96 protein-coding genes (2 of these 96 cut by a window edge) are annotated in these 115,343 nt (G+C 34.3%); 40 read left to right on the top strand and 56 right to left on the bottom strand.

Annotated elements, in window-relative coordinates:
- The 4 genes from ACM55F_RS06300 to ACM55F_RS06315 all read right to left on the bottom strand — a co-directional run.
- Positions 1–1,811, bottom strand: the 5' portion of a protein-coding gene (locus ACM55F_RS06300; RefSeq protein WP_416852917.1) for a TonB-dependent receptor. The gene continues 442 nt to the left of window position 1, outside the view; the window shows 1,811 of its 2,253 coding nt (coding positions 1–1,811); its start codon is at positions 1,809–1,811; its stop codon lies beyond the left edge, outside the window.
- A gap of 161 nt (positions 1,812–1,972) precedes the next feature.
- Positions 1,973–3,196, bottom strand: a complete 1,224-nt coding sequence (locus ACM55F_RS06305) for a hypothetical protein (protein ID WP_416852918.1) — start codon at positions 3,194–3,196, stop codon at positions 1,973–1,975.
- A complete protein-coding gene (locus ACM55F_RS06310; protein WP_416852920.1) occupies positions 3,193–3,633 on the bottom strand; it encodes a ubiquinol-cytochrome c reductase iron-sulfur subunit in 441 nt (146 codons plus the stop codon). Before ACM55F_RS06310 ends, ACM55F_RS06305 begins: the two co-directional genes overlap by 4 nt.
- A gap of 2 nt (positions 3,634–3,635) precedes the next feature.
- Entirely contained in the window at positions 3,636–4,835 is a 1,200-nt protein-coding gene (locus ACM55F_RS06315; protein ID WP_416852922.1) for a di-heme oxidoredictase family protein, read from the bottom strand.
- A 90-nt stretch (positions 4,836–4,925) separates the two neighbouring features.
- Here ACM55F_RS06315 and ACM55F_RS06320 point away from each other — a divergent pair, with 90 nt between their 5' ends.
- The 3 genes from ACM55F_RS06320 to ACM55F_RS06330 all read left to right on the top strand — a co-directional run bounded on the left by ACM55F_RS06320 (position 4,926) and on the right by ACM55F_RS06330 (position 8,055).
- On the top strand, positions 4,926–6,797 hold the full coding sequence (locus ACM55F_RS06320) for an Nramp family divalent metal transporter (protein ID WP_416852924.1): 1,872 nt from the start codon (positions 4,926–4,928) through the stop codon (positions 6,795–6,797).
- Positions 6,798–6,943: 146 nt separating this feature from the next.
- Positions 6,944–7,597, top strand: coding sequence for a metal-dependent transcriptional regulator (locus ACM55F_RS06325; protein ID WP_416852926.1), 654 nt, complete (start codon positions 6,944–6,946; stop codon positions 7,595–7,597).
- A 41-nt stretch (positions 7,598–7,638) separates the two neighbouring features.
- On the top strand, positions 7,639–8,055 hold the full coding sequence (locus ACM55F_RS06330; RefSeq protein ID WP_416852928.1) for a hypothetical protein: 417 nt from the start codon (positions 7,639–7,641) through the stop codon (positions 8,053–8,055).
- Between the two features lie 153 nt (positions 8,056–8,208).
- On the opposite strand, the gene ACM55F_RS06335 is transcribed toward ACM55F_RS06330, so the two are convergent.
- The 11 genes from ACM55F_RS06335 to ACM55F_RS06385 all read right to left on the bottom strand — a co-directional run bounded on the left by ACM55F_RS06335 (position 8,209) and on the right by ACM55F_RS06385 (position 27,916).
- Positions 8,209–10,662 (bottom strand): PAS domain S-box protein, encoded by a 2,454-nt coding sequence (locus tag ACM55F_RS06335; RefSeq protein WP_416852930.1) that lies wholly within the window; start codon positions 10,660–10,662, stop codon positions 8,209–8,211.
- Between the two features lie 93 nt (positions 10,663–10,755).
- Positions 10,756–11,277, bottom strand: a complete 522-nt coding sequence (locus ACM55F_RS06340; protein ID WP_416852932.1) for a YfiR family protein — start codon at positions 11,275–11,277, stop codon at positions 10,756–10,758.
- A 51-nt stretch (positions 11,278–11,328) separates the two neighbouring features.
- Positions 11,329–14,190: a TonB-dependent receptor gene (locus tag ACM55F_RS06345; RefSeq protein ID WP_416852934.1), complete on the bottom strand. Its 2,862-nt coding sequence runs from the start codon at positions 14,188–14,190 to the stop codon at positions 11,329–11,331.
- A gap of 838 nt (positions 14,191–15,028) precedes the next feature.
- Positions 15,029–17,131 carry a ferrous iron transport protein B gene (feoB, locus tag ACM55F_RS06350; RefSeq protein ID WP_416852936.1) on the bottom strand — a complete coding sequence of 701 codons (2,103 nt, stop codon included), beginning with the start codon at positions 17,129–17,131 and terminating at the stop codon, positions 15,029–15,031.
- Positions 17,125–17,370, bottom strand: a complete 246-nt coding sequence (locus ACM55F_RS06355; protein ID WP_416852937.1) for a FeoA family protein — start codon at positions 17,368–17,370, stop codon at positions 17,125–17,127. Before ACM55F_RS06355 ends, feoB begins: the two co-directional genes overlap by 7 nt.
- A gap of 167 nt (positions 17,371–17,537) precedes the next feature.
- Positions 17,538–18,203: an SCO family protein gene (locus ACM55F_RS06360; protein ID WP_416852939.1), complete on the bottom strand. Its 666-nt coding sequence runs from the start codon at positions 18,201–18,203 to the stop codon at positions 17,538–17,540.
- Positions 18,204–18,404: 201 nt separating this feature from the next.
- Positions 18,405–20,723 (bottom strand): TonB-dependent receptor, encoded by a 2,319-nt coding sequence (locus ACM55F_RS06365; protein ID WP_416852940.1) that lies wholly within the window; start codon positions 20,721–20,723, stop codon positions 18,405–18,407.
- A gap of 233 nt (positions 20,724–20,956) precedes the next feature.
- A complete protein-coding gene (locus ACM55F_RS06370) occupies positions 20,957–23,275 on the bottom strand; it encodes a TonB-dependent receptor (RefSeq protein ID WP_416852942.1) in 2,319 nt (772 codons plus the stop codon).
- Positions 23,276–24,201: 926 nt separating this feature from the next.
- Complete coding sequence (locus tag ACM55F_RS06375) at positions 24,202–26,157, bottom strand: S9 family peptidase (protein WP_416852943.1); 1,956 nt, start codon at positions 26,155–26,157, stop codon at positions 24,202–24,204.
- A gap of 30 nt (positions 26,158–26,187) precedes the next feature.
- Complete coding sequence (locus ACM55F_RS06380; RefSeq protein WP_416852944.1) at positions 26,188–27,111, bottom strand: DMT family transporter; 924 nt, start codon at positions 27,109–27,111, stop codon at positions 26,188–26,190.
- 1 nt (position 27,112) lies between these two features.
- Positions 27,113–27,916, bottom strand: a complete 804-nt coding sequence (locus ACM55F_RS06385; RefSeq protein WP_416852946.1) for an SDR family oxidoreductase — start codon at positions 27,914–27,916, stop codon at positions 27,113–27,115.
- A gap of 471 nt (positions 27,917–28,387) precedes the next feature.
- On the opposite strand from ACM55F_RS06385, the gene hflX reads away from it, so the two are divergent.
- The 4 genes from hflX to ACM55F_RS06405 all read left to right on the top strand — a co-directional run bounded on the left by hflX (position 28,388) and on the right by ACM55F_RS06405 (position 33,209).
- Complete coding sequence (gene hflX / locus ACM55F_RS06390; RefSeq protein WP_416852948.1) at positions 28,388–29,629, top strand: GTPase HflX; 1,242 nt, start codon at positions 28,388–28,390, stop codon at positions 29,627–29,629.
- Positions 29,630–30,046: 417 nt separating this feature from the next.
- Positions 30,047–31,798 (top strand): hypothetical protein, encoded by a 1,752-nt coding sequence (locus ACM55F_RS06395; RefSeq protein WP_416852950.1) that lies wholly within the window; start codon positions 30,047–30,049, stop codon positions 31,796–31,798.
- Positions 31,799–31,805: 7 nt separating this feature from the next.
- Positions 31,806–32,447, top strand: a complete 642-nt coding sequence (locus ACM55F_RS06400; RefSeq protein ID WP_416852952.1) for a hypothetical protein — start codon at positions 31,806–31,808, stop codon at positions 32,445–32,447.
- 96 nt (positions 32,448–32,543) lie between these two features.
- Entirely contained in the window at positions 32,544–33,209 is a 666-nt protein-coding gene (locus ACM55F_RS06405; protein WP_416852953.1) for a hypothetical protein, read from the top strand.
- 52 nt (positions 33,210–33,261) lie between these two features.
- Here ACM55F_RS06405 and ACM55F_RS06410 read toward each other — a convergent pair whose 3' ends face one another.
- Positions 33,262–34,437 carry an IS1182 family transposase gene (locus ACM55F_RS06410; protein ID WP_416852954.1) on the bottom strand — a complete coding sequence of 392 codons (1,176 nt, stop codon included), beginning with the start codon at positions 34,435–34,437 and terminating at the stop codon, positions 33,262–33,264.
- A gap of 239 nt (positions 34,438–34,676) precedes the next feature.
- Here ACM55F_RS06410 and ACM55F_RS06415 point away from each other — a divergent pair, with 239 nt between their 5' ends.
- The 5 genes from ACM55F_RS06415 to ACM55F_RS06435 all read left to right on the top strand — a co-directional run bounded on the left by ACM55F_RS06415 (position 34,677) and on the right by ACM55F_RS06435 (position 39,087).
- Positions 34,677–36,719 carry an amidohydrolase family protein gene (locus tag ACM55F_RS06415; protein WP_416852955.1) on the top strand — a complete coding sequence of 681 codons (2,043 nt, stop codon included), beginning with the start codon at positions 34,677–34,679 and terminating at the stop codon, positions 36,717–36,719.
- Between the two features lie 232 nt (positions 36,720–36,951).
- Positions 36,952–37,188, top strand: a complete 237-nt coding sequence (locus ACM55F_RS06420; RefSeq protein WP_416852957.1) for a hypothetical protein — start codon at positions 36,952–36,954, stop codon at positions 37,186–37,188.
- A 94-nt stretch (positions 37,189–37,282) separates the two neighbouring features.
- Entirely contained in the window at positions 37,283–37,837 is a 555-nt protein-coding gene (locus tag ACM55F_RS06425; RefSeq protein ID WP_416852958.1) for an REP-associated tyrosine transposase, read from the top strand.
- A gap of 126 nt (positions 37,838–37,963) precedes the next feature.
- On the top strand, positions 37,964–38,482 hold the full coding sequence (locus ACM55F_RS06430) for a GNAT family N-acetyltransferase (protein WP_416852959.1): 519 nt from the start codon (positions 37,964–37,966) through the stop codon (positions 38,480–38,482).
- A gap of 155 nt (positions 38,483–38,637) precedes the next feature.
- Positions 38,638–39,087, top strand: coding sequence for a VOC family protein (locus ACM55F_RS06435; RefSeq protein ID WP_416852960.1), 450 nt, complete (start codon positions 38,638–38,640; stop codon positions 39,085–39,087).
- Between the two features lie 124 nt (positions 39,088–39,211).
- Here ACM55F_RS06435 and ACM55F_RS06440 read toward each other — a convergent pair whose 3' ends face one another.
- The 7 genes from ACM55F_RS06440 to ACM55F_RS06470 form a co-directional block, all read right to left on the bottom strand.
- A complete protein-coding gene (locus ACM55F_RS06440; protein WP_416852961.1) occupies positions 39,212–40,063 on the bottom strand; it encodes a DUF3078 domain-containing protein in 852 nt (283 codons plus the stop codon).
- A 47-nt stretch (positions 40,064–40,110) separates the two neighbouring features.
- A complete protein-coding gene (locus ACM55F_RS06445; RefSeq protein WP_416852962.1) occupies positions 40,111–40,623 on the bottom strand; it encodes a DUF2480 family protein in 513 nt (170 codons plus the stop codon).
- A gap of 87 nt (positions 40,624–40,710) precedes the next feature.
- Positions 40,711–41,037, bottom strand: a complete 327-nt coding sequence (locus tag ACM55F_RS06450) for an SUF system Fe-S cluster assembly protein (RefSeq protein WP_035669120.1) — start codon at positions 41,035–41,037, stop codon at positions 40,711–40,713.
- 235 nt (positions 41,038–41,272) lie between these two features.
- A complete protein-coding gene (locus ACM55F_RS06455; RefSeq protein ID WP_416852963.1) occupies positions 41,273–41,686 on the bottom strand; it encodes a GxxExxY protein in 414 nt (137 codons plus the stop codon).
- A gap of 148 nt (positions 41,687–41,834) precedes the next feature.
- On the bottom strand, positions 41,835–42,254 hold the full coding sequence (locus ACM55F_RS06460; RefSeq protein WP_416852964.1) for a SufE family protein: 420 nt from the start codon (positions 42,252–42,254) through the stop codon (positions 41,835–41,837).
- A complete protein-coding gene (locus ACM55F_RS06465) occupies positions 42,254–42,688 on the bottom strand; it encodes a hypothetical protein (RefSeq protein WP_416852965.1) in 435 nt (144 codons plus the stop codon). Before ACM55F_RS06465 ends, ACM55F_RS06460 begins: the two co-directional genes overlap by 1 nt.
- A 12-nt stretch (positions 42,689–42,700) precedes the next feature.
- A complete protein-coding gene (locus ACM55F_RS06470; RefSeq protein ID WP_416852966.1) occupies positions 42,701–43,915 on the bottom strand; it encodes an aminotransferase class V-fold PLP-dependent enzyme in 1,215 nt (404 codons plus the stop codon).
- Positions 43,916–44,147: 232 nt separating this feature from the next.
- Between ACM55F_RS06470 and ACM55F_RS06475 the strand changes: the two genes are divergently transcribed.
- Positions 44,148–45,524: a serine hydrolase domain-containing protein gene (locus ACM55F_RS06475; RefSeq protein WP_416852967.1), complete on the top strand. Its 1,377-nt coding sequence runs from the start codon at positions 44,148–44,150 to the stop codon at positions 45,522–45,524.
- A 71-nt stretch (positions 45,525–45,595) separates the two neighbouring features.
- Here ACM55F_RS06475 and sufD read toward each other — a convergent pair whose 3' ends face one another.
- From sufD to ACM55F_RS06505, 6 genes are all read right to left on the bottom strand, one after another.
- Positions 45,596–46,912 carry a Fe-S cluster assembly protein SufD gene (sufD, locus tag ACM55F_RS06480; protein WP_416852968.1) on the bottom strand — a complete coding sequence of 439 codons (1,317 nt, stop codon included), beginning with the start codon at positions 46,910–46,912 and terminating at the stop codon, positions 45,596–45,598.
- A 72-nt stretch (positions 46,913–46,984) separates the two neighbouring features.
- Positions 46,985–47,737: a Fe-S cluster assembly ATPase SufC gene (gene sufC, locus ACM55F_RS06485; protein WP_416848469.1), complete on the bottom strand. Its 753-nt coding sequence runs from the start codon at positions 47,735–47,737 to the stop codon at positions 46,985–46,987.
- Positions 47,738–47,749: 12 nt separating this feature from the next.
- Positions 47,750–48,022 (bottom strand): Txe/YoeB family addiction module toxin, encoded by a 273-nt coding sequence (locus ACM55F_RS06490; protein WP_416852969.1) that lies wholly within the window; start codon positions 48,020–48,022, stop codon positions 47,750–47,752.
- Positions 48,013–48,219 carry a DUF2683 family protein gene (locus tag ACM55F_RS06495; RefSeq protein WP_416852970.1) on the bottom strand — a complete coding sequence of 69 codons (207 nt, stop codon included), beginning with the start codon at positions 48,217–48,219 and terminating at the stop codon, positions 48,013–48,015. The genes ACM55F_RS06490 and ACM55F_RS06495 overlap by 10 nt, the downstream gene beginning before the upstream one ends.
- 23 nt (positions 48,220–48,242) lie before the next feature.
- Positions 48,243–49,691 (bottom strand): Fe-S cluster assembly protein SufB, encoded by a 1,449-nt coding sequence (sufB, locus tag ACM55F_RS06500; protein WP_416852971.1) that lies wholly within the window; start codon positions 49,689–49,691, stop codon positions 48,243–48,245.
- 18 nt (positions 49,692–49,709) lie between these two features.
- Positions 49,710–50,039 carry a HesB/IscA family protein gene (locus ACM55F_RS06505; protein WP_099714058.1) on the bottom strand — a complete coding sequence of 110 codons (330 nt, stop codon included), beginning with the start codon at positions 50,037–50,039 and terminating at the stop codon, positions 49,710–49,712.
- Positions 50,040–50,207: 168 nt separating this feature from the next.
- On the opposite strand from ACM55F_RS06505, the gene ACM55F_RS06510 reads away from it, so the two are divergent.
- Entirely contained in the window at positions 50,208–51,065 is an 858-nt protein-coding gene (locus tag ACM55F_RS06510; protein ID WP_416852972.1) for an MBL fold metallo-hydrolase, read from the top strand.
- Positions 51,066–51,141: 76 nt separating this feature from the next.
- Here ACM55F_RS06510 and ACM55F_RS06515 read toward each other — a convergent pair whose 3' ends face one another.
- Entirely contained in the window at positions 51,142–54,414 is a 3,273-nt protein-coding gene (locus ACM55F_RS06515; protein ID WP_416852974.1) for a LamG-like jellyroll fold domain-containing protein, read from the bottom strand.
- A 164-nt stretch (positions 54,415–54,578) separates the two neighbouring features.
- Between ACM55F_RS06515 and ACM55F_RS06520 the strand changes: the two genes are divergently transcribed.
- The 4 genes from ACM55F_RS06520 to ACM55F_RS06535 all read left to right on the top strand — a co-directional run bounded on the left by ACM55F_RS06520 (position 54,579) and on the right by ACM55F_RS06535 (position 60,267).
- Positions 54,579–54,764: a hypothetical protein gene (locus ACM55F_RS06520; RefSeq protein ID WP_416852975.1), complete on the top strand. Its 186-nt coding sequence runs from the start codon at positions 54,579–54,581 to the stop codon at positions 54,762–54,764.
- Positions 54,765–54,836: 72 nt separating this feature from the next.
- Positions 54,837–56,462, top strand: coding sequence for a S8 family peptidase (locus ACM55F_RS06525; RefSeq protein WP_416852976.1), 1,626 nt, complete (start codon positions 54,837–54,839; stop codon positions 56,460–56,462).
- Between the two features lie 175 nt (positions 56,463–56,637).
- Positions 56,638–58,248: a S8 family peptidase gene (locus tag ACM55F_RS06530; RefSeq protein ID WP_416852977.1), complete on the top strand. Its 1,611-nt coding sequence runs from the start codon at positions 56,638–56,640 to the stop codon at positions 58,246–58,248.
- 144 nt (positions 58,249–58,392) lie between these two features.
- Complete coding sequence (locus tag ACM55F_RS06535) at positions 58,393–60,267, top strand: M1 family metallopeptidase (protein WP_416852978.1); 1,875 nt, start codon at positions 58,393–58,395, stop codon at positions 60,265–60,267.
- 62 nt (positions 60,268–60,329) lie between these two features.
- Here the strand turns inward: ACM55F_RS06535 and ACM55F_RS06540 are convergent, their stop codons facing one another.
- Entirely contained in the window at positions 60,330–61,268 is a 939-nt protein-coding gene (locus ACM55F_RS06540) for an L-threonine 3-dehydrogenase (protein ID WP_416852979.1), read from the bottom strand.
- A 313-nt stretch (positions 61,269–61,581) separates the two neighbouring features.
- On the opposite strand from ACM55F_RS06540, the gene ACM55F_RS06545 reads away from it, so the two are divergent.
- From ACM55F_RS06545 to ACM55F_RS06565, 5 genes are all read left to right on the top strand, one after another.
- A complete protein-coding gene (locus ACM55F_RS06545; RefSeq protein WP_416852981.1) occupies positions 61,582–62,187 on the top strand; it encodes a hypothetical protein in 606 nt (201 codons plus the stop codon).
- Positions 62,180–65,545 carry a transcription-repair coupling factor gene (gene mfd, locus ACM55F_RS06550; protein WP_416852982.1) on the top strand — a complete coding sequence of 1,122 codons (3,366 nt, stop codon included), beginning with the start codon at positions 62,180–62,182 and terminating at the stop codon, positions 65,543–65,545. The genes ACM55F_RS06545 and mfd overlap by 8 nt, the downstream gene beginning before the upstream one ends.
- 92 nt (positions 65,546–65,637) lie before the next feature.
- The gene (locus tag ACM55F_RS06555; RefSeq protein WP_416852983.1) at positions 65,638–65,994 is read left to right on the top strand and encodes a bleomycin resistance protein; all 357 of its coding nucleotides are present in this window, start codon (positions 65,638–65,640) and stop codon (positions 65,992–65,994) included.
- Positions 65,995–66,083: 89 nt separating this feature from the next.
- Positions 66,084–67,013: a helix-turn-helix domain-containing protein gene (locus ACM55F_RS06560; RefSeq protein ID WP_416852984.1), complete on the top strand. Its 930-nt coding sequence runs from the start codon at positions 66,084–66,086 to the stop codon at positions 67,011–67,013.
- Positions 67,014–67,293: 280 nt separating this feature from the next.
- The gene (locus ACM55F_RS06565) at positions 67,294–68,061 is read left to right on the top strand and encodes an SDR family NAD(P)-dependent oxidoreductase (RefSeq protein ID WP_416852985.1); all 768 of its coding nucleotides are present in this window, start codon (positions 67,294–67,296) and stop codon (positions 68,059–68,061) included.
- A gap of 289 nt (positions 68,062–68,350) precedes the next feature.
- Here ACM55F_RS06565 and ACM55F_RS06570 read toward each other — a convergent pair whose 3' ends face one another.
- From ACM55F_RS06570 to ACM55F_RS06625, 12 genes are all read right to left on the bottom strand, one after another.
- Positions 68,351–69,238, bottom strand: coding sequence for a PorP/SprF family type IX secretion system membrane protein (locus ACM55F_RS06570; protein WP_416852986.1), 888 nt, complete (start codon positions 69,236–69,238; stop codon positions 68,351–68,353).
- Positions 69,239–69,258: 20 nt separating this feature from the next.
- On the bottom strand, positions 69,259–72,018 hold the full coding sequence (locus tag ACM55F_RS06575; protein ID WP_416852987.1) for a T9SS type B sorting domain-containing protein: 2,760 nt from the start codon (positions 72,016–72,018) through the stop codon (positions 69,259–69,261).
- A 113-nt stretch (positions 72,019–72,131) separates the two neighbouring features.
- Positions 72,132–74,291, bottom strand: coding sequence for a glycoside hydrolase family 97 protein (locus ACM55F_RS06580; RefSeq protein WP_416852988.1), 2,160 nt, complete (start codon positions 74,289–74,291; stop codon positions 72,132–72,134).
- 341 nt (positions 74,292–74,632) lie between these two features.
- Positions 74,633–76,015: an alpha-amylase family glycosyl hydrolase gene (locus ACM55F_RS06585; RefSeq protein WP_416852989.1), complete on the bottom strand. Its 1,383-nt coding sequence runs from the start codon at positions 76,013–76,015 to the stop codon at positions 74,633–74,635.
- 130 nt (positions 76,016–76,145) lie between these two features.
- Positions 76,146–77,222 carry a SusE domain-containing protein gene (locus tag ACM55F_RS06590; protein WP_416852991.1) on the bottom strand — a complete coding sequence of 359 codons (1,077 nt, stop codon included), beginning with the start codon at positions 77,220–77,222 and terminating at the stop codon, positions 76,146–76,148.
- 13 nt (positions 77,223–77,235) lie between these two features.
- Positions 77,236–78,729 (bottom strand): RagB/SusD family nutrient uptake outer membrane protein, encoded by a 1,494-nt coding sequence (locus tag ACM55F_RS06595; RefSeq protein ID WP_416852993.1) that lies wholly within the window; start codon positions 78,727–78,729, stop codon positions 77,236–77,238.
- Between the two features lie 10 nt (positions 78,730–78,739).
- Complete coding sequence (locus tag ACM55F_RS06600; protein ID WP_416852994.1) at positions 78,740–82,003, bottom strand: TonB-dependent receptor; 3,264 nt, start codon at positions 82,001–82,003, stop codon at positions 78,740–78,742.
- A gap of 129 nt (positions 82,004–82,132) precedes the next feature.
- Positions 82,133–83,302, bottom strand: a complete 1,170-nt coding sequence (locus ACM55F_RS06605) for a FecR family protein (RefSeq protein ID WP_416852996.1) — start codon at positions 83,300–83,302, stop codon at positions 82,133–82,135.
- Positions 83,303–83,543: 241 nt separating this feature from the next.
- A complete protein-coding gene (locus tag ACM55F_RS06610) occupies positions 83,544–84,107 on the bottom strand; it encodes an RNA polymerase sigma factor (protein ID WP_416852997.1) in 564 nt (187 codons plus the stop codon).
- A 273-nt stretch (positions 84,108–84,380) separates the two neighbouring features.
- Positions 84,381–85,037: an aspartate kinase gene (locus ACM55F_RS06615; RefSeq protein ID WP_035669162.1), complete on the bottom strand. Its 657-nt coding sequence runs from the start codon at positions 85,035–85,037 to the stop codon at positions 84,381–84,383.
- 107 nt (positions 85,038–85,144) lie between these two features.
- Positions 85,145–85,504 (bottom strand): YraN family protein, encoded by a 360-nt coding sequence (locus tag ACM55F_RS06620; protein ID WP_416852998.1) that lies wholly within the window; start codon positions 85,502–85,504, stop codon positions 85,145–85,147.
- A gap of 158 nt (positions 85,505–85,662) precedes the next feature.
- Positions 85,663–86,559 (bottom strand): S66 peptidase family protein, encoded by an 897-nt coding sequence (locus ACM55F_RS06625; protein ID WP_416852999.1) that lies wholly within the window; start codon positions 86,557–86,559, stop codon positions 85,663–85,665.
- Positions 86,560–86,827: 268 nt separating this feature from the next.
- On the opposite strand from ACM55F_RS06625, the gene ACM55F_RS06630 reads away from it, so the two are divergent.
- From ACM55F_RS06630 to amaB, 3 genes are all read left to right on the top strand, one after another.
- A complete protein-coding gene (locus ACM55F_RS06630; RefSeq protein WP_416853000.1) occupies positions 86,828–87,937 on the top strand; it encodes an endonuclease/exonuclease/phosphatase family protein in 1,110 nt (369 codons plus the stop codon).
- A 186-nt stretch (positions 87,938–88,123) separates the two neighbouring features.
- Positions 88,124–88,663, top strand: coding sequence for a 3-hydroxyanthranilate 3,4-dioxygenase (locus ACM55F_RS06635; RefSeq protein ID WP_416853001.1), 540 nt, complete (start codon positions 88,124–88,126; stop codon positions 88,661–88,663).
- A gap of 324 nt (positions 88,664–88,987) precedes the next feature.
- A complete protein-coding gene (gene amaB / locus ACM55F_RS06640; protein WP_416853002.1) occupies positions 88,988–90,541 on the top strand; it encodes an L-piperidine-6-carboxylate dehydrogenase in 1,554 nt (517 codons plus the stop codon).
- 117 nt (positions 90,542–90,658) lie between these two features.
- Here amaB and ACM55F_RS06645 read toward each other — a convergent pair whose 3' ends face one another.
- Together ACM55F_RS06645 and ACM55F_RS06650 are read right to left on the bottom strand one after the other, a co-directional pair.
- Positions 90,659–91,153, bottom strand: a complete 495-nt coding sequence (locus tag ACM55F_RS06645) for a DUF6646 family protein (RefSeq protein ID WP_416853003.1) — start codon at positions 91,151–91,153, stop codon at positions 90,659–90,661.
- 42 nt (positions 91,154–91,195) lie between these two features.
- Entirely contained in the window at positions 91,196–91,921 is a 726-nt protein-coding gene (locus ACM55F_RS06650) for a metallophosphoesterase family protein (protein ID WP_416853004.1), read from the bottom strand.
- A 591-nt stretch (positions 91,922–92,512) separates the two neighbouring features.
- On the opposite strand from ACM55F_RS06650, the gene ACM55F_RS06655 reads away from it, so the two are divergent.
- Positions 92,513–93,289 carry an alpha/beta hydrolase gene (locus ACM55F_RS06655; RefSeq protein WP_416853006.1) on the top strand — a complete coding sequence of 259 codons (777 nt, stop codon included), beginning with the start codon at positions 92,513–92,515 and terminating at the stop codon, positions 93,287–93,289.
- A 20-nt stretch (positions 93,290–93,309) separates the two neighbouring features.
- Here ACM55F_RS06655 and ACM55F_RS06660 read toward each other — a convergent pair whose 3' ends face one another.
- The 3 genes from ACM55F_RS06660 to ACM55F_RS06670 form a co-directional block, all read right to left on the bottom strand.
- Positions 93,310–94,449 (bottom strand): ATP-binding protein, encoded by a 1,140-nt coding sequence (locus ACM55F_RS06660; protein ID WP_416853007.1) that lies wholly within the window; start codon positions 94,447–94,449, stop codon positions 93,310–93,312.
- Positions 94,450–94,533: 84 nt separating this feature from the next.
- Positions 94,534–95,289: an SDR family NAD(P)-dependent oxidoreductase gene (locus ACM55F_RS06665; protein ID WP_416853008.1), complete on the bottom strand. Its 756-nt coding sequence runs from the start codon at positions 95,287–95,289 to the stop codon at positions 94,534–94,536.
- Positions 95,290–95,346: 57 nt separating this feature from the next.
- Complete coding sequence (locus tag ACM55F_RS06670; RefSeq protein ID WP_416853009.1) at positions 95,347–96,219, bottom strand: aldo/keto reductase; 873 nt, start codon at positions 96,217–96,219, stop codon at positions 95,347–95,349.
- Between the two features lie 212 nt (positions 96,220–96,431).
- Between ACM55F_RS06670 and ACM55F_RS06675 the strand changes: the two genes are divergently transcribed.
- From ACM55F_RS06675 to ACM55F_RS06715, 9 genes are all read left to right on the top strand, one after another.
- Positions 96,432–97,436, top strand: a complete 1,005-nt coding sequence (locus ACM55F_RS06675; RefSeq protein ID WP_131990630.1) for an AAA family ATPase — start codon at positions 96,432–96,434, stop codon at positions 97,434–97,436.
- A 125-nt stretch (positions 97,437–97,561) separates the two neighbouring features.
- A complete protein-coding gene (locus tag ACM55F_RS06680; protein ID WP_416853010.1) occupies positions 97,562–98,425 on the top strand; it encodes a DUF58 domain-containing protein in 864 nt (287 codons plus the stop codon).
- A gap of 97 nt (positions 98,426–98,522) precedes the next feature.
- The gene (locus ACM55F_RS06685) at positions 98,523–98,882 is read left to right on the top strand and encodes a four helix bundle protein (RefSeq protein ID WP_416853011.1); all 360 of its coding nucleotides are present in this window, start codon (positions 98,523–98,525) and stop codon (positions 98,880–98,882) included.
- Positions 98,883–98,984: 102 nt separating this feature from the next.
- Complete coding sequence (locus tag ACM55F_RS06690; protein ID WP_416853012.1) at positions 98,985–100,616, top strand: hypothetical protein; 1,632 nt, start codon at positions 98,985–98,987, stop codon at positions 100,614–100,616.
- The gene (locus ACM55F_RS06695) at positions 100,616–101,617 is read left to right on the top strand and encodes a vWA domain-containing protein (protein ID WP_416853013.1); all 1,002 of its coding nucleotides are present in this window, start codon (positions 100,616–100,618) and stop codon (positions 101,615–101,617) included. Before ACM55F_RS06690 ends, ACM55F_RS06695 begins: the two co-directional genes overlap by 1 nt.
- 141 nt (positions 101,618–101,758) lie before the next feature.
- Entirely contained in the window at positions 101,759–102,790 is a 1,032-nt protein-coding gene (locus ACM55F_RS06700; protein WP_416853014.1) for a VWA domain-containing protein, read from the top strand.
- Positions 102,791–102,877: 87 nt separating this feature from the next.
- Positions 102,878–103,630, top strand: coding sequence for a tetratricopeptide repeat protein (locus tag ACM55F_RS06705; RefSeq protein ID WP_416853015.1), 753 nt, complete (start codon positions 102,878–102,880; stop codon positions 103,628–103,630).
- 20 nt (positions 103,631–103,650) lie between these two features.
- On the top strand, positions 103,651–105,405 hold the full coding sequence (locus ACM55F_RS06710; RefSeq protein WP_416853016.1) for a BatD family protein: 1,755 nt from the start codon (positions 103,651–103,653) through the stop codon (positions 105,403–105,405).
- Positions 105,406–105,553: 148 nt separating this feature from the next.
- Entirely contained in the window at positions 105,554–106,297 is a 744-nt protein-coding gene (locus ACM55F_RS06715; protein WP_416853017.1) for a tetratricopeptide repeat protein, read from the top strand.
- A gap of 139 nt (positions 106,298–106,436) precedes the next feature.
- On the opposite strand, the gene ACM55F_RS06720 is transcribed toward ACM55F_RS06715, so the two are convergent.
- Entirely contained in the window at positions 106,437–106,940 is a 504-nt protein-coding gene (locus ACM55F_RS06720) for a CvpA family protein (RefSeq protein WP_416853018.1), read from the bottom strand.
- Between the two features lie 144 nt (positions 106,941–107,084).
- On the opposite strand from ACM55F_RS06720, the gene ACM55F_RS06725 reads away from it, so the two are divergent.
- The 3 genes from ACM55F_RS06725 (at position 107,085) to ACM55F_RS06735 (ending at position 109,319) form a co-directional block, all read left to right on the top strand.
- Entirely contained in the window at positions 107,085–107,441 is a 357-nt protein-coding gene (locus tag ACM55F_RS06725; protein WP_291248106.1) for a hypothetical protein, read from the top strand.
- A gap of 228 nt (positions 107,442–107,669) precedes the next feature.
- Positions 107,670–108,689, top strand: coding sequence for a phenylalanine--tRNA ligase subunit alpha (pheS, locus tag ACM55F_RS06730; protein ID WP_416853019.1), 1,020 nt, complete (start codon positions 107,670–107,672; stop codon positions 108,687–108,689).
- A gap of 222 nt (positions 108,690–108,911) precedes the next feature.
- Positions 108,912–109,319: a hypothetical protein gene (locus ACM55F_RS06735; RefSeq protein ID WP_416853020.1), complete on the top strand. Its 408-nt coding sequence runs from the start codon at positions 108,912–108,914 to the stop codon at positions 109,317–109,319.
- Position 109,320: 1 nt separating this feature from the next.
- Here ACM55F_RS06735 and ACM55F_RS06740 read toward each other — a convergent pair whose 3' ends face one another.
- The 4 genes from ACM55F_RS06740 to ACM55F_RS06755 all read right to left on the bottom strand — a co-directional run bounded on the left by ACM55F_RS06740 (position 109,321) and on the right by ACM55F_RS06755 (position 112,827).
- Positions 109,321–109,539: a hypothetical protein gene (locus ACM55F_RS06740; RefSeq protein ID WP_416853021.1), complete on the bottom strand. Its 219-nt coding sequence runs from the start codon at positions 109,537–109,539 to the stop codon at positions 109,321–109,323.
- Positions 109,540–109,583: 44 nt separating this feature from the next.
- Positions 109,584–110,579, bottom strand: a complete 996-nt coding sequence (locus ACM55F_RS06745; protein WP_416853022.1) for an NAD(P)H-dependent glycerol-3-phosphate dehydrogenase — start codon at positions 110,577–110,579, stop codon at positions 109,584–109,586.
- A gap of 314 nt (positions 110,580–110,893) precedes the next feature.
- Positions 110,894–112,057, bottom strand: a complete 1,164-nt coding sequence (locus ACM55F_RS06750) for an iron-containing alcohol dehydrogenase (RefSeq protein ID WP_416853023.1) — start codon at positions 112,055–112,057, stop codon at positions 110,894–110,896.
- 5 nt (positions 112,058–112,062) lie between these two features.
- The gene (locus ACM55F_RS06755) at positions 112,063–112,827 is read right to left on the bottom strand and encodes a type 1 glutamine amidotransferase domain-containing protein (RefSeq protein WP_416853024.1); all 765 of its coding nucleotides are present in this window, start codon (positions 112,825–112,827) and stop codon (positions 112,063–112,065) included.
- Positions 112,828–112,913: 86 nt separating this feature from the next.
- Here ACM55F_RS06755 and ACM55F_RS06760 point away from each other — a divergent pair, with 86 nt between their 5' ends.
- Positions 112,914–113,810, top strand: a complete 897-nt coding sequence (locus ACM55F_RS06760) for a LysR family transcriptional regulator (RefSeq protein WP_416853025.1) — start codon at positions 112,914–112,916, stop codon at positions 113,808–113,810.
- Between the two features lies 1 nt (position 113,811).
- On the opposite strand, the gene ACM55F_RS06765 is transcribed toward ACM55F_RS06760, so the two are convergent.
- From ACM55F_RS06765 to gmk, 3 genes are all read right to left on the bottom strand, one after another.
- Complete coding sequence (locus ACM55F_RS06765; protein ID WP_416853026.1) at positions 113,812–114,516, bottom strand: hypothetical protein; 705 nt, start codon at positions 114,514–114,516, stop codon at positions 113,812–113,814.
- Positions 114,517–115,128, bottom strand: coding sequence for a nicotinate (nicotinamide) nucleotide adenylyltransferase (gene nadD / locus ACM55F_RS06770; protein ID WP_416853027.1), 612 nt, complete (start codon positions 115,126–115,128; stop codon positions 114,517–114,519).
- Positions 115,129–115,205: 77 nt separating this feature from the next.
- On the bottom strand, positions 115,206–115,343 hold the final stretch of the coding sequence (gene gmk, locus ACM55F_RS06775) for a guanylate kinase (protein WP_416853028.1). The gene runs 435 nt beyond the window's last position; the window shows 138 of its 573 coding nt (coding positions 436–573); its start codon lies off the right edge, out of view; its stop codon occupies positions 115,206–115,208.

A 115,343-nucleotide genomic window follows, 5' to 3' on the forward strand; every position in this document is an offset into this window, starting at 1 on the left:
ATCGAGTTTTCAGTTTTTGTCACATCCATATACGTGGCGCCCAAAATCATTTTTAATCCATTATTGAAAACCATATCAATATTGGTACTTATTCCTTTGGTAACCGCATGTCCGTTTAAGTTTTTATAAATAATCTGATTTGGATTACTATCATAATCAGGAATAATGGAATTTGTGAAATAAGTGTACCAAGCAGTGGTTTCCCAGCCTATGAAGTTTCCGTTTTTAGTATAGATTTTCTTCAAGTAATTCAGGTTGGCATTATACGAACGTTCCGGTTTTAGCTCTTCAAGAACAATTACATCACGCGAACCAGTTAAAGCGGCGTGTTCTTCGGTAAAAAGATTGACAATTCTAAACCCTGTTCCTGTGTTAAATCGCAGGATATTGTTGTCGTTAACTTTCCATTTGTAAGCCAAACGCGGCGTGAAAATGGATCCGTGATTGTTGTTGTAATCGTAACGAGCGCCTAATAACAGTTTGTGCTTTTCAGCTAAATTAATTTCGTCCTGCACAAAAACACTCGGAATCCAATTAACGTCTGCCTCAGTTGTAGCGGTAGTATTGTCATCATAATATTGATAGCGAATAGCAGTCCCAAAAAGTAGATCGTGATTGTTTAATTTTTTATCCCAAGTCAATTGCCCAAAACCAATACGTTGTTTCGCTAAATAAGGAATATCCCCATAAACTGAATTTTGGTCATGATCCGTATAGGAAAAGGAAAATAACATTTTTTCGGAAACCGGAAGTTCATAAGCACCTAATAACTCCCAACGTTTTGTATAAATGCTTTCGCCATAGACTTCATCTCCTCCACGATATTTTTTCTCCCATTGCAATTCGCCGCCCCATCGGTCTTCATAGAAAAAACGTCCTGCCATCGAAAATAATTTGTTACTTTTTCTGTTGAAATTCCATTTTTGGAAAACTGAAATTCGGTCTTGTAAAGTTACATCGGTAAAATTATCATCGTTGTTGTCAATAGGGTTGCTGTAATTGAAGTAATTCACGCCTGTAAGTACGGAAGCGCTTTTGCCTATATTGGCTTTAAAACCCAAATCAATATTGACTTCGCCCCAACTTGTTGAAAATGCATCGGCAGAAAAAATAGCTGCATTTTTTGGGTTTTTAGTGATAATATTGATTAATCCGCCCACGGCTTCACTTCCGTATAAAGAGGATGCCGGACCTTTCACAATCTCTATTCGCTCTAATAAAGAATTTGGGATTCCAGATAATCCATAAACTGTCGAAAGCCCGCTGACAATAGGCATTCCGTCAATTAAAACCAAAGTATAAGGACCTTCCAGTCCATTAATATGAATGTCGCCCGTGTTGCAAACATTACAATTCAATTGCGGTCGAACGCCGTTTACATTTTGTAAAGCTTCAAAAATATTTGCTGTTGGGTTTTTTTTGAAAAATGTGGGTTTGTAGACTTCCACCGGAACGGGACTTTCTAAACGACTTACAGGTTTTAATGTTCCTGTTACAACCACTTCATCCAGCGTATTGTTTTCTTTTAAATCAAAATCTAAAATTATTTCTGTAGAGTCAATAACTGTGATGCTTTTTCTTTGAGGTTTAAAGCCAGTATAAGAAGCCAACACTTCATAATTTCCAGCAGTGATGTTTTTAATGCTATAAGAGCCATCTTCATTGCTTATGGTTGCGTTTTTAGTATTTTTTAACACGATGTTAGCCTGTTGCATAGGCATGCCCTGGGAAGTGATTTTTCCTTTTATAGTGGATTGGGCAAATGAAATAGTATTGATTAGAATACAAAAAAAGAGAATTAGATTTTTCACAATTATAATTTTAGTCTTACTTAAACTTAATATTTAGGCAAAGCTAAAAATTATATTTTATAAAACAAATTTTTTAATTACTTTAGCATCAATAATTTAATTCAATCATGGACAAATCACTTGAAGAAGTAAACCAATCGGTTGCTACGCAAAACAAAACATTAAAAATAAGTTGAAACCCCAACACTAAATCCAGCAGTATTTGCAGGAGGATTTCCTAAAATATCACGTTGTTTTTGAAAACGATAATTTACCCTAAAAACAGTTTGCGATGTAGGACGAAAACTTAGCGCTGGCATTATACTCCATATATCTTCTCCGATATTTCCACCCGTTTCATTAAAAGTTCCCACGTTCCAATCCACATATTCCAATCGGCAGGCTAAGTTTAGTATAGCGTTTTCCCAGCCTAAAATGTTTTTTGTCAGCAACGGTTGTACGACATCAATAAATCCGCCGAATTGTTTATTGCCAAATTGTTGTCCATAGGTGCTCGGAACATCTACTTTAATCCATGCCAATTCAGAGGTTATGAAAGTCTTGATTTTAGGAAGCGTGGTGTTAAAATCTAATGCAAAAATAGCAACACGTCTTTTTTCGTCTATTATTACCCCGTCATCTTGGAATTTATTGTAAACACCTCCCATATAGGATAGTCCTAACTCCCCAATTTTACTGTTTCGAATCGCAATTTTACCTGTAAATAAGGGTGTTCCGCTATTTATTTCTTCAAAACGTTCCGGATTGTTTTTGGCAGCCGGCAGAAAAGTTTTGTTCTCTGTATTTTCAATTATCGAATTATCGAAGCTTCCTGAAAAATAGGCTTCATATCCAATCATCCAATTGTTCGAGTATTTTTTTCCAAAAAGCCCAGCCCCGGCATTGCTAAAAGTACTCGGTAACATTTGTGTTGCTGAAATGGGTCTGTCGGTAAATTCCCATTTTGGACCATCGTGATTCTGATTGAAAGCCCCAATAGGGTTCATGATTATTCCTCCTCTAAAATTAACCAGGGGATGAAATTCAACATCGACGGAGGCGAATTCTATGGCGATTTCTTTTCCGCCATCTTCAAATTCGATTTCGCTTAAAAATTTCACGCGTTTACTGATTGCCGATGACATAAATATGGTTAATCGTCTGGCCTGAAATTGATGTCCTTCGGAAACGCCATCGGTGGAAAGGCGTTGCCAATTGGCTTCGAGATAACCTCCAACGGCTATGGGTGTTTTTCCAATATTTAAAAAAGGACGATTGTAAACCGCATCCATATTCAGTGTTTGTTTTGTGCTGTCTTTTGGTATTCTTCTTAGTAAACTGGAGTCTATTTGTGCATAGAAATTCACGGAAAATAAAAATGTTATATAGAGGAATTTTAATCTCATTTTAATGATATTTTAAGGGTATTGTTATCTATTTTAATTGGAAAATTTCGTAAATTTCTGTCAGCCGGGCCGTTTTCTACACTTCCTTTGTTGCTAAATTCACTTCCATGTGCCGAGCATTGTAATTTGTCTCCAAAAACCTGTAATTCGGTTCCTTGATGTGTACATTGCATTAATAAGGCGCTATAATTATTTGCGCCAAAACGATAAACACAAATAGGATATTTCAGTCTTTCGTTTTGTATGATTATGTATTTTTTATATTCGGTTGTGTTGTTGTTTTTGATTTCAAAATCAGTTAATGGAACTAAAATATCGGAACCGTTTATGTCTTTTGCCAAAACTTGGGGAGAACTACAGCTTTGCAGCAAAGAAGCGCCCGCCAATCCTGCTAAACAACCAAAACCGCATGTTTTTAGAAACTCTTTTCTGTCCATGATTATAAAGATTTTATAAATTTGAGCAATGCCTCTTTGTCTGACTGTGAAAGATTCTGATAGCTTGTTTTACTATTTTTTGCTTCACCTCCATGCATTAAAATAGCTTCTTCAATACTTTTTGCTCTTCCATCGTGCATTAGAAAAGAGCTTCCTCCTTGTGCGTCTTGAGAAAGTCCTATTCCCCATAATGGTGGCGTTTTCCATTCATGGGTTTTTGCATTTCCTTCGGTATAGCCATCGTCTAAGCCGCTTCCCATATCATGTAATAACAAATCGGTATAAGGAGCAAATGTTTTATTTGAAAGGGCTTTAATAGGTGAGTTGCCTGTTTTTAATTCAGATTTGTGGCATCCTGTACAATTGATTTGGTTAAAAACAGCTGCTCCTTTATTAACCACTGCGTCACTTTGGTTGCGTTGTATAGGAGCCTTTAATGTTTGTAGGTAAAAAACAACGTCGTTTACGGTGCTAGTGGCAATTTCAGGATCAATTTCCAGATGAGAATAAGCATCAATAGGCCTGAATATGGATGTTATTCCCATATCTTGATTGTATGCGTTTGCCGTTTGATGTAATAAACTATGAGCTGCTGCTTTTTTGCCATAACGACCAATGTATTTTCCGTTTTGAGAAATAGCATTTGATGATGGCATTACAAAATCAGGGATGTCTATCCAGTTTGGAACACCAGATATTCCATCACCATCACTATCATTAGGATCTGTCATTGCCATAATATCAGCATCTGTAACAAATTGTAAAAACCCTAAACCTGTATTTGCGGGTGGGGTAAACTTAGCAAAAGTAGCCCCGGCAGGGATTTGTTCCGGTAAGAATCCCGGTAATCCTCTGTTTTGTAATTGTGGACCTCCTTGGTTTAAGAATAAATTTCCGGTTTCATCAATTTGCCCAAAACGGGTAAGTGTAGTGGAGGGATGTCCTTTACCATCACCAGCATGACAACTAATACAGCTTGTTGAAACAAATGTAGGGCCAAGTCCTGTTTCTCGGGTAAAAACTTCATTGAATGCCGCATCACCTTTTAAGAAACGTGCTAACTCTTCATTGGAAAGCCCTTCTACAGTTCCATCTAAAACTTCATCATCAGCTGGAATTTCGGTATAGTTTTCATCACAAGATGTAAATAACAGGATTAAGAGTATTGGTATAACTCCAAAGAGGACACGAATAGTTTTCATTTGTATAAATTAAAATTTAGGCAAATCTAAAAATTATATTTTGCAAAACAAATTTTTTAATTACATTTGTATCAATAATTTAATTCAACCATGGGAAAATCTTTAGAAGAAGTTCACGAATCAGTAGCAGCGCACAATAAAACATCAGTATTCAGAAAAATATTAGCCTTTTCAGGACCTGCTTATTTGATTAGTGTAGGTTATATGGATCCGGGAAATTGGGCAACCGATATTGCAGGGGGAAGCCAGTTTGGCTATGCTTTGCTTTGGGTTTTATTGATGAGTAATATTATGGCTTTGTTGTTGCAGAGTTTAAGTGCCCGACTTGGAATTGTTACCCAACGTGATTTGGCGCAAGCCTCACGCGAAACCTATCCTAAATTCATCAATTATATTCTTTATTTTCTTGCTGAAATTGCCATAGCAGCCTGTGATTTGGCCGAAGTTTTAGGGATGGCAATTGGTATTAATTTACTTTTTGGAATTCCATTGATTGAAGGGGTGTTGATTACGGTTTTAGATACTTTTTTATTACTGTTTCTAATCAATAAAGGCATCCGAAAAATGGAGGCTTTCATCATTGTGTTGGTTGGAATCATTGGGTTTTCATTCATTTTCGAAATGATATTCGCACAACCTGAAATGGATAAGGTGATTTACGGTTTGATTCCTTCACTCCCCGGTCAAGCAGCGCTATATATCGCCATCGGGATTATTGGGGCAACGGTAATGCCACACAATTTATATTTGCATTCTGCCTTGGTGCAAACCAGAAAACTAGACAGAAGTGTAGCGGGGATTAAGGAGGCATTGAAATATAATTTCATTGATTCAACTATTGCATTGAACTTGGCCTTTCTTGTAAATGCAGCCATTTTAATATTGGCAGCAGCCACGTTTTATAAAAGTGGTATGTTTAATGTATCGGAGATTCAGGATGCGCATCAATTTCTGGAACCACTTTTAGGGAGCAAATGGGCACCGATATTATTTGCAGTGGCTTTGATTGCCGCAGGGCAAAGCTCTACCATTACTGGAACATTGGCTGGGCAAATTATTATGGAAGGGTATCTGAATTTACGAATTCAACCTTGGGTTCGAAGAATAATCACCCGATTAGTTGCCATTGTTCCGGCAGTCATTGTGATTTCGATTTTTGGAGAAGGTGTTACGGGCAAGTTGTTGATTTTAAGTCAGGTTATCTTAAGTTTGCAATTGGGCTTTGCCATTATTCCGTTGATTCATTTTGTGAGCGATAAATCGAAAATGAAAGGATTTCACATTGGTAAGGTTACCCAGATTGCTTCTTGGATTGTTGCTTCCATTATCGTTTCGCTTAATGCCAAATTGGTTTTTGATGTTATAAACGAATGGCTAGAAACTTCCGAGAATCCAATAGTTTTATGGCTTACCGTGGTTCCGTTAGCAATAAGTTTCTTGATTTTGTTGCTGTATATTGTATTTAATCCTTTTGTTACAAAATCGAAAATAGATATTCAAAATCATTCGCCACATAATTTGAAACTTCAATTTTCTAAATCCGGATGTTATGACAAAAAGAATATTGCCGTTTCGGTGGATTTTTCCAGCGCAGATGAAGTGGCTTTAAACAGTGCTTTCGAATTAGGGGGAATAGATGCAAAATACACCATAATTCACGTGGAAGAAACGGTTGGAGCCATGATTTATGGAGGAAATGTTGATGACCATGAAACCTTAATAGACGAAAAACTACTGAATGAATATAAAGAAATGCTATCGGAAAAAGGGTATAAAATTTCAACAGAATTAGGTTTTGGAAAACCCGATAAAGTCATCCCCCAAATTATTAATACAGGAAAATTTGATGTTTTAGTAATGGGAACGCACGGACATACGAATTTCAAAGATTTAATCTTTGGAACTACCGTTGATAAAGTGCGACGCAAGATTGCTATCCCTTTGTTTATTGTAAAAAATTAAAAACGGTATTAAGTATGTAGTATCAAGTACTAAGTCCCTCGCGGATTACAATGTATTTGTGTAAATTTGTGTCGTTATCGCGGGTATATCTGAGGATCATTAAAAAATCCGAAATCAAAAATCAAAAATCTTCAATCATAAATCAAATGACTTTTTCAGAAGAAAATTATCTCAAAACCATATACCATCTTACCATTATTTCAGATTCAGAAATAAGCACTAATGCCATTGCCGAAAAAATGGAGACCAAAGCTTCGTCAGTAACTGATATGCTTAAAAAATTAGCCGAAAAAGACTTGGTTAACTATAAAAAATACCAAGGTGTTTCTTTAACAGATCACGGGAAAACAACTGCTAAAATGATCGTGAGAAAGCACCGTCTTTGGGAAGTTTTTTTAGTTGATAAATTGGATTTTTCTTGGGATGAGGTTCATGATATTGCCGAACAATTAGAGCATATTAAGTCGGAAAAATTGATTAATAAACTGGATGATTTTCTGGGCAATCCCACCGAAGATCCGCATGGCGACCCCATTCCGGACGCCAATGGACGAATCGTTAAAATTGAAAAACAATTGCTTTCAGAATTACATGAAAATGAGTCAGGAATATGTGTTGGTGTAAAGGATACCTCGTCAGAGTTTCTTAAATATCTGGACAAACAAGGGATTGCACTGGGTTCTAAAATTGAAATCATAGGAAAGGAAAGTTTTGATTTGTCTTTAAAAATAAAAGTAGACAACAAGGATTTGACTATTTCGAATAAAATTGCCACCAATCTTTTTGTGAAAATTACGTAATCAAAAGGCATTATATTTGGTGTAATTAAAAGAAAAAACAAATGAAAAATAGTTTCTTACCTTTTTTATTGCTTTTTTGTGTTTGCATTTTTGCTCAAAATGTTCAAAAGGAAAGTATAAAATATGCGAAAGTTTGCCAAAAAACAGGTCTTAAAAAAACAGGATATCAATTGGTTTTGAAAGAAGTCATTTCTGATTCCCGTTGTCCGGAAGGTGTGACTTGTATTTGGGCGGGAGAAACTTCTGTTACTGTTTCCGTTTACAAAGATTCAAAATTAGTTGTGGATCAGACGATGGTTTTTTCGATTAAAAACGAAGAAGAAAATAAAGAGTGGTTTTCTAAATATTTGCCTGAAAAGCAAAAAAAGATAAAAAGTTTCAGTGTTTTACCTTATCCAAAAGAAGGGGTTAAAATCAATCCGAAAAACTATTATATAAAAATTGGGTATATAAAATAAACCTTGTGACAATAGCGAATGATTGCACCTTTCTCAAATGAACTTATATTCCTTATCTGTTGAGGAATTCAAACCATTTAAGGAATATAAGTTTATTTAAGTTAAAAAAAGCACAGTAAATTCTATGTTTAATAGATAGTACTACTTTATTTTTTATTCCTTTTTAAAACCAATTAATTTTCGATATTTCTGTTCACTTTCTTCTAAAGCAACCTCAAGTTCTTTGTAATAGGTAATGTCTTTTATATTAGCAACTGCGGCTATAACATAGTTGTTTTCATCTATTATTGGTCTACCGCTAATGATAACCCGTTTTTTTGCTTTAGTTTCGGAATCTTGAATTATTATTTCAACGTCATCCGTTGATTCTCCTTTTAATGCTTTTTCCAATGGAAGGTTCTGGGCAGGAAAAACGGTTTTTTCATCAGGATAATATAAATCATATTTTGCTGACCAATCAAGTGTAGTGGGGGTTGTGGAATCTTGTTTTATTCCTATGATTTCTTCCGCCATGTGATTGGATAAAACAATTCTTTTCTGGTTATCAGTAACAATTATTCCCTCGCCAATATTTTCCAGAATTAATTTCAATTTTAGTTCATTAAGATGCACTAATTTATCGGCTTCTATTTTTTGATTTTCCATTTCTTTTCTTAATGAGATATCTTTGATAAAAGCAATAAAGATGTACTTGCCTAAAATAGTTGCCGGAGACACTGTCAGTTCAATATCAAATTCGATATTTTTTTTGTTAATGGCTGTGATTTCTATCGTTTTATTAATAATAGGTCCCTCACCTGTTTTGAGGAAATTTTCAAAACCTTTAGCATGACGTTCTCTATACTGTTCCGGAATAATTAAGCTGTGCATAGGTTTTCCCATCACTTCAACTAATGACCATCCAAATATTTTTTCGGCTTGTGGATTCCATCTAATAATGTTTCCTTCATCATTTATTACAATTAAGGCATCTGGTGCCTCATTAAATATGGTTTGCAATTGACCTTCGCTTTCTTTTAATTTCTGTTCGGCTGCTTTGCGTTCCGTAATGTCTCTCATGATTGATTTATGTCCGGTAATTCTATTTCCTTCCCTTAATTGCATCACCGTTTGTTCTACCCATTTTTCTTCTCTGTTTTTGGTAAGGATAGGAAATGAGAATGATGTTTCGTCTATTCTATTTTTAAATTGGTTTAAATAGAACTCGGCCACACGATCCCTCCATTCCGGAGCAACAAGTTCTGAAAAATGTTTTCCTATAAGTTCATTTTGTGTGTAACCGGTTAGTTTTTTGCACGCAGGATTGATGTAGGTAAAATAACCTTTATAGTCAGAAGTATGGACTACATCGCTGATGTTTTCCACTATTTCACGATATTTTTCCTCGCTTTTGCGAAGGGTTTCGATGGCTTCTGCCAATTGGGTTGTACGTTCTGTTACTTTTTGTTCGAGTTCTTCATTTAGTTTTTTAATCTCGTTTTCTGAATTTTTTCGTTCCGTGATGTCGTGAATAACGAGAACCCCGCCAGTTGTTTCGCCAGCAAGATTTTTTAAAGGTCTGGCAGTTGCAATTACAGAAAGACCTTCGGGTTTTTTGTAATTTTGGATAAACATTTCCATATTATCTACCTCTTCACCATTCAATGCTTTTACTAAAGGAAGTTCATTAGTATCGAAAATTGTTTTGGTATCAGGCAAAAAGAAACCATAAGTTTGAGCCCATCTCTCTATAGGAATATCCATGGGGCCAATTCCAATTATTCTTTCCCCAGCTGTATTCCAGAGTATGAATTTTCTGTTTTCATCAACAACAATTAATCCATCACCCATATTTTGTATAACCGATTGTAAAAGAGTGTTTTGTTTATTCAGTTGTTCTTTGGATTGTGCTACTTCATTGTCTCTTTTTTCAATGTTTTCCAGCATATTATTAAGCCCCAATGAAAGGAAGCTGATTTCATCTTTTCCTTCTACCACCATGCGAGTCTTATAATCACCTGTATCCTTTATCTGTTGTATCACTGTTACCAAGTTCAACAAGGGTTTCGAAATGTATTTTTTAATAATCATGGCAATTAGAAAAGCGAGTCCCACTCCCACTATTAATAATACAATTCCCAGACGTAAAACATCCATTTTTATTTTATTCAATTCGGATAGTTCAATTCGGATACAGACTAATCCTATTGTTTCATTTTCTTTTTTGATTTTGCTGTAAACAAAAAGATTTTGATTGGTAAAGAAGAAATTTTTTTGGCCTTCAGCAGGAATAGAAAACTGGTATTTAGAATCGGAGCCAGGTTTAGTATAAGATGCAAAAACAGCACCTTTTTTGTCAAGAATGGCTGCATTTAAAATGTCATTTTGCACGTTTAATTCCGATAGAATTTTTTGTGCGGCAGTATTATCCAAGAACTCAAGGGCAGAAACATTATTAAAGCCCACTACTTGCGCTATAGCAATTGAACTAATCACTTTCCGGTCTTTAAATCCTTTAATGTCTATAAGTACAAAAGCTGTAATACAAAGCCCTAGTACAAATGCAGAGGTAAAAACCTGCATGAGCACAAGCTTATTTTTAATTGATATGTTACGTAGATTCATCATTTATTTGTTGTTTTTCTATGGTTAAAAAAAATTACTTGATACCCTGAAGTCTTCTTTATTCCTTGGAACGTCCAATTTGTAATTTGATACAACTTATTGCACAATAATTGCATGTTGCAGCAAGAATGAACTGATTCCAATTCCGGATTTATTTATTGCTTTTAGATTTACTTCAAATTTTAATTTATTTTCAACCATAACAAAATTCATATGCGATCCTTTCTTTCCGTAGCCATTTTGTTCTGTTACAATCAATACGGGCTTACCGGAAAATTTAGCAAGAATGGTTTCAATTGGAATGGTACAATTGTAGGGGACAAACAGAATATTACAAAAGCTTAACTCTTTCAGATTTTTATATTTCTTTATTTCCATTTTTTTATTTTTAGTCATTTCCGTCAATGCGGAAACAATTGGGCTTTCTTCTAGAATAGCGATCTTAAAAGTTTGGTTTTTAGAGTAATCTTTCCAGTAAACATAATCGACAAAGCGATACAGAAAAGCAGCTTTTAATTGATACTCTTCTATCTGGATTTTCTTCTGAGCTACTATTGAATTTCCTCCCAGTAGCATGATGATTACTCCCAAGAAAAATATGCGATTTTTAGTTTTCATACCTTTAATTTTTTTAACTAAGTTTTGTCCTGATTTGAAAAAATTCTAATTTTAAAATTTATAGATTAATGATAAACTAAATAAGGTTCCTAATTGGCTGAAGTGATATCCTTCATAGGTCATTTGAGAATAGCGACCATTGAATGTAATCAAGTTAAATTGTGATTTTATTTGAGCTGGATCATTCAAAATCGCAGTTCCGGTTGCGTTTTCGGCTTTAAATTTCCATTCAGGTAATACATTTAATACGTTATTCACATTAAGTGCTAATGTTAATTTATCTGTTGCCGAATAATTAATTCCTAAATCAGTAACTATTTTTGGTAAAAACTCAGTTCTTAAATTTGAATCTAAACCTTCTTGTTTGAAAGTAGCTTTTCCAAAATAGGTGTTGTTAAGTGATAAATCAATTTTTTTAATTTTGTAATTTGCTCCCAAAATCCATTTTGTTTCAGGTCTTGATGTAAACATTAAAGCATGAAGTGTTGCTCCAAAATTATCACTTGCAACGGGTGAAATTCTTTTATTTTCAAAAGTTATGTTTCCTGATAAATTGAATCCCAATTCTCCAATTCCTACCAGTATAGTACTGTAATTCATGACTACATCTAAGCCTGTAGTTCTCGAATCGAATGAATTTTCAAACCAGGCAACGCTGCCAAATTGTGTAGTTACATTATTTCCTAAGATGATTCTGTCTTTTACTTTAATGTTATAATAATCTATAGTGAAATTGAATTTTTTAAAAGGTTTAGCTCCTATTCCTACAGTCATATTAGTTGATTTTTCAGGGCCTAATTTTGGGATGCCTAAAATACGAGCCTGTGCCGAAACATTATTAATTAACCCATTAATTTGTATTCCCTGCCCTGCTACGAAGGAATTCTGGGATTTTTGAGTATAAATTTGGTGTAAAGTTGGCGCTCTAAATCCAGAGGAAATAGATCCCCTTAGGGAAATTTTATCATCAGAAAATTTATATCTATAACTTAATTTCCAAACCGTAGCTGATCCAAAATCGCTATAATTTTCATAACGAACTGTACCGGTTACTAAGAAATTTTTAGTGAAATCATAAGCCAGGTCGAAGTATCCACCTAAATTATAACGATTCCATTTACCAGAATTTTCAGGTCTGTTTCCGGAAAAGGAATCGGCACCTTCTCCATCCCAAGATGCTTTATCTCCTTCGGTAATTATAAAAGTTTCTGTTCTAACCTCAGAACCAAAACCAATACTTATTTTATCAGATAATACTTTAGAAATATCTAAATTACCAACGATATGATTAAACGAAGCTCCCCCGGGTTTGAAAGATATTGGGCTGTTCTCTTGGTAGATATTAGCCCCGTTAGAATCTTTTATGGGTGATCTGTTTTGAGAGTTTTCTACGGTATAGGTTTGCGTATTACCACCGGCAGTGATGCTGGCATCGGTATTCCAACCATTCTTTATAACTTTATAACCCAAGGTAGCATTGTAATCGTTCAAATCTCCAGTAAATGTTGGAAGATAGCCTTTGTAAGAAATGACAGTGCCATCGCCAAAGAAATCTTTTAAATAGTTAGGATAAACAGATGAGTTACTCCAATTTGGGATAGTACTATTTTCAAAGGGATTTTTTATTGATCTCCAATAGGGGGTTCTGTAGTTCGCAAATGAGTTTACTTTTTTGTATATATAAGCAGCATTATAGTACAACTGTGTTTCATTAGATAAATCCAATCCACCGTTTACTAAGAATTTTACCGCTGCTGTTTCAGGAGAACCATTAATGTTTCCGGCGTCCGGTTTTTCCTTTAAAAAAGCATCGACGGCTTCTCTTCCCGTTATATTTCCTTGATTTATGGTGGTTAATTTGGCATTATAGTCGGAGGAACCTTTGTATTCTTCAAAAATGGTATTGATTTGCACATCAGTCATTCCGGTTATATTGATACCATTAAGAGTATTGTCATCGTTTACATAACTGGATGGTTTAGTAGGAGATATCAAAATAAAATCATTAAAATCTCCTTCTGCATCCACTTTTCCGGGTCTGTTCGTCAAGTTTATTTTTGAAAAATCTAAAGTATAATTTACAAAACCTTTGTCGCTTGCAGTAGATCCATTATTTAAACTCAGGCCAAACATTTCGCCATCACCTTCAGCGGTAATGCCTGTTTTTAAAGTTAATGAACCATTATTAGTTCTCTTTTTTAAGATAATATTTATCACTCCGGCTATTGCATCAGAACCATATTGAGCGGATGCACCATCCCGCAGAATTTCTACTCTTTCTACAGCGTCAATTGGTATTGCAGAAATATCAGCACCGGTTTCGCCTTGACCCGGAGATGTTTGAACATAAAGCAAAGAACTTAAATTTTTCCTTTTTCCGTTGATAAGCAGCAAGGTTCTGCTAGGTCCCATATTTCTAATTTCGTATGGATCAAGTAATGAGGTAGCATCATTTACAGGAGTTTGAACGGTGTTAAAAGAGGGGATTTTGTACTGTAATACTTTGTCAAAAGTTGCTTGTCCGGTTGAAGTCAGATCTTCAGATGACAATATATCTATAGGAAGTGTAGTTGTGGTGTTACTTCTGGGCGTAGCTCTTGTTCCGGTAACTACAACTTCACCAAGGCCTTGTCCTCTTTCTTCAGATAAAACAACATTTAGAATAGGATCAGTTGTGTTATATTCTTGTTTAGGGAAATTAAAGTAACTAAAGACTAAAGTAGCTCCTTCTTTAATAGTAATCTGGTATGCTCCATTGATATCTGTAGAAACACTGTTGTTTGTCCCTTTTTCAGTGATGTTAACGCCTGACAAAGCAACCCCGGAGTTATCTATTACAAAACCAGAAATTTCTTTTTGAGCAAATAGTAACGCGACGTTTAGCATAAATAATAATAAAATAAGTTTTTTCATAATTACTTGATATCGGTTTTTTTGATTTGAAATCAATTGCAACATCATAATTGTAAAAAGAACTCATTGAACCACTTAGTACAAAATTTTAGTAAAAAAATGGACAATGAAGTGATATTATGAAATTAAAAAGGATAGTTTCCTTTTTTTGTAACGAGATTGGTATTTATGTTGGGTTTCTTGTAGTTTTTCCTATAATTTGTTTAGCGTATATTTTCCTAAAAATTATGATTGCTCAATCGTATACCGATTACTAGCTCATAATAGTTCTATAATTCCAATTGCTTGTGTAGGAGTAAAGCTAAAAGTCTTGAAATTATGTCGGGAAGGCACTTTAGATTCAAGTTCAAATCGGAGGCTGTTTTTTTTGAGATTTAAAAAATGGAAACGTCTGATTTTAAGTCTAATGATGCGCTTTTGTACTATGTAAATTTAGTTATTTTAAATTAATTAATTTAAAATAAAAGACTGTTTTTTTAAGGAAAGTTTAACCCGATTGGGCTTTTAAAGTAGTCTAATTATCGCATTTATTAGAAAGGAAAAAAATAATTCTAATTGGTTCTTCATTCATAAGGTTTAAAAACGAATGGATTTAAACAAAGTTTTAATGACAACCACAATCATAATCACTACCGCAATTCTTATCTGATTTTTTTCTTTTGAAAAAGAATTTTCGGATTAAAAAGGCAAGTGCAATTGCAAGTGCAATAAAAGCTAAAATTTCTTGAATATCCATATGTAAAAATAAGAAAAAGCAATCGATACCGATTGCTTTTTGAGTTAAACTAATATCAAAGTTTCTACAGCTAGACCATTATTCCAAATTGGCCAAAGAGACTTATTTCAGGATTTGATACGCAATCAAAGCCACAGCATAGGCAAAACCAGACATGAATATTAATTGTCCAGCGGGCCATTTCCAAGAATTGGTTTCTTTTTTTGTAACGGCAAGTGTACTGGCGCATTGCATGGCAAAAGCATAAAACAGTAATAAAGAAATGCCTGAGGCAAAATTGAATATTTTTTCTCCTGTGATAGGGTTGATTTCAGCAGCCATTTTGTTTTTGATGGTAACTTCATTATCGCTTCCTCCTACACTGTAAATGGTGGCTAATGTTCCCACAAAAACCTCTCTGGCAGCAAACGAACTGATAATAGCAATACCTATTTTCCAGTCGTAACCCAAAGGAGAAATGGCAGGTTCAATAGTTTTTCCCATTAATCCGATATATGAATTTTCTAGTTTTTGTGATGCTACAGCATTTTCAAACTCTGCTTCTGATAATGGATTTCCCTTTGTGTTTTCAGTAACAATAGTTTCGGCATTATTAAATTTTTCTCCAGGTCCGTAGGAAGCCAAAAACCATAAAACGATGGAAATTGCTAATATGATTTTTCCTGCACCAAAAATAAATGCCTTTGTTTTTTCGATTACATTAATTCCCACGTTTTTGAAAAGCGGTAATTTATAATTGGGCATTTCTACTACGAAATATGTTTTTCCTTTTATTTTCAAGATTTTATTTAAAATGTAAGCTGAGAAAATCGCCATTCCAAAACCCAAAAGATACAACAACATCAAGGTCATTCCTTGCATATTTAAAATTCCAAAAACGCGAGTATCTGGAATCACCAGTGCAATAATGATGGCGTAAACAGGTAATCTTGCTGAACAAGTTGTAAAAGGAGTTACCAGTATGGTGATGAGTCTTTCTTTCCAATTCTCTATATTTCTGGTTGCCATAATCGCAGGAATCGCGCACGCTGTTCCTGAAATAAGCGGTACAACGCTTTTTCCGGACAGACCAAATTTTCGCATGATTTTATCCATCAGGAAAACTACTCGGCTCATGTAACCACTTTCTTCGAGAATGGAAATAAACATAAACAAGAAGGCAATTTGTGGTATAAATATCAAAATTCCGCCAATTCCGGGAATAATTCCCTGCGAAATTAAATTAGTTAAAACTCCTGGGGGTAAATGGTCAGCAGCTAGCGAACTCAACGAAGCAAAAGTGCTATCGATAAAATCCATTGGAATTTTAGACCATTCGAAAATAGATTGAAAAATGACGAATAAGATTAAAAAGAAAATTACATAACCCCACACTTTATGCGTCAGGACACGATCCAGTTTGCTTCGGAAATCTTTAGCGACAGTTTCGTCTACTTTCAATCCTACCTTCAATACATCATTGATAAACTGATAGCGTTTTATGGTTTCTTTTTGTTGCAAACGCTTTAAATCCGAATGCGATTTAGTCAATGAACTTCGGATTTCATTACGATCTAAATTCAAGAAGTTTACATCCTGAGTAATTACCAACCACAATTTATACAACAATTGGTTGGGGAATGTTTTGCGCAACGTATTGAAATATTCAGGATCAATACTGGACGCATTCAAACACGGTTCACTGGAAATCGTTTTGTAGGTGACAATTAATTTTTTTAATTCATCAATTCCAAAACCTTTTCGGGAACTTATCAGCGCAATCTTAGTTTTTAGGTGTTCTTCAAGATACGGAATGTCAAGTGTTATTCCCTTGTATTCCATTCTATCAGCCATATTTATGACTAAGATAGTAGGAATTTCTAAATCTTTTATTTGTGTAAAAAGAAGTAAATTTCGTTTTAGATTTTCAACATCAGTGACTACAAGTGCCACGTCCGGATATAATTTATCGTTTTTGTTCAGCAATAATTCAATAACCACATTTTCGTCAATCGAACTGGCGTTCAGACTGTAGGTTCCTGGTAAATCCAGAATATTAGCTTTGACATTATTGGGTAATTTGCAAAATCCAATCTTTTTCTCAACCGTAATTCCGGGGTAATTGCCGACTTGTTGGTTTAAACCTGTCAATTGATTGAAAACCGAAGTTTTCCCTACATTAGGATTTCCTATTAAAGCGACATTAATGTTTCGATTGCTTACCATAAGTTGGTTTTGATTATTTCAACTTCGATTTCTCTCGCTGTTTCCACGCGAATAGCAACATGGGAACCATTATTGATGTTTAAATATAAAGGATCTCCAAAAGGAGCAATTTGAAGTAATTCGACCATGTTCCCGGGTAAACAACCCATTTCTAATAGTTTTAAAGGAACGATATCAATATCAAAATCTTTGATAATGGCTTTTTCGCCTTTTTTGAGGGATTGTATCGTTGTTCGCAAGACTTATTTAGATTGAATTAAGATTGCAAAAGTACATATTATAATGCCAAAACAAATGATAATTATCATTTTTGTACCTTTTTGGGATAAATAAAAGCCAGGAAATGGAGACTCTTTATTAGACTGATAAAGAAAGGAAACCGCTGGAATCCAATTTTTTAATTTTTTTATTCGGTACACAAAAAATTAATATCTTCTATCAAACGTTTCATGTCTTCTTTTTTAGTTCCGTCATAAAAACCACGAACCCGTCTTTTAGTGTCAACCAAAACAAAATTCTCGGTGTGAACCATATCATACAACTGTTCTGGTCTCCCTAATTTTACAGCTAAATAGGATTTTCTTGCCATCGTATAAATGGCTTTTTTATCACCGGTAACCAGGTTCCATTTGCTGTCAACAACTCCGTTTTTTAGAGCATACGCTTTCAAAACTGGAATGCTGTCTATTTCCGGGAAAACGGTATGGGAAAGCAACATTACTTTTGGGTTATTGATAATCGCTTTTTGAATTTCGGCTAAATTAGTTGTCATTTTTGGACAAATAGAACCACAGGTTGTAAAGAAAAAATCAGCAACATATATCTTGCCTTCATAATCTTTCTGGGTGATGGTTTTTCCGTTTTGGTTTACAAACGAAAAATCAGCAATGGTATGGTATTTACTGATGTATTGAACGGTACTGTCTACTAATTCCGGGTTTACATCTGAAGGATTAAAAATAGGAAGTGATTTACTGGGTTTAAGGGCCACATAAAACAAGTAAATTGTTAGGATAGAAAAGACTAATAAAACACCAAAGAACTTTCGGTATTTATAAAAAATAGATTTCATAATAGTAATTTGAAGCAAAAATACAAAAAGGTAATTTTAAAAAAGAATCTCTTTTAATTTTATCAAATTTGAATAGCAAAAAAATTAAAAACAGCTGTATTTTTAAGACAAATAATAGTGGTTTTTTTTCGAAATAGTCTGCAATACAAGATTTGCTGGCAGCCAAACTGATGTTGCCGATTGCTACATTCACAGATCCTATTAAAATTTGAAAATCAAATTACAAAACAATTGTCTTCCATGTTGTAAAAATTGTTTTGGACCACCTAATCTAATGTCGGGTTGATAAAATGTGGAATTAAACAGATTTGTAATTGATAATTGTGTGGTAATTTCTGCATCATACACTTTTATTTTTACATAAGAAAATGTCAAATCAATCTTGGTATAAGGGGGAATGGTAATTACTTGTAAAATCTCTTTATTCCCATGTTTTGCTTGAATTTGAGAATAATAATTGATTCTTGAATTTATTGAAAACTTGTCGGTTGCATTATAAGTCAAACCTCCGGTTATTCGATGTTTATAAACACCAAGATTTGCAGTACGCTCTCCAGCGTAATCGTCAGCATCTTTTAGAACATAAGAATAGCCAATTTCAGTTTTAATTTTTCCTATTTTATAAAATAATTGACTTTCAATGCCAAAGACATTGATTACTTTATCTGAATTTATGAAACTTGTCGTTGCAGCCGGTTCAATAAAATTTGTTGCTGTGTTTTTGTAGGCAACAATATTCATTACTAAATTACTGGTAAACGATTGATTGATTCCAATCTCAAAAGTGTTCATACGTACTGGATCAATTGTAACAGTCTTATTGTTTATCGATAAATTACCAAGTTCAAAAATAGTAGGTTCACGAAAAGCCTGCCCAAAAAGAAATTTTATTGAAGTTTTTTGAAATGGGGTATAAACCAAACCGCTTCGAAAGGTGAAAATGGATTTGTATATATTGTGATAATCAAATCTTCCGCCCAGTGTGAGATAAAATTTATCAAAAAGTGTTTTTTGCAATTGTAAAAACAGTGAGTTTTTATACTGACGGAAAAAGGGTTTGCGCATGCTATTATCAATAGAACGAGTTTCGTTAAAATCAGGATTTAATCGATTTTTAGAAAGTGCTATGCCCAATAAATCAAACATATCAAAAGTATAGCCACCGATAATAGATACCGTTTGGCTTGGAACATAATTTAATTGTACATTACCTTTATATCGTTTTGAACCTGAACTCGATTGCTGTGAATAGATATCCATGAAATTTTCTTGAATTTCTTGATCCGTCAGTGGTAAGTCCGGATCATGTCCGTTTTTTACAAGAGTATCATAAATAGCTTTGTTAAAAGAAGTGTTTAATCCCCAGAATTTTTCTTTATAAAATTGAAGTTCTGCATTAATTTTAAGTTTGCTACTAATTTCTTTGTCCATTCCGGCATAATATAAGGCTAATTGACGGTAATCGTATTGACTTTTATAATCTAACGTTATATTTTCAAGTCCTCTACTGCCTCTAAGTTCGTATCCCTCTATACCCACATAAAATCCTTTGTAAGAAATTTTCGCAGCATATGGAAGCGACCAACTGCGCTGTTCAAATTGTTGGTTTACGGGAAATGCTTTAGCAGGGACTCCTTGTCTGAAATTTAGAGTATCTTTTATAAAATCTTTATAATCCCAAAGATTGCTGCGGAAATATCTAAAACTTCCACTAATACGAAAATCATTTAAATTTTTTCCAAAAACGATACTATGAGATTGAGTTTGTTGCGTTCCAATTCCAGCATGATACTCTGTTGCATTAAAATCAGTGGAATCATTCTTTGTGATGATATTAATAACACCAACCAAAGCATTTGCGCCATAAAGAGCAGAAGCTGGGCCTTGCAGAATTTCAACCTGTTTTATGTTATGTGTTGCAAATTGCGTTGCAATAAATGTTTCGGAAGCTATTAAATTTTGCATTTCTCTTCCGTTTACCAATAGTAGCGTTTGTGAAAAATTACTTAAAAAACCACGTTGTCCGCCAAAAGTAAAATGGTCGGTTCTTATAGCTACCACACCCGGAACGTTTTCCAATAAACTGGTTAAATCAGCGTAGCCGTTTTCAATAATATCTTTTTCAGTGACTACATAAATTGTTGCAGGTGCAATTTTCTGATTTTCTGATTTTTTCGAAGCAGTTATAACTTCAATATTCATCAGTTCTTCCAGACTGAGTTCAAATAAGTCAACTCCAGCTATCAATGTGATGTTTAAATTTACCAAATCACTGGTGATTTCAACCACCTGAACTTTGAATTTTTCTTTTGCAAATTCAAGTATTCCAGAAGTTACCGGCACTTCAATGGAATACCTTCCTGCCGCATCTGTAAAAGTTTTTAGGTCTGTATTTTTCACACTAATTTCTACACTTTCAATAGGGTTGTTTGTTTTGGTGGTTATTACCCCATTTACTATTCGTTGTGCAAATATTATATTTGCTGTGAGAACCAATATAATAAGTAAAGACTTTTTCATGATTTCTTTTTTTAGTTGATAATTGATAATTTGTTGGTAAAAAAATGGTCATCTTGCATTTATAACTTGATTCCGCCTTTTATCAAATTTCAACATCAAAAAAATTAAAAACAGCTGTATTTTTAAGACAAATATTATTGAATTCTTTTTCGTTTTTTCGAAATTGGCTATAATAGAGAAAACTTGCTGCCGTCTAAACTGATAGTAGCGGTTGTATCATTCCTTTATCATTTTTAAAATTTAACTATTAAATTGCAAAATAGTTGTCTTCCATGCTGTAAAAATTGTTTTGGACCACCTATTCTTATATTGGGTTGATAAAATTGGGAATCAAATACATTTGTAACTAGTAATTGTGTAGTAATTTCGGCATCGTACACTTTTATTTTTACATAAGAAAATGTCAAATCAACCTTAGCAAAAGCTGGAATGGTAATTATTTGTGTAACATCCTTATTACCATGTTTTGCTTGAATCTGAGAATAATAATTGATTCTTGAATTGATTGTAAAGTTATCAGTTGCATTAAAAGTCAAACCTCCAGTTATTCTATGGGGATAAACGCCAAGATTTACGGTACTGACACCAGCATAATCGTCAGCATCTTTTTTGACATAAGAATAACCAATTTCAGTTTTAATTTTTCCTGTTTTATAAAATAATTGGCTTTCAATACCAAAGACATTTATTACATTATCTGAATTTATGAACCCTCCCGTTTCGGTAGGTTCAATAAAATTTGTTGCTATATTTTTGTAGGCAACAATATTTGCTAATAAATTACTTGTAAACGATTGGTTAATTCCAACCTCAAAAGTATTCATACGTGCCGGATCAAGTTCATTAACCACATTATTTACCGATGAGGCACCAAGTTCAAAAATATTAGGCTCACGGAAAGCTTGCCCAAAAAGAAATCGTATCGAAGTTTTTTGAAAGGGTGTATAAACCAAACCACTGCGAAAGGTAAGAATGGATTTATAGATATTGTGATAATCAAATCGTCCTCCCAATGTGATATATAGTTTATCAAAAAGTGTTTTTTGCAATTGTAAAAACAGTGAATTTTTATACTGACGAAAAAATGGTTTGCGCATTCTATTTTCGATAGAGCGTGTTTCATCAAAACTAAAATTTAATCTATCTGTAGAACGAGCTAAACCTAACAAATCAAACATGTCAAAAGTATAACCTCCGATAATAGATAAAGTTTGACTTGGAACATAATTTAACTGTATATTTCCTTTATATCGTTTTGAACCGGAACTCGATTGCTGTGAATAGGCCATCATAAAATTGTCTTTAATTTCATGATCAGTAAGAGGTGAGTCAGGATTATGCCCGTTTTTCACAAGAGTGTCATAAATAGCGTTGTCAAAAGTGTAGTTTACCCCCCAGAATCTTTCTTTATAAAATTGAAGTTCTGTATTAATTTTAAGTTTGGCATTAATTTCTTTTTCCATACCGGCATAATACAAGGCTAATTGACGGTAATCACTCTGATTAGTGTAATCTAACGAAATATTTTCAAGGCCTTTACTGCCTTTAAGCTCATAACCCTCTATTCCCACATAAAAGTCTTTGTAAGAAATTTTCGCAGCATATGGAAGTGACCAGCTGCTCTGTTTAAATTCTTGGTTTACGGGAAACGCTTTAGAAGGAACTCCTTGTCTAAAATTTATGGTGTCTTTTATAAAATCTTTATAATCCCAAAGATTGCTACGGAAATATCGAAAACTCCCACTAATACGAAAATCTTTTAAATTTTTTCCAAAAACGAAGCTTTGAGATTGAGTTCCTTGTGTTCCAATTCCAGCATGATACTCTATTCCATTAAAATCAGGGGAGTCGTTTTTTGTGATGATATTAATAACGCCAACTAAAGCATTTGCACCATAAAGAGCTGAAGCCGGACCTTGCAGAATTTCAACCTGTTTTATGTTATGCGTTGCAAATTGTGTTGCAATAAATGTTTCGGAAGCAAATAAATTCTGCATTTCTCGTCCGTTTACCAACAGTATCGTTTGCGAAAAATTACTTAAAAAACCACGTTGTCCGCCAAAAGTAAAATGGTCGGTTCTTATAGCTACCACACCCGGAACGTTTTCCAATAGATTTGTTAAATCAGTGTAGCCGTTTTCAATAATATCTTTTTCAGTGACAACATAAATTGTTGCTGGTGCAATTTTTCGATTTTCTGATTTTTTCGAAGCAGTTATAACTTCAATATTCATTAGTTCATCTAAACTGAGTTCAATCAAATCAGTATCAGCAATCAATGTCATGTCTAAATTTAGCACATCACTGGTAATTTCAACCATCTGGGCTTTAAAATTTTCTTTAGTAAATTCAAGTGTTCCATATGCTACTGGTACTTCAAGTGAATACTTTCCTGCCGCATCCGTAAAAGTCTTTTGCTCGGTATTTTTCACGCTAACTTTTACATTTTCAATAGGATTGTTTGTTTTATCGGTTATTGCCCCAGTTACTATTCGTTGTGCAAATACTATATTTGCTGTGAGAATCAATATAATAAATAAAAACTTTTTCATAATTTCTTTTTTCAGTTATGACTAAGTAATTTCAATTAACACTATAAAATATTTCCTTCTGTTACCTTTTAAATAACCACTGGCTTTGTTTAATCTCTATTTTTTTGAATTCAACGGTCTTGAAAATAGTTTTATCGCATTTGCAATTTGGTTTTGATAGAATGACGATAAATTGTTTTTAAGGATGAAGTTAGTATTGTTAAGAATCACATCCTCGGTGATTTAGGAAACTGTCTTTTCATTGTAGAAAACTAAAAAATGGCTTTAATGCCTTAGTATAAGTTTTTGTTGTGCTGCAATTATAACGTTAGGATAGTAACCAGTGTTTAAATTTTTCTATTTGTGTCCTTACCTTCTATAGATGAAAGTTTAGTACTTCCTTCTTCTATCTTGAAAAGAATTTTATTATCGGATGTATCTGGCAAGTGCCAAGTATCTAAAGTTATACTCCATCTCGCGACTTTTTGTTGTTTCATACGTGCGATAAAATCACGTTCTTTTCTATGAACGGCAACCCGACTTTCACCTCAGTGTTTTATGGATTTCGCCGTCCATACCACCATGCAATTTTTCTGATTTAGAGTACTAAAGTTAGTGAATTTTTTGTTTGGAATTGTTGTTATATGATAAAAAAAAGCAGCTGAAAAACGGCTTCTCAATTAAAATCATAATTTAGAGTCGCAAAATTAAAAATACGATTGGTGAAAGTAATTATTATGCAGTAAATCTGTTTTATTTAATCTCTTTAGGTTTAATTCCTCGAAGCTCTGCTTCGTTTTCTTTTTTAGCCACAGATTTCACAGATTTTCACAGATTTTTTGTTTGTGTAAATTTGTGTTTAACTTTTCCAATACCTAGTGGGCTCTGCCCCGAGGTAGTTTATTTGACGGCAGAATAATAAAAGAGGCTGTGTAACCTAGCGATTCTTATGGTTGTAATTTTACTAAATATTCCTGCATAAATCGAATTACAGCCAAGCGTTGAAAATCAATATTTGGTTTCTTTTTAAATCCATGTCCTTCATCTTTTGCTTCAAGATACCAAACCGTGTTGCCCTGAGCTTTTAGTTTATCTCGCATCTGAGTTGCTTCGGTTACAGGAACTCTAGGATCATTAGTACCTTGAATGATAAACAATGGTTTTTTAATCTTATCAATATTGTTTAGAGGAGCCATTTTTTCAAAAAAAGCAGCCATTTTCGGCTCTCTTTCATCACCATATTCTGCTCTTCTTAAATCTCGTCTGTATTCTTCGGTGTTTTTCAAAAAGGTATTAAAATTTGAAATACCTACAATATCAACGGAACATTTTATCTTATCCGCATAATGAAAGGCTGTTGCTAAGGTCATATAACCACCATAACTTCCTCCCATAATCATAACCCTGTCTTTATCCAATTCAGGTTGTTGCGCAATCCAATCCAATAAAGCACCAATATCCTTTACAGAGTCCTCTCTCAGAAAACCGTTATCTTTAGCTAAAAAAGTTTTCCCAAAACCAGAAGAGCCTCTTACGTTGGGATACAGCAAAGAAACGCCCATTTCACTGGTGTAAAAATTATTTGAGCCTAAGAATGAAGCTAAAGATTGTGCTTCAGGACCGCCATGAATCATAATTATGACAGGTCTTTTCCCTTTGAATTTTGGAGAAGCGGGATAGTAAAAACCAGAAATTTTTAAATCATCGAAACTTTTCCATTCAATGAATTTAGGAACAGACATGTCCGATTGTTGCATTTCGCCCAACTCGCTTTCTGTCCAACGTTGAATAACTCCAGTTTTAAGGATTAGTTTATAAACATCTGATGCTGATTGGGCAGTAGATTGGGTGAAGAAAATATTCTGATTGTCCTTTGTAAAACTAGCACCGCCAATTAATCCTATAGGAAGATTTTTAACCTCTTTGTATGATTTAATGTCGGCATTCATCAAATACATTTTGTTTAATCCAGCTTCATTACTAACAAAAACAATTGTTTTTTTATCTTCGGATAAATTATAATTCTCTATATTCCACGGGATATTAGAGGTGTAATAAGTTACTTTTTTGGTGTCTAAATTCATTGTGGCCAGTCGCTGAAATTCGTTATCCTTATCCGTTATGAACCAAATCTCATTATTAATATTTGAAAAACCAGCACCAGTTTGTGTTACACTTTTTATATTTCTATCTGTAACTTCGGTTAATTTCCCGGTTTCAATATCTAATAACCATATATATGATTCGTTTATAGAAATATATTCGCCAATCAATAGTTTTTTATTATCGGATGAAATATCCTGTATTCCCCATCCGCCACCTTTTACCTGAAGAATTAATTTTTCAGACTTAGGATTATTAGGATCCATGTAGTAAATATCTCTGTCTCCGCCATTTCTCTTAGTCGAGGAAAAATAGAATCCTTTTCCGTCTTTTCGCCAAGTTACACCTCCATTTTGGGATCTTCCCCCATCTGTTAATAGCGTAGATTGGAGTGTTTTTAAATCGAGTTTGAATAATTGACCAAATTCATTCCCTCCAATGTCTTTAGAATAAATTAAGTATTCCCCTTTTGTAGGTTCGTAAGTGGCACCAATTACAGGTTCGTCAAAAAAAGTAACTTGAGTTCTGGCTCCCATAGGTTGGGTTATGCGGTGTAATTGTGAAGTTGAACCAAACCGGGTATTAATAATAATATCATTTCTTGTAGGATGAATTTGGGCCAAAGAAGCACTTCTTGATTCTGAATATTTTTTAACTTCACGGGCTAATTCTTTGGGTATTTCTGCAATATTTTCCGTAATCAAATTTTCATTTGGAACTATAGTACCTTTCTTTTGTTGTCCGTGAACGGCAAGTAGAGTAAGAACGGTTGTCATTAAAAAAATAATTTTTAGCTTCATAGTTTTTAATTTTATTAGGTTAATATTATATCATTTCCGTCCTTTTCGCAACGAATAATTCACCATATATAATCCAAATAAGGTTACTCCACCGCCTATTGCAATGGAAGCATTAAGCGTTTCTCCAAAAATTACGGCACCTAAAATTACGGCAATAATTGGATTTATGTATGCATAAACACTACTTATTTGTGCTGGCAAATGTTGCAGCGCATAAATAAAGGCAATGAAAGTAAGAACAGAGCCAAAAACAACTAAATAGGCAATTGACCACCAGGAAATGGCTGGAATAGAACTTAACGATACTGACGTGCCAGTAGCTCCTGTATAAGCAAAAAGTAAAATACTGGAGAGAAACATTTGTAATCCTAAACTAAAATAGGGATTAAAACTAGCGGCTTTTTTCTTAGTATATAAAGATCCAAATGCCCAGGTTAGAGTAGAAATTATCGAAATTAAAATTCCAAATCTAAAATCAGGAATCAGAAAATCATTTAAATGGTCGTAGAAGATAACACATACGCCGCCAAAACTTACGATTAAACCAATTATAGCTAATCTTGCCAGTCGTTCTCCCCTAAAAAAACTAATTATCACAATCCATAATGGAACAATAGCCCCAATGATAGCTCCTAAACCGCTACTGATGTATTTTACACCCCAAGTGCTTAATCCGTTGCTTAAAACAAAATTAAGGATGCTCAGAATTAGTATTGTTTTCCATTGTTTTCCTTTTGGCCAAGGAGTTTTTTTGAATAAGAAAAAGGAGATATACAGAAACCCGCCAATGAATTGTCTAATGGCAGCAAGTTGTAAAGCCGGCATATGTTTCACACCTTCTTTTGAAGCAATCCAAGTGGTGCCCCAAAAAAAACTGACCCAGCATAAAGCCAATATGGGTAATCCAATGGCATTAACTTTAGACGAAACCGCATTTTTAATTTTAGTTCTCACTTTATAAATTTAGTTTGGTAAAAGTATAATTTAAAATAGCCTCTATTTTATCACTCAAAATCGTTTTTCCAATAGAAGCATTTTCATGATTAAATTTTGGCAACGCTAAATTCAAATCCATAGCTTTTTGGGTGTAATAAGTGGAGCGGGAAGGATGAAAAGGAGTAACTGCATTGAAAGTTTCATTCCAAGAATTGTTTTCAATGATTTTTAGAATTATGCCAATGCAATCTTCCTGATGAATTAAATTTATAGGAGCATCCGGATTATCCAGATTCTCGCGACCCGCTAAAAATTTCACGGGATGTCGGTCTTCGCCAATTAATCCCCCGAAACGAAGCACAGTGGTTTTAAAATTTTCATTGCTTTGTAAAAGCTGTTCCGTTTCCAGTAATTGTTTGCCTCCTTCAGTATCCGGATGCGGTACGGTTTCTTCTGAAACGTTGCTATGACTGTTGCCGTAAATGGAAGTTGAACTTATAAAAAGCACTTTGTTGAGAGATGATTTTTCGATAAATGGAATTATATTTCTGATTTTTGAAACAAAGTTTTCTTTTTCAGTGCCACGAAGTTTAGGCGGGACATCAAGTATCAAAACTTCAGAATTTTCTAGAAAATTACTTATATTTCCATCCGTTTTATACGCTGAAAGTGCAATCAAAAAAGGGTTGATCCCTAAATTCTCGAATAAAGACAATTTTTCCAACGTAGTAGTCGATCCATTCACGGAAAAGCCATTTTCTAACAAGGCTTTCGCCAAAGGTAAACCCAACCAACCACAACCCAGAATGCTAATTTTTGTCATTTCTATTTTAATTTTTTTTTAATCACGGCCCGTCATTCCATCTGGTTTGTCATCCTGTATTTGTTCTTTGAAAGGATTAATTGATTTGAAGTAAATTCATCATAAACGTTTCAACAGTAGAAAGGAAAAGATAAAAATTAAAACGTGTCATTGGTCAAAAGTACGGTTCACAATGGGTACTCCTTTCTCTATCTGCGCTAAACCTGGACGATTTATTAGACATTGTAGCCTGTATTTTGGATTGATAAGTCAAAAGTAGTTTTCTTACGTTTACTCTTTTTTTCTAAAAACAAAGTTATGATAAAAACAATGATTATGCTGGTATTGTCCTCTCAAAATTAAGTTTTGATGTTTCCATTTGTCATAGTGCTTTCGCAAGAAACTATCATTATTCACGGCTTCTAATTTTTTATAAACCCATAACTAGATAAGTCCCTGACAAATCATTAAATTTGTAGCTTATTCAAAGACATGTTAGAAAAAGAAGTAATAAATTTCGAAAAAACGGCTATAGTTGGTATAGTAACTCAAAACCAAAGTGAAGAGAAACTTAACGAATATCTTGACGAATTGGAGTTTTTGACTTTTACCGCAGGTGGTGAAGTTGTGAAACGTTTTTCGCAAAAAATGGAACGCCCAAATCCCAAGACTTTTGTTGGAACTGGAAAAATTGAAGAGATTCATCTTTTTGTAAAAGAAAATGATATTTCAACTTTAGTATTTGATGATGAATTATCGCCTTCGCAGCAAAAAAATATATCTAAAATTATTACGGAATGTAAAATCCTGGACAGAACGCACCTTATTCTGGATATTTTTGCGCAACGTGCCGAAACTTCGTATGCCAGAACGCAAGTAGAGTTGGCTCAATGCCAATATTTATTACCAAGACTTTCCGGAATGTGGACGCATTTAGAGCGTCAAAAAGGAGGAATTGGAATGCGTGGACCCGGGGAAACCGAGATTGAAACAGACAGACGTATTGTTCGTGACCGAATCGCCTTATTGAAAGAAAAAATAAAAACCATCGACAAGCAAATGGGTGTGCAACGCGGTAATCGTGGCGCAATGGTTCGTGTAGCTTTGGTTGGATATACTAATGTGGGGAAATCAACCTTGATGAATGCTGTTGGGAAAAGTGATGTTTTTGTAGAGAATAAACTTTTTGCAACTTTAGACACTACCGTTCGAAAAGTAGTTATCAAAAACTTGCCTTTCTTACTTTCGGATACCGTAGGATTTATTCGAAAATTGCCGACACAATTGGTTGATTCTTTTAAAAGCACGCTGGATGAGGTTCGTGAAGCCGATTTGTTATTGCACGTAGTTGATATTTCGCATCCTGAATTTGAAGATCATATCGCATCGGTAAATCAAACTTTATTGGATATCAAAGCGAATGACAAACCGGTAATTATGGTTTTCAATAAAATTGATGCCTACAAACCGCTGACTATTGATGCCGATGATTTAATGACCGAAAAAACACCGAGACATTTCACTTTGGAAGAATGGAAATCGACTTGGATGAGCCGAGTAGGCGAGCAAAATGCCTTATTTATTTCGGCAACAAACAAAGAAAATTTCGAGGAATTCAGAGAACGCGTTTATGAAGCCGTAAGACAAATTCACATCACCCGTTTTCCGTACAATAAGTTTTTATATCCCGATTATAAAGATGCTGTGGAGAAAGAAGACAAAGAAATCGATTAATTTGTCCAAGATATAAAGCTTACAATCCCTTTGACATTTTCAAGAGGGATTTTTTTTGGGCATGCCCCAGCTTCCTCTGCGTTACAGCTGCGTCAGGATCCCGAGGATTCGGGACGCTGTAATCTCCCGAAGAAAAATCGGGAGGATTTCCGCTGCCATCCTTCATGCGGGTTCTGGAGGTTCAATAGCGATTAATTGTTTGTATTGAAAATAATTTTTGTAGTATTTTATTTGTTATATTCGTTAAATAAATGATTTTTCTTTTGATCACACATATATGCAAGTTACAGAAAACCTTATTTCCATAATTGGGTAAATAGAAACACCGGAAAAAAGAAAAATAATCTGAATAACGGGAGCTAACAAATCCTTTACTGCCCAGCAAATGCGAAATGAAAAGGTAAAAAACAATTTAATATGAATTTAAAAATTAAATTCTTAGCTCGGTTTCTTTCACTAATCTTAATGTTAACATTTTTAAGCTGCGAAAAAGATTTGTATGAAGACGCAATTCAACAAAAAAAAGAATTAAATACAAATACAGTATCTTTAAGGGAATTATCAAAAAAAGACAATGAAAAATTATTTAAAGCTGTTGATAATCTTAATTTAAAAAATGAAAATATACTTTCTAAAAAAAGGTATAATCAAATAAACAATTTCTATTTTGATGACACAAATGGTAGAGAAATAATATCCGTAGACGGTCATAAATCATATACATTTCAAATTTATAATAAAGATGTAAATAAAAAAATAGAAAATGTATTATTTACTGAGAATGTAAATGGAGAATATGATGTATTTAGAGTTAAATATGATTTTAATGAAGAGGATTATAAAAAATTAAATAAAAAAGATATATTAAAACATAAAGTAGTTTATGAACCAATCATAAATGCAAGAACTACCGAGTTTTGTTTAACTATCTATACTATATATTCTGGTGATTGCACTAGAACTCATGAAAACTCATATACATGCAATGAAGAAACAATTACATCTGAACAGTATTGTGCAGATGATTATACTACAATTATTGAAAATAATAGTAGTTACATAACTATATCAGAAACAGGATGGGGTAATGGAACATTTGTAAATACGAATACAACTATGAGTCCTAGTGGTGTATTTACAACACTAGTAATTACTCCAGGTATGACTTTTATTAATAGTTTAAACTTTGATACACCAGAAGGTGTGTTTTCTTTATCACCTGACGCTCAACAAATAATTTTCAATTATTTAGACGCACATAATTTTGATGACCCAACAAATGCGAGGGTTAAGTATGTTTTAGATCATTTTAACTTTTTTTGGATTAATGAACAACCAGCTGGAACTGATATTGATATTTTTAATTATTTAGCACAAAATAATTTTTCTTCTAATAGTGAGAGCTTTATCAAACAATGTATAACACGAATGTCGCAAAATCCAACTACTTTTACTTCAATAATACCTTTATTAATTGAAAACAAAATTGATGATACTTATTTAGATCCTTGTGGTAAAGGGGTATTTCAACAAATAAAAAATGCAACGATATGCGATTTTGCAAATGTGTTTGCCAAACTTGGTGCGGATGATTCTGTTTACAATACGACTATTAAAACTGCACATAATAGCGTTGTGATTAATGGTCAACTACAAGAAATAGTTGACCCTGCTAACACAATTAGGACGACACTTGGAACAAAATATAATTATACGGTGTATGTAAATCCAGATTATCCAGACAAAACAAAATTATTTATCGCTGCTTTTTTATTACACGAAATGGCACACACCTACTTTTTTAGTGTGATTGATGATTACAATATGGGAGCAACCAATTCTTTTAATGAACTTCCTATTTTGTTTAACGCAGCAGTAACAAATCACTTTCCAATTGGCCCGAATTTACACCATGAAGAAATAGCCAATAGTTATGTAAGTGCTATAGCTGCTGCACTCAAAGAATTTCAACCAGGACTCTCCCAGCAAGTTTATGACGATTTAGCTTGGGGGGGATTATATGGAACTCCGATTTTTGACACTTTATTACCTGTTGGAAACCCTAATAGAGAAAGAATAATAAACAGATATGCTTGTGAACAAACTGGCAGCCCTGTGGGTCAAGGTACAGCAAATTTACAAAGCCCAATGGGACAACCTTGTAATTAATCATGATATGAAAAAAGTATTGATTATTGGTATAGTTTTTTTAGCTTTATCTTGCTCAGTTAAAAAAAACAATAAAGATGGCTTTGAAACAATATCCCCAACTGCTAAGGGAATGGGTATTACAAAAACAGAAAGTGAGATTATTAATGATTTTTTAGAGATAGAACTCGAAAAAGATCGTTACAAACCATACAAAAATTATCGGCTTTGCTTTATCAAAGAAGGAATCAGCAAATTATCTTCATTACTGATCTATGAATATTGTTATACAGATAGAAATTTACCCATAAAAAACTCTACTAATAATGATTGGATTCTTAACGAAGTCCAAATAAAAAACATAAAGGACACTTTAATTACTAAAACACATCATTGGAACGTTTCTGATTTTACCACTATTACCGTTTCAATTATAGAACATAGTGAGTTAACAAAAAGTATTAAAGAAAACAATTATACTAAGTTTTCAGAAACCTTAATTCTTAATTTGTCAACGCCATTACTAATTAATGATAAAAATGCATTTATAACTTTTAATGCTAATCTAGGGTGGAAAACAATGGACAGATTTACCGCTTTACTGAAAAAAAATAAGGAAGGAAAATGGGAAATAGATTCGTATTATTATGATCCTAATTCTACTTGGTAAATTATCCTGCTCTACGAGGTTTGCTGGCAAAGTCTCACGGCTTTGTACTCCAAACGAACAAAATCAAATTGGACAACCTTGTAATTAATATAAATTATGAAAAATATTTCGCTCTTTTTATTAGGTATTTTGTTGTTTTCGTGTTCGACCAAAAAAATTGAAAAGAAGAACATGGTGTCTATCCCACAAGAAAAATTAAATACAGTTCTTGACATATTGTCTGAAGAAGAAGGCAATATTGTAAATGATTTTTTACAAGTTGAATTAGCATCAGATAGTTACAAAAGTTATAAAAATCTTGAAATGGTTTTACTTGAGGAAGCAAAAAATAGAATTTGGACTCTTGACGCTTATGAATTGGCATATAAAGAATGGCATAGATACAATATTGCAACTCAAGATGACAATGAAAGACTTGGTTGGATTCTTGATAGTATTCAAATAAAGGAATTTAAGGAAAAATACAAATATGAAAAGGAATATCATTGGAAAAATACTGACGTAAAAAACTATAACGTTACTATTATGAAAAATGAAGCTTTAAGAAATAATACCAGAACAGGAACAAATATTGATATGCCAGAAAAACTAATCTTATTTATTACTAGACCAATAATAATTGACAAAAACAATGCTTTTATAAGTTTTAATTCAAGTAGTGGTCGATTTGGAAACACAATTAATCGTCTTACGGTGCTTATGAAAAAAACTAACGAAAAATGGAAAATGGGACCAGGATATTGGGATGGTATGATTGATTAAAAAATATGATGACACTCTCCCAGCAAGTTTATGACGATTTAGCTTGGGGGGATTATATGGAACTCCTACTGGTACATAAATGTTTTACAGGACATTCTCTACATTTGGGAGTTCGGTATCTCTTGAACTCATAACTGTCTCTGTCCGTGGTTTTCTTGTGCCAGTGGCCAGTGGTTTTAAGTGTTTCGCCCTGTGGACAAGTATAAGTATCGGTGGTTTGATTGTATTGGAACTTAGAAACAAAATAATCCTTGGTTGTCCCGTTTTCCTTATTTTTTCCTTGTTCTGGCTGCGCTACAATTGTAATGATCTTGGCTTGTTTGCAAATTTCTATTTGTTTGCCATTATGATAGCCTTTATCCACCAAGGCCGTGTAAGTTTCTATCTCTAAATTCTCCTTGGCTTCGATAGCAATGCCCGACAAGGCGTTGCGGTCGTTGCGGTTGATAGTGTGCGTGGCTACCACGAGATTGTGTTTGGCATCCACTGCAGCTTGGATGTTAAATGAAATTTCAACCACTTGCCCTTGCACTAATAATGCTCTGGAGTCACTATCGGTAATGCTTATTTGAGGCTCGCCGCTTGCTTTTAGCTTTTCTTCCAGCAACTCATAACGAAGTTTGTTTTGCTTTAGGCGTTCGATTTTTTGCTGGATATTTTTGATTTTAGGTTGATTTTCTTTTGCATCATTTTCCTCCAAAGCATCCAAGTATTCTTGGGTTTTGGTTTCAATATATTCTAAGTGTTGGTCTATTTTCTTTTGATTAAAATTGGCTTTCTTACTATTGTGCGCCCGGCTTTTAGTTCCATCAATAGCAATGGTTTCACAACCTATTAAATCGGCATCTTTCAGAAAGCTAACAAAGAGTTTGAATAAGCCCTTCAATGCTACAGGATTGTTCTTTCTAAAGTCAGAAATACTGTGGTAATTAGGACGAATGTCTTCCAATAGCCATTGCATTTCTATATTTCTAAAACATTCTTTTTCTAATTTTCGAGAGCTTCTTATTCCGTTGAGATAACCGTATAAATAGATTTTCAAAAACACTTGGCTGTTATAACTCGGACGACCTTCTTTTTTGAGGGTTGGAAATGAAAAACCAAGCTTAGATAAATCTATAAACGATACAAAAGCATCTATAAAACGAACCTGGTTGTCGGGACTTATGGCGTCTTCTAAACTCGAAATACGCATCTGATGGCGGGAAATTCCTAGGATATGTTGCATTCTTAAAAATACGAAAAATCCTGCTTTAGTACAACTTTTTTGTTATATTTGGTAAAATAAAAACGGAGGTTTTTTCACAGACTGACGTTGGCAGTAATTCACACCAAGCATCGTAATTTATAAAAGAGGGTTTCTTACTATAAACCATAAAAAATTTATTTTTTTGGCAGTAGTTAGCAATAAATTGTAACAAAAGGTATAAATTAATTACTTTCTAAATTATTAAATCTCAACTACCTATGAAAATAAAATTTCTCTACTTTCCCATTGTCTTATTGTTGTTCAATTCATTCAAGCAAGAAACTCCTAAAGTATCCTCTTTGGTCAATTATCAAGGCGATGAAACCTATTCTGTTATATTTGGCAGTACGACTGTAGGACATCTTAAAACTCATACCGTAGGCGATACTATTCAAATTGATTATGATTATAAAAACAATGGTAGAGGACCTACCATAAAGGAAACAATCGTTTTAAATAGAGATGGTTTTCCGGTTCAATGGGATATTACAGGGAACACGACGTTTGGCAATAGCGTGGATGAACATTATACATTGAAAGGAACCGTTGCCTCATGGACTGATGCTACCGGTAGTGACAGCGCTAAGGTAGATAATGTTTTGTGGTATGTAAATCAATCTGGAAGTCCTTATTCGGCAATTCTTACGGCCCGTAGCCTTTTAAAATCACCCGATTATTCAGCAGATGTGCTTCCGGCAGGAAGACTGAAACTTACAGAGATGGGAAAAATCAGCATTACTGTTGATTCTATTACTCTCAACCTTACCACTTATGCAACATCTGGAGCCGATTTAAATCCTTCCTATATTATTGCCGACAGTAATCAACGTTTGTTTGCTGTGATTAGCCCTCGGTCTGTTACTGTACGTAAGGGATTTGAAGCAAAAGAAAAAGAACTTAGAGCTTATGCTGAAAAATATTCTACTGAACGATTTGAATCGTTACAAAAGAAATATGCCCACAACTATGGAAAAAAGGTACGCATTGTTAATGTGAAAATTTTCGACCCCAAAACTTTAGCGCTCACTCCGCTTTCATCGGTGTTGGTAGATGGCGAGCGTATCGTAAGTATTGATGTCCCTAACACCAGAGTTAAAAATGAAGTAATCATCGATGGGGCAGGCGGTACCCTGGTAGCCGGGATGTATGAAATGCATGCCCATACTGGAGATGAAGGTGCCTTGTTGAATGTATTGGCCGGAGTTACTTCCTTCCGGGATATGGGAAATGACAATGAAGTATTGGACGATTTAGTTAAAAAGATTAATTCAGGCGTTTTGGCCGGACCAAGAGTTCATCGATTGGGATTTATAGAAGGAAAAAGTAAATACAGTGCAAATAATGGAATTCTAGTTTCAAGTGAAGAAGAAGCCCTGGCTGCCGTAGATACTTATCACAATAAAGGTTATTATGGGATAAAACTATACAATTCCATGAATGGAGATTGGGCACTAGCCATAGTAAAAAGAGCTCATGGGTATGGAATGTTTGTATGCGGTCATGTACCCGCATTTTCCAACGCCAATGCCATGTTACGAGCGGGTTTTAACGAAATGACCCATATCAATCAAACGATGTTGGGTTGGGTGCTAGAACCGGGGGAAGATACGCGTACCCTACTTCGTCTTACGGCACTAAAAAGATTTCCAACACTGGATCTTAATAGTCCCGAGGTGCAGGAAACCTTAAATTTATTTATTAAGAATAAAACTGCTATCGATCCCACATTAGCCATCCATGAAGTCTTAATGAAAGCTAGAAATGGTGAAGTTAGGGAAGGAACAAAAGATTATATAACTCATATGCCACCCAACACCCAACGTGGATTTAAGATAGCATTGTCAGATATCGCTACTCCTGAAGACGACCAATCTTATAAGAAGGGTTTTGACAAAATTGTGGAGACTTTGAAGTTGATGAAGAATAAAGGAATCTTTATTGTGCCAGGAACCGATTTGGGTGGTGCATTCTTTTATCACCGTGAATTGGAACTCTACCAACAATTGGGTTACACATCTGCTGAGCTAGTGAAGCTGGCTACCTATGATATGGCTCAATATTTAGGGGATGAGAATCTTGGAAGTATTGGACCCGGTAAACTAGCCGATTTCTTCTTAATTCCCGGAAATCCGGTAGAAGACATCAAAGCCATCAAAACAATTTCAATGGTATCTCGCGGTGGTACTTTTTACTATCCAAGTGAAGTTTATCCTTCTTTTGGTATTAAACCTTTCACGGCAAAGCCGGTAGTGAAAGAATAAAAAATTATCAAATACATTATTGAGCCTACTAATAACGATACTACTAATTAGTTTAATTGTTATTGTGTAAATATAGCGTGCTACAACACCATATAAAATTAATTGCTAGTGCAGGCCTAATTACAAAAATCCTAGCGGATTTTCTATTCGGTTCATATTTGCTAAATTAGGTGTTTAAACACGCAACTAATCTTATACAAACACGTTGGCAGTAATAATAAAACCGAACTGGATGAAAAGACTAATTTGGATATTAGCATTTATTTTAATTGGCTGTTCATCAAAAGAAAATGAAGTCAAAAACATAGAATTTATGGCTTATAGTTGGAACGTGGAAACACCAATAAATAAAGTCCAACCTAAATTCAAAACACAATGCGAAATCTATCCCCAACTGGCACTCGTTTGTCCACATTCTCTGGTGCTCGTTTGCAACGAGTACCTACTTAAATTGAAAGACAAATTATAGCGTTTGCAACGCGGATCGCTTAAACAGGAGTGTCTTTAAACAAGTAGCTACTATTTTATATTAGAGTTACTAAAATCAATATATTTGAAAAGAAATGTCTGAGAAATACAAAGTCATTGATAGTACAGTGCCTACTTTTATTACTATAACAATTGTAGATTGGGTAGATTTATTTGTACGACCTAATTATTGTACTATTTTAGATGAATCCTTAAATTATTGTATTAAGGAAAAAGGATTGAGTGTGCATGCTTATGTATATATGACTAGTCACATTCATTTAATTGTAACAGCATTTGATGGTGAATTGCAAGATGTTATTCGGGATTTTAAAAAATTCACTTCAAAAAAACTGATAGAAGCGATTAAAGAACATCCTGAGAGCAGGCGAGAATGGCTGTTACGGAAATTTAGTTTTGAAGCTCAAAAATCAGGAAGGGCTAAAAATTATAAAGTATGGCAAGATGGTTTTCATCCTGTTATATTGGATACTTTAGAAAAAATAGAGCAGCGTGTAAACTACATACATTATAATCCGGTTGAAGCCGAAATCGTTTTTCATGAAAGAGATTATGTAAACAGTAGCTATAGGAATTATGAAGAAGACAATACTGTTTTTTGTAATGTAAATGCCGAACCTTTATGGTAATCTGTTTATAATAGCCGCGTTGCAAACGCTTTATTTTGTTCATACTAGTAAGTAGGTACTCGTTGCAAACGAGCACCAGCAGAGATACGACAACCCAAGACCAGACAATATAAATGAATGACAGACATGAATTCAGCGACTTTCCCAATTTTGACAACTGAAAGATTAACTCTCAGACAATTATCAATTGACGACCAGCAAGATGTTTTAGCTTTGCGTTCTGACCCAAAAATTAACAAGTTCCTTAACAGACAACTATGCAAGACAAACGAAGATGCAATAAATTTTATCAACAAGGTTAATTATAACATTGAAAAAAGCGATACTTATTATTGGGCGATTACCTTGACAGACACAAAAACACTTTTAGGGACAATTTGCTTATTTGACTTTTCAAGCGAAAATAATAGTTGTGAAATTGGGTATGAATTAATGACTAAATTTCAAGGACAAGGAATAATGAAAGAAGCGGCTCAAGTAGTAATTGACTACGTGTTTCATACTTTAAAGTTTAAAAAAATACTCGCCTTTACACATTATGCGAATCAGAATTCAACCAATCTTCTGTTAAAATTCAATTTTGTAAAATCATTAGAAACGGACAAAGAAAATCCTAACTTAAATGTTTTCACTTTGGCACAATAACGTTGACAGCAAGAAAAAAACCTACTTAAATTAAGAGACAAATTATAGCGTTTGCAACGCGGATCGCTAAAATAGAGCTACTCATTGTATTGCGATACCCTGCACTCAGCCATTTGGAATAAGAAATAAAAACAACAACTTAAAAAATTATAATTATGGCACTTATCAATCCTTACATTAACTTCAACGGAAATGCCGAAGAAGCATTCAATTTTTACAAATCAGTATTTGGTGGAGAATTCGCAAAGATTATGCGTTTCAAAGATATATCATCCCGAAACTTCGGGACTGAATATCCAGTAGCAGAAAATGATGCGAATAAAATAATGCACATTGCTTTACCTATTGGCAAAAATATTTTAATGGCCAATGACGTTCCAGAAAGTATGGGTAAAGTAAATGAAAATGAAAACAGATCTAAAATATCTATTAGCGCAGAAAGTCGTGAAGAAGCTGACAAGTTATTTAGCGGACTTTCAGTAGGCGGAAATATTGAAGTGCCTATTAGTGACAGTCCTTGGGGTTCCTATTTTGGGATGTTTAGAGACAAATTCGGTATTGAATGGATGGTGGATTTTGACCCAAAATATAATGGAAAAATATAATCAGAAAAAAACGAATGCCTAACAGTGAATCGCTAAAACCGGAGTATTTCAGGACTAGACAAGAATAAAAATAAAAAGGACCTTTAGAAATTTCTAAAGGTCCTTTTTTATAAAAATTATTTTCTTAAAAACCGTAATTAACCCCTAAACCAAATACTTCTCTCACCTGAACGGCTTGAATCGAATTGTCATCGTAAATTGCTTGTACGGCTATATTTGCTGACAAGTATTTATTGATTTTCAGGAGCACATTCATTTGGTAATCTACATCAACGTTTTGTGGATTTTCTAAATAATTAGAATATAAATTTAGCCTGTTCTCAATAGAAACATTTGTCATTAAATTTATTTTATAGTAACCCGAAATACTGGCTCCAAATTCAAATCTTGAAGTGTCTCCTTGTAAAACACCGAAAGAAGGTCCAAATTCAGTAAAATGACCGTGGACCAAAATTAGTTTTGCAGTCGCCGGAGAAAAATTGACACTTAAATTATTGCTTTTTTTCCACCACATTCCAGGTCCAAATTGAAAATAGGCCGGAGAAAAGAAATGCGAAAGTCTAACGTCATTTTTATCATAACCAGCGTCCATCTGTGTTTTGAAATTGAAAAATATAGAGTAGTACCATTCCCCTTTTGCTTTCTTGCCCCAAAGGGAGTTCAGTTCCAAACGATCATCGGTCTTGGCTATTTTTTCATCTCCTTTTATTTTGGTTAAACCATACGCTGCAATGAATTTATTGTCCCAAACTACATCCCCTTTTTTATAATTGAAATCGTAATTAAGTCCAAAATTCCCAGCAATGTTTGAAGTTCCTCCGCCCAGCCACTGTTTGTTGTAAGCAGATTGGTTAAAAAGTAAAGAAATATTCCCTTTTTTTGTCCAAAGTTTTATCGTGTCTGTTACGGTTTCTTCTTGCGCATTAATAGAAATTACTAACAAAAATAACACTAAAGAAAACACTGTTTTTTTCATGACCTTATATTTTAAATTTTAGTTTTAAACTATAAAATAAACGTATACTACTCTTTTTTATGTGCTTTGTATAATGGAACGGCAGAACATGCTTCGCCATACATAATACTTCGTGCAAAAGGCTGTAGGTAATGCGCTGCTAATACATAAGCCCGCATTGGAACCGGTTTTCTGGAGCAACCTTTAATAATAATGGGCTTATTTTTATAAACGGAATAGTCAATTTTAGGCAACAATTCTTCATAAAGAGAAGCGTCTAAATCTTCTAAAGTTCCGTTGATGATTTTCTTTGCAAATGGTGCTAATTGAATCGCAACCAAAATCGAAGCCCAAGCAGGAACAATCGCATCGGTACTGCAGTTAATAGCGACATATTGATCTTGATATTGTGACCAATCGTGATTTTTCAGCTGCTCTCTAAAGTCTTTTTCTTTCAATAAAAAACCTTCCAAAAGCCATTGTGAAATATCTATTTGCGCACGAATCCCTTTTGGATAATAATCTTCGAGATCGAAAACTTCCAAAACACTATTCGCAACTTTATTTATTATTTCTTCCATTTTTTAAATATTCAGTGTTCAGTGTTCCGTTTTTTAGTGTTCAGGTACTAACTGAATACTAAAAAACTGACCACTGAACACTTTTTGCTAAAGCATTCCCAATTCTAATTTAGCTTCTTCACTCATTAAATCTTTGCTCCAAGGCGGATCAAAAGTGATTTCTACTTCAGCATCTTTTACATTGGTAATCGATTTTACTTTTTCTTCCACTTCTCTTGGTAAGCTTTCTGCAACAGGACAGTTTGGAGAGGTAAGTGTCATTAGGATTTTCACTTCATAATCCGTATTGACCATTACGTCATAAATTAGTCCTAATTCGTAAATGTCTACAGGAATCTCCGGATCGTAAATAGTCTTTAATATTTTTACGATTGATTCTCCTAATTCGGCAGTGTCTATAATTGTTTCTTCCATTATTTTTAGTTTAAAGTTTAAGGTTTAAAGTTGCGAAATGCACTTCAGAATTCGTTAATCATCATTCAATATTCAATAAATACATCTTGAAAAAGAGCTCTTATATTTTCTTAAATAACTTATATGCTTTAAAAAAATCTAAAAGGTTTAAATCAATTCTGCCTGTTGAATGCCTAAGCATACATTTTAATATTTTTTTAAACCATATAAGAAATATAAGTTCATTAAAGGTTTTTTATTCTTCCTCTAATCTTCTGTATAATTCGTTAACGTAGGTTTTTTGTCCTTCACTGTAAATATTTACAACATTATAATTTATCATTAATCCAATTGGCGCTTCCAAAAGATTCATATAAGACATTAATTTTGCAACGTGAATTGGTAAAACCTTGTCATTGGCTTTAATTTCCAATACCAAACATTTTTCAATAAATAAATCACATCTTAAATCAGATTCTAATTCTAAACCTTTGTATTCAATTGGAATTGTTAATTCAGATTGAAAATTAATTCCTCTCAAAGATAATTCCTTAATCATACATTTATGATAAATACTTTCTAAAAGTCCAGGCCCTAAATGTTTATGCACTTCTATTGCAGCTCCATTAACTCGGTAAACTAAATCTTTCAAGTATTTTTTTGTAACCATATGTAAAATTAATTTTAAAAAGCAACAAAAATTTATTTGAGATTATGTCAGGCACTTATAAATAGTATAAACTTTTTAAGTTACTTACTGTCTTCTTAAATGACCTTAAATAACTTATATGTTTAAAAAAAATCTAAAAGGTTTCTAATCAATTTTGCGTGTTGAATGCCAAAGCATACATTTTAATATTTTTTATCATGGATACTAATCCATTGGCGCGAGTTGGCGATAAATGCTCTTTTAAACCTATTTCATCAATAAAATCCATGTCGGCGTCCAGAATATCAGAGGCTTTTTGATTCGAAAAAGTACGAATTAATATCGCAATAATTCCTTTTGTCAAAATGGCATCACTATCGGCAGTGAAAACAATTTTGCCATCGGTTTGTTCCCCTTGCAACCACACTTTAGACTGGCAGCCTTTGATCAGATTGTTTTCTGTTTTGAATTCTTCTTTTATCATAGGAAGTTTTTTTCCTAATTCGATGATGTATTCATAACGCTCCATCCAGTCGTCAAACATAGAAAACTCATCAACGATTTCTTCTTGTATGTCTTTAATTTTCATTATTCTTTTTTAGCAAATGAATTTATTTTATTTACGAATTTCTTAATTTGTTTCGGTGGAAAACCATGATCAAAACTAGTCGTTTCATAGGGTTTGTCTTTGTAGGTAATTTTCAAATGGGCAATGGCTGCACCGTCATAAAAACGTTTTTCAGTAGGTGCTTTTAATGTTGCTAAACTATCCAATTCCAGTGTTTTAAAACATTCTACTAGCTCTTTCCAGTCTGCATCCGATATTTTTTTAGGCGCAGGCTTGTCATAACCATCTCTGTCCTTAGAAATAGTAACCATCTGATTCTTCACAGTAATTTTTTGATAAAAACCTCTGGTATTGGCTTCATATTCAATTACAGCAGTTTCAATATCTTGTGCTTTGGCACTGTCGCAACTTTTTCCAAGAAAAATGGTCAGGAATAATAAAGATAGTATTTTCATATTTTTAAATTTTTAAGACAACATGAGTTGCGCTTTTTTAATAGCTTCAACCATAACATCAATTTCTCCTTTGGTATTATAAAAAGCAAATGAAGCTCTTATCGTTCCCGGAATACAAAAGAAAGTCATGATAGGTTGGGTGCAATGGTGACCGGTTCTTACAGCTATTCCTAATTTGTCAATTATCGTACCAATGTCGTACGGATGAATGCCTTCAATATTAAACGAAATTACAGAAGTTTTTTCTTTGGAAGTACCAAAAATTTTCAAACCTTCAATTTCCAATAAACGTGAAGTTGCGTGCTCCAACAATTCTTTTTCTTGTTGTTGAATGTTTTCAAAACCAACTTCATTCATATAATCAACCGCAGTTCCCAGAACAATTCCTCCGGCAATATTTGGTGTTCCGGCTTCAAATTTATGTGGTAATTCAGCATAAGTAGTTTTCTCGAAAGTCACTTCCTTAATCATTTCGCCACCACCTTGATAGGGCGGTAATTTATTCAACCACGCTTCTTTTCCGTATAAAATTCCGGTTCCTGTTGGACCACACATTTTATGTCCTGAAAAAGCATAAAAATCACAATCTAATTCCTGAACATCAGGTTTTAAATGAGGAACTGCCTGCGCTCCGTCAATCAAAATCGCCGCGCCAACTTCATGCGCTTTGTCAATCATGTATTTGATTGGATTTACAGTTCCAAGAGCATTCGAAATATGATTTACGGTAACGATTTTAGTTTTATCCGAAAGTAATGTGTCATATTCGGACATTATTAATTCGCCATCTTCATTCATTGGAATTACGCGCAAAGTCGCTCCCGTTTTCTCGCATAACATTTGCCAAGGCACAATATTGCTGTGGTGTTCCAATGCCGAAACTAAAACTTCATCGCCTGGTTTCAAAATAGAAGCAAATCCATTGGCAACTAAATTAATTCCATGCGTTGTTCCCGAAGTGAAAAGCACTTCATGAGCAAATTTTGCATTGATATGATTTTGAAGTTTACCACGTGAAATCTCATAAGCATCGGTTGCCAGTTGGCTCAATGTATGAACGCCACGGTGAATATTAGCGTTAATTTCCTGATAATATTTTGAAATTGCATCAATCACAACTTGTGGTTTTTGCGAAGTGGCTCCGTTGTCGAAATAAACCAATGGTTTTCCGTTTACCTTTTGTGAAAGAATAGGGAAGTCGGATCTAATTTTATTGATATCTAACATTTAATCTGCTTGTTTTTATTGTTTTTTATTGGTCAGATAGAACGCCAATAAGCAACATTTTTTTAGATAACCCAATTTGTTATTGGGGTTTCATTATTTAGAATTTTTCTAAATACAAAAGTAATGAAATTGAAATTAATTTTCGGCAAACACTTGTTAATAATAATCAATGTGGTAACAGTTCAAAAAATGTATGCTTCTTTTTTATTAAATTGCTTCAAATTAATTCTCTATGAAAAAATTTTTCAGATTATTTGGTTTCGTTTCTCTTATTGGTGTTTCTTATTTTGGCTTCACCACTTATCCAAAACTGGATTTAATTTCTGGCTTTTCAGCCAAAAGTATCGCTTCGGGACATTTTATTGATAATCGTTCGCAGGAAATGATTGAGAAAGGCGACAATGATATCGACATGATTGATTTGGCCAAAAACAAAATTGAAGAAGCCGGAAAGTTTGCTGCTGCTTCAGTTTATGGTTTGAAAGAACGAAAAGCAATTTACCGCGAAGGTTTGGGCGCGACTTTAATCAACGATGATTTCGATGTCACAAAACCGTATGAAGTTCCAAAAAGAAAAAAATTGAATAACAATTTGTCTTTTCCGTATGGAAATATGGAACCAAAAGATACCGTTTTTAGTACCATTGATTATACTAAATTGAATGCGGCTGTCGCTAATGCTTTTGATACAAAGAACGACTCGAGCCTAAAAGGCGAACAGGCGAAGCAAATCAAAAAAAGAACCCGCTCCGTTTTAGTGATTTATAAAGACAAAATCATTGCCGAAAAATATGACTCGGGTTTTGATAAAAACAGTAAACTATTAGGGTGGTCCATGACTAAAAGTATTACTAGCACCATGTTTGGAATTTTGGAGAAACAAAGAAATTTTGATATTGATGATCCTGCTCCAATTCCGGAATGGGCAAATGACAAACGGAAATTGATTACAACAAGCGATTTGCTTCACATGAATTCCGGTTTACAATGGGTAGAGGATTACCAGACTATTTGTGATGCTACTAAAATGCTTTTTCAGGCCGAAGATATGACTCGGGTGCAACTAGAGAAACCGGCGGAAATTAAACCCAATATGCGGTGGAATTATTCTTCGGGAACTACTAATTTACTTTCCGGGATTTTGCGGAAGCAGTTCAAAACGCATCAGGAGTATTTGGATTTTTGGTATTCCGCACTAATTGACAAAATAGGAATGAACTCGATGGTCGTAGAAACGGATATGGCGGGAAATTATGTAGGTTCGTCTTACGGTTGGGCAACAACACGCGATTGGTCAAAATTTGGGTTGTTGTATTTGCACAAAGGCAACTGGAACGGAGAACAGATTTTCAACGAAAGTTGGGCGAAATACACTGCAACTCCTACGAATACTTCCAACGGAAGATATGGCGGACATTTTTGGCTCAATGCAGGCGGACATTTTCCCGATGTTCCAAGAGATATGTATTACTGTAGCGGTTTTCAAGGACAAATGGTAGCGATTATTCCATCACTTGATTTAGTGATTGTAAGAATGGGTTTGAAAGAAGAATCTAATTTTGATTTTAACGGAATGTTGAAAGGGATTGTGGGGAGTTTGGAGAGATAATCGTATTAAAAAACCCTGTCAGAGTTTAAAACTCTGACAGGGTTGCTATGATAACTTGTAATTAGTATTAACTACAAATCAAATCCTAATTTCACGCCGAGTTTGTTGGCGATAATCGTGGTAATTCGTTTTTTAAGTTCCGGTATTTTGATGTTTTCGATAACTGCATTCGAGAATGCATACATCAATAACGCTTTTGCTTCTTTTTTAGGGATTCCACGTGCTTGCATGTAAAACATGGCTGTTTCATCCAATTGTCCAACCGTGCAACCGTGAGAACATTTTACATCATCAGCAAAAATTTCCAATTGTGGTTTTGCATTTATTGTTGCTTTGTCGCTCAATAATATGTTGTTGCTTTTTTGGAATGCATTCGTTTTTTGAGCGTCTTTCTCCACGTACACTTTTCCGTTGAAAACTCCTGTAGAACGATCGGAATAGATTCCTTTATAATCCTGGAAACTTTCGCAATTTGGAGTCGAATGCTTCACCAAAGTATAATGATCTACGTGTTGTTTTTCACCAATGATTGTAATCCCGTTTAAGGTGCTTGTCAATCGTTCCCCAAAGTGGTAAAAATTCAAGTTGTTTCTCGTTAAGTTTCCTCCAAAAGAGAAGGTGTGTACAGAAACGTGACTTTCTTTCTGTTGAGAAACAAACGTATTATCGATTAAATTCGCTTCAAGCGCATCGTTTTGAATTTTGTAATAATCTACGATAGCACGTTTTTGGGCAAAAATCTCGGTAACGGAATTCGTTAACACTGGATTTTCGGTTAAACTTTGGTGGCGTTCGATAATTTGAACATGTGAATTTTCACCCACAATCACTAAGTTTCTCGGCTGAACCAAAAGCGCCGCTTCGTTGCCTGTTGAGAAATACATAATCTCAATAGGCTTGTCAGCCACTTTGCTTTTTGGAATATGGATATACGCTCCTTCATTGGCAAAAGCCGTATTCAAAGAAGTCAAACTTTCATCTTTACTCGCTATTTTATTAAAAAAGGTGTCAATGATCATTTTGTATTTTGGTTTGTTCAGTGCCGATGACATCAAACAAACATCAATTCCGTCGTGTGTTGTTGACGATAAATGTGAACTGAAAATGCCATCAATAAACACTACTTTATAAGTGTCTATTTCGTGTAAAAAGTATTTTTTTACTTGGTTAAATTCAATTGCATTTTCTTTCTTTGGAAAAACGGTAAAGTCATTTTTTAAGATGGCATTTAGCGAAGTGTATTTCCAAGCTTCGTCTTTTTTGGTTGGGAAACCTTTATTTTCAAAGTTTTTTATGGCTGAAGTTCTCACATCATGAAGTTCGGAGTGAACATCGACACGCTCTTCGAAAGCCATAAAAGACGATAGTAATTTTTCTTTTAATTCCATTTTTGGTAGTTATAAGTTGGTAGTTGTAAGTTGGAGTTTTGCAAACTGCAAACTGTAAACTGCAAACTAATTTTACGCTTCTTGTTCTTGTTTAATCCAGTCGTATCCTTTTTCTTCCAGTTCGTGCGCTAATTCTTTTCCGCCGGATTTTACAATTTTTCCGTTGTATAGCACGTGAACAAAATCAGGAACGATATAGTCCAATAATCTTTGGTAGTGCGTAATAACTACGATTGCATTTTTGTCGCTTTTTAGTTTGTTGACACCATTAGCAACAATACGTAAGGCATCAATGTCAAGTCCAGAATCGGTTTCATCAAGAATAGCCAATTTTGGTTCCAACATTGCCATTTGGAAAATTTCGTTACGTTTTTTCTCCCCACCAGAAAAACCTTCGTTTAGAGAACGAGAAAGAAATTTTCTGTCAATTTCTAATAACTCTGATTTCTCACGAATCACTTTCAGCATTTCGTTAGAAGGCATTTCTTCCAGACCTTTCGCTTTACGAGTTTCGTTAATAGCTGTTCTGATGAAATTCGTTACTGAAACTCCCGGAATCTCCACTGGATATTGGAACGATAAGAATACGCCTTTGTGCGCTCTTTCTTCTGGTGCCAATTCAGAAAGGTCTTCTCCGTCTAAAGAGATTTCGCCTTCGGTTACTTCGTAGTTTTCGTTTCCTGCAATGATGGAAGCAAGTGTACTTTTTCCAGCACCGTTTGGTCCCATTATCGCGTGAATTTCTCCCGCTTTTACTTCAAGGTTAATCCCTTTTAATATTTCTTTGTCACCTATTGAGGCGTGTAAATTTTTTATTGATAACATTTGTTTCTTTGTTTATTCGTAATGACCTTTTAATGATAAAATGTCTAATATTTCAATTGTATTTTCTTCTGTGACTTTATATATGATGCGATGTTCTTGATTTATTCTTCTTGACCATTTTCCGGAAAGTTGGTATTTCAATTGTTCCGGTTTTCCTATTCCTTCAAAAGGATGTAGTTGAATGTCTTCGATTAAATCTGTAATTTTATTTAAAATATTTTTATTTCCGGATTTAATCCAAAAATCTAAATCCTTTTTCGCTTTAGGTGTAAATACTATTTGCATAAATCCTTTAGCTCATCAAGAGTCATTTTAATTCCTTTCCCCTCTTTTATACTTTGTTCTGCTTCCAAAATTTCTTTGACAAACTCGGGGTTATATGGCTTTTCAATTTTTTCAATAATTTCAAATCCAAGCGATTTTGCCAATGATTTTAACACTGGAAAATCTTTTTTCTTTACATTTTTTAAAATAATATCCATAGCTATTTAAATTTAAACCAATTTTATCCTACAGAACCTTCTAACGAAATTTCTAATAATTTTTGTGCTTCTACTGCAAATTCCATAGGTAACTTATTCAAAACCTCTTTACTGAATCCGTTTACGATTAAGGCAATAGCTTTTTCTGTTGGAATTCCACGTTGGTTGCAATAGAAAACTTGGTCTTCGCCAATTTTACTTGTCGTAGCCTCATGTTCTATTTTTGCCGATGGGTTTTTACTTTCGATATAAGGGAAAGTATGTGCTCCACAATTGTTCCCCATTAATAACGAGTCACATTGTGAAAAGTTTCGGGCATTATCCGCTCTAGCGCTAATTTGCACTAAACCACGGTAACTGTTTTGTGATCTTCCGGCAGAAATTCCTTTAGAAATGATAGTCGATTTAGTGTTTTTACCTAAATGGATCATTTTGGTTCCTGTATCGGCTTGTTGGAAATTATTGGTTACAGCAATCGAATAAAATTCTCCTGTTGAATTGTCTCCTTTTAAAATAACGGAAGGATATTTCCAAGTTATAGCTGAACCAGTTTCAACTTGAGTCCAAGAAATTTTTGCGTTTTTCTCGCAGATTCCTCTTTTGGTCACAAAATTGAAAACCCCACCTTTACCTTCTTTGTTTCCAGGATACCAGTTTTGTACGGTTGAATATTTTATTTCGGCATCGTCTAATGCGATTAATTCTACTACTGCAGCGTGCAATTGATTTTCATCACGACTTGGAGCAGTACAGCCTTCTAAGTAAGAAACATAACTGCCTTCGTCTGCAACTAATAATGTGCGCTCGAATTGTCCTGTTCCTGCCTGATTGATTCTAAAATATGTCGAAAGTTCCATTGGGCAACGAACGCCTTTTGGAATATAACAGAAAGAACCATCAGAGAAAACTGCCGAATTTAGCGCAGCATAAAAATTATCTTTTTGTGGCACAACCGTTCCTAAATATTTACGAACTAATTCTGGATGCTCTTTGATGGCTTCAGAAATACTCATAAAGATAATTCCTTTTTCTCCTAATGTTTTTTTGAATGTTGTCGCTACTGAAACCGAATCAACTACAATATCCATGGCTACATTATTCATCATTTTTTGCTCATCAACAGAGATACCTAACTTTTTATACATTTCTAAAAGTTCAGGATCTACATCGTCCAATGTTTTATTAGGATCTACCGCTTTTGGAGCAGAATAATAGGAAATGGCCTGAAAATCAGGTTTGGTATACTGTACATTAGCCCATTCTGGCTCTATCATTTGCTCCCAAGCACGAAAAGCCTCAAGACGCCAATCAGTCATCCATTGAGGTTCTCCTTTTTTGTGTGAAATAGCCCTAACGATATCTTCATTTAAACCAATAGGAAACGTTTCTGATTCTAATTCGGTATAAAATCCGTATTCGTATTCTTTGTTTTCGAGTTCGATTTTTAAGTCGTCTTCGGTATATTTTGACATATTTTTTTATTTAATGTTTTACAGAGAAAATGATTCTCCACATCCACAAGTTCTATTGGCATTTGGGTTGTTGAAAACAAATCCTTTACCATTTATTCCTCCTGAAAATTCTAATATTGTTCCGGCTAAGTATAGAAAAGATTTTTTTTCTACAGCGATAGTGATATCGTTGTCTACAAAAATTTTATCGTCGTCGCTTTTTGTTTTATCAAATTTTAAATCATAAGACAATCCAGAACATCCGCCGCTTTTTACACCAACTCTTACGTAGTCGATTGCAGCATCAAAACCATCATCTTTCATTAGATCGATGATTTTTTTTCTTGCAGTGTCAGAAACTTTTATCATAGCTTATATTGATTTTGTCTAAATTAAGGACAAAGATAGTGTATAAAAATCTTTTTCCATAATTGATACCATTTTTATAGCCAATGCAAAAATAGAAAAAACCTATTTGAAACGAGTAAAAGCGTTTGAATTCCTTAACTTTGGTTCCTCTCGAAAAAAAGAAAAAACATGAAATTATATCCTATAGAAACAGGCAATTTTAAACTGGATGGCGGTGCAATGTTTGGTGTGGTACCCAAAACTATTTGGAACAAAACAAATCCTGCCGATGAAAATAACCTGATTGATATTGCGGCACGCTGTTTATTGATTGAAGATGGCAACCGATTGATTTTGATTGATACCGGAATGGGAAACAAACAATCAGAGAAATTTTTTGGATATTATTCGCTCTGGGGAACGCATTCCATGGATAAATCCTTAGCTAAATTTGGTTTTCATCGTGATGATATTACCGATGTTTTTATGACGCATTTGCACTTTGACCATTGTGGTGGAAGCGTGCAATGGAATAAGGACAAAACGGGCTACGAACCGGCTTTTAAAAATGCAAAATTCTGGAGTAATGACAGCCATTGGGAATGGGCAACAAAACCTAATCCCAGAGAAAAAGCATCTTTTTTGTCTGAAAATATTTTGCCGATGCAGGAAAGCGGTCAGCTCAATTTCATCCAAAGACCGGAAGGAGATTTTCTTGAAAAATCGGAACTGGGTTTTGGTATTTTCTTTGCCGATGGACATACCGAAAAGCAAATGATTCCGTACATTCAATATCAGGATAAGACAATTATTTTTTGTGCTGATTTATTGGCAACAGCCGGACACGTTCCTATTCCGTATGTTATGGGATATGATACCAGACCTTTGTTAACCATGCCGGAAAAGGCGAAATTTCTAAATACTGCTGCTGAGAATAATCATTATTTGTTTTTGGAACACGATGCCCATAATGAAATTATAACGGTCGAAAAAACAGAAAAAGGTGTTCGGTTGAAAGAGCGATTTACGTGTGATGAGATTCTTTAAATACTCAAATTAAGATATTAAAAAATCACATTTTCAGATTAATGAAAATGTGGTTTTTAGTTTTAAAAATTTAGAGTTATTCTACCGCTATTTTTCGTGTAGTCGTTATTCCTTGGCTTTGTAAATTTACATAATAAATTCCTTTTGGCACACCAGTTAAATTGATGGTATTGTCATTAGAACCGGATGTAAAGCTTGTTGTTTTTATTAACTTCCCTAAAGCATCATAAACAGTTACTTTTTCAAGAATAACATTATTGATGTGCAATACGACTTTGGTTGGGTTTGGATAGATTGCAATTTTATCAAAAACAGAATTTTGGATGCCTAGAGTGCAGGTTGAAGAGTAGATAGCGGTAGCATCTTTAATTTTGCTCCAATTTTGATTTGAAAAAGCAACATTGTCAACTTTTATACACGAAAGGTTTTTATTGTTTATAAAACTGCAATATAAACCGGTTGCAGTTGTTTTACCAGTGGAAGTAGGTATGATAAAGTTCGTATTATTTCCGTTTTGTAAATTTAAAGTTGTTATCGGATTAAACTCAATAAACAATAGGTTTAGTTCTTTATTTTGTGAAATATCCAATGTAGTTAATTGGTTTGCTATACAGTTTAAAGTTTTTAAAAATTTGTTTTGGCTAAGGTCTAAAGCTGTTAATTCCATATTATAACAATATAACCCTTCAAGGATAGTGTTTGTTGATAGATCAAATGTGGAAATTTTATTAAAACCACAATCTAAAGTCAATAACTCGGTTTGGTTTTTTAAGTCTAAAGAAGTTAAATTATTGTCGTGACAATATAGACTTTGTAAAGCAATGTTTGCGGATACATCTAAATTTGATAATTGGTTATTTCCTATTCCTAAATGAAATAATTTAGTGTTTTGAGATAAATCAATTGAAGAGATTTGATTATTGGAACATTCAAAATTTACTAGTTCGGTGTTTTTTGTAATATCCAAACTTGATAAATGGTTGTCATATAATGCTAATTTGGTTAATAGTTTGTTATTGCTAAGATCAATAGTTTGTATATTATTGCTATTACAATCTAGATAGGTCAATGCAACAAAATCTTTAATCCCCGTCATGTCCGTAATATTACTATTAGAAAGATCTAAATAAGTCAGCGAAGCAATGCTTGAAGTTGGCAGTTTTCCATCAGCAAATCCTGAGTCTATGCCAAGTGCAATTAATTTGTTTTCAAAATTAACATCAGACATAAGTGTATAAGGAGTACAGTCTGTATTATAACTAGCTGAAGTGTCTTTAAATTTAATCCAATAGGTATCGGAATAGGCTTTGTCATCGACCTGAATACAGCTTAAGTTTGGATTGTTTATCAAAGATAAGTTGTAACCGGCAAAATCCAACATCACATTCTTTCCGCTTTTTAAATTAAGGTTTATTAATTTGTTGTTTGAACAAAATAAGCTTGTCAAAGTAACATTTTTCGAAAAATCTAAGCTTGTTAATTGGTTTGTATGACAATATATTTGGGTTAAAGCAACATTTTTCGAAACATCTAAGCTTGTTAATTGATTTGAAGTACAAAATAAATAGTTTAAAGCAATATTTTTCGAAACATCTAAATTTGTTAATTTATTTGAGTCACAATAAAATTGTTTTAAAGCAACATTTTTGGAAACATCTAGTGTTGATAATTGATTCTCTGAACAATCTAGCGTTGTTAAAGAAATATTTTTTAAAACATCAAGGGTTGTTAATTGATTTTTGCTACAATTTAAAAAAGTCAGAGCTACATTTTTAGAAACATCTAAACTGTCAATTTTATTTTCGCTACAACTTAAACTTGTTAGGGCAACGTTTTTCGAAATATTTAAACTGGTTAATCCATTTCCACCACATTCTAATCTTGTTAAAGAAGTATGACCAGTAATATCGAGGCTCACTAATCTATTGAAACCGCATCTTAAATTAGTTAAAGCTTTATTTTTAGAGATATCTAAACGGGTTAAATAATTCCCAGTGCAATCTAATGTTTTTAAAGATACAAAATCTTGAATGCCAGTAAAATCAGTAATTGAATTGGAGGAGGCTTGGAAAGAAGTCAACGAAGATATATTGGAAGTCAACACTTTTCCATCTGGAGTGCCAGAGTCAATTTTTAAGTAAATTAATCTTTTCTCAAAATTCACATCAGGAATTAATGTATAGCCTGTAGGAACTTGTGTGATAATCACATCGACAGTTGTTCTTGCGCTTTCACATCCATTAATTGTTTGAGAAACATAATATTTAGCTGTTTGTAGTACAGTCGATAAAGCCAAAGGGGTTCCTCCTGTGGTATTACTATACCATTTAATATTAAGTCCGGTAACTTGCAAGTTAGCAACTGTAGCAGTGTTGAAAGTCTGTTCAACAGCAGTTGGAGGAGGCGTTTCATTTACAGTAACATTCACAACATTCGAGCGAACTATCATGGTGCTATCATTTACATTGGTGGCCTTTAGTGAGTAATTTCCACTTAAAACTGCTGTATAGTTTGCAGAAGTTTGATTCGGCATTATAACCCCATCTCTCATCCATGCATAGTCATAAGGCCCCGAAGGAGATATTATACTTGTTAACTGAACACTGCCTCCTGTACAAAAAGTTGTAGGGGTGTTTGTAGAAATTGTTGCAGTAACTGTAGCTGAATTGAATAAACCGGTTATCTCGTCCTGAGTCAGCACACGATTCCAAATCCCGATGTCGTCTATTGTTCCTTCGAAATAGTTATCTAATTTATTTCTTCCAATTCTAAAAAGATTGCCAAAACCATTTGTATATAAATCGGCAGAACCACCCATCTTATATACGTTATTTATATATAATGAATATGTGTTGCTGGCATCATCAAAGGTCAATGCGAAAAATGTCCAATTATTATTAAAATAATTTTCCTGGGATGAAAAAGTTTTAGAATCAAACTGTATATCTAAATACCCTTTACGATATAAACTAATTTTAAACCAATAATTTGGGTCAGATATATTTCCATAATTTAAAAGGCAAAAATCAGATTCTTGAGATATACTAGGGGAGTCAGCTTTGAACCATCCTGTAATTGTCCGTGATCCGCCTTTAAGAGGGTAGTTAATTACATTTGCCTCAATGTTACTACTTGTGCCATTGAAAGAGTAAGCACAATTATTAATTCCGAATCTATCAGATGTTAGAGCAACATCTGTGACAGTTCCATTACATCCATTTCCGCTAACATCATTTGCATTGCCAGTAAAAGGATAATAAGCAAGCAAACCATTTGTAGGAACATTTGGGTTTTGAGCGTAAGATGATATATTTATTAAAAATAGCAAAAGGAGTAGTTTTATTTTCATAAATAAAGATGTAGTTTTTTTATTACACAATATTACGATTAATATTACTTTTTTAATGATTTATAGGTGTAATAATTTATTCTGATTTTTAAAATTAATTGTATTTGTCAATTGGTTGCCAGAGATTTTAGTAATACAAGGTTATGGTATTAGTGTCGCATATTATGAATTACGATACGCTGCCTCGGTTAATTTTAAATGAAAAAGAAAAATTCATCAATGCGACAGATGATAATTATTATTATTTGTTTTTGGAACACGATGCGCATAATGAAATAATAACCGTACAAAAAAATCGAAAAGGTGTTCGATTGAAGGAGGTTTTTACTTGTGAGCAAATATTAAAATAGTGTTAATCCTAAATATTTTTGTAACAAAATAATTTATTTTAGACAAATATTTAAAACTTAATATAACAATTAATGAATAGTATCAAACCAATTTATCTATCTGCTTTTGCCATTTTAGCTCTGGCAGGATGCGGCGCTTCAAAACAAGTTTCAAATACTTCGGCGTTAGTTGCCGTAAGCGCACCGTTAAATATTAAAAAAAATGCACCAATAAATGAAAGTGATTTAAAACGCTGGAGTCATTTAGATATAGTAAAAGACACTATTCCTGGAATGAGTGTTGATAAAGCGTATTCCGAATTATTGAAAGGTAAAAAAGGGGTGACTGTAATTGTTGGGATTGTAGATTCTGGAGTGGATATCGAACATGAAGATTTAAAATCGGTTGTTTGGACCAATAAAAAAGAAATAGCAGGAAATGGAATTGATGATGATAAAAATGGATATGTTGATGATATTCACGGTTGGAATTTCTTAGGAGATATTACCAAGGAACATTATGAATATGAGCGAATTATAAAAAATAAAAACCTTGTAGACGAAAAAACGTATCAAGACGCTAAAGTTATAAGTGATAAAAAGATAGCTGATGCAGTAGCTGGAAAAATGCGTTCGGAACAAATGTTACTAACGCTCAATGAGAGTGATGCAATTCTAGTGAGACATTTTGGAAAATCGATTTATACGATTGAAGAGGTGAAAGCACTTGTTTTACAAGAACCGGAAATTCAAAAGAGTAAGGCCGCTATGGAACAAATGTTTTCTTATGGTATGCCTATTGCAGATTTGAAAGTAGCTGTTAAAAAACAACTTAATGGTTTTACTACAGCTTTAAGTGGAGAAAATTTAAAAACCGATTACAGAAAAATTGTTGGGGATAATCCGGAAGATATAACAGATGCCAAATACGGAAACAACAATGTTATGGGCCCGGACAAGGATGGAATTCTTCATGGAACTCACGTTGCCGGAATTGTTGCTCAAACTAGAAACAACACAAAAGGTGGTGACGGTGTGGCAAACAATGTTGAAATTCTAACGGTTCGCGCCGTACCAGACGGTGATGAATATGATAAAGATATTGCACTTGGAATTCGTTATGCAGTGGATAATGGTGCTAAAGTAATCAACGGAAGTTTTGGAAAAAGCTTTTCACCACACAAACAATGGGTTTATGACGCGATTAAATATGCAGAGCAAAAAGACGTGTTGATTGTTCATGCAGCTGGAAATGATGCTAAAGACATTGATTTTGCAGAGAATTTTCCTAACGATTCTGAAGATAAAGTAACAGAGTTTGCTGATAATTTAATCACAATTGGCGCTTTGAATTTTGAATACGGAAATAAAGTGGTAGCTCGTTTTTCTAATATTGGAAAAATTAATGTAGACGTTTTTGCTCCAGGAGTTAAAATTTATGCCACTACGCCAAATGATTCTTATAAATACTTACAAGGAACATCTATGGCTGCACCAAACGCTGCCGGAGTTGCTGCATTAATACGTTCGTATTATCCAAAATTATCTGCTCAACAGGTAAAACACATTTTGATGGATTCAGGAGTGGCGATTACAGCAGAGGTTATTGTTGCTGGAAAAAGTAATGACACTCGCTCTTTTACCACCTTATCTAAATCTGGAAAAATAGTGAATGCTTACAATGCTTTATTGATGGCTGAAAAAATGTCTAAAAAATAACAGTTCCAATTTATTTATAAATGGAGGGGCAAATTGTCCTTCCATTTATATTTTAACAGATATAAGAATTCATTATTTTAATTTTCGACCAAATCTTAACAGAGTGTTAATCCATTTATATTCTCTTGTAAAAAGACATAATTTAGGCCCCGCATTTAATTTTAAAAATTTATAAATGAACACTATTAAACCAATCTATTATTCTGCCGTTGCTTTTTTTGCATTAGTGGGATGTAGCGCTCAGAAACAAGTTCCCAAAAGTATTGCGCCTATTGCTGTAACGAGTCCATTAATTATTAAGAAAGTTGCTCCTATAAGCGATGCAGATTTACAACGTTGGAGTCATTTAGATTTAGTAAAAGATACGATTCCTGGAATGAGCGTTGATAAAGCGTATTCCGAATTATTAAAAAATAAAAAAGGAGCAAAAGTTATCGTGGGAATTGTAGATTCAGGAGTTGATATTGATCATGAAGATTTAAAATCAGTGATTTGGACCAATCCAAAAGAAATTGCCGGTAACGGAATTGATGATGATAAAAATGGGTTTGCTGATGATATGCACGGTTGGAATTTTCTTGGCGATTCAGGATTCGAAAATTTAGAGATGACCCGTATTCTGAAAAAAGCAGATGATGGATCAATAACCTATAAAAATGCTAAAGCAGCTTATGAAAAAAAGTACAACGAGGCTTTAGAAGGGAAACAACAAGTAGATTTTCTGTTAAATACTAATAAAATAATACAAACACACTTAAATAAAAGCGATTATTCGCTTGAAGAGCTGAATGCAATTGTTAGTACGGATGAAATTTTGAATAGAAGCAAAATGATTATGACTCGCGTTATTGGACAGTCAGGTCCTACATTTAGTGCTGGTATTGAAGAATACAGAAAGTATATTTACGACCAATTGAATTATAATTTGAACAAAGATTTTAATGGCAGAAAAGTTGTTGGTGATAATCCTGATGATATAACAGATACCAAATACGGAAACAATATTGTTTATGGACCGGATAAAGAAGAGGCATTGCATGGAACCCATGTTGCCGGAATTATTGCTCAAGTGAGAAATAACAATATTGGTGGTGATGGAGTTGCAAATAATGTCGAGATTATGGCTATAAGAGCCGTTCCTAATGGTGACGAATACGATAAAGATATTGCTTTGGCGATTCGCTATGCCGTTGATAATGGTGCTAAAGTAATCAACGGAAGTTTTGGAAAAAACTATTCGCCACACAAGCAATGGGTTTTTGATGCTATAAAATATGCTGAAAAGAAAGATGTTTTGTTTGTACACGCATCAGGAAATGAGGGGAATGATATTGATTTAGAAAAAAACATCAGTTTCCCAAATGATTCGGAAGACAACAAAATAGAGTTCGCAAATAATGTTCTTACTGTTGGAGCCTTGAATAATGCATATGGAGAGTCGGTAGTAGCGCCTTTTTCGAATTATGGAAAAATTAATGTTGACGTTTATGCTCCGGGAATGGAAATTTACGCATCAGTGCCAAATAATAAATACAAATACGAACAAGGAACATCGATGGCTTCACCAAATGCGGCTGGTGTTGCGGCATTGATTCGTTCGTATTATCCAAAATTATCGGCAGCACAAGTCAAACAAATTATGATGGACTCAGGAACACCGCTACCAGCAACGATAGAATTGGGAGAAACTCAAGATGAAAAATTAAATGCTGAGACTTCAAAATCAGGAAAAATGGTTAATGCTTACAATGCCTTGATTCTAGCTGAAATAATGTCAAAAAAATAAATTCAATAATTGTTAATCTAAAGGGAGAGCGCTTGTTCTTCCTTTTGTATTAAAGAAATATTGAAATCACCAAGATTCAAAAATATGAATCCATACAAATAATTACAATTCTATATTCCATTAAAAAACAAATTTTATCCTCGTATGAAAAAATTCCTTTTACTATCTTTTGTTGCACTTAATTTTGGGTCTCTATTTGCCCAAAGTTCCACTTATTGGCAACAACATGTCGATTACAAAATGGATGTTTCCATGGATGTGAAAACCTACCAATACAAAGGGAAACAAGAATTAGTTTACACCAATAATTCTCCGGATACTTTAAAGAAAGTGTATTACCATTTATTTAATAATGCCTTTCAGCCCGGAAGCGAGATGGATGCCAGAATCCAAAGTATCAAAGATCCAGACGGAAGAATGGTCACGAAAATAAAACTTGGTGATAAAGAAGTCAAAGAAAGCCGCATTAAAAATTTGAAACCAAATGAAATTGGGTATTTGCGAATTTCTAATTTTAAACAAGACGGAGTAGTTGCTAATGCAAAAGAGGTTGGAACTATTCTTGAAGTGATTTTGGCAAAGCCAATAGCACCAAATACTAAAACTACATTCACATTAGATTTTGATGGACAGGTTCCAATTCAGATTCGTCGTTCCGGAAGAAATAATGCCGAAGGTGTCGAATTATCGATGGCGCAATGGTATCCAAAAATTGCCGAATTCGATTTTGAAGGTTGGCATGCTGACCCGTACATCGCCAGAGAATTTCACGGTGTTTGGGGAAATTTTGACGTGAATATTACTATTGATAAAAATTATGTTTTAGGCGGTACCGGTTATTTGCAAAACAAAAACGAAATTGGTCACGGATATCAAGACCAAGGAGTTGTTGTGTCTGTTCCAAAGAAAACAAAAAACCTGACTTGGCGTTTTACAGCGCCAATGGTTCATGATTTTACTTGGGCTGCTGATAAGAATTACATTCACGATGTGGTGAAAGGACCTAATAATGTTGATTTGCATTTCTTGTATAAAAACAATCCAAAATATATTGAAAACTGGAAAAACCTACAACCTAAAACGGTTCAGTTGATGGAGATTTACAACAAAACGGTTGGAGATTATCCATACAAACAATATTCTGTGATTCAAGGTGGTGATGGCGGAATGGAATATGCCATGTGTACCTTGATTTTGGGTCAAGGCGATTTCGAAGGTTTGCTAGGGGTTACCGCTCACGAAATGGCACATTCTTGGTTTCAACATGTTTTGGCTTCCAATGAATCAAAACATGGATGGATGGACGAAGGATTCACTTCTTTCCTTGAAGATTTTGGACTGAATGAAATTGCAGATAAGAAAATGGAAAACCCATTTTCAGGGGCTTATAAAGGGTATTCCTCAATGGCGAATTCAGGAAAAGAATTGCCTCAAACCACACATGCGGATCGTTTTGATGAGAATAGAGTGTACAGCATCACTTCTTACAGTAAAGGAGAACTTTTCCTGACACAATTAATGTATTTGATAGGAAAGGAAAATTTAATGAAAACCTTGAAGAAATACTACCAGGATTTCAAATTCAAACATCCTACGCCAAATGATATCAAAAGAACTGCTGAACGTATTTCAGGAGCAAATTTAGATTGGTATTTGACCGATTGGACAGAAACTACAAATACTATTGATTATGGTATCAAGGATGTAAAGGAAAATGCTGATAAAACAACTGTTACTTTAGAAAGAATTGGAAGAATGCCAATGCCGATTGATCTGACTGTTGAATATAACGATGGAAGTAAAGAAAGTTTCTACATTCCGTTGCGCATGATGAGTTTTGAAAAAGAAAATCCGGATCCTTCATTAAAAAGAACGATTCTGAATGATTGGGCCTGGGCGTATCCAACTTTTGAATTTAGTATTTCGAAATCGAAAGCTTCCATCAAAAAAATCACCATTGATCCAAGCGGATTAATGGCCGATCTAAAACCAGAGAACAATACGTATCAATTGAAGTAATATTTTGTAACCAAAAAAGTCTAGTTCAAAACTAGACTTTTTTGGTTTGTATTTTTAAGGAACTATTTTAAATGTTCCAACATATCGACTGTCATGGTTTCCAGATCAAATTTATGTTTCCAGTTCCAATCTTTTCGGGCTTGTAAATCATCAATACTCGCCGGCCAGCTATCGGCTATTTTTTGACGAAAGTCAGGTTTGTAGGTAACGGTAAATTCAGGAATGTGTTTTTTGATTTCGGTAGCAATCTCCGTTGGCGTAAAGCTCATTGCCGCTAGATTATAAGAAGAATGAATTTTAATTTGTTCAACTGGCGCTTGCATAATTTGTATTGTGGCAGCAATCGCATCATCCATATACATCATGGGCATTTTAGTTTCTGATGATAAAAAACATTCGTAGGTTTTGTCCGAAAATGCTTTATGAAAAATATCTACGGCATAATCCGTAGTTCCGCCACCAGGAGGCGTAGACCAGCTAATTAAACCGGGATAACGTATGCTTCGCACATCAACGCCAAAAATATTGTGGTAGTATTCACACCATCTTTCACCCGCTTGTTTACTGATTCCATAAACCGTTGAAGGTTCCATGATGGTATATTGTGGTGTATTTTCTTTGGGTGTTGTTGGGCCAAAAACAGCGATGCTGGAAGGCCAGAATATCTTTTTTATTTTTTTGGCTTTCGCCAAATTCAAAACGTGAAATAACGAATTCATATTTAAATCCCAGGCAAAAGCAGGGTTTTTCTCGGCCGTTGCCGATAATAATGCCGCCATTAAATAGATTTCATCGATTTGGTGAATCTCTACAAGATGCTCAATCTGATTAAAATCCAGCGCATTTACCACTTCGAAAGGACCGGAATTAACCACATCATTATTCAGTTTTCGAATATCAGAAGCGATTACGTTTTCTGTTCCATATATTTCTCGCAACTTATGGGTAAGTTCTGTTCCAATTTGGCCGCAAGCGCCTATAATTAATATTTTAGTACTCATTTTTGTCTGTTTTGAAATACAAAGATAACGTTTTCGTAAATAACACAATTTTGATATAAAAAGTTATAAATTTACTAAAACAGCATTAAAAATGATGGTAAAATTCTTAATTTTTGTTTTTTAAAATATAAAAATAGCTTTGGGAATATTAGATTGTTATTCCTATGCTGTAATTCGTAATTGTGAATTTACTTTGTAACTTTGTACTCTAGTTAAAATTTAAATGAAATGAGCATAACGGGAGTTTCATACTAACAAGATGGATGCTATTTTCGAATTGCATCTACCCATTAAAAACAATAAATATCCACAGATGAAATATAAAATAGCGGTCTTCTTTTCTATGATTTTCATTTTGTTTTCGTGCCAAAATGACAATCAAAAGCGGTTAGCCGAAAATAAAAAAGAGATTAAAAAAAGAGAAATCATATTTAAAAACATAGAGAAAGGCTGGGTTTTTTATGACACGCCTATAACGGAGGCTTCTGAAGCAAGTATCGCTTCTTGGAATGAATTCCGCATGTTTCTTGCTGAATTAGCCCAAAAACCTAAAAAGACTATCGGGGCTTTTCAACAAAAAGCAAAAGCACTTTCTAAAAAAGTAATGGCTTTGAATGATAATATTCCGTATCAGTTTAACAAACCTCAGATAAAAAGCAGAATTTCAACGGTAATCACTAAAGTACGATTGTTGGATTTATTCATTCATTTAGATAATATTCCAGATAAAAAAGTGACATTGCTAGTTTCCGAAATCAACTTGGAATTGGTTTCACTACAAAGACAAATGGACAAAATTGTGGAGAAAAGTAAGATTCCTGTTGAAGAAGGTGAATCTGACTTATTGAAAATGATGGATACCACAAGAGCCATTCCTAACACACCAATTATCGACCCAAATCTGCCACGCGTTGAGTAAAAAAGCCTTATACAATACCTACGATAATTCGCCAAAAACCCAGCAAATAGTTGCTCGTTTATTGGAAAACAACCAAGTCAAAATACAGCTGTCGGGACTTTTGGGTTCTGCACTTTCGTTTGTAATCCGTTCTGTTTTTAAGAAATCGGAACTTCCTTTTTTGGTTGTTTTAAACAATAAAGAAGAAGCCGCTTATTATTTGAACGACCTCGAACAGATGATTGGTGACCAGGATGTTCTGTTTTATCCCGGTTCGTATCGTCGTCCGTACCAAATTGAAGAAACGGATAATGCGAATGTTTTGCTTCGCGCCGAAGTACTAAACAGAATCAATTCCCGCAAAAAACCAGCCGTTATTGTAACCTATCCCGAAGCATTATTCGAGAAAGTGGTAACCCGAAAAGAATTGGATAAAAACACGTTGAAAGTATCGGTTGGAGACAAAATTTCTATCGATTTTATCAATGAAGTATTGTTCGAATACGAATTCAAAAGAGTTGATTTCATTACGGAACCCGGAGAATTTTCGGTTCGTGGGGGAATTGTGGATGTGTTTTCGTTTTCGAATGATAATCCGTACCGAATTGAGTTTTTTGGAGACGAAGTGGAGAGTATCCGTAGTTTTGATGTAGCGACCCAATTGTCTATTGAAACGCAAAAAAAGATTACCATAATCCCCAATGTAGAAAACAAAGTTTTTCAGGAAAACCGAGAAAGTTTCTTGGATTATATTTCGGAGAAAACGGTAATTTTCATTCAGAATACCGAGAATTTATTGTCGGAATTAGACAAACAATTTGGCAAAGCTGAAGAAGCTTTTGCAAAATTATCCCAAGAAATAAAACGTGCTGCACCGGAACAATTGTTCTTGAATCAAACGGAGTTTATAAAAAGAGCCTTAGATTTTTCAATTGTTGAATTGAGTTCGAAACCTATTTTTAGAACCACTAAAAAATTCGAATATCACATTCAGCCGCAACCGTCATTCAACAAACAATTTGATTTGTTGTTGAATAATCTGAATGAAAATCATTTCAACGGTTACAAAAATTATTTATTTTGTTCCAATGATGCCCAAGCCAAGCGATTTCATGATATTTTCGAAACGTTGGACGAGGCCAATTCTGAGAATATTCGCAAGCAATACAACACGATTGTTTTGCCTTTGTACCAAGGATTTATTGACGAAGAAAACCAAATAACCTGCTATACGGATCATCAGATTTTTGAGCGCTATCATAAATTCAGCATTAAAAATGGGTATTCGAAAAAACAAAATATTACTTTAAAAGAACTCACGACACTTTCTGTAGGCGATTATGTGACGCATATTGACCACGGAATTGGACGTTTTGGAGGATTGCAAAAAATACAAGTCGAAGGTAAAACACAGGAAGCTATCAAGCTCGTTTATGCCGATAATGATATTGTGTATGTGAGTATTCATTCGCTGCACAAAATTTCAAAATACAACGGAAAAGACGGGACACCGCCCAAAATTTACAAATTGGGTTCGAATGCTTGGAAGATTTTAAAACAAAAAACCAAGGCGCGCGTCAAACATATTGCATTCAATTTGATTCAATTGTATGCCAAGCGACGATTGGAAAAAGGATTCCAGTTTGCACCCGATAGTTATTTGCAAAATGAACTGGAAAGTTCCTTTATTTATGAAGATACGCCGGACCAAACCAAATCAACGGCAGAAGTAAAAGCCGATATGGAAAGTGACCGCCCGATGGATCGCTTGGTTTGTGGGGATGTGGGTTTTGGTAAAACCGAAGTTGCTATTCGTGCTGCTTTTAAAGCAGTCGATAACAGCAAACAAGTTGCGATTTTGGTTCCCACAACTATTTTGGCGTACCAACATTATAGAACTTTTACGGAACGATTGAAAGACATGCCGGTTTCTGTTGGCTATTTAAACCGTTTCAGAACGGCCAAACAAAAAGCGGAAACCTTAAAACAATTAGCCGAAGGAAAACTCGACATTGTCATTGGAACACACCAATTGGTCAATAAAAATGTAGTTTTCAAAGACCTTGGATTATTGATTGTGGATGAAGAACAAAAATTTGGTGTCAACGTAAAAGACAAACTCAAAACCATTGCCGCGAATGTCGATACGCTGACTTTAACAGCAACGCCAATTCCGAGAACATTGCAATTTTCATTAATGGCGGCGCGCGATTTATCTGTAATTACTACCCCTCCGCCCAATCGTTATCCTATTGAAACAAATGTAGTTGGGTTTAGTGAAGAATTGATTCGGGATGCAATTTCGTATGAAATTCAACGAAACGGTCAGGTTTTCTTTATCAATAATCGAATAGAAAACATCAAGGAAGTCGCAGGAATGATTCAGCGTTTGGTACCAAATGCCAGAGTTGGAATTGGGCACGGACAAATGGAAGGAAAAAAACTGGAAGAATTGATGTTGGCTTTCATGAATGGAGAATTTGATGTTTTGGTGGCAACCACCATTATCGAAAGCGGTTTGGACGTTCCGAATGCCAATACCATTTTTATCAATAATGCCAATAATTTTGGATTGTCTGATTTACATCAAATGCGCGGTCGGGTAGGGCGTAGCAATAAGAAAGCGTTTTGTTATTTTATATGTCCGCCATATTCTGCCATGACGGATGATGCTAGAAAACGAATTCAAGCTTTGGAACAATTCAGCGAATTGGGAAGTGGATTTAATATTGCCATGAAGGATTTAGAGATTCGTGGTGCCGGAGATTTATTGGGAGGCGAACAAAGTGGTTTTATCAACGAAATCGGTTTTGATACGTACCAAAAAATCATGAACGAAGCCATTGACGAATTGAAAGAAAATGAATTCAAGGATTTGTATCCTGAGGAAAACAATTTGGAAACCAAAGAATACGTGAAAGACCTGCAAATCGATACTGATTTTGAGTTGTTATTTTCGGATGAATACATCAATAATGTTTCGGAACGATTGAGTTTATATAATGAATTAGGCGCAGTGAAAAATGAAGAAGAACTCATCATTTTTCAGAATAAATTAATAGACCGTTTTGGTCCTATGCCGCCACGAGCCAATGCGTTAATGAATAGTATTCGAATCAAATGGATTGCTACCCGTATTGGAATCGAGAAATTGGTAATGAAACAAGGCAAGATGATTGGGTATTTTGTATCGGATCAACAATCGGATTACTATCAATCGAATCGTTTTCAGGGTGTCTTGCAGTTTGTTCAAAAACACAGTTCTATTTGTAAAATGAAAGAAAAACAAACGCCAGCAGGGTTAAGGCTTTTGTTGACTTTTGACAATGTGAAGAATACTAGAACAGCATTGGAATTGATGGAGTTGTTGGGGAAATAGAGGATAAATGTTCAATTTTATAGTGATTGAGATTAAAAGTGAACAGTTATTTTAAATTTGGCTTGTATTGAAAAAATTAAATTGAAATAGATATGTTTACAGACATTAATCCCAAACTGCCGATGCGTAATAAAGCGATTACGCGAGACTACTATTTAAACGAATTGGGTTTTGAGGAATATGGCAATGCTGATTTTGAGGGCTACCTTATGGTGCAAAAAGACAGTATTCAAATTCATTTTTTTGAATTTAAAGAACTTGATCCAAAAGAAAATTATGGACAAGTTTATATCAGAACGGACGATATTGACAGACTATACCAATCATTATTGGACAAAAAAACAAGCATCCATCCAAATGGACATTTGGAAATCAAACCTTGGGGACAAAAAGAATTCGCTTTACTTGATCCTGACAACAATCTGCTGACTTTCGGGCAGAGTATGTAATGAAGTATTTTGGCAAAAGCGTTTAACCTTTTAAAGACTGGAAGCTTTAGCTTTAATTTGTATATTTGATTTTTACAAATTCATTCTCAATGAAACTAAAATCAATAGACGAGTTTTACCAGGAAATCTCTGGAGACTCTGTTACGGAACCGAATGCATTATTGCCTAAGGGTATCCAAAAAGAAATTGGTCATTTCAATGTTTTTAGTATCAAAGAACTTTATGAAAGACTGAAGGATAAGTCTTTTATGCCTTACGACAGGAGAGCGTATTATAAAATAAGCTTGATACGAGGAAAAAACAGAGCAGAATATGCTGATAAAGTAATTGACATTGAAAAGAATGCTCTTTTATTTGCTACGCCAAAAATTCCCTATCATTATGTTCCACAAGACACGCAACAGTCGGGAAATTTTTGTGTTTTTACGAGCGAGTTTTTAACAAAAGATAAAAGCGGAATTGAGCTTGACGAACTTCCTATTTTTAAATCAGATGGCTATCCTGTTTTTGAACTCTCTGATGAGGATGCAATAGAAATTGATTTGATATTCAAAAAGATACATAAAGAAATCAATTCTGATTATGTGTATAAATACGATTTGATTCGGAATTATGTGGCAGAGTTAATTCATTTTGGACAGAAACTACAACCGATAACAGCCTTATATTCTAAGCATAATTCGGCTGCCAGAGTTTCTTCCTTATTTGCGGAATTACTCGAAAGACAATTCCCGATAGAGTCACCTCGTCAACGTTTAGAATTGAAATCGGCTAAAGATTTTGCAGCTCGTTTGTCCGTTCATGTCAATCATTTGAATAAAGTTTTAAAAGAGAACACGGGTAAAACGACTACTGAGTTAATCAGTGACCGATTAATACATGAAGCCAAGATTCTATTAAAAGAAACCGATTGGAATATTACTGAAATCGCTTATTCACTCGGTTTTGAAGAGTTGGCTCATTTTTCTAATTTTTTCAAAAAGCAAACGGCATTGACGCCATTATCTTTTAGGGTTTAAATAAATTGAATCTTTTTAAATCTTCAGAATCTGCGTGCCAATTTATTGTTTTCACGCAGATTTTGCAGATTCAGCAGATTTTTATTTTGCCTTTTGAGAATTACTTATTGAATAACAAGACATTTAAGCGCATAAAACAGTCAACCTTAAATGAACTTACATCTCTTATATGGTTTAAAAATAATGATTTGAATTTCGCAAACTCTGGATTGATATTTACAATTCGCTAGCGTTACTTCTACACTAATTTTGTAGTATTAATTTAAAACAACTATTTAAGATGGAATCAAAGAGAAATAAAATAGCATTAGTAACCGGCGGAAGCCGTGGGTTAGGAAAAGACATGGCTTTGAATCTTGCCAAAAAAGGACTTGATGTAGTGCTAACCTACAACAGTAAAAAAGCCGAAGCTGATGATGTTGTTACCGAAATCGAAAAACTGGGGCAAAAAGCAGCAGCCATTCAATTGAATGTTGCCGATGTGAGTAGTTTTGATTTGTTTTTTCAAAATATAGCTAGTATTTTAAAAAGTACTTTCGGTGCCGATAAAATCGATTTTTTAATCAACAATGCGGGTGTTGGTCTTCACGAAAGTTTTTTGACAACTACCACAGCTCAATTTGATGATATGGTTAATATTCAATTCAAAGGACCCTTTTTTCTGACTCAAAAAGCTTTGGAGGTACTGAATGACGGTGGTGGAATTGTAAATATTTCGTCAGGATTGACCCGTTTTTCATTTCCGGGATATTCAACCTATGCGAGTATGAAAGGAGCGATGGAGACATTGACTAAATATCAGGCAAAGGAATTGGGAGAAAGAAAAATTAGAGTCAATATAGTGGCTCCGGGTGCTATAGAAACTGATTTTGGTGGAGGTGCAGTTCGTGATAACGAACAATTAAATCAATTGATTGCTTCGTTAACGGCTTTAGGAAGAGTAGGTTTGCCCGATGATATTGGAGGCGTAGTGGCCTTTTTGTGTACAGACGATGCTAAATGGGTGAATGGACAACGCATAGAAGTTTCGGGAGGGACGAATTTGTAATACCTAAATTATAAGTTTAAACGTTCAAGTGATTTTTTAAATCTTATAAGAGATGTAAGTTCATTTAAGTTGGACCATTTTGAATTTATAAATGGTATAATTGTGTCTTTACTTTTTAATTGATAATAAAAAAGGGTGTATGAAATCAATTCATACACCCTTTTAAGTTTTAAAGTCATTGTTTTTATATCATTATTTTATAATCACTTTTTTGGTAACGTCAAGATGATTCGTGTTAACATAAAAAAACACCTCGCGAGAGGTGTTTAAAACAAAACTCAAATTATAATTAAAACTTATATTGTAATAAAATCTCATTTGTATTTTTAGCACTGGCCATCGTTGATATAGTACTCATTTCATAAGCATATCCAATGATGAATTTCTTGTTAAGAATAAAATTGGCCATTGCAGCATAGGCTTTATCTGTTCGATACAATGCACCAACTTCAAAATTATTCTGTATTTGCAACATGGTGCTGAAATCAACAGAGAATGGAGCAGCAGTAACATATCTAGCCAACAAAGAAGGTTTTAATACTAATGTACCTGCTGGATTAAGATTAAAATCATAACCACCGCTTAGATAAACTCTTGGTTTGTTGGTTTCTACTGTTGCATATCCATTATCATTTTTTGCGTTTTGGATATTTAATAATTTTGGAACCGAAAGCGATACATAGAATTTTTCGCTTTTTAATAAGGCACCCGCACCAAAGTTGGAATTAAAGGTGTGTATGGAACCAAAAGCAGGGTCTGCTTCAACGGAATACAGTTCTAATCCAGCTGTATTTAGATTAAAATTAGTACCACCTGCGTTGATACCCAAATACAAATCGGTGCTTTGAGTCATTTTTACTTTATAAGATAAATTAATATCTACAGCCGTTTGCTTTTCTATAAAAGTAGAAGAATTGACCACAGCGATACCAAACCCAAGATTATTTGCTATTGGCATTCCAAAAGAAACTGCCTGAGTTTTTGGTGCATTTGCAATTCCGCTCCACTGATTTCTAAGGGAACTTGTAATTACAGTTTGCTCATCAACACCTGCATAAGCGGGATTGATAACATTCATGTGGTATTTGTAAAAAGCGAATGAGCCTTCTTGTTGGGCAAAAACTGAACTGCCAATTAAGAGTAGTGCGGCTGCCAATATATAATGTGTTTTTTTCATGTTACTTTTTTATTTATAAATTATTTAGCTATGTAAATCCAACCTTGTTTGTCAATAGAACCATCATTACCTAAATCAATTTGATAGAAATAAGAACCTACAGCTACAATTGAACCGGTGTTTTTATATTCTCCATTCCAATCATTTTGGTAATCTTTAGAAAAATAGACTTCTGCTCCTGTGCTGTTTAATACGCGAACGGAGGAATTAGGATGATTTATTAAATTATTTATAAACCAAGTGTCATTTTTACCATCTCCATTTGGAGAAAATCCTTCGGCTACATTTATTTCAACTAAATCACATGCGTCACCAATACCATCATGGTCAATATCTGCCTGATCTTGATTATACGTTGTAGGACAGTTATCATTTACATCCAAAACACCATCAAAATCATGGTCTTCATTATAGACTTCGATTGTGAAATTTTTGGTTGTAGTACCAATTGAATTCGTAGCAGTAACAGTATAGTTGATTGCAGTTGTCTCTACAGTTGGTCTTCCGCTTATTGCTCCAGTGGTGGTGTTAAAACTCATTCCGGTGGATAAAGAAGGATTGATGCTAAAAGTCGATACCGGATTTGAAGTTACAGTAGGTACTACCGCTTCCATTACTATATTTATTGGTAACTTAAGGTTTCCAGCATATGCTAAAGCTGTTGGTATTCCTTGTATTTCAATACTAATTGTTTTTGAAGAAAAACCATAGCTATTGGTTGCAGATACTGTGTATACTGTTGCAGATTGAATGCTTGTTGGCGTTCCACTGATAATACCAGTAGCAGAGTCCAATTGAAGTCCTCCAGGTAATGCAGGATTTACAGTATATACAAGATTGCCTAAACCTTCATCTACTGAAGGAACTAAGCTTGTAATAGCTGTATTTGTAACAAAAATAGTAGGGTTAAGATAGTTTAATTTACTTGGTGCGGAAGGGATTAAAATACTATATTCTGCGGTCGTTTTATTAAAAATAATGTTATAAACACCGGCTGTTGGAACAGTTATAGGATTAGCATCCACAACTGCTGTTCCTGATGGGAAGTCAGTTCCTCCCCAATTGTAAGGTAAGGTCCAAGCGTGGTCGCCTCTAAATTTTAATGCGCCTGGTATTAAAGAAACTCCGTCAAGTGTATAAATAATACCATTTGAAGTCGTCATATCCGTATCAGTTACCCAAGCTCCCGGAGTAGCATCTCCAAATATACTTATGGTTTGAAATGTAAAACTGTAAACTCCAGTTATTTTATTAAAAGTGATGTTGTAAATACCGGCATTTGGTATAGTTATACCATTTCCATCAACAACTGCTGTTCCTGATGGAAAGTCAGTTCCTCCCCAGTTGTAAGGTAATGTCCAAGCATGATCCCCTCTAAATTTTAATGCACCTTGTACCAGAGAAACTCCGTTAATTGTGTAGTGAATGCCATCTATAGTTGCCATGTCAGTATCCGTATTCCATCCGCCAGGAGTCGCATCACCAATTAAACCTACTATAGCATATACTATTTGCGGGGTGGCAAATGTATAAGCTCCAGTCGTTTTATTAAAAGTAATATTATAAATACCAGCAGTTGGTATAGCTATGGGGTTAGCATCAACTACTGCTGTTCCTGAAGGAAAGCTTGTTCCTCCCCAATTGTAAGGTAATGTCCAAGCGTGATCCCCTCTAAATTTTAATGCTCCTTGTACTAAGGAAACTCCATTAAGAGTGTAAATGGTACCGTTAGTAGTTGTCATGTCAGTATCGGTTACCCAAGCTCCCGGAGTAGCGTCTCCAAATATACTTATCACTTGATAGTTTACTGGTGGAATCGTAATTGAATAGGCTCCAGTCGTTTTATTAAAAGTAATATTATAAATACCAGCAGTTGGTACAGGTATAGGATTAGCATCAACTACTGCTGTTCCTGCTGGAAAATCTGTTCCTCCCCAATTGTAAGGTAATGTCCAAGCGTGATCCCCTCTGAATTTTAAAGTACCAGGAATCAGAGAAACTCCATTAAGGGTATAAATAGTACCGTCAGTGGTAGTCATGTCAGTATCGGTTACCCAAGCTCCCGGAGTTGCGTCTCCGAATATACTTATGGTTTGAAATGAAAAACTATAAACACCAGTCGTTTTATTAAAAGTAATGTCATACCTACCTGCAGTTACTATAGTTATAGGACTAGCATCAACTATCGCTGTTCCTGAAGGAAAGCTTGTTCCTCCCCAATTGTAAGGTAAAGTCCAAGCATGATCCCCTCTAAATTTTAATGCTCCTGAAACTAAGTTAACTCCTTTCAGCGTGTAGGTTATCCCATCGGTAGTTGTCATGTCAGTATCAGTTACCCAAGCTCCCGGAGTGGCATCACCAAAAATGCTTATTACTTGAAAGCTTACTGGTGAAACGGCAAACGAATAAACCCCGGTAGTGCTATTAAAAGTAATGTCATAATTACCAGCAGTTGGTATAGTTATAGGATTAGCATCAACTACTGCTGTTCCTGAAGGAAAAGCAGTGCCTCCCCAATTGTAGGGTAATGTCCATTCGTGGTTTCCTCTAAATTTCAATGCTCCTGGAATCAAAGCAACTCCGTTAAGAGTATAAGTCGTTCCATCAGTAGTGGTCATATCAGTATCTGTTGTCCAGCTTCCTGGAGTTGCATCTCCAAAGATACTGATCGTTAGAAAAGCTGAATTCTGTTTTTCTTCCGAAATAAGCGGTGGCTTTTTTGCATTTGCAAAAGAAATTGTCAAAAGACAAATAATAAAAAAGAGTAATTTCTTTTTCATAGTTTTTTGGTTTTTAAGTTAGTATTAGTATTTATTTTTTTGGTAATTCTGTTTAATAAACCATATTACAAAACAGGTGTATTTGTAATATGGTTTGTGTTTTATCCTTCAAATTAGATTTTTTTTAAACCTTTCATTTCGGGAGCATTCCCTTCTTTGATACTGATGGCAGTACCTCCACCGGGAGCGATGGATTGTTTCAAAACACTTTTTGAAGTGACTATGATTTTTTGAATCGTATAATTTTGTGGTTTTTCGTTCCAACTGGCATCTTTAGCATCCGAATAAACTGTTGCTATGTATTTTTTACCTTTTGGAAGATAATCAAAAGCAATAGTTGCTGTTCTTGCATTTTCATCAGTGATTCCACCCACGAACCATTCGTTTTTACCTTTTGCTTTACGGGCAATAGTGATGTAATCTCCCGGCTCAGCTTCTAGGATATAACTATTGTCCCAATCTACCGCAACATCTTTTATAAACTGAAAAGCATCTGGAAAACGATTGTAATTATCCGGAATATCAGCTGCCATTTGCATCGGGCTGTACATCGTCACATAATAGGCTAGTTGCTTTGTCAAAGTAGTATTGACACGTTGGTTTCCACCAGTTTTGTAATAGGTAAGATCAGTTTGAAAAATACCGGGTGTATAATCCATTGGTCCGCCCATCAAGCGGGTAAATGGTAAAATAGTGGTGTGTTCCGGAGCTAATCCTCCCATGGCTTCAAACTCCGTTCCTCGGGCTGATTCTTGTGCAACCCAGTTTGGATAGGTACGGTTTAATCCCGTAGGACGTACTGCTTCGTGGCTGTCTATCATGATTTTATAATCGGCAGCGCGCTCCGCCACGTGTATGTAATGATTAACCATCCATTGTCCGTCATGGTGTTCACCACGCGGAATAATCTTCCCTACATATCCTATTTTTACAGCATCATATCCATTGGCATTCATAAACTCAAAAGCACGGTCCAAACGACGTTCGTAGTTTGTTGCAGCTCCAGAAGTTTCGTGGTGCATGATAATCTTTACGCCTTTTGCGGCAGCGTATTCATGTACTGCTTTTACATCAAAATCAGGATAAGCAGTTGTGAAATCAAATACTTCTTCTTTCCAATTGTTAATCCAATCTTCCCAACCTACATTCCAACCTTCGATAAGGATGGCATCAAAACCATTTTTTGCAGCAAAATCAATGTATTCTTTGGCATGTTCCGTTGTCGCTCCGTGTTTTCCATTTGGCGTAAGTTTTGTAAAATCCTGATTTAGTTTTACATTATTTTCTTTTCCGTATGCCCAAGTACTTTTCCCAGCCACGAAATATTCCCACCAAATCCCGATGTATTTCACTGGTTTTATCCAAGAAACATCTCTGTAACTTGTAGGCTCGTTGAGGTTTAAGATTAGTTTTGAAGCTAAAATATCGGTAGCCTTATCACTTACCACAATAGTTCTCCAAGGCGTTTGAGCATCCGTTTGCATGTATCCTTTATTCCCGACAGCATCCGGAGTAAGATGGCTGCTCATTTTGAAAGTCGTTGCATCCACGTTTAAAGACATGGCTGGATAATTAATCAATGCCGCTTCGTGAATATTGATGTATAAACCATCTGAAGATTTCATCATGGATGGCGTTTGTACCGCCAAATTTTTGATAGGAAATTGGGAATTGATTTCAACGGTAGCTTTTTTCATCAAGGAAGGAATTTCCGAAATCTTTGATGTGGTATACGCATATTCATTCGTGTCATAATCTCCCGGAATCCAGAAAATTTTATGATCTCCTGCCAATTGAAATTCGGTATGCTCTTCTTTGATTACAAAATAATTCAAATCATTTTGTTTTGGAAATTCGTATCTAAAACCCAATCCATCGTTGAATAAACGAAACCGAATTCGGATGTAGCGGTTGTTGTTTTTGGCTTGCGCCAAAGTAACTACCAGTTCGTTGTAATTATTACGAATCGTTTTTTGTTCGCCCATAACGGGATCCCAATCAACATCAACAGCCGTTTGGGTTGTGTTTGTAATAGAAAAGCCATCAATGAATGATGCTACATCTTTTGTTTCTATTCCTAAAGTACTGGGTTTGATAACCGGTTTTCCCTTGTACGTTAATTGGTAAGAAGGCACTCCATTTTCTCTCAATTCAAATTTTAGAACAAGGTTCTTATTCGGCGAATTGATTTCTTGTGCGAGCATCCATAATGGGCTTGCACAAATGAATAGAAATAACGTATGAAGACGTATTTTTTTAAGTCTAAAGTTCATATTTTTCATTTTTTTTATTAATAAAGAGAGGCTATTCTGGTTTAATAGTGGCGCTTTAATTTAGATTTTAACCGTTTTTTGAATGCGCGGAATAGGTATGAATCGTTCTTGCGGAACTTTCACAGCATTGCAGGAATGAACTGTAGTCCATCCTTAATAAATTGACGCAAAGGCACAAAGACACATAGGTTCGAAGCATTTAAAAAATTTAAATAAATTATCAAATTGCTTAAAAACAAGAAAGTGATATGAATTAAATCTTTTGTGCCTTTGTGTTTTACGGCAATAAAAACAGAATAGTGTTTTGGCTAACGAATGTTACCTAAAACTAATTTTCAGCATTAGTTTTTCAATACTTTATATTGAAATGGCAATAAACTTATTTGAGTAGTTGCTGTTATTGCAGCACCGGTAAATCCATCTTTCCAAGTCAATTTAGATAATGAAACAGGAATAGTATAATTGACTGTTGAGGAAGTTAAGTTTGATAGCACAAAGACTTTTTCAGTAGTTGTTTCCATAGTGAATGCACTTACGGCATCACTACTATATCCTTTATAAGTCCCTTTTTTTAGCGCATTGCTAGAATTTCTAAAAGCAATAATCTTCTTATATTCGGCTAGCATATCTAAATCGGCAGTACTCCAGTCAATAGGGGTACGGTTAAAATAATCGATTCTTTTATTGTATCCTACTTCTTGTCCGTTATAGATCATAGGTGCTGAATTCATGTATGCTGCAACTACAAATGCTGCAATAGAACCTTTTTTTCCACCAAATAACTCTAACGGAGTACCATCAGAAAGGTTGACATCGTGATTGGTTGTATACCTAACAATTCTATTTTCAGGATTATAATTATTAGCATATTCGGTAGCATTCGAATCTTGTAAAGTAGTAGCAGATTTATTTTCTTTGAAAACTTTTTCCAAAGTACTGAAGAAGTTAAAACCAAAAGTATAATCAAAACCAGCAGTAAATTGATTTACTTTGGTTCCTTCTGCAAGCATTAATATATTTTGATTTTTCTTGATTTTTCTTAAGGCGATGATTGCTTCTGACCAGAAATTCTGAGGAACAAAATCAGCATAATCACATCTAAAACCATCTATGTTTGCGCTGTATACCCAATAGGACATAGCATCAATCATCGCACTTCGCATTTCAGTATTTGTAAAATCTAACTGAGCGACATCATTATAATTTGTTCCTGGAGGAATAATAATATTTCCACCAGCATCTTTTTGATACCAATCCGGGTGAGCGGTAATCCAGGCGTTATCCCATGAAGTATGGTTAGCAACCCAGTCCAATATAACTGCCATGTTTTTTTTGTGTGCTTCTTCTACCAAAACGCGTAGATCTTCCAAAGTACCAAAATCTGTATTTACAACTTTATAATCTTTAACAGAATATGGAGAACCCAATCCACCTGCTGATTGAACTACTCCAACAGGATAAATAGGCATTAAATAAATAACATTAACCCCAAGTTCTTGAATAGAAGTTAGTTTTTCCTGAACCCCTTTTAGAGTTCCTACCTGACTAAAAGCACGAATGTTTACTTGATAAATGACGGCATCTTCTTTTTTAGGCATTTTTTCAAACCGTGTTCCAAATTGTGGATAAGCCGGAGCTGGAGTTGACTCATTATCCGAAGAACTGCATGAAGCCAGTACCGAAGAAAAGATAAGTACAAAAACGATGTTGATATATAATTTCATTTTTTTGATTTTTAATAATAACCGTTATGAACATAGAAATGGTTGCATCCCTCCTCCTTTTTCAAAATAGAGGGATGCTTTTTAAAATTACTAACTAAACCATTTTTATGCTAAACGAGTATTCTGTTTATTAGATTTTTGTGACTGTATAAATAGCAGTGGCAGGATAAAGACCGGTTGTTGCATCTTTTTCTTGTATAGAAAACGTTACTTCATAAGTACCGGCTTCACTTATATAATGAGCACCCGGGTCGTCCAGATATACTTTCCCCTCTTCATTATTTTTTGGACCATAATTTATTGTCCAAGAGTTGTTAAGTCTGAATTTTACATTTCCAACTTTTAAAGCTCCTTTAAATTTCCATATTTTTAGTTGGTGGTCATAAGACATATTGGTAGAATTATCCCAACCTCCGTCAGTTGCATCCCCAACAACACCCCAAGAAAAAGGAGTAGCTGTCCATTTTGCAGTGTTTAGGTTTACAGTCATTTGATACGAACCCGCTTTTTCAATTTGAAAATCGAGATCACTACCATTAACTATATTTCCATTGGCATCAGCTCCGTAATATTGAATCCAGCTTCTTTCATTGGTGAATTTAAATCCTAAACCTTGTGTTTCTGGAAAAGTCACATATCCCTGATAAATACCGCTATCAATTGCTTTTAGTTCAGCAGCAGTATTTACATCCCATCCTTGGTAACTTCCCGGCATATAGATTGCTCCAAACACCACTTTTTTAGCAAAAGGGGTTACGCTTAATTCTATAGGATTTGAATATATTTTTCTGTCCAAAGTTGATTCTACACGAACTACTATTTTTCCTGCAACATCAACTGGAAGACCTAATTTAATAGCCATTTTGTTAAGATCACTTCCTGAAAAAGCTTTGCTTAATACATCTACTCCAACTTCAACACGAACTGCTTTTGACCAAGCTGTAGCTCCAATGGCATCTGCTGGGATATCAAATTCCAAAGCATATGTTACGGGTGCATTCACAGGAAATGTTACCGCAGGCCATGATAGGGTTAGCACAGATAAATTTTCGTTTTCTGTAGAAATTACGATAGCATTTGACGAAGCCTCAATTGGACCCGAAAAATTGACTTCTTTTAAAGAGGTAAGTATGGCGTCATTTTCACAGGATACACCAAGGAAAAGTAACGCGCAAATTACGAATAACTTGTTTATATATTTTTTCATAATAGTTCTATGTTTAGTAACCTGTGTTTTGTTTTATTCCTTTGTTTGCATCCAATGCTGCTGTTGGTATTGGGAACAATTTTCTGTAATTAGCAGAAACACCTCTGAAATCATTTGCTAATAAGAATTTATCAAAACGAATCATATCTTGTCTTCTGTGTCCTTCCCAATTTAACTCAAATCCTCTCTCATTATAAACATCGTCTAATGTTGGATTTGCAGCTAATATTCCAAGTCCGGCACGTTGTCTGACAGGATCTATGAATGGTTTTGCAGCAGCGGCATTACCTAGTCTAACATTACATTCTGCTTTCATTAATAATACATCAGCATAACGATAGATAGGAAAATCATTTGATGCTCCACCACCATCCATAGGTGTAACAGGATAAAATTTAGTATTACGAACACCCGCTTGTGGTGCAGCACCAGGATTGTCTAATGACGCTACATCAATAGAATAATTTACGCCTCCGCCTTGGTCTCCATAACGGAATTGTTTTTTACGAATATCATTGTCATCGTATTTCAAAAAGAAATCTTTAGGCACAATAGTACCATTCCATCCGCTATAGCCAAACAAGTTTTTGGCGTCTGGTCCGTTTAGACTTCGAACTGTAAAAATATTACGGGATACTACATTTGCAGTAACAAACATGGCTAATATGGTTTCATCATCCGGAAGTACATCGCCAAATAATTCATAATATTTGTTTCCCATTGGACTGGACGCATTAGCTGCACCGGAATGAAGTGAGAATCCACCACCACTCACTTTATCACAAGCGGCCAAACATTTTTCCCATTCAGGAGTACCAGTATATACTCCGGCATTCAAATATACTTTAGCCAATAAAGTGTACCCTGCCCATTTGTTGAATCTTCCGTAATAGTTTCCACCTTTGGTAGCCGAAAGAGTTTCTACATTTTCGGTTAACTCTTTTACGATGAAATTATAAACCTCCTTACGGCTTGATTGTGGAATTTGATCTACAGTTATGTTATTATCCGTGTAGAAAGGAACATCTCCAAAATCATCTATCAATAAATAGTAGAAAAAGGCTCTCAATACTTTAGCTTCGGCAATTTTTGAAGGTTCAGCATTTGATTTTTCTAATTGGTTAACGGCTAAATTGGCATTGAAAATAGATTTGTACAACCATCTCCAAGTGTTGTTTATAAAAGAATCTGTTGGCAACCAATCGTGTTTGTATAAACGAGCAAAATCCAATTCCCAGTCACCGGTTGTTCTATGAGGAATAACCTGTTCATCCGAACTAAAGCAGTTTAAGTCATACCAACCTCTGTCAGCTCCAGCATATCCTACACCATCCCAATTCCCGCCAACTTGGGCATAAACACTTGCCAATGCAACATCAGCTCCTTGCGCAGATCCATAAAAGTCGTCTGCTGTATATTTATCATATACTTTTTCATCAACATTGGTACAACCAACAAGTAATAAGAAACTTAAGCTTCCTATTAGCAATATATTTTTGATTTTCATTTTTCTTTTACTATTTAAATTTTACATTCAAACCAAAGGCAAAACTTCGGGTACGGGGATAAATACCATTATCGCCCCCAAAGCCATTACTACCACTCATATTTAATTCGGGATCAATTCCTGAGTAGGGTGTAATCAACAGTAAATTATTTCCGGTAAGAGAAAGGCGAACAGATTCAATATATTTGATCTTTTCAAAATGAAAATTGTAGCCAACAGTTACATTTTCTAATCGTAGAAAAGAACCATCTTCAAGCCATAAATCAGAACCATATTTAGAAGTGAATAATCCTAATGGAATGGCACTGTCTAGAATATTTGCTTTACCGATATTTTCTAAATAACTTAAGCTTGATCGCAAGCCATTGTATATTTTGTTTCCTCCTGATCCTCTCCATAGCATAGAGGCATCTAAGTTTTTATATTGGAAAGTGGGGTTAAATGCATACGTATAAGTTGGTAAAGCAGAACCTTTTATCAAACGATCCGGGCTTGTATTTCCTTGATCGATGATTCCATTTCCGTCAACATCAAGTACAGTTTCAGAATTTGCATTGTCTTTTCCGGTATGATGTAAGATGTTGAAAGTCCCAATAGGTTGTCCCGCTATCAAAAATGAACTTGGTCCCCAAGAAACATTATCAGTATTTAACGGAACTCCGTTGATACTGCCGCTTAAGTTTAATACTTTGTTTCTCAATAAAGATACATTTCCGGCAAGTGTAAGTGTTGAGTTTTCTGTTTTTATCAAATCATAGCCTAAGGCAACTTCCAGTCCTTTATTTAATAGACTTCCTACGTTTGCTTTTATTGTATTGAAAGGAAATGGAGGTTGTGGAACAGTATAATCAAATAAAAGATTATCAGTAGTTGCCGTAAAAACATCAACAGTTCCTCTTATTCTGTTATTTAAAAGAGCAAAATCTACTCCGATATTGGTTTGTTTTTTTGTTTCCCAACGTAAATCTGCATTAGCATTTTGAGTCACATTGAAATTGGTAATTTGTTGACCTCCAAAATAAGTTACTCCAGATCCACCTACTAACGAAATAGAATTTTGAGGAAATAATCCTTGCTGATTACCCGTAACACCATATCCTCCACGTAATTTTAATTCGCTGAAAATAGTTTGGTTAGCCATAAAAGGCTCTTTGTCTATTTGCCATGCTACCGAAGCAGACGGGAAATCTCCCCATTTATTATTTACACCAAATACTGAGGAACCATCTCTTCTGATACTGGCCGTAAATAAATATCGATTTAAAAACGAGTAATTTATACGTCCTAAAAATGAAACTAAGGTTCTGTCGTTTTTGTAAGAACTAATATCTCCTGGTTGTACTTTGGACAAATCACCTAATTGTAACGCATTATAAGTAGCGATGTCATTGATAAAACCTTTGGCTTGTGCAAAATGACCTTGATAGGTTTGGTTTTGCCATTCGTATAAAGCCAAAGCGTTGATGCTGTGGTCTCCAAATACTTTTTTATACGAAAGACTAATATTCATTAATCTTTCATTTTGGCTGTTGTTACTAATGTTAGCGTATCCTTTTTGGTCAATTGCATACGCATTAGTCGATTCGGCAGGAAGATAATATCCATTTGTGCTATTCGTTTTTCTCCAACTTCCAAACCAACCTGCTGTTAAACCTTTGTATAAATCTAAATCGGCTTTAAGGCTTCCAAATAAATTGTCATATTTTCCTTGATTAGTAACAGTTTGTGCTGCAGCATAAGGATTTAGGTATTGAAAAACATTTGGATCTGTAAAATAACTCCCATCAGTATTGTAAACAGGATCCGTAGGACGCATTACATAAGCATTTGTAATTAAATTAGATGTAAATGCGGCTCTTCCGATGCTTCCAATACTATTAGTTGCATTGGTAATACCACTGTTAAGATTGAAAGTCAATTTTAATTTATCATCGATTGCCGATTGAGTGGCTTGAATTCTACCGATATATTTTTGATTACTGGTGTTGATAACAACTCCATCTTGTAAAATAGCACTTATCGAAGCTCTATAACTAAATTTATCTGTTCCTCCACCAAAAGATAACGTATGGGTTTGCGTAGCGCCACTTTTAGTAAGAATACCATACCAATCCGTATCTGAGCCATGATTAGCCGAAGCAGGAACTCCAACTAATTGCGCTTGTTGCCACCATTGATTAGCATTTAGCATGTCTAGTTTTTTAGGAATATAATCGATAGCCATTGAGCTGGAATATTCCACAGATGTTTTTCCGGCTTTGTTTTTCTTGGTACTAACAATAATGACACCTGCAGCACCTCTGGAACCATAAACGGCAGTAGCAGAAGCATCTTTTAATATGTCCATGGAGGCGATTTCACTTGGAGGAATCTGGTTTAATAAATCCATATTTCCTTGAACTCCGTCCACAACTACTAACGGATCATTCCCACCAATTAAAGAAGATATTCCACGAATTCTTACACTTGGTGCCGTACCTGGCTCACTACCTGTTTGGGTAATATTTACCCCGGCCATTTTACCGGAAATTAATTGTAGTGGATTGACAACCGCACCTTGATTCATGTCTTTTGCAGCGATTGAAGAAACTGCACCTGTAACATCTTTTCTGGTAGAAGATCCATAACCTATCAATACAACTTCTTGTAAAGTAGTTGTTTCTGGGAAAAGTTGAATAATGCTATTGTCTTGATTTGCAGAAACTCTTCTTTGTTTATATCCTATATATGATATCAGAAGCATGGCATCACTGTCTTCAACGGTTATTTCAAAATTTCCGTTAGCATCAGTAATAACTCCTTTTTTTGTTTTTTCTTCAATGATGGATGCACCAGGAAGGGGCATTCCATTTTCATCAGATACTTTACCTTTGATGGTCTTTTTTAGATAAAATTTCTCATCTGTTTTTTCAATAAGAGGTTTTTTCAAAATAATTTGAGTATCCCGAACTTTAAAATCAGTACCAGTTCCTTTGAATAGTTTCTCTAAAACTACATCAATTGTTTGGTCCTTTACACGGATAGAAATAATACGGTTTAAATCAATATCATTCATTTTGTAAATAAATCGAAAATCTGTTTTTTGCTCAATGGTTTCGATAACCGTTTCCACGGTTGTGTTGTTTAATTCTAAACTTACTTTTGTTTTTTGTGCATAAGTATTAGCTCGAATATTAAACATGGCCACCAAAAGAAGGAGAGTAGTTAGTTTCAATTTTAGGTTATTTTGGAACAATGGGAATTGTATCCCACTATTCTTTGGTTTTTTTTTCATAATTTTGTAAATAGATTGTATTTAATCAGTTAGGTTCAATCACTTATTCAATCGGAAATTGTTCGCAGCTCTTTCCGATTTTTTTATGCTTCAATAGTTAACTCGTCATTTTTCATTGGTTTTTAAGGGTTATTTAATAAGTATCTCATTGTTTTTTATGGTGTAATTAATGCCGTGAACATCATTAAAGTAACTCAGTACTTTTTCTATTGGTTCATCACCAAAACTGGCATAAAATTTCTCATTAGCCAATTTCTTGTTTTGGTTAACAATTGTAACATTGTAGTGTCTTTCCAGTTTTTTGGTTATGTCGTTAAAGCTCATGTTCTTAAATATCAATCGTCCTTCCATCCATGAAGTATAAACATCAGTAATGACAGGTTTTGTTTCAATATGATTGTCTTTTCTATTAAAACTACCTTTGTATCCCGGTTTAAGAATGGTGTTTTTGTTGGCGTCAAATTTCTCATTTGCAGTATATAAACCTACAGAACCTTCTACTAAAACTACATCAGTTAAATTATCTTCGGGATAGCTGGAAACATTAAAATGAGTTCCCAAAACACGAATGTTCAAATTATCTGCATTGACTATAAAAGGGTGTTTTTTATCTTTTGTCACATCAAAAAAAGCTTCTCCGTCCAGAAAAACCTGTCTGTTTTCTCCAGCAATAAATCGTACTGGATATTTAAGTGTGGTTCCTGAGTTCAGGTGTACAATTGTTCCGTCAGATAATTCCAATTCGAATCGTTTTCCGTATGGAATTTTAATGGTATTGTAAACTAGTTTTTCTAAAGGGGTTTCAGTATCGTAGGCAATTTTATTTCCATTATGGTTTGCTACAACATTTCCTTCGGAGTCGGTTACTTGGGATTTATTGCCGGCTGAAATGATTTGAACATCACCGTTTGCTAATTGCAAAGTGATTTCATTGCTATTTATTATTGCATCATTTTTTTGTTTGAAAAAACCGTGTTGATAAGACCATCCAATAGATAACAAAACAATAATCGATGCTGCAATAGAAATGTATTTGAATATTGGAAACTTTTTGGTTTCAATTGCTGTTGATTCCGTTTCTTTTGCGCTAATTAATATTTTAGAAAATATTTTATCTGCAGTCGCTTCATCCATTTCTGGAATTTCGTCTACTAGTATTTTTATGTCTTCAACTGTTGGGAAATCAGTAGTAAGTTTGTTTTTTCTGTAATAGTCAACAACTTCATTACTTTCTTCCAAATTGCATTGGTTTAAAATAAATTTATGAAGTAATTTTTGTATTTCTGAATTTTCATTCATTTCGAATTGGGTTTTTTGATCCTGTACTATATAATACAGTTGAAGTGGATTTGACTACTACTCAAACGTTATAATTTTTTTAATTTTAACATAAAATAATTTTAAACAAATAGTTATAAGATTTGTAAACCCTTGTTATTACTGATGTTGTTTGATTTTTACGAAATAAAATTTTTTTAAAAAAAAAGCCAAAAAAAATCACCCATAAAGAGTGATTGAGGCCTTAATTTTTTAATTTGATTTATAAGATACCATCATGACCTTTAAAAAAAAGACGTATTGATTCCAGTGCTTTGCTCATTTGGCTTTTCACGGTATTTACAGAAATGCCTAATTCATGGCTGATTTCTTCGTAGGTTTTACCTTGTTTGCGCGACATTTTGAAAATTAGTTTGCGTTTGGGAGGCAGTTGTTTTATGGCTTGTTTTTTTAGTCTTTTGCAATCAGCTTCTCGAATGGAATAATCACCTTGGTCATGAGATTTTTGACTTTTGTAGAAAATCTCTTCTTTTAGAAGTACATCATTGGCGGCTTTATTCAAAAAGTTAAAGGCTTGATTTCTGGCAATGGTGAACAAATAGGATTTAAAGGATTGCTCTAAATTTAAGTTTTCTCGATGCAACCAAACTTTTAAAAATACTTCCTGAACATTTTCTTCAGCTAATTCTTTTGACTTCAGAATACTTATGCTATAGCCATAAATATCTTGGTAATAGAAATCAAAAAGGGAACGAAATGCTTTTTCGTTGTGATTTTTGAGTTCACTAACCAATAATTGTTCGCTATAGTTTTTTGTTTCTGACATTAATTTGGATACCCTTTGTTTTTTGGGATTATAATAAGACACTCTCAATTCTAGCCTCTTAATTGCCTGATGAATTAGCAAATATATAAAAATATTATTCGCATCGATTTCTTTAAGTAAAAAACGGATTTTAATTTACGCGCAAAACTTTGTAGATAAGTAGTGTGGTTTGAATAAAAAACGGAATTCCGTTTAACTCAAAAATAAAATTTGTAATAAAAAAGCTTCCAGTCTACACAAGGCTGGAAGCTTTAAAATATAGAATAAGAAATATTAATTCTTTAAATCCTTGATTACTTTAAAAGCGACATCTACTTCATTTTCGCTTACTAAAATGGTGAATTCATTTGAAGTCGAAATTACTTCATTAATGATAATTCCTTCCCAAGCCAAACGCTGAAAAATGAAATAGTAAATACCTGGAACCACGATATTTTCTTTAGGTAATTTTACGGTTATCGAAGCCAGATTATCCAGTTTTTGAATCAATTTTTCGTTAGCAAAATGTTTGTCAACCAAATGGTTTATCGTATTACTCACCACGATATTAGTTTCATTTACTCCTCTTGATGAGGTATAGAAAATATCTGGGAAAGCATTCAAATCGGTAATTAATTCAGCTTGCTTATTTAAAACGGTATCTGATGCTGCAAAAGTATAATCGGTTAGTTCAGAGCGAACTGTGATCTCTCCAATGTTTTTTATTACTTTATTGATTTTATGATTTAATCTAAAATCCAACTCTTCAGTAAGTCTTTTTAGAGACATAACAACTGCTCCTTGTTTTACTTCTTTACCAAATTCTGATTCTAATTCAGTCATTATATTCCGTGATAAGGAAGTCAAATTAATGATTCCAAGAGATAAAGCATTTAATAGAAAAGGCTTTGTTTTGATGTAATTTTCTACAATGGATGAAACAGTTTTCATAATTGGTTAGGTGTTTTTACGTAGTTTTTACTTAGTTAGAGTGTCAAAAATCTCTGCAAAGATAGATAAAAAACAATTTGTTACAAATATAACATTGATTTTTTTTGTTAAAAATGATAAAAAGCATCTATAAGGTGTTCAATTACAAAAGATTTGCCTTCTTTGTGGATGGCAATAATGTCAAAACGGACTTCTACGTCTAAATCGTTCTTACTTACGTAAGCATCTACGGCTTTTACTAAAAGCTGTATTTTTTTTGGTTTTACAAAATCTTGAGGTAAACCAAATTCTAAGGATGAACGGGTTTTTACTTCAACAACAGCAAGTGTATTTTCTTTTTGGGCAAGAATATCAATTTCGGCTTTTTGGAAAGTCCAATTGGTTTCTACTATAGTATAACCTTCTTTCTGTAGGTATTCCACAGCTATTTCTTCTCCAAGTTTTCCCAGTAAGTTGTGTTCAGCCATAAAAAAGTATTCAGTATTCAGTCGCAGTTTTTTAAACTTCTGCAATTAAAAATCGTTAATCAACAATCAAATATTCAGTGTTCAGTCGCAGTATTCAGATCGTGAACATCTGCAATCAAAATTCGTTAATCAACAATCAGCAATCAAAAATCATTTTTTTACTCAAAAACAACGCTACTGCAGTTCTCATTCAAATGCATAGTTACTTTACTTCCCAGAATCAATGCTCTGTTGTCATGAATATGTCCCGCCGGAAAATTATAAATAATAGGAATGTTGTATTTTTTAGTGACATCTTCTATAATTTCAAGGGCATTTTTTCCCCAAGGAATGTCATTGTCTTTCATTTTTGACATCGAACCGACAATAATTCCCTTAATACTTTCCAGGCAACCATTGCGTTTTAAGTTCATCATCATACGGTCAACATGATATAAATATTCGTCTAAATCTTCGATAAACAATATTTTATCAGCACACTCAATTGCCGATTTAGAACCAAATAAACTATACAAAATGGATAAATTTCCGCCAACTAATTCGCCAGAAGCGTCACCAAATTTGTTCATTGCATTTGGCTGAATTGCATATTTTAATGGCTCGCCAAACATGGCAACTCGTAAGGATTCAATGGCTTCAGGTGTTGCTTTTGGGATACTGATGGGCATAATACCATGAATGGATTTGAAACCCATTGTATTCAAATGATTGTGCAAAACAGTGACGTCGCTAAAACCAATAATCCATTTTGGATTTTGTTTAAAGTTGGTAAAATCCAATAAGTCAACCATTCGTACCGTGCCATAACCACCACGTACGCACCAGATTGCCTTAATATTTGGATTGTCTAATTGTTCCTGGAAATCAGCGGCACGTTGTTCATCCGTACCCGCTAATTGATTATCATCTAAACCAATACTTTTTCCAATAACGACTTCCAATCCCCAACTGTGTAACAAATCTATAGCAGGTTTAAGGTTGTCGTCTATGTTTTTTCTGGCTGTTGCCAAAATGGCAATGGTGTCTCCTTTTTGTAAAATAGGTGGTGTAATCATTAGTGTGTGGGCTTGAGAGTTGAAAGATTGTAAAACAAAAATAAGAAATAGGAATTTATATAAAACGAAATTTTTGTTTATAAAAGTAAATGGGGTAGCATGCATGTTTATTGCTTTTTTCTAAAATAAATCAAATAATAAGGCTTTGAAGACTAAAACAAAGATAGACAATTACAAAATAATTTTAAGTTCCATCTTCAAATGACTATTTTTACAATAAACGATAAAGTTAGGGAATAAAGCTATGACTAAAAATAAATTTGTACTTATGAGAATTACCCGCCTGATTCCTTTATTGTTTTTGTTTTTTCCACTAATAAAATCGAATGCCCAGCAAAAAAAATATCTGATTCATACCGTTGCATTCTATAATTTCGAAAATCTTTTCGATACAATTAATGACCTTAAAACTAATGATGAAGAATGGACACCAACAGGATTGCAGCGCTGGACTTTTCAAAAATACCAAAAGAAACTGGAAAACTTGGCAAAAGTTTTATCCGAAATAGGTTCTGCCGAAAATCCCGTTGCTCCCACATTTATTGGAGGTTGTGAAATTGAAAATAGAGGTGTTCTGGAAGATTTAATCAAGCAACCCAAACTTATTGATAAAGATTACGGAATAATACATTTTGATTCTCCTGATAAAAGAGGAATAGACGTGGCTTTATTGTATCAAAAAAAGCAGTTTCAACCTACAAGTTACACTAGCATTCCCTTGTATGTTTATAGAAATAACCCAAAAACGACAGCAATTTTAAAAACAGAATCCGAAGAAAAAACGGATGATGTTATGCAAATTAGCACACAAAATTATCGGGTTTATACTAGGGATCAACTTTTGGTAACTGGATTTCTGGATGGTGAAGAGATTAATATCATCGTCAATCACTGGCCGTCGCGATCAGGAGGTGAGAAAAAATCAAGCCCGTTTAGGGAAGCTGCAGGCACTTTGAACAAGAAAATAATAGATTCTCTGCAAAGAATAAAGCCAAATGCAAAAATCATTACACTTGGTGATTTAAATGATGGGCCCTATAATAAAAGTGTTAAAGTGGCGCTTGGCGCAAAAGCAAAAAAGACCGATGTTTCTCCTCTTGGAATTTACAATCCGTTCGAAGAGATGGCAAAAAATGGAATGGGAACTCTTGCTCATCGGGATGCATGGGATATTTTCGACCAAATCATGGTTTCACAATCCTTATTGGTTACGGATTATTCGTCTTTCAGGTATTGGAAAGCAGGAATTTACAATAAATCATTTCTCATACAAACCACTGGCCAGTACAAGGGATATCCATTGCGACATTCCGCCGTCGAAGTAGGATTTAGCGATCATTTTCCAGTTTATATTTATTTAATTAAGGAAAAAAGGTAGTTTGCGATTATTTATTCAACATAATAGTTTGACTTTTTTTCTAACCATTTAAGGCATTTAAGAAAATGTAAATTAGTAGTCAACATCATTATTTATTACAATTTATATGACCTTATATTTCTTATATGGTTAAATGATTTCATCTATTTTTTAATTTCATAACTTTACATTTAAAAATTAGATAAAATGGCAATAGCAAAACCTTTCAACCTCAATAAATGGATAGACGAAAACCGTCATCTACTGAAACCACCAGTTGGCAATAGAAATTTATACAGAGAATCCGGTGATTATATCGTGATGATTGTTGCGGGTCCAAACGCCCGAAAAGACTATCATTATAACGAAACGGAAGAATTATTTTACCAACTCGAAGGTTCCATAAAAGTGATTATTCAGGAAGATGGTGAGCGTAAGGAAATGGAACTCCATGGCGGCGACATGTACCTTCATCCTGCAAAAGTTCCACATTCTCCAGTGCGTTCGGAAGGTTCAATAGGTTTGGTAATCGAAAGAAAACGTGCAGGAAAAGGATATACTGATGGTTTATTGTGGTTTTGCGATAATTGCAACCATAAATTACACGAAGTTTATTTTGAACTGCATAATATCGAAAAAGACTTTCTGCCACATTTTGAACAATTCTATAATTCAGAAAAGTTAAGAACGTGCGAAAAATGCGGTACCGTCATGGAAACCGACGCAAGATTTGTAGCCCAAAAATAAATTACACTAAATCTTCTCCAGAGTATATTTATAATATGAAGCTATTTCCCGCTGTACGTTCTATCTTTTATGGCTTAAAGAAAGCCACAAAAGGATGCCACTTCCATCGGGGCTAGAGAAACCGCATCGGATCACTTTTTCATTCTGACGAAGGAGAAATTCATTCAAGGGATAATTTATAACGGTCTTTAGCTTGATTATTAGGACAAATGAAGTGTGAAATTTCAATAGGAAGCAACAAAATAAAAGCAGCAATCTTTAGTATTTCAGGTTAAAACAATATATTTGTAAAAAAATATAACAATTTTTAATAAAAAAGTTACAATGATAACAATAGCAGATCAATTCGGAATGAAAGAGGCATTGGCGCAATTGGGTGTAAAAGCCATAAATGAAGGAACATCAACAGGAATAAACCATTTTTCAAATGGGGAAATTCTGGAAAGTTATTCACCAGTTGACGGTCAATTAATAGCATCAGTAAAAACTTCAACTGCCGCCGACTATGAAAAAGTAATGCAAACTGCAACCGAAGCTTTTAAAACATTCAGATTGATGCCAGCGCCACAACGTGGTGAAATTGTGCGTCAGTTTGGAGATAAATTACGTAAAAATAAAGAAGCTTTAGGCAAATTGGTTTCCTACGAAATGGGAAAATCATTGCAGGAAGGATATGGAGAAGTTCAGGAAATGATTGATATCTGTGATTTTGCAGTTGGATTATCCAGACAATTACACGGATTGACCATGCATTCAGAACGTCCGGGACATAGAATGTACGAGCAATACCACCCAATGGGGGTTGTTGGAATAATTTCGGCATTCAATTTTCCAGTGGCGGTTTGGGCTTGGAATACAGCATTAGCTTGGATTTGCGGAGATGTTTGCGTTTGGAAACCTTCAGAGAAAACACCACTTTGCGGAATTGCCTGTCAAAACATAATTGCCGAAGTAATCAAAGAAAACAATCTTCCGGAAGGAATTTCTTGTTTGATAAACGGAGATTATAAAGTAGGTGAACTGATGACCAATGATAAACGTGTACCGTTAATTTCTGCAACAGGTTCCACTCGTATGGGAAAAATCGTGGCACAAGCTGTTGCGGGTCGTCTAGGAAAATCATTATTGGAATTAGGCGGAAACAATGCAATAATTGTGACACCTGATGCTGATATTAAAATGACGGTTATCGGCTCTGTTTTTGGAGCAGTGGGAACGGCAGGACAACGCTGTACGTCAACTCGTCGTTTAATCATTCACGAAAGTATTTACGATAAAGTAAAAGACGCTATTGTTTCGGCTTACAAGCAATTGCGTATCGGAAATCCATTAGACGAAAACAATCATGTTGGTCCGGTAATTGACAAACATGCTGTGGAAATGTACAACAAAGCACTAGAAAAAGTAGTTGCCGAAGGCGGGAAAATCCTTGTGGAAGGAGGCATTCTTTCGGGTGAAGGATACGAAAGTGGCTGTTATGTAAAACCAGCGATTGCAGAAGCTGATAACAGTTTTGAAATCGTTCAACACGAAACTTTTGCCCCAGTTTTATACTTACTAAAATATTCGGGTTCTGTAGAAGATGCTATTGCTATTCAAAACGGAGTGGCGCAAGGATTGTCATCTGCTATTATGACGAACAATTTGCGTGAAGCAGAACTTTTCTTATCCGTTACAGGTTCTGATTGTGGAATTGCAAACGTAAATATAGGAACTTCAGGTGCTGAGATCGGTGGAGCTTTTGGCGGAGAAAAAGAAACAGGTGGTGGACGTGAGTCTGGTTCTGATGCTTGGAAAATCTACATGAGAAGACAAACCAATACAATCAATTACACAACGAGTTTGCCATTGGCACAAGGAATAAAATTTGATTTGTAGGATAACAAATAATAATAAACTAAAAAAGGCAGTTTGAAAGTTATATTTCAAATTGCCTTTTTTTATTTTATAAACTGCTTCGTGAACTTCACGAGAAATCTTTGTGCTTAAACCATTCTACATATTAAACGAAGCACCAATATTAAACGTAAATTGGTTGTTTAAATGATTAAAAACTTCAGAATTTTTATTGTATTTTGCAATTGGGAAACCAGCTTCGGAATAAATACCAAATCCTTCTGAAAAGAAATAGCGCATACCAACGTGTCCGCCAAAGTTTCTAAGACCTAAATTCAATCCTGGGTAAAAATCTAATTTCTCATCTACTTTTAGAACGTTTCCAAGATTTGCATTAATTCTAAATTTAGCATCAAAACGATCTTTGAATTCTGGTTTTTCACCTAAAACTTCTTTTACGCCCAATAAATAAGACCCAACAAATCCGTAAGATAAGTTTTCGCCAATTCCAAAATCACTAGATACTTGAATTCCTGTTCCTCCGTTTTGAATATTAGCTCCAACATTAAACTTTGCATCACCTTTTCCTTTAAAAGCTTGTGCGTTTATCAAGCCAAATGAAAGTATTAATGACAATGTAATAATCTTTTTCATAATCTTAAAATTTTATTTTACGGCAAAAGTAACTTAAATAAACTAATTCCTACCTTTTTCACTTGGATATAAAGTCGGTAAAGGTTCACTCTGCCAGAATTCTTTTGTATCAACATCCATAATAGTTAAAGGACCTTTGAAAGCAGCGCCTGTGTCTATATTCCAAATACAGGCCATTTGAACCGGAGTGGTTTCACCAATTCGTGAAACAGGTGTGTGACCAATGTAAATTTCATTGTATAATGTGAGTCGTTTGGGATATAATAAATTATCAGATTTGAGGTTTTTATCCAATGCCAAAGCAGTTTCCCACAAGGTTCTGTCCCAATAAAAAAGTTTTGGGAAATATTCAAAATCTATGCCATTCATATTGGTAAAACCAGCGTGAATAAACAAACGGTTTTGTTCATCAAGATAAAAATTTTCTAAAGACTGCAGGAATTCAATATGTTTTTTCTTGGTCTCCGCATTAGTCTTTTCATACGCTATAACCGTTGCTTCGCCTCCATGTTTGTACCATAAAAGATTGTCTTTGCTGTCATTAAGCCAGTGCAAGAGTAATTCATCGTGATTGCCGCGAATAAAAACACAATTGTTTTTATCGTTCAATTCAATTAAATAATCGATTACTTGTGGGGATTGGCTCCAGCCATCAACATAATCTCCCAGAAAGATTAAGGTATCTTTTGTAGTTACGTTGGCTCTTTCCATAATTTGGTGTAGCGCATGCAAACCACCGTGTATATCGCCTATGACGAGTGTTCTCATTTCTTGTTATCTCAAATTGTTCTTTTACAAAAATAGCAGAAAAACCGTATTGTTTTTATATTTTTTTGTTCCAATAGGAGTTATTGAGGCTGAAAGAAATGGGAGCGGTTTCCTAAAAATATTTTTTAAACTCGTTAGGCATTTTATTTATTGGTTTTATCATTACTCTTTGACGAAACTCTTTTGATAAATCAGGTATTGTTTTGGTGCGATAATCAAGCTATTTATTTGAAATTAAATAGGTTGGTTTCAATAATTTAAATTTAAATTAGTAATTTAGCACCACAAAAAATCACTGTTTTTGGTGATGGTTTGATAAAATATTTTAGGTTATTTTTACAAAAAATTTAAAAACGTATAAGATGAATGCAGTTCTCGCTTTGTTGCTTCTATTGACCAGTTTTGTATGTCAAGTGATAAATGAATTCCTAGTTTGGTTAGCGGCTTTGTGGTCGTAATACTATCATGAGCAATCAATAGTTCATTTTATTTTTATTACACATTCTATTGATCTTCCTCAGAATTTCCAAACCATCTAATATGGATTTAAATTTTATCTTTTTTTATAAAAGATAAAATTTCAAAATAAACATGAAAATATACCTGCAAATATTATTTTTATTTCTTCTAATCAGTTGTATTTCAAATAAAAATATAACGAATGCTAAAAGTGTAAATCAAAATTTTGAGGTTAAGTTAGACAGTGCAACTTGGGTTGACACTTCGAGAAAACGGTTAATTCCTGTTGCATTTTATTTGCCAAAGACAAACGAAAAAATTGCAAATCAAAAAGTGGTAGTTGTCAGTCACGGTTATGCAGAAAATAAGCCTGGAGCCAATAAAGGCTATTCCTATTTGACTAAAAAGTTAGCTTCAAAAGGATATTTTGTAGTAAGTATCCAGCATGAATTACCTACGGATGATTTGCTGCCTTTAACAGGGATTCCTCAAGTTGTTCGGAGATCAAATTGGGAAAGAGGCGTTGAGAATATCCTATTTGTTATTAAAAAACTGAAAATAACAAATCCAGATTTAGATTATAAACATTTAATTCTAATCGGGCATTCGAATGGAGGAGATATGACGGTTTTATTTACCCATAAATACCCAAATTTAGTTGATAAAACAATTTCGTTAGACAACCGCAGAATGGAATTGCCCAGAACTTCTCTACCTAAAATCTACTCGCTTCGTTCCAGCGATCAGCCTGCTGATAAAGGAGTTTTGCCTACTCTTACTGAGCAGGAAAAGTTTGGAATAAAAATCATTAAACTCACCAATACCATTCACAATGATATGAATGACAGAGGAAATAAAAGGCAAAAAAGAGAAATTAATACGTATATAATGGGTTTTCTTACTGAATAAAATCTATAAAATAATTGTATTCACTGCACATCATATTTCATTTTCCTCAAAATCCGCAACGCTTCTTTGAACGACAAATACACTTGGGTGAAAGGTTTTATCAGTGTTTTTGCATCAATCAGTTTTTGTTTGGCTTCTTCAAAACCGTTGAGGTAACAAATCATGAATGTTGAGGGTAAATTCTCTAAATCTTTGTGTTCCCGCTCGGTTAATGAAAGTCCTTTTTTTAGTTTGTTCAGCAAAGAAATGTTGGCATTATAAATATGAAATAACATTTTTTTGTTGAATTCAGGCGGTTGAAAAAGCATTTCTCTTTCAATTTTATAATAGCCATTGTCATGAAAATGAATCGTTTGTTTTTCTAAAGGATAATAACTCGTTTTGTCGTTCAAACCCAAAGGAACATACTCAATAATAGTAAAAGTATCTTCGTCAGAAGTGATTTCGACAACATCCTGAGCCGAATAAAATAGCTTGATTTGTTCATTGATCAGTTCAATATCTACACGGGACAAATACGTTTTATCACGGGATTTTTTGGCAATTCCTGCCCAACAAATCACAAACAATTCCTTGAACACTTTATATTTTGGCGACATGTCTTTGTGCCGAAAATTCATGAAATCTATCACGCCATCAAGTGTGTATTCGATGCTGTTTCTAGAATTATTTTCGATTCCAATTACGGTTTCTGTGTTCTGGTAATTTTTTTCGATTTCGCCTTCCACCGGCATCGTATTACTGCCGCGTCTTATGAAAACGCTGTTGACAGGAATGGTATGAATTCCTTTTTTGAAATAGGAAGTGTTGTTTTTTGGTTTGATGGTCACTAATCCTATCACTTTATCCTTTGGCAAATTTGGGAACGGTACATTTTCGTACTGGATTTTTGGTGGATTTTCCAGATATGCATTCACTAAATTCTGAATTCTGCTATCGTCAAAGAAATCATCGCCAACAATAGTATTGTCTTGATCTTCAACGCCTACGACGATGTAGGAATTGTTCGTGGGATTTGAATTAGATAAGGCGCAAATGTGTTTCAAAAACTTGGATTTTCCCTCTCGTGTATGCAAATTCAACTGCCGCTTTTTGTCATAAAAACTGCTTTCATCATTGTGAGCGAGAAGGTTTTTAATAAGAATGCGTTTGTTGATCATACAATTAGATTTTTAGATTTCTTAGACCGTTGGATTCTTAGACTCTCTAAATAATCTAAAAATCCAACAATCTAAAAATCAATTTTAAATATCTCTTTTTAAAATAGAGGGAGAAGCTTGTGCAGTTGGGAATACAATTAAGTCGGCAATATTTACATGATAAGGTCTGGAAACTACAAAATGGATGATATCAGCAATGTCTTCTGGTTGTAAGGCTTTAAAACCTTTATAAACATTGGCAGCTCTGTCTGTATCGCCTTTGAAACGCACTTCACTAAACTCGGTTTCTACCGCGCCCGGATGAATGGCACCAACGCGAATTCCAAAAGGATTTAAGTCCATGCGCATAGCTTGGTTTAGGGCGTCAACGGCATGTTTTGAAGCACAATACACATTCCCGTTTAGATACACTTCTTTTCCGGCGATAGAACCAATGTTGATAATATGACCTGCTTTTCGTTCTATCATTTGCGGGATTATTGCTTTCGAAACATACAAGAGTCCTTTTACATTGATATCAATCATCGCATCCCAATCCTCTAAATTTCCATTTTGAATGGAATCCAAACCGTGCGCATTTCCAGCATTGTTAATTAAAACATCAATTTTAGAAAATGCTTCCGGCAAGGAATTGATGCTTTCAAAAACGGCTTTTTTATCCCGAACATCAAATGATAAAGTATGAATTTCCGTAAATTCAGAAAGCTCTTTTGCAAGAGCAATTAATCGGTCTTCACGTCGTCCACAAAGAATAATTTTATAATTGTTTTTGGCTAATATTTGTGCTGTTGCTTTGCCAATTCCGCTGGTAGCACCAGTCACTAAGGCTGTTTTGCTCATAATTTTTTTTCTGTTTTGCTATCATCTGTTTTCTTTTCTTTACAATCTTCAACCTGATTATGGTACATTATTCCCCATACTTTCTGACCAGATAGCAAACCAATCTTCTTTTTCTAATTTTAATTCAACCGCTTTCATTAATGCTTGAATTCTTGCCACATTTACAGTTCCGGCAATTGGAATAACTTGTGCAGGATGTTGTAAAACCCAAGAGAGCAAAATGGTGTCGGAGCCCAAATGATATTTTGAAACTAATGTTGCCAATAATTTTTTTAATCGGTGGGTTTGGGGAATATCTTCTCTGAAAACACATCCCAAAGGATTCCATGACATAGGACGAATGTGATTCATTTGCATGTAATCAAAACTTCCGTCAAGCATCGGTTCGAAGTTGGTAGCCGAAAATTGTATTTGATTGTAGCTGATTTCCGTTTTCTGACGAATCAATTCTGTTTGCCAAGCGGTAAAATTAGAAAGTCCAAAATCAATAATTTTCCCGTCCGATTTTAGTTTCAAAACGGCTTCGGCAATTTCATCGGCTTGCATCAGGGGACTTGGTCTGTGAAGCAAGAATACATCTAAATAGTCAGTGTGTAAATTTTTTAAGGAGTTTTCAACAGACCAAATGATGTAGTCTTTGGAATAATCATAATGTTTTATAGTGTTCATACGGTTTTCCGTCACCATTTGGATGCCACATTTAGATACCAGTTGCATTTTTTCTCTGGCTATTTTACTGGAAGCAAAAGCTTTTCCAAAATCGGATTCGGTGGTATAATCACCATATATATCGGCATGATCAAAGGTGGTTATTTTATTTTCTAAACAGAGATTAATCATGTTTTCCATTTCTTTGGTATTGAGATTTTTATCCCAAATTCCCCAATTCATGACGCCTGCAACAATAGGTGATAATTTTGTTTTATTCATGGTTTTTATTTTTTATTGAAATGCTTAATTCTTCGATTTCAAAATATATTTTTCAAAGTTCTTAAAAATAGGTAAATTCTATCATAATTCATCCTTAAAATTAGGGCATTTGTCGAAGTTTTAACCATTTTTTAACATCTTACTTCTAAAAAAAAATTCAATTTGCACTCTCAAAAGGAAGGCATTAAATACACGGTTTTAAAAATAATAAAATGGAAGAAAATACAGCGACTTTAGACATCAGAGCAATCAATGAAAAAATTGAAAGAGAGAGTGCTTTTATAGACCTTCTCACAATGGAAATGAACAAGGTTATCGTAGGTCAAAAGCACATGGTGGAGCGTTTATTAATCGGACTTTTGGGTCAGGGACACATTTTGTTGGAAGGTGTTCCGGGATTAGCAAAAACTTTAGCGATTAACACACTTTCACAAGCGGTACACGGATCTTTCAGTAGAATACAATTTACGCCTGACTTATTGCCTGCCGATGTTGTGGGAACCATGATTTACAACATTAAGCAAAATGAATTTTCGATAAAAAAAGGGCCAATTTTCGCTAATTTCGTCCTTGCCGATGAGATTAACCGTGCGCCTGCCAAAGTACAATCGGCATTGTTGGAAGCGATGCAAGAAAAGCAAGTGACTATCGGTGATACTACTTTCAAACTAGACAGACCGTTTTTAGTTTTAGCTACGCAAAATCCGATTGAGCAAGAAGGTACATACCAATTGCCGGAAGCGCAGGTCGATCGTTTCATGTTAAAAACAGTTATTGATTATCCAAAAATGGAAGACGAAAGATTAGTGATTCGTCAAAACCTAAAAGGAAGTTATGAAAAGGTAAATCCTGTTGTTTCAGTAGAGCAAATTTTGCGTGCTCAAGAAGCAGTTCGTGAAGTATATATGGATGAAAAAATAGAAAAGTACATACTTGATATCATTTTCGCTACCCGTTATCCGGAGAAATATAAATTGGCTGATTTGAAACCATTAATTAGTTTTGGAGCGTCGCCACGTGGAAGTATTAATTTGGCGAATGCCGCAAAATGTTACGCTTTTATCAAACGTCGCGGGTATGTAATTCCAGAAGATGTTCGTGCCGTAGTTCATGATGTGTTGCGTCACAGAATTGGAGTTACCTACGAAGCAGAAGCAGAAAATATTACTTCGGTAGATATCATCAACAAAATCGTAAACGAAGTAGAAGTACCTTAAATGATACGGCAGTGTTCAGTATTTAGTGATCATATGTAACTCTGAACGAAGTTGAAGACTTAAAACAATTTAAAACTTTGTGCCTTTGTGCCTTTGTGCCTTTGTGCCTTTGTGGCAAGAAAAAAATGGAAACAAAAGACCTCTTAAAAAAAGTACGAAAAATAGAAATTAAAACCCGAAGATTGAGCGATCACATCTTTTCGGGAGAGTATCATACTTCTTTCAAAGGACGTGGAATGACGTTCAGTGAAGTGCGCCAATACCAATATGGAGATGATATTCGAGCTATTGATTGGAATGTAACCGCACGTTATAATGAAGCACACGTTAAAGTTTTTGAAGAAGAACGTGAATTGACCATGATGTTAATGGTTGATATTTCAGGTTCGGAAAGTTTCGGTTCGAAAAACCAATTCAAAAAAGATATCGTTACCGAGATTGCTGCTACGATGGCTTTCTCAGCTACTCAAAACAACGACAAAATAGGTTTGATTTTGTTTTCAGATGAAATCGAATTGTATATTCCACCAAAAAAAGGTAGGTCACACGTACTGCGAATCATTCGGGAATTGATAGAATTCCAGCCTAAAAGCCGTAAAACAGATGTTGCCCAAGCCTTGAAGTTTTTATCAGGAACCCAAAAAAAGAAAGCCATTGTGTTTGTAATTTCTGATTTCATGTCGGAAGATTACGAGCAAACATTAAAAATAGCGTCTAAGAAACACGATATAACAGGGATCCGCGTATACGATATTCGGGAAGAAAAAATGCCAAATTTAGGTATGGTTTCTATGCTCGATGCCGAAACAGGAGAAATAGAATTGATTAATACTGGCTCAAAATCGGTGCGAATGAATTATGAAAAACAGTATTATGATAAAGTAAACTATTTTAAAGAAACATTCAGTAAATCAGGTTCGGGTGTAGTAAATACAAGAGTTGATGAAAGTTATGTGACGAAATTATTAAGCTATTTTAAATCGAGATAATGATTTCAGATTGAAGATTAACGATTTTTGATTTCAGATTTTGTTGAAGTGGAAAAATTGATTTTAGATTGGAGAAATAAAAATATAAAGTGAGTAAGTGAATAAACAAGAATTAGAAAATAGATTAATAGACTTTGCAGCAACGATAATAATTGTTGCAAGTAAATTTGAAAAAAACTATGCTGGAAATCATCTGGCAGGGCAAATAATTAGATCTGGAACTTCGCCTGCTTTAAATTATGGAGAAGCACAAAGCGCAGAAAGCACTAAAGATTTTATTCATAAAATGGGCATTTGTTTAAAAGAATTAAGAGAAAGCTTTGTGTGTTTAAAAATTATTGAAAAATCAAATTTAATATCGGATTTAAATAATTTATCGATTGCAAAAACAGAAGCCAATGAGTTAATTTCTATTTTCGTATCAAGTATTAAAACAGCTAAAACAAATCTGAAATAATTTTAGATTTTTGATGTAAAACGAATAGAAGTTTCGGGGACAAATCTGAAATCAAAAATCGTTAATCTGAAATCAAAAATCAAAAGGGTTCAATAATAAAAGATGAAAAAACAATTATACCTACTATTATTGCTGCTTTCTACGGCTGTTTTTGCGCAACAAAAACAAGTAGTTACAAGTATTGACACGATTAAAAATAAAATTGGAGCTGAATTTAAACTATCGATCAAAACGACTGTTGATACCTCTTCTAAAGTGATTTTCCCTAATCTGAAAAACATTGGAGCTTTAGAGATAATTCAGTCCTATCCTATTGATACCATCAAAACGGACGGCCGTTATGAATTAATTAAAAAATACGGTTTAACCCAGTTTGATTCCGGTAGATATGTTATTCCCAGTATAAAGATTTTCATCGACAGTAAACCTTATATGACGGATTCGCTTTTGGTTGAAGTGGCGAATGTTCAGGTTGATACTTTAAAACAGAAAATGTTCGATATTAAGGATATCGCTCCTGCGGACAATTCAATAGGAGATTGGTGGAAATATCTTTTGATTATCGCCTTGGTTGTTGGAATTGGAGTTTTGATTTATTGGGTTATTAAAAAACGTCAGCAAAAGAAATTACAAGAAGAAATTTATAAAACTCCAATAGAGAAAGCGACTAGTTTGCTGGATACTTTGGAGAAAAAAGAACTTTGGCAAAAAGGAGAAGTCAAAGCCTATTACAGTGAATTGACGGATATTGCCAGAAATTATATTGAAGAGGCGATTGAAATTCCAGCAATGGAAAGTACTACTTCGGAACTGATTCAGGGACTTAGAGCGGCTTCTGTCAAAAAGAAAATGACACTTTCACAGGAAACCATCGAAAATCTGGAACGTGTATTGAAACAAGCTGATTTAGTAAAATTTGCAAAATCTAAACCATTGGATTTTGAAATTACCGAAGACCGGAATAAGATTCAAAAAGCAATTCTGACATTGGATAATTCCATTCCGGTGGAAGTTCCGGTAGAAGAAGATACTTTATTGAATGAGGCACAAAGACAAAAACAGATACAAATTCAATTACAAAAAAAGAGGAATAAGCGTATCGTTACTGCAGTTGCTTCGGTTGTCTTTTTAGTGGTAGCAGTAACCACTTTTTTCATCGTTCTGAAAGGATTTGATTATGTAAAAGACAATATTTTTGGACATCCTACTAAAGAATTATTGGAGGGCGAATGGGTGAAAAGTGATTACGGAAATCCAGGCATTATTATAGAAACACCAAAAGTGTTGAAAAGAGTTGATTTGACCAAAACACTGCCTAGAAATGGGATGGCTTTAATTAAAGAGATGCAATCTTTTGCATATGGAAGTGTTGTAGATCCTTTTTACCTGATGGTTTCTACTTTAAAATACAAACAGGAGACAGAAATAGATTTGGCAAAATCAATGGACGGTGCGCTACAATCATTTGAAGCTCAAGGAGCCCAAAACATGATTGTTAAGCAAGAGGATTTTGAAACCAAAGAAGGAATTAAAGGATTGAAAGCCTACGGAACATTCTCGCAAATTGATGATGATAATAAAACAAGCGTTAAAATGTATTATGAAGCATTGTTGTTTAGTCAAGAAGGCGGATTGCAACAAATTTTACTCTTCCATGAAGAAGGGGATACGTATGCAAATGAAATATCAGAAAGAGTTTTGAACTCTGTCGAATTAAAACAAGCAAATAAATAATGGACAAAATAACTTTTTTAAACCCAGAATTTTTTTGGTTGTTTCTGTTGATTCCAGTTGCAATTGTTTGGTTGTTTTGGAAAAAAAACCAACAATCAGCGACGTTAAAAATAAGTTCATTACAGGGATTTAAAGGCACAACTTCTTATTTAACAAAGCTGAAACCAGTATTGAATGTGTTTCGAGTGTTGGCTTTATGTTCTTTGATTGTTGCAATGGCAAGACCAAGAACGGTTGATGTAAGCAACAAAACCAAAACTACCAAAGGAATCGATATTGTCATGGCAGTAGACGTTTCCGGAAGTATGCTTGCCAAAGATTTAAAACCAAACCGAATGGAAGCACTGAAAAGAGTAGCGGCCGATTTTGTTGAAGAACGACCAAATGATAGGATTGGATTGGTAGTTTATGCTTCGGAGGCGTATACAAAAACGCCTGTAACCAGTGATAAAGCAGTTATTCTGGATGCTATCAACAGTATAAAATACGATACTGTTTTACAAGACGGAACAGGAATAGGAATGGGATTAGCAACCGCTGTAAACCGTTTGAAAGACAGTAAGGCAAAGAGTAAAGTAATTATTCTTCTGACAGACGGAGTAAATAATGCTGGATTCATCGAACCGGAAACAGCATCTGATATCGCCAAACAATATGGAATTAAAGTATACACTGTAGGAATTGGAACCAATGGAATGGCAATGTTTCCTTATGCAGTGGCACCAAACGGACAGTTTTTATTCCAAATGATGAAGGTAGAGATTGACGAACAATTGATGAAAAATATCGCCAGAAAAACGGATGGAAAATATTTTAGAGCCACGAGCAATAGTAAATTAGCCGAGATTTACGCTTCAATCAATAAACTGGAAACCACAGAAATTGAGGAACTGAAATTCTATGATTATGATGAAAAATTCAGACCTTTTATTTGGTTTGCAGGGTTTTTGTTATTGCTTGAAATAGGATTACGTAATACGGTTTTTAAAAGCTTTATTTAGAATCCCCAGTCCTCTCGAAGCATCGGGACTCCCCGAAGGGAAGGGAGTCGGAATTGGAATATTGGAATTGAAATCATCAAGTTTAGAATTTAGATTTAGAGTAAAAATCTAAGATCAAAATTCAGAAATCTAAAATTAGAAATGGAATTAGACGAAAAAAAATATTTATACCTTCTTTTTATACTGCCCATTGTGGTGTTGGTTTTTCTGGTTAATTTATATTGGAAAAGAAAAAAACAACACGAATTTGGTGATTTAGAAATGGTGAAAAAACTAAGCCCGGAAAGCTCTGTTTTTAAACCAGTTTTGAAGTTAGTATTGTTATTACTGGCATTACTTGGATTGATTCTTGGATTGGTAAATCCAAAGATTGGAACTAAAATGGAAACCGTAAAACGAGAAGGAATTGACATCGTTTTTGTAATAGATGTGTCCAAAAGTATGCTGGCCGAGGATGTAGCGCCCAATCGTTTGGACAAAAGCAAGCAAATTGTTTCGCAAATTATCAATCAATTAGGGAGTGACAGAATAGGAATTGTCGCTTACGCCGGAAGTGCTTTTCCGGTATTGCCTATCACGACGGATTATAGTGTAGCAAAAATGTATTTGCAAAGCATGAATACGGATATGGTTTCCTCTGTGGGAACATCATTCAATGAAGCAATCAAACTATCAACGACTTATTTTGATGATAAAAAAACGAGTAAATTATTGATTATGATTTCCGATGGTGAAGACCATACCGAAGGAGCAGAAGCAGCAGCAGAAGAAGCTAGTAAATTAGGTGTAAAAATCATCACAATAGGAATAGGAACTGAAAAAGGAGGTACGATTCCATTGAAAAGAAACGGCATTGTAGAGAGTTTTAAAAGAGACAATAATAATGAGGTGGTAATAACGAAACTGGTTCCAGAAAGTTTAACGGCTATTGCAAAAGCTACTAAAGGTGGTTATATTAACGGGAATAATACCAAAGAAGTGCTGGAATATATCAAAAATGCTTTGGATAAAATCCAAAAAACAGAATTTGAAGCGACAGAAATGGCTGATTTTCAATCGCAGTTTCAATGGTTTTTAGGTTTTGCTTTTGTTTTCTTATTTCTGGATATTTTTCTTTTAGAAAGAAAAACAAGTTGGGTAAACAAATTGAATTTATTTAACGAGAATAAATAAAATATAAAGGGTAAAGTTTCTGGAAGACGCTCCTTTATTGGAACTAAAACAAAAAAATACTTTTGACGCTTACATTTAAAAAATAAAATGAAGAACTTAATTTTACATCTTTTATTACTCCTTTCTTTTGTTGTAAACGCCCAACAGAAAGACAGAATATTGCCTAAAGCAAATGAGGAATATGCTGAAAATAAATTTGTGGATGCCGAAGCTAATTATAGAATTTCGGATTCAAAATTTCCGAATAAAACGATTGCTCCGTACAATTTAGGAAATGCTATTTATAAGCAAAATCAAGTTGCCGAGGCAAAATTTGCTTACGCAAAAGCATTAAAAAACGCCAAATCAAGACCTGATAAACACCGAGCCTTTCATAATTTAGGAAATGTTTTCATGAAAGAAAAGGATTATACGCAAGCGGTGGAAGCCTATAAAAATGCATTGCGAAATGACCCTACAGATGAAGAAACCCGTTATAATTATGCTTTGGCAAAGAAAAAGCTAAAAGAAAATCCGCCAAAGGATGACAAAAAGAAAGACGACAAGAAAAGCGATAAGGATAAAGACAAGAAAAAGGACGACAAGAAAAAAGACGGCGACAAAGATAAAAAGGACGACAAAGATAAAGACAAGAAAGACGATAAAGGCGACAAGGATAAAGATAATAAAGGTCCTAAACCAAATGATAAAGGGGAACCAAAACCAGCACCAGGAGGAATCTCTAAAGAACGTTTAGAAAATCTTTTGGACGCGGTAAATAAGGAAGAAAAGAAAGTTCAGGATAAAGTGAATGCCCAAAAAGTAAAAGGAAAACCAATGAAAACGGAGAAAGATTGGTAATTCAATTAGATAGTTTGAAAATGAAAAAATTTATAGCAGTACTAGTTTTAATGGTGTGTAACTCACTTAGCGCTCAAGTACAATTTGAGGCGCGAGTAAGTAAGACCATACTAGGCTTAAACGAAAGACTTCGTATCGATTTTATAATGAATGTAGATGGGGACAACTTTAATCAGCCCTCTTTTGATGGGTTTAGAATTATTGCGGGACCCAGCCAACAGGTGAGTCAATCATGGGTAAATGGAAGAAGCTCCTTTGAGAAGGTATATTCTTATTTTCTGTTGCCAAATCAAAAAGGAACATTAGTTATCAAGCAGGCCGCCATAGAATACAATGGACAAATTTATAAAACGTCACCTGTAAAAATAAATGTTACCGCTGCAACGGAACAGCCAAGAGATCCTAACGATACAAGTGTTTCAGCAGATGATAATATTTATCTAGTTGCTGATATTTCTAAAACAAATCCGTACATAAACGAGCCGATTACGGTGGTTTATAAATTGTATTTCAGTTATAATATTGGAATTACTAATTGGAGAGAGTTAAACAAACCGAAGTACAACGATTTCTGGAGTCAGAACATTGACATCAAACAGCTTGTTGCTGAAGAAGGTATGTTTAAAGGGCAAAAATACCGGTATGTGGTATTAAGAAAAACCGTTTTATATCCGCAAAAATCCGGAAAGTTAACAATAGAGCCTTTGTCATTAGATATAGATGTGCAATTACCAACAAATCGTAGGGATATGTTTGGACGTGTGGTTGTTACAGAAGGAAACAAAAGAGTTTCTGCGGGAACAAAAACAATAACCGTTAAACCACTTCCTGAAGCAGGGAAACCGGAAGATTTCTCTGGAGCTGTTGGGAATTTTAGCTTTAAAGTAACGCCATCAAAAACCGATTTGAAAAACGGAGAAAGTCTTGATTTGGTTGTAAGTGTGACAGGAAAGGGAAATATGAAGTTATTCAGCTTGCCAAAACCGGTGGTGCCCAATGCACTGGAAATGTATGATGCAGTTCATAGTGAACAAGTGAATACGCCACTTTCGGGAATGTCAGGGAAGATTTCTGATAGTTATACTATTATACCACAGTACAAAGGGGAATATCCTGTAAAACCATTAAAATTTTCTTATTTTGATTTGGGTTCAGGAACCTATAAAACACTAAGTTCAAAAGAAATAATGATTAATGTTCTCGATGGTCCTACAGCCTCGGATGGTCCTACAGCGTCAAATTCAGGAGAGAATAAAAACAAAATAGGAAATGTTGAACAATTCAAATTCATCAAGTTAAAAAGCAATTTTTTGACTATAAATAAGAAGGATTTCTTTGGGTCTAATTTATTTTACGGATTGTTATTCTTCCCGTTTCTATTATTGCCTTTGATTGTATTATTCAAAAGGAAAAAAGAAGCTATTGATGGCGATATTACCGGAAATAGAATCCGAATGAATAATAGATTGGCAAAGAAATATTTATCGGAAGCAAAAAAGCAAATCAACAACAAAGAACTGTTTTACATTGCCCTTGAAAAAGCGATGCATAATTTCCTGAAAGCTAAATTGCATATTGAGACTTCAGAAATGAGCAAAGATAATATTCAACAACTTTTGTTGTCCCGAAATGCAAATCCAGAAGCGGTGAATGATTTTATTACACTTACAGAAAACTGTGAAGTTGCTCGATATGCACCATCTTCAAGTGTTACAATACAACAGGATTTTGATAAAGCGGTGTTTATAATCTCTGACTTAGAAAAACAGATTTAACGTACGGCCAAAAAGACGATAAAACACAAAGTAGATTGGAATTAATTATTTAATTTACATCTTATTTCGAAAATATAAAATAAACCTTGAGCCTTTGAGCCTTCGCGGCAAAAAGTAAAACAGTGCCTTCGTGGTAATAAAAATAGAAATGAAAAATATATTATACATACTCTTACTTTCGACCCAAGTTTTCTTTGCCCAAAATGGCTTTGAAAAAGGGAATGAATACTACGGAAAAGGGAAATACAATGAAGCGATTGCTGCTTATGAAAGTGTTTTGAAAGACAACAAGCATTCCTCAGAATTGTATTTTAATTTGGGAAATGCTTATTATAAATTGAATAAAGTAGCACCTTCTATTTATAATTATGAAAAAGCATTGGCGCTTGATCCAAATGATAGCGAAAGCAGTAACAACTTAAAATTTGCTCAAAAAAGAACTATTGATGAAATTAAAGTAATCCCTAAAGTTGGTTTTGGGAAACTGGTACGTGACTTTACGGGAATCTATCATTACAATACCTGGGCATGGATTTCAGTAGGTCTTGCAACCACATTCTTGTTGTTTTTTATTGGATATTATTTTTCACAAATTACGGTTTCCAAACGGATCTTCTTTTTTGGAATGTTTGTGCTTATTTTTCTAATTCTTATTAGTGTTTCGTCGGCAATTTTCGAAAAAAGTCATTTTGATACTGAAAAACCGGCTATTGTTTTTGCAGAAATTGCAGATGTAAAAAGCGAACCTAGAAATGGAGGTCCAGCAATTTTCGTACTGCACGAAGGCACTAAAGTGTATGTAGAGGAAATCATTGGAAAATGGAAAAAAGTGCAATTAACCGATGGAACTGAAGGTTGGATTGAGAGTAATGCGATTAGGGAAGTGAAGTAATAGTATTCAGTGTTCAGTCCCGACGCTTCGGGATTAGTGTTCAGTATTCAAATTGGAATAAATGAATTAGCAAACAATATTGGCTAATCGCTTTACAAAATCGAAACTTAAAACAGAGTGTCCACTTACTGAACACTGATTATTTCTTCTTCAAACCATCGTACCATTTTGCTATCGAAGGAAAAATATACCCTGCAGTTTTTTGAATTGGATTGTAAAATAGGGATTTGTCCAGCGTTTCTTTTTTGGCTAAAATATTATTGAAATTTATTTTTTCGAAAATTGTAAAGACAATACTTATTATTAAAATTGTTTTTAGTACCCGGAAGAAACCACCACCTAATTTATTCAACCAGCCTAAAAAGGCTAAATCTGCGATTCCAGTAAGGAATTTTCCCAAAAGCGTTATTCCGATCACAATAAGAATAAAAGTAAAAACAAAAGCAATCACTTGAATAGTTTGGGGACTCCAATGAACAAAGCCTGCCAATATTCCCTTGATGAAAGAGGAGAATTTTATGGCAAAATAAATTCCGGCTAACAAAGAAACCAAAGAAGCTAATTCTACAAAAAGTCCATTTCTAATGCCTTTATACAAAGCAAAAGCAAGAAAAACACCCAAAATAATATCTAAAAATCCCATGATAATTAATTAGTAAAAATAAAAGTGCAAATATAAAAGAATTGTTCAGTATCAATTGCCAATTAACAAGTTCTTATCTTTGTCCAAATAATTTTATGGTATATGAATTAATAACTCATGACTCATAACTCATAACTCATAAAAATGTCAAGAGACACGCAACTTAAAGAACGCTGGGAACAGCTTGTAAATATACTTTCCAATCAATTTTCCCAAGGAGAGGATTTAGATCTCGATGCTATCATTTATCTAATTGGAGTACAAGAACTCGGAAAAGTGCATAGCGAATACAAGAAAGACGAAAAACTAAATCTGATGCACATCGCGATTTGCAGGTTATTAGAGCCATATGGTTTCTACGAATTTGAGTTTTTTGATGAAGAAGGATGGCCACATTACAAAGTAAAAGAGGAATTGCCGCCATTAAAAGCAGGAGAACAATCGGTTTTAATGAAAGAAGCCATTGTGAATTATTTTATCGAAAGAGAACTTATAGATTAAACCATATTAAGGAATTAAGGAAATATAAGTTTTTTTCATAAAAACGGTTAGTTTATAAGCTCAGGCTTAAATGCTCTTACATTTCTTATATGGTTAAAAAAAATGATGTTTTAGTTTCTGTTATTGGACTAAGGGAACAATGTCACAATTTAGAACGGAAACTTTAAACTTTAAAGAGTATACTTGGAACAAATTTCCTAAATTTGCACTCTCAATTATTGGATGAAAATGATAGACAAGATAAAAGAATATATTGGTGAAGCACAAGCTTTCTCAACGCAAAACACAGCAGATTTAGAAGCATTCCGAATTAAATTTCTTGGAAGTAAAGGGCTTTTGAAAGATCTTTTTGCTGAATTCAAAAATGTTCCTAACGAACAAAAGAAAGAATTCGGTCAAGTAATCAATTTGCTTAAAACTTCTGCTGAGGATAAAGTAAAAACCATACAGGAAGCTTTAGAAAGTAAAGAAGAAATCAAAGGCTTTTATGGTGATTTGACGCGTTCGGCTGAACCAATAACTATTGGCTCTCGTCACCCTATTTCATTAGTAAAAAACCAAATTATAGACATCTTTTCGAACATTGGTTTCAACGTTTCTGAAGGTCCGGAAATCGAAGATGACTGGCATAATTTCACAGCATTAAACTTACCGGAATACCATCCGGCGCGTGACATGCAAGACACGTTTTTTATTCAAACAAATCCTGATATTTTGTTGCGCACGCACACATCATCCGTTCAGGTGCGTTACATGGAGGAAAATAAACCGCCAATTCGTACTATTTCTCCGGGAAGAGTTTTCCGTAATGAGGCTGTTTCGTCCCGTTCGCACTGTATCTTTCATCAAGTGGAAGGATTGTACATTGACAAAGACGTTTCTTTTGCCGACTTAAAACAAACACTTTTATATTTCACCAAAGAGATGTTCGGAAAATCAAAAATCCGTTTGCGTCCGTCTTATTTCCCGTTTACCGAGCCAAGTGCTGAGGTTGATATTTATTGGGGTCTAAAAACAGAAACCGATTACAGAATCACCAAAGGAACCGGTTGGTTAGAAATCATGGGTTGTGGAATGGTTGATCCTAACGTTTTGAAAAACTGTGGCATCAATCCTGACGAATACAACGGTTTTGCCTTCGGAATGGGAATTGAAAGAATCGCCATGTTGTTGTATCAGATCGGCGATATCCGTATGTTCTACGAAAATGATGTCCGTTTCTTGGAGCAATTTAAATCAAGTATATAGTCATTGCGAGGAACGGGTTCCATCTCATAACGATTTTGGACTTTAGTGCTTTTAGGAGCTATTTCCAGCTGTACACTATATCTTTTTCTGTCTAAAAAACCCAGAAAAAGGATGCCGTTTCCATCTGGGCTAGGGCATTTCGGTTCGCAAGAAACTTAAATTTTGAATACTAAAATAATAATTAATAATGAATGAAGAGATTGCTTCATTCTTCGCAATGACATGAAAAAAGACATCATCATCCCCGAAGTAGAAAACGTATTCCTTGCTGCAGTTCAGGAATGGAGTGACGATTTCATGGAGAAAGTATGGTATGCCTATTTAATAAATGATAGTGACTACCTTATAGAAAGCGTAATGGTCGTTTCCAAAGCTTTTGGAACCATAGACGGAGAAATGAAAAAAACCTCTCTTTTGCGTCATGCTTTTGTAGAAGTGCCGCCAGTTTCAGTGATTAAAATAGAAATGATAGAAAAAAGTGTTCTGGCACTTAACAATGAATTTATGTTGACTTATTTTATCGGAGATAAATTGCACGACAAAAAATTCATTTTCAAAGCGCATTCCATTCATGAGGATTTTGTAGAAGAAGTGCCTATTTTATTCGTTGATGGAGTTATCGTGAGATAAATTATTGTTTGTTGAGTCTTTTATTTTTAGATTTCCACGTGAAATAACCCAAAACAAAAATTCCAAGAACAATATAAGCACCAGCACGAATATAAAAGCTTGTTTTGGAAACCTGTTCTAAAAAAGGAACTTCTTTTATTTCAAATAAAATCATGAAGATGGTCATAAAAACACCCCAAATTCCGCCGGTTTTAATCTGATATTTCCATCTTTCGCTCATGACATTATGTGTTGATTATTTAAATCTGTAATCTCTTATCCGAATTAATCCAATTGATCCGTCAGTGCCTTAAAAATAGTTTTAGCATCTTTTCCTTCGTATAGAATCTCATAAACCGCATCAATAATTGGAGTTTTAGCTCCGTAAACCTGATTAAGTTTATAAGCACTTTTAGCAGCATAATAACCTTCGGCAACCATACTCATTTCCATCATTGCTGATTTTACGGTGTAGCCTTTACCAATCATATTCCCAAACATTCTATTTCTGGAGAATACAGAATAACCGGTAACCAATAAATCGCCTAAGTAAGCGGAATCATTGATGTTACGTTTCATTTTATGCACCTTCTTGATGAATTTTTTCATCTCCCGAATGCCATTACTCATCAACACCGACTGGAAATTGTCACCATAACCTAATCCGTGTGCCATTCCAGCTGCAATAGCATAAATGTTTTTTAGCATGGCGGCATATTCGGTACCTATAATATCATCTGTAATCTTCGTTTTAATATAATTTCCAGATAAATTTTTAGCAACGATTTTGGCTTTATCAGGATCTCCGCAGGCGATGGTTAGATAGGATAATCGCTCCATGGCTACTTCTTCTGCGTGACAAGGACCGGTAATTACACCTATATTATAATAAGGGATGTCATATTTGACATGGAAATGCTCGCCTACAATTAAGCTTGTTTCAGGAACAATACCTTTTATTGCCGAAAAAATGATTTTATCTTTCAATGAAACGGTCAGTTTCTCCAATTCAGCATCTAAAAAAGCGGATGGAATTGCAAAGATGATATAATCAGCATAAGCCACAGCTTCATTGATATCGCTCGTGAGTTTGAGTTTTTTGACGTCAAATTCAACAGAACTTAAATAATTTGGATTGTGTTTGTAGGTTTTAATGTGTTCTATTGCAGCTTCATTACGCATATACCAAGAAATCTCTGAGAGATTTACGCAGAGCATCTTTGCAATTGCTGTTGCCCAACTTCCCCCGCCAATCACTGCAAATTTTATATTTTCGGCCATTTTTTTATTAAATTTAATCAAAAGTACTTAAAAAAGTAGTGATTATACAAATAAAATTGGAACAAGAAATTTGCATTTTCAGAGTTTTAAAAATGTAATAATTATACAGGTTAAAAAATAATTTTACTTTTTTTACTTTTTAACACAATATGTATATGTAATCTTCGTTGTAAATGTTTATAAATTAATTATTTAACAAATATAATGCAGATTGAATTAGTTGGTTTTGTTTTAGTATTTTAAAAGGCGTCCCCATTTAAAAATGAGAACGCCTTTTTATTTAAACTGCTTCAATCAGTATCTAGTTATTTAAATTAATAACTCATTTCAACAATTGATTTTACCTTTTCTAAAGTGATATTTTGCTTTTCTCCCAATCCTAACCAACCTCTTTCTTCAAAACGATTTACAATAAAATCAGCCGTTTTGTCAAACTCTTTAGTATAATCGGATAATTTAGTTTCCATTCCCATAGTATGGAAAAATTCAACGGTTTTGTTGATGGCTTCGTTAGCGATTTCGTCCTCAGTTCCAGTTAAGTTGAAAATACGTTTTCCGTATTGTGCCAATTTTCCCTTTTTAGTTTCAAACATCACTCGGTATAAATTTGGACCCACAACAGCCAATGTTCTGGCATGATCGATTCCATACAAAGCCGTTAATTCATGTCCAATCATGTGCGTTGCCCAATCCGAGGGAACTCCTTTCTGGATTAATCCATTTAAAGCCATGGTACAACTCCACATAAAATTAGAAGCTAAAGCATAATCTTTAGGATTATCAACCACTTCAGGGCCAACTTGAATCAAAGTTTGTAAAATACTTTCGGCAATTCTATCTTGAAGATACCCTTTGTGCGGATACGTTAAATATTGTTCTAAAACATGGGTATACGCATCAACAACTCCGTTTTGCAATTGTCTTTTTGGTAAAGATTCAATTACGGTTGGATCGCAAATAGAAAATTTAGGAAACAAGGCGCTACCGCCAAATGATAGTTTTTCTTGTGTAGATTCAATAGTAACAACTCCGCCGGAATTCATTTCACTTCCGGTTGCCGGTAACGTTAGAATAGTTCCAAAAGGAACAATTTTAGATAAATCTTTAGTCAACACTCTTTTTTGAAGAATATCAATTGGATTTCCGTCAGAATGTACGGCAGCCGAAATGAATTTTACCCCATCAATTACGGAACCACCACCTACGGCGAGTATGAAATCTATTTTTTGTTCTTTGATAACCGCAACTGCTTTCATCAATGTTTCAAAATGTGGATTTGGTTCAATTCCACCAAATTCCACGATTTCAAAACCTTTTAGCGTATTGATTACTTGGTCATAAATTCCATTTTTGAAAATGCTTCCACCGCCATACGCGAGAAGAATTTTTGCTCCTTGTGGAACTAAAGTGGGAAGTTTTTCAATTTGTCCTTTTCCAAAAATTAAATTAGTAGGATTGTATAATTCGAAATTTAACATGTTTTTTATTTTTTTGAATTCAATTGGTTTAATAATTTTTCTGCAACTAATTTAGACGAAGCCGGGTTTTGACCCGTAATCAATAAACCATCTTCCACGGCATAAGGCTGCCAGTCGCCTATTTTTGAATACGTTGCGCCATTAGCTTTCAAAGCATCTTCCAATAAAAATGGAACTACATTCGTTAATCCCACCGCTTCTTCCTCAGTATTTGAAAATCCAGTTACTTTTTTACCTTTTACTAAAAATTCTCCATTTACTTTTACGTTTTTCAACACCGCTGGTGAATGACAAACAAAAGCGACCGGTTTGTTATTAGTGTAAAATGCTTCAATCAAAGCGCTTGAATTTTTATCTGTAGCTAAATCCCATAACGGGCCGTGACCTCCTGGATAAAAAACCGCATCATAATCAGACTCTTTTACATCGGCTAATTTGTGCGTATTTTTCAGTTTTGCCAATAATTCGGTATCGCTGTCAAATCTTTTAGTATCTTCAGTTGCAGCAGATGGATTTTCACTTTTTGGATCAATGGGTGGTTGTCCACCTAGCGGAGTGGCAACATCAATGGTTACTCCTTTATCTAATAATTCGTAATAAGGTGCTGCGAATTCTTCTGTCCAAAATCCTGTTTTTTCTCCCGTGTTACCTAATTTATCGTGACTGGTGACAACAAATAATACCTTTTTCATACTTTTTTTATTTTGTGCAGTTGTTGTAAGGCAACTTACGGTTAATGCTATAATGGCAAATAATGCGATTTTCTTCATTTCTAATTTTGTTTGTACAAATTTAGGACGAATATGCTATTAGTAAAAATAATTTAAATTATGTTTGTGATAAATATATTTATATCATGGTCAATCTCGAATGGTACAGAACCTTTAAATCAGTTTATAAAAACGGGAATTTTTCTTTGGCTGCCAAAGAATTGTTTATTAGTCAACCTGCTGTTAGTCAGCAAATATCCATGTTGGAAGCGCATGTAGGCTATAAGCTTTTCAATAGAAAGTCAAAAGGTGTGGAACCAACGGAATATGCTAAGTTACTTAATAATTTAATCATCGAGGCGTTAGACCGATTGGAAAATGTGGAGAACGGTTTTCGTGCCAAAGCGTTTGATGCAAACCGATTAATTTCAATTGGAATTTCGAAACATTTGATGCACAGTTTGGGAAGTGCCCTAGTTTCAAAATTTGAATTTATCGATTTTAGTTTTCATGAAAACGACACGCTTTTTGAATTGGTAGATTCTAAAAAACTTGATTTTGCGGTTGTCACCAAAAAATATGACACGTTTGACACCATTCAGAAAAAGGTTGGGGAAATTAAACAAGTGATTGTAGGTTCCAATAATATCGATGCTTCCGAATTAAAATCCAATATCAAAATTAAAAATTTCTCTGCAATTGAACATTGGTTAAACGACCAAAAATGGTTCAGTCACAATGCGCAGATTCCGCATATCAAATTGTTTTGGTTGCATGTTTTCAACAAAAAAAGACCCTCGATGATTCCCAATTATATCATTCCATCCGAATATGAAATGCTGGAAATAATTTCGAAAAATACCGGAATAGCTGTTGTTTGGGATTGCAATGCGAAAAGTCTAATAGCAGAAAATAAAATCCAATTGTTGTGGAACAGCAAGCAAATGCCAAGTACAGAAGTATTTTTATTATCCGGTAAAAACGACAATTTGAATACTATTTTTGAAAATATTGAAGTAGAATTGAAAAGAGTTTTGGGGTAATTTAAGAACAATATTTTGCTCTCATTTCTTTGGCTTCTTCATCTGAAGAATATCCCATGATGAGTAATCCTTCAGTGCAACCAATCTTTTTTTCTTTTAATAACTTAGTTATGAATTTTCGAAATTGAGTGTTATCTCTATGACTACTTGGTATAAAGTCTAAATAATTTCTATTGTATTTTATTTTTTCCTGACAGATGATGTTAACTAAATTACCGTAAAAATATTCAACATAATATTCAGTATTTATTTCAAAATAAAATTCCTTGTACTCATCATCAAGAGTAAAAGAAATAAAATTGGAGAGTCCATTTGTATAACTTGGTCCATATTTATAATTTCCTGTTGGCTTTCCATAATAATCGCCAACAGAAACTTTTAAATTAGAAATGTCTTTATAAAAAAAACGTGTATTATCGGTTTCTATATATTCGCTCTCAAATCGTATGTTTCCTTCAAAAAAACCATTTACGTTTTCATGTTCTTTTAATCGAATTATAAAACTTAAAATATGGCCAAAAAAAGCAGTTAATAAAATCCAGCTAAAATAGTAAGGTATCTTTATATTCCATTTGTCTTCGATAAAGTAAAGTGCTGTTCCAAGACAGAAAGCTATAGCTAAGGAGTAATTTGAAAGCTTTTCTGAAAAAGTCAGATTCCAACCTTTCTTTTTTATAGGATGAAAAATTCTAAAGTACAGTGTCATTTACTTCTTATAAAAGTTATTATGATCAATGTATTCCCAAACTTTTGCAGGCAATAACGGCTGCACATTTTTCCCTTTTTTGATATTATCCCGAATAAATGTCGATGATATTTCAACAACAGGTGCATCAATCATGTGGATTTTTGGATGGTTTTTGAAAGTTGCATTTTCTGTTTCCGAGGAAATTGCTTCGCCTGTTCGGCCTTTGGCATCGAGTCTTGGATACACATAAATATCGTGATGTGCCAGAATAGCTTCGTAGTTTTTCCATTTGTGCAACGACCTGAGATTGTCTTCGCCCATGATTAAGGAGAACTCATAATTTGGATATTTTTCCTGTAAGTGAACGAGAGTATTCACGGTGTAATTCGGTTGTGACAATTTAAACTCAATATCCGAAGGTTTGATTTTTGGGAAATCTTCTGAGGCAAGATGTACCATTTGCAAGCGATGGTAATCATCGAGCAACGTGCTTTTTTTCTTCAGAGGATTGTGTGGCGTAACCACCATCCAAACTTGGTCTAAATCAGCATGCTCCGCCATGTGATTGGCAATGATGAGATGTCCAACATGAATGGGATTAAACGTTCCGAAATACAGACCTATTTTCATTTACCAGGGTTTTAGGTTTTGGATTTTAGGTGTTGATTCTAATTAAAACCGAGCACCTAAAACCTAAAGTCAATATTTTATTTCACGAAATTCTTTACCAATTGATACGCTTCTTCAAGAGCAATATCCAAATCGTAGTTTTTTATAATAACATCAAACTGTGGTGCTGTTGCCAGTTCAACGGAGGCTTTTGCAATACGCATATTGATTTTGTC

The organism is Flavobacterium melibiosi (genome assembly GCF_048158545.1).
Lineage (GTDB): Bacteria > Bacteroidota > Bacteroidia > Flavobacteriales > Flavobacteriaceae > Flavobacterium > Flavobacterium melibiosi.

Excerpts from the sequence above, each read along its gene's own strand:
- ACM55F_RS06305 (WP_416852918.1), bottom strand. The coding sequence starts at position 3,196 with ATGAGATTAAAATTCCTCTATATAACATTTTTATTTTCCGTGAATTTC.
- ACM55F_RS06310 (WP_416852920.1), bottom strand. The coding sequence starts at position 3,633 with ATGGACAGAAAAGAGTTTCTAAAAACATGCGGTTTTGGTTGTTTAGCA.
- ACM55F_RS06315 (WP_416852922.1), bottom strand. The coding sequence starts at position 4,835 with ATGAAAACTATTCGTGTCCTCTTTGGAGTTATACCAATACTCTTAATC.
- ACM55F_RS06320 (WP_416852924.1), top strand. The coding sequence starts at position 4,926 with ATGGGAAAATCTTTAGAAGAAGTTCACGAATCAGTAGCAGCGCACAAT.
- ACM55F_RS06325 (WP_416852926.1), top strand. The coding sequence starts at position 6,944 with ATGACTTTTTCAGAAGAAAATTATCTCAAAACCATATACCATCTTACC.
- ACM55F_RS06330 (WP_416852928.1), top strand. The coding sequence starts at position 7,639 with ATGAAAAATAGTTTCTTACCTTTTTTATTGCTTTTTTGTGTTTGCATT.
- ACM55F_RS06335 (WP_416852930.1), bottom strand. The coding sequence starts at position 10,662 with ATGATGAATCTACGTAACATATCAATTAAAAATAAGCTTGTGCTCATG.
- ACM55F_RS06340 (WP_416852932.1), bottom strand. The coding sequence starts at position 11,277 with ATGAAAACTAAAAATCGCATATTTTTCTTGGGAGTAATCATCATGCTA.
- ACM55F_RS06345 (WP_416852934.1), bottom strand. The coding sequence starts at position 14,190 with ATGAAAAAACTTATTTTATTATTATTTATGCTAAACGTCGCGTTACTA.
- feoB (WP_416852936.1), bottom strand. The coding sequence starts at position 17,131 with ATGGTAAGCAATCGAAACATTAATGTCGCTTTAATAGGAAATCCTAAT.
- ACM55F_RS06360 (WP_416852939.1), bottom strand. The coding sequence starts at position 18,203 with ATGAAATCTATTTTTTATAAATACCGAAAGTTCTTTGGTGTTTTATTA.
- ACM55F_RS06365 (WP_416852940.1), bottom strand. The coding sequence starts at position 20,723 with ATGAAAAAGTCTTTACTTATTATATTGGTTCTCACAGCAAATATAATA.
- ACM55F_RS06370 (WP_416852942.1), bottom strand. The coding sequence starts at position 23,275 with ATGAAAAAGTTTTTATTTATTATATTGATTCTCACAGCAAATATAGTA.
- ACM55F_RS06375 (WP_416852943.1), bottom strand. The coding sequence starts at position 26,157 with ATGAAGCTAAAAATTATTTTTTTAATGACAACCGTTCTTACTCTACTT.
- ACM55F_RS06385 (WP_416852946.1), bottom strand. The coding sequence starts at position 27,916 with ATGACAAAAATTAGCATTCTGGGTTGTGGTTGGTTGGGTTTACCTTTG.
- hflX (WP_416852948.1), top strand. The coding sequence starts at position 28,388 with ATGTTAGAAAAAGAAGTAATAAATTTCGAAAAAACGGCTATAGTTGGT.
- ACM55F_RS06395 (WP_416852950.1), top strand. The coding sequence starts at position 30,047 with ATGAATTTAAAAATTAAATTCTTAGCTCGGTTTCTTTCACTAATCTTA.
- ACM55F_RS06400 (WP_416852952.1), top strand. The coding sequence starts at position 31,806 with ATGAAAAAAGTATTGATTATTGGTATAGTTTTTTTAGCTTTATCTTGC.
- ACM55F_RS06405 (WP_416852953.1), top strand. The coding sequence starts at position 32,544 with ATGAAAAATATTTCGCTCTTTTTATTAGGTATTTTGTTGTTTTCGTGT.
- ACM55F_RS06410 (WP_416852954.1), bottom strand. The coding sequence starts at position 34,437 with ATGCAACATATCCTAGGAATTTCCCGCCATCAGATGCGTATTTCGAGT.
- ACM55F_RS06415 (WP_416852955.1), top strand. The coding sequence starts at position 34,677 with ATGAAAATAAAATTTCTCTACTTTCCCATTGTCTTATTGTTGTTCAAT.
- ACM55F_RS06420 (WP_416852957.1), top strand. The coding sequence starts at position 36,952 with ATGAAAAGACTAATTTGGATATTAGCATTTATTTTAATTGGCTGTTCA.
- ACM55F_RS06425 (WP_416852958.1), top strand. The coding sequence starts at position 37,283 with ATGTCTGAGAAATACAAAGTCATTGATAGTACAGTGCCTACTTTTATT.
- ACM55F_RS06430 (WP_416852959.1), top strand. The coding sequence starts at position 37,964 with ATGAATTCAGCGACTTTCCCAATTTTGACAACTGAAAGATTAACTCTC.
- ACM55F_RS06435 (WP_416852960.1), top strand. The coding sequence starts at position 38,638 with ATGGCACTTATCAATCCTTACATTAACTTCAACGGAAATGCCGAAGAA.
- ACM55F_RS06440 (WP_416852961.1), bottom strand. The coding sequence starts at position 40,063 with ATGAAAAAAACAGTGTTTTCTTTAGTGTTATTTTTGTTAGTAATTTCT.
- ACM55F_RS06445 (WP_416852962.1), bottom strand. The coding sequence starts at position 40,623 with ATGGAAGAAATAATAAATAAAGTTGCGAATAGTGTTTTGGAAGTTTTC.
- ACM55F_RS06450 (WP_035669120.1), bottom strand. The coding sequence starts at position 41,037 with ATGGAAGAAACAATTATAGACACTGCCGAATTAGGAGAATCAATCGTA.
- ACM55F_RS06455 (WP_416852963.1), bottom strand. The coding sequence starts at position 41,686 with ATGGTTACAAAAAAATACTTGAAAGATTTAGTTTACCGAGTTAATGGA.
- ACM55F_RS06460 (WP_416852964.1), bottom strand. The coding sequence starts at position 42,254 with ATGAAAATTAAAGACATACAAGAAGAAATCGTTGATGAGTTTTCTATG.
- ACM55F_RS06465 (WP_416852965.1), bottom strand. The coding sequence starts at position 42,688 with ATGAAAATACTATCTTTATTATTCCTGACCATTTTTCTTGGAAAAAGT.
- ACM55F_RS06470 (WP_416852966.1), bottom strand. The coding sequence starts at position 43,915 with ATGTTAGATATCAATAAAATTAGATCCGACTTCCCTATTCTTTCACAA.
- ACM55F_RS06475 (WP_416852967.1), top strand. The coding sequence starts at position 44,148 with ATGAAAAAATTTTTCAGATTATTTGGTTTCGTTTCTCTTATTGGTGTT.
- sufD (WP_416852968.1), bottom strand. The coding sequence starts at position 46,912 with ATGGAATTAAAAGAAAAATTACTATCGTCTTTTATGGCTTTCGAAGAG.
- sufC (WP_416848469.1), bottom strand. The coding sequence starts at position 47,737 with ATGTTATCAATAAAAAATTTACACGCCTCAATAGGTGACAAAGAAATA.
- ACM55F_RS06490 (WP_416852969.1), bottom strand. The coding sequence starts at position 48,022 with ATGCAAATAGTATTTACACCTAAAGCGAAAAAGGATTTAGATTTTTGG.
- ACM55F_RS06495 (WP_416852970.1), bottom strand. The coding sequence starts at position 48,219 with ATGGATATTATTTTAAAAAATGTAAAGAAAAAAGATTTTCCAGTGTTA.
- sufB (WP_416852971.1), bottom strand. The coding sequence starts at position 49,691 with ATGTCAAAATATACCGAAGACGACTTAAAAATCGAACTCGAAAACAAA.
- ACM55F_RS06505 (WP_099714058.1), bottom strand. The coding sequence starts at position 50,039 with ATGATAAAAGTTTCTGACACTGCAAGAAAAAAAATCATCGATCTAATG.
- ACM55F_RS06510 (WP_416852972.1), top strand. The coding sequence starts at position 50,208 with ATGAAATTATATCCTATAGAAACAGGCAATTTTAAACTGGATGGCGGT.
- ACM55F_RS06515 (WP_416852974.1), bottom strand. The coding sequence starts at position 54,414 with ATGAAAATAAAACTACTCCTTTTGCTATTTTTAATAAATATATCATCT.
- ACM55F_RS06520 (WP_416852975.1), top strand. The coding sequence starts at position 54,579 with ATGAATTACGATACGCTGCCTCGGTTAATTTTAAATGAAAAAGAAAAA.
- ACM55F_RS06525 (WP_416852976.1), top strand. The coding sequence starts at position 54,837 with ATGAATAGTATCAAACCAATTTATCTATCTGCTTTTGCCATTTTAGCT.
- ACM55F_RS06530 (WP_416852977.1), top strand. The coding sequence starts at position 56,638 with ATGAACACTATTAAACCAATCTATTATTCTGCCGTTGCTTTTTTTGCA.
- ACM55F_RS06535 (WP_416852978.1), top strand. The coding sequence starts at position 58,393 with ATGAAAAAATTCCTTTTACTATCTTTTGTTGCACTTAATTTTGGGTCT.
- ACM55F_RS06540 (WP_416852979.1), bottom strand. The coding sequence starts at position 61,268 with ATGAGTACTAAAATATTAATTATAGGCGCTTGCGGCCAAATTGGAACA.
- ACM55F_RS06545 (WP_416852981.1), top strand. The coding sequence starts at position 61,582 with ATGAAATATAAAATAGCGGTCTTCTTTTCTATGATTTTCATTTTGTTT.
- ACM55F_RS06555 (WP_416852983.1), top strand. The coding sequence starts at position 65,638 with ATGTTTACAGACATTAATCCCAAACTGCCGATGCGTAATAAAGCGATT.
- ACM55F_RS06560 (WP_416852984.1), top strand. The coding sequence starts at position 66,084 with ATGAAACTAAAATCAATAGACGAGTTTTACCAGGAAATCTCTGGAGAC.
- ACM55F_RS06565 (WP_416852985.1), top strand. The coding sequence starts at position 67,294 with ATGGAATCAAAGAGAAATAAAATAGCATTAGTAACCGGCGGAAGCCGT.
- ACM55F_RS06570 (WP_416852986.1), bottom strand. The coding sequence starts at position 69,238 with ATGAAAAAAACACATTATATATTGGCAGCCGCACTACTCTTAATTGGC.
- ACM55F_RS06575 (WP_416852987.1), bottom strand. The coding sequence starts at position 72,018 with ATGAAAAAGAAATTACTCTTTTTTATTATTTGTCTTTTGACAATTTCT.
- ACM55F_RS06580 (WP_416852988.1), bottom strand. The coding sequence starts at position 74,291 with ATGAACTTTAGACTTAAAAAAATACGTCTTCATACGTTATTTCTATTC.
- ACM55F_RS06585 (WP_416852989.1), bottom strand. The coding sequence starts at position 76,015 with ATGAAATTATATATCAACATCGTTTTTGTACTTATCTTTTCTTCGGTA.
- ACM55F_RS06590 (WP_416852991.1), bottom strand. The coding sequence starts at position 77,222 with ATGAAAAAATATATAAACAAGTTATTCGTAATTTGCGCGTTACTTTTC.
- ACM55F_RS06595 (WP_416852993.1), bottom strand. The coding sequence starts at position 78,729 with ATGAAAATCAAAAATATATTGCTAATAGGAAGCTTAAGTTTCTTATTA.
- ACM55F_RS06600 (WP_416852994.1), bottom strand. The coding sequence starts at position 82,003 with ATGAAAAAAAAACCAAAGAATAGTGGGATACAATTCCCATTGTTCCAA.
- ACM55F_RS06605 (WP_416852996.1), bottom strand. The coding sequence starts at position 83,302 with ATGAATGAAAATTCAGAAATACAAAAATTACTTCATAAATTTATTTTA.
- ACM55F_RS06610 (WP_416852997.1), bottom strand. The coding sequence starts at position 84,107 with ATGTCAGAAACAAAAAACTATAGCGAACAATTATTGGTTAGTGAACTC.
- ACM55F_RS06615 (WP_035669162.1), bottom strand. The coding sequence starts at position 85,037 with ATGAAAACTGTTTCATCCATTGTAGAAAATTACATCAAAACAAAGCCT.
- ACM55F_RS06620 (WP_416852998.1), bottom strand. The coding sequence starts at position 85,504 with ATGGCTGAACACAACTTACTGGGAAAACTTGGAGAAGAAATAGCTGTG.
- ACM55F_RS06625 (WP_416852999.1), bottom strand. The coding sequence starts at position 86,559 with ATGATTACACCACCTATTTTACAAAAAGGAGACACCATTGCCATTTTG.
- ACM55F_RS06630 (WP_416853000.1), top strand. The coding sequence starts at position 86,828 with ATGAGAATTACCCGCCTGATTCCTTTATTGTTTTTGTTTTTTCCACTA.
- ACM55F_RS06635 (WP_416853001.1), top strand. The coding sequence starts at position 88,124 with ATGGCAATAGCAAAACCTTTCAACCTCAATAAATGGATAGACGAAAAC.
- amaB (WP_416853002.1), top strand. The coding sequence starts at position 88,988 with ATGATAACAATAGCAGATCAATTCGGAATGAAAGAGGCATTGGCGCAA.
- ACM55F_RS06645 (WP_416853003.1), bottom strand. The coding sequence starts at position 91,153 with ATGAAAAAGATTATTACATTGTCATTAATACTTTCATTTGGCTTGATA.
- ACM55F_RS06650 (WP_416853004.1), bottom strand. The coding sequence starts at position 91,921 with ATGAGAACACTCGTCATAGGCGATATACACGGTGGTTTGCATGCGCTA.
- ACM55F_RS06655 (WP_416853006.1), top strand. The coding sequence starts at position 92,513 with ATGAAAATATACCTGCAAATATTATTTTTATTTCTTCTAATCAGTTGT.
- ACM55F_RS06660 (WP_416853007.1), bottom strand. The coding sequence starts at position 94,449 with ATGATCAACAAACGCATTCTTATTAAAAACCTTCTCGCTCACAATGAT.
- ACM55F_RS06665 (WP_416853008.1), bottom strand. The coding sequence starts at position 95,289 with ATGAGCAAAACAGCCTTAGTGACTGGTGCTACCAGCGGAATTGGCAAA.
- ACM55F_RS06670 (WP_416853009.1), bottom strand. The coding sequence starts at position 96,219 with ATGAATAAAACAAAATTATCACCTATTGTTGCAGGCGTCATGAATTGG.
- ACM55F_RS06675 (WP_131990630.1), top strand. The coding sequence starts at position 96,432 with ATGGAAGAAAATACAGCGACTTTAGACATCAGAGCAATCAATGAAAAA.
- ACM55F_RS06680 (WP_416853010.1), top strand. The coding sequence starts at position 97,562 with ATGGAAACAAAAGACCTCTTAAAAAAAGTACGAAAAATAGAAATTAAA.
- ACM55F_RS06690 (WP_416853012.1), top strand. The coding sequence starts at position 98,985 with ATGAAAAAACAATTATACCTACTATTATTGCTGCTTTCTACGGCTGTT.
- ACM55F_RS06695 (WP_416853013.1), top strand. The coding sequence starts at position 100,616 with ATGGACAAAATAACTTTTTTAAACCCAGAATTTTTTTGGTTGTTTCTG.
- ACM55F_RS06700 (WP_416853014.1), top strand. The coding sequence starts at position 101,759 with ATGGAATTAGACGAAAAAAAATATTTATACCTTCTTTTTATACTGCCC.
- ACM55F_RS06705 (WP_416853015.1), top strand. The coding sequence starts at position 102,878 with ATGAAGAACTTAATTTTACATCTTTTATTACTCCTTTCTTTTGTTGTA.
- ACM55F_RS06710 (WP_416853016.1), top strand. The coding sequence starts at position 103,651 with ATGAAAAAATTTATAGCAGTACTAGTTTTAATGGTGTGTAACTCACTT.
- ACM55F_RS06715 (WP_416853017.1), top strand. The coding sequence starts at position 105,554 with ATGAAAAATATATTATACATACTCTTACTTTCGACCCAAGTTTTCTTT.
- ACM55F_RS06720 (WP_416853018.1), bottom strand. The coding sequence starts at position 106,940 with ATGGGATTTTTAGATATTATTTTGGGTGTTTTTCTTGCTTTTGCTTTG.
- ACM55F_RS06725 (WP_291248106.1), top strand. The coding sequence starts at position 107,085 with ATGTCAAGAGACACGCAACTTAAAGAACGCTGGGAACAGCTTGTAAAT.
- pheS (WP_416853019.1), top strand. The coding sequence starts at position 107,670 with ATGATAGACAAGATAAAAGAATATATTGGTGAAGCACAAGCTTTCTCA.
- ACM55F_RS06735 (WP_416853020.1), top strand. The coding sequence starts at position 108,912 with ATGAAAAAAGACATCATCATCCCCGAAGTAGAAAACGTATTCCTTGCT.
- ACM55F_RS06740 (WP_416853021.1), bottom strand. The coding sequence starts at position 109,539 with ATGAGCGAAAGATGGAAATATCAGATTAAAACCGGCGGAATTTGGGGT.
- ACM55F_RS06745 (WP_416853022.1), bottom strand. The coding sequence starts at position 110,579 with ATGGCCGAAAATATAAAATTTGCAGTGATTGGCGGGGGAAGTTGGGCA.
- ACM55F_RS06750 (WP_416853023.1), bottom strand. The coding sequence starts at position 112,057 with ATGTTAAATTTCGAATTATACAATCCTACTAATTTAATTTTTGGAAAA.
- ACM55F_RS06755 (WP_416853024.1), bottom strand. The coding sequence starts at position 112,827 with ATGAAGAAAATCGCATTATTTGCCATTATAGCATTAACCGTAAGTTGC.
- ACM55F_RS06760 (WP_416853025.1), top strand. The coding sequence starts at position 112,914 with ATGGTCAATCTCGAATGGTACAGAACCTTTAAATCAGTTTATAAAAAC.
- ACM55F_RS06765 (WP_416853026.1), bottom strand. The coding sequence starts at position 114,516 with ATGACACTGTACTTTAGAATTTTTCATCCTATAAAAAAGAAAGGTTGG.
- nadD (WP_416853027.1), bottom strand. The coding sequence starts at position 115,128 with ATGAAAATAGGTCTGTATTTCGGAACGTTTAATCCCATTCATGTTGGA.